This is a genomic window from Enterobacter cloacae complex sp. HYC003_NIDB (assembly GCF_056673375.1).
This window is the reverse complement of record NZ_CP114220.1, coordinates 2,813,926-2,926,970: the sequence shown is the minus strand read 5'-3', so window position 1 is coordinate 2,926,970 and position 113,045 is coordinate 2,813,926. Positions and strand designations below refer to the sequence as shown.

At 55.2% G+C, this 113,045-nt stretch carries 116 protein-coding genes, 2 tRNA genes, 1 other RNA gene, 1 pseudogene and 1 other annotated feature (2 of these 121 only partly in view); of the genes and pseudogenes, 69 read left to right on the top strand and 51 right to left on the bottom strand.

Annotation, left to right across the window (positions count from 1 at the left end):
* From astC to ves, 7 genes are all read left to right on the top strand, one after another.
* Positions 1-1,176 carry the 3' portion of a succinylornithine/acetylornithine transaminase gene (gene astC, locus O1722_RS13970; protein WP_032670971.1) on the top strand. The gene continues 45 nt to the left of window position 1, outside the view, so the window shows 1,176 of its 1,221 coding nt (coding positions 46-1,221); its start codon lies beyond the left edge, outside the window; its stop codon occupies positions 1,174-1,176.
* Positions 1,173-2,207, top strand: coding sequence for an arginine N-succinyltransferase (astA, locus tag O1722_RS13965; RefSeq protein ID WP_015570755.1), 1,035 nt, complete (start codon positions 1,173-1,175; stop codon positions 2,205-2,207). Before astC ends, astA begins: the two co-directional genes overlap by 4 nt.
* Entirely contained in the window at positions 2,204-3,691 is a 1,488-nt protein-coding gene (gene astD, locus O1722_RS13960) for a succinylglutamate-semialdehyde dehydrogenase (RefSeq protein ID WP_032670085.1), read from the top strand. The genes astA and astD overlap by 4 nt, the downstream gene beginning before the upstream one ends.
* Positions 3,678-5,003, top strand: coding sequence for an N-succinylarginine dihydrolase (astB, locus tag O1722_RS13955; protein WP_032104259.1), 1,326 nt, complete (start codon positions 3,678-3,680; stop codon positions 5,001-5,003). Before astD ends, astB begins: the two co-directional genes overlap by 14 nt.
* A gap of 9 nt (positions 5,004-5,012) precedes the next feature.
* Positions 5,013-5,978, top strand: a complete 966-nt coding sequence (gene astE, locus O1722_RS13950) for a succinylglutamate desuccinylase (RefSeq protein ID WP_033487173.1) — start codon at positions 5,013-5,015, stop codon at positions 5,976-5,978.
* A 337-nt stretch (positions 5,979-6,315) separates the two neighbouring features.
* Positions 6,316-6,810: an ATP-independent periplasmic protein-refolding chaperone Spy gene (gene spy, locus O1722_RS13945; RefSeq protein WP_015570753.1), complete on the top strand. Its 495-nt coding sequence runs from the start codon at positions 6,316-6,318 to the stop codon at positions 6,808-6,810.
* Positions 6,811-6,977: 167 nt separating this feature from the next.
* Positions 6,978-7,535 carry an environmental stress-induced protein Ves gene (gene ves, locus O1722_RS13940; RefSeq protein WP_017384666.1) on the top strand — a complete coding sequence of 186 codons (558 nt, stop codon included), beginning with the start codon at positions 6,978-6,980 and terminating at the stop codon, positions 7,533-7,535.
* Here the strand turns inward: ves and cho are convergent.
* Together cho and nadE are read right to left on the bottom strand one after the other, a co-directional pair.
* A complete protein-coding gene (cho, locus tag O1722_RS13935; protein ID WP_063136382.1) occupies positions 7,513-8,391 on the bottom strand; it encodes an excinuclease Cho in 879 nt (292 codons plus the stop codon). The two genes, ves and cho, sit on opposite strands and share 23 nt — an antisense overlap.
* A 115-nt stretch (positions 8,392-8,506) precedes the next feature.
* Complete coding sequence (nadE, locus tag O1722_RS13930) at positions 8,507-9,334, bottom strand: ammonia-dependent NAD(+) synthetase (protein ID WP_003857837.1); 828 nt, start codon at positions 9,332-9,334, stop codon at positions 8,507-8,509.
* A gap of 231 nt (positions 9,335-9,565) precedes the next feature.
* Here nadE and osmE point away from each other — a divergent pair, with 231 nt between their 5' ends.
* The 7 genes from osmE (at position 9,566) to chbG (ending at position 15,417) form a co-directional block, all read left to right on the top strand.
* Positions 9,566-9,910: an osmotically-inducible lipoprotein OsmE gene (osmE, locus tag O1722_RS13925; RefSeq protein WP_003857836.1), complete on the top strand. Its 345-nt coding sequence runs from the start codon at positions 9,566-9,568 to the stop codon at positions 9,908-9,910.
* 281 nt (positions 9,911-10,191) lie between these two features.
* A complete protein-coding gene (gene chbB / locus O1722_RS13920) occupies positions 10,192-10,509 on the top strand; it encodes a PTS N,N'-diacetylchitobiose transporter subunit IIB (protein ID WP_015570750.1) in 318 nt (105 codons plus the stop codon).
* Between the two features lie 80 nt (positions 10,510-10,589).
* Positions 10,590-11,948, top strand: a complete 1,359-nt coding sequence (gene chbC / locus O1722_RS13915; RefSeq protein ID WP_017384664.1) for a PTS N,N'-diacetylchitobiose transporter subunit IIC — start codon at positions 10,590-10,592, stop codon at positions 11,946-11,948.
* Positions 11,949-11,995: 47 nt separating this feature from the next.
* A complete protein-coding gene (gene chbA, locus O1722_RS13910) occupies positions 11,996-12,343 on the top strand; it encodes a PTS N,N'-diacetylchitobiose transporter subunit IIA (protein ID WP_003857835.1) in 348 nt (115 codons plus the stop codon).
* Positions 12,344-12,372: 29 nt separating this feature from the next.
* Complete coding sequence (gene chbR, locus O1722_RS13905; protein ID WP_017384663.1) at positions 12,373-13,191, top strand: transcriptional regulator ChbR; 819 nt, start codon at positions 12,373-12,375, stop codon at positions 13,189-13,191.
* Positions 13,192-13,300: 109 nt separating this feature from the next.
* Positions 13,301-14,656: a 6-phospho-beta-glucosidase gene (locus tag O1722_RS13900; RefSeq protein ID WP_032653271.1), complete on the top strand. Its 1,356-nt coding sequence runs from the start codon at positions 13,301-13,303 to the stop codon at positions 14,654-14,656.
* Positions 14,657-14,667: 11 nt separating this feature from the next.
* The gene (gene chbG / locus O1722_RS13895) at positions 14,668-15,417 is read left to right on the top strand and encodes a chitin disaccharide deacetylase (RefSeq protein ID WP_032653272.1); all 750 of its coding nucleotides are present in this window, start codon (positions 14,668-14,670) and stop codon (positions 15,415-15,417) included.
* A gap of 89 nt (positions 15,418-15,506) precedes the next feature.
* Here chbG and katE read toward each other — a convergent pair whose 3' ends face one another.
* A complete protein-coding gene (katE, locus tag O1722_RS13890; RefSeq protein ID WP_032653274.1) occupies positions 15,507-17,756 on the bottom strand; it encodes a catalase HPII in 2,250 nt (749 codons plus the stop codon).
* Positions 17,757-17,943: 187 nt separating this feature from the next.
* On the opposite strand from katE, the gene cedA reads away from it, so the two are divergent.
* On the top strand, positions 17,944-18,198 hold the full coding sequence (gene cedA, locus O1722_RS13885) for a cell division activator CedA (protein ID WP_071524159.1): 255 nt from the start codon (positions 17,944-17,946) through the stop codon (positions 18,196-18,198).
* Between the two features lie 48 nt (positions 18,199-18,246).
* Here the strand turns inward: cedA and tcyP are convergent, their stop codons facing one another.
* The 4 genes from tcyP to hxpB all read right to left on the bottom strand — a co-directional run bounded on the left by tcyP (position 18,247) and on the right by hxpB (position 22,013).
* Positions 18,247-19,638, bottom strand: coding sequence for a cystine/sulfocysteine:cation symporter (tcyP, locus tag O1722_RS13880; protein WP_015570743.1), 1,392 nt, complete (start codon positions 19,636-19,638; stop codon positions 18,247-18,249).
* Positions 19,639-19,765: 127 nt separating this feature from the next.
* Complete coding sequence (locus O1722_RS13875; protein WP_015570742.1) at positions 19,766-20,356, bottom strand: metal-dependent hydrolase; 591 nt, start codon at positions 20,354-20,356, stop codon at positions 19,766-19,768.
* A 95-nt stretch (positions 20,357-20,451) separates the two neighbouring features.
* Entirely contained in the window at positions 20,452-21,213 is a 762-nt protein-coding gene (gene kduD, locus O1722_RS13870; protein WP_017384658.1) for a 2-dehydro-3-deoxy-D-gluconate 5-dehydrogenase KduD, read from the bottom strand.
* A 128-nt stretch (positions 21,214-21,341) separates the two neighbouring features.
* The gene (gene hxpB / locus O1722_RS13865; RefSeq protein ID WP_003857825.1) at positions 21,342-22,013 is read right to left on the bottom strand and encodes a hexitol phosphatase HxpB; all 672 of its coding nucleotides are present in this window, start codon (positions 22,011-22,013) and stop codon (positions 21,342-21,344) included.
* A gap of 141 nt (positions 22,014-22,154) precedes the next feature.
* Here hxpB and O1722_RS13860 point away from each other — a divergent pair, with 141 nt between their 5' ends.
* The gene (locus tag O1722_RS13860) at positions 22,155-22,691 is read left to right on the top strand and encodes a YniB family protein (protein ID WP_015570741.1); all 537 of its coding nucleotides are present in this window, start codon (positions 22,155-22,157) and stop codon (positions 22,689-22,691) included.
* Between the two features lie 36 nt (positions 22,692-22,727).
* Here the strand turns inward: O1722_RS13860 and O1722_RS13855 are convergent, their stop codons facing one another.
* The 3 genes from O1722_RS13855 to pfkB form a co-directional block, all read right to left on the bottom strand.
* Entirely contained in the window at positions 22,728-23,588 is an 861-nt protein-coding gene (locus O1722_RS13855; protein WP_015570740.1) for a fructosamine kinase family protein, read from the bottom strand.
* Positions 23,589-23,693: 105 nt separating this feature from the next.
* Positions 23,694-23,984, bottom strand: coding sequence for a type V toxin-antitoxin system endoribonuclease antitoxin GhoS (gene ghoS, locus O1722_RS13850; protein WP_003857822.1), 291 nt, complete (start codon positions 23,982-23,984; stop codon positions 23,694-23,696).
* A 91-nt stretch (positions 23,985-24,075) separates the two neighbouring features.
* The gene (gene pfkB, locus O1722_RS13845) at positions 24,076-25,008 is read right to left on the bottom strand and encodes a 6-phosphofructokinase II (protein WP_033487169.1); all 933 of its coding nucleotides are present in this window, start codon (positions 25,006-25,008) and stop codon (positions 24,076-24,078) included.
* A 296-nt stretch (positions 25,009-25,304) separates the two neighbouring features.
* On the opposite strand from pfkB, the gene O1722_RS13840 reads away from it, so the two are divergent.
* Together O1722_RS13840 and O1722_RS13835 are read left to right on the top strand one after the other, a co-directional pair.
* Positions 25,305-26,063, top strand: coding sequence for a DUF481 domain-containing protein (locus tag O1722_RS13840; RefSeq protein ID WP_039272138.1), 759 nt, complete (start codon positions 25,305-25,307; stop codon positions 26,061-26,063).
* A gap of 263 nt (positions 26,064-26,326) precedes the next feature.
* Positions 26,327-26,560, top strand: a complete 234-nt coding sequence (locus O1722_RS13835) for a YdgH/BhsA/McbA family protein (RefSeq protein WP_015570736.1) — start codon at positions 26,327-26,329, stop codon at positions 26,558-26,560.
* Positions 26,561-26,709: 149 nt separating this feature from the next.
* Here the strand turns inward: O1722_RS13835 and yniD are convergent, their stop codons facing one another.
* Both yniD and yncL read right to left on the bottom strand, forming a co-directional pair.
* Positions 26,710-26,817, bottom strand: a complete 108-nt coding sequence (gene yniD, locus O1722_RS13830; protein ID WP_003857815.1) for a small membrane protein YniD — start codon at positions 26,815-26,817, stop codon at positions 26,710-26,712.
* Between the two features lie 98 nt (positions 26,818-26,915).
* Positions 26,916-27,008 (bottom strand): stress response membrane protein YncL, encoded by a 93-nt coding sequence (gene yncL, locus O1722_RS13825; RefSeq protein ID WP_071842885.1) that lies wholly within the window; start codon positions 27,006-27,008, stop codon positions 26,916-26,918.
* Positions 27,009-27,329: 321 nt separating this feature from the next.
* On the opposite strand from yncL, the gene thrS reads away from it, so the two are divergent.
* From thrS to selO, 14 genes are all read left to right on the top strand, one after another.
* Positions 27,330-29,258 carry a threonine--tRNA ligase gene (gene thrS / locus O1722_RS13820; protein WP_003857814.1) on the top strand — a complete coding sequence of 643 codons (1,929 nt, stop codon included), beginning with the start codon at positions 27,330-27,332 and terminating at the stop codon, positions 29,256-29,258.
* Positions 29,259-29,261: 3 nt separating this feature from the next.
* Positions 29,262-29,804, top strand: a complete 543-nt coding sequence (gene infC / locus O1722_RS13815) for a translation initiation factor IF-3 (protein WP_023616141.1) — start codon at positions 29,262-29,264, stop codon at positions 29,802-29,804.
* A gap of 97 nt (positions 29,805-29,901) precedes the next feature.
* Entirely contained in the window at positions 29,902-30,099 is a 198-nt protein-coding gene (gene rpmI / locus O1722_RS13810; RefSeq protein WP_001124225.1) for a 50S ribosomal protein L35, read from the top strand.
* A 50-nt stretch (positions 30,100-30,149) separates the two neighbouring features.
* Positions 30,150-30,506, top strand: coding sequence for a 50S ribosomal protein L20 (gene rplT / locus O1722_RS13805; RefSeq protein ID WP_000124850.1), 357 nt, complete (start codon positions 30,150-30,152; stop codon positions 30,504-30,506).
* A 117-nt stretch (positions 30,507-30,623) separates the two neighbouring features.
* Positions 30,624-30,748 (top strand) — a sequence feature (Phe leader region).
* A complete protein-coding gene (gene pheM, locus O1722_RS13800) occupies positions 30,629-30,673 on the top strand; it encodes a pheST operon leader peptide PheM (protein ID WP_001386830.1) in 45 nt (14 codons plus the stop codon). (Overlaps the previous feature by 45 nt.)
* Positions 30,749-30,810: 62 nt before the next feature.
* Positions 30,811-31,794: a phenylalanine--tRNA ligase subunit alpha gene (gene pheS / locus O1722_RS13795; protein WP_003857809.1), complete on the top strand. Its 984-nt coding sequence runs from the start codon at positions 30,811-30,813 to the stop codon at positions 31,792-31,794.
* A 15-nt stretch (positions 31,795-31,809) separates the two neighbouring features.
* Positions 31,810-34,197, top strand: a complete 2,388-nt coding sequence (gene pheT, locus O1722_RS13790; protein ID WP_015570734.1) for a phenylalanine--tRNA ligase subunit beta — start codon at positions 31,810-31,812, stop codon at positions 34,195-34,197.
* Between the two features lie 4 nt (positions 34,198-34,201).
* Complete coding sequence (ihfA, locus tag O1722_RS13785) at positions 34,202-34,501, top strand: integration host factor subunit alpha (RefSeq protein WP_003857805.1); 300 nt, start codon at positions 34,202-34,204, stop codon at positions 34,499-34,501.
* Positions 34,502-34,604: 103 nt separating this feature from the next.
* Positions 34,605-35,585: a vitamin B12 ABC transporter permease BtuC gene (gene btuC / locus O1722_RS13780; RefSeq protein WP_023303523.1), complete on the top strand. Its 981-nt coding sequence runs from the start codon at positions 34,605-34,607 to the stop codon at positions 35,583-35,585.
* 33 nt (positions 35,586-35,618) lie between these two features.
* The gene (locus tag O1722_RS13775) at positions 35,619-36,170 is read left to right on the top strand and encodes a glutathione peroxidase (protein WP_033487140.1); all 552 of its coding nucleotides are present in this window, start codon (positions 35,619-35,621) and stop codon (positions 36,168-36,170) included.
* Positions 36,170-36,925, top strand: coding sequence for a vitamin B12 ABC transporter ATP-binding protein BtuD (btuD, locus tag O1722_RS13770; RefSeq protein ID WP_032653288.1), 756 nt, complete (start codon positions 36,170-36,172; stop codon positions 36,923-36,925). Before O1722_RS13775 ends, btuD begins: the two co-directional genes overlap by 1 nt.
* Positions 36,926-36,997: 72 nt before the next feature.
* Positions 36,998-37,462 carry an NlpC/P60 family protein gene (locus O1722_RS13765; RefSeq protein WP_017693586.1) on the top strand — a complete coding sequence of 155 codons (465 nt, stop codon included), beginning with the start codon at positions 36,998-37,000 and terminating at the stop codon, positions 37,460-37,462.
* Between the two features lie 293 nt (positions 37,463-37,755).
* Positions 37,756-38,469: an EAL domain-containing protein gene (locus tag O1722_RS13760; protein ID WP_023303526.1), complete on the top strand. Its 714-nt coding sequence runs from the start codon at positions 37,756-37,758 to the stop codon at positions 38,467-38,469.
* Positions 38,470-38,530: 61 nt separating this feature from the next.
* Positions 38,531-39,973 (top strand): protein adenylyltransferase SelO, encoded by a 1,443-nt coding sequence (gene selO / locus O1722_RS13755; RefSeq protein WP_045907489.1) that lies wholly within the window; start codon positions 38,531-38,533, stop codon positions 39,971-39,973.
* Here selO and O1722_RS13750 read toward each other — a convergent pair.
* The 8 genes from O1722_RS13750 to ppsR form a co-directional block, all read right to left on the bottom strand.
* Positions 39,970-40,749, bottom strand: coding sequence for a heme ABC transporter ATP-binding protein (locus tag O1722_RS13750; protein WP_015570728.1), 780 nt, complete (start codon positions 40,747-40,749; stop codon positions 39,970-39,972). The two genes, selO and O1722_RS13750, sit on opposite strands and share 4 nt — an antisense overlap.
* A complete protein-coding gene (locus O1722_RS13745; protein ID WP_033487138.1) occupies positions 40,742-41,734 on the bottom strand; it encodes a FecCD family ABC transporter permease in 993 nt (330 codons plus the stop codon). Before O1722_RS13745 ends, O1722_RS13750 begins: the two co-directional genes overlap by 8 nt.
* Positions 41,734-42,552 carry a heme/hemin ABC transporter substrate-binding protein gene (locus O1722_RS13740; protein WP_033487137.1) on the bottom strand — a complete coding sequence of 273 codons (819 nt, stop codon included), beginning with the start codon at positions 42,550-42,552 and terminating at the stop codon, positions 41,734-41,736. The genes O1722_RS13745 and O1722_RS13740 overlap by 1 nt, the downstream gene beginning before the upstream one ends.
* A complete protein-coding gene (gene chuS / locus O1722_RS13735; RefSeq protein WP_023296351.1) occupies positions 42,549-43,577 on the bottom strand; it encodes a hematinate-forming heme oxygenase ChuS in 1,029 nt (342 codons plus the stop codon). The genes O1722_RS13740 and chuS overlap by 4 nt, the downstream gene beginning before the upstream one ends.
* Before the next feature lie 35 nt (positions 43,578-43,612).
* Positions 43,613-45,595, bottom strand: coding sequence for a TonB-dependent hemoglobin/transferrin/lactoferrin family receptor (locus O1722_RS13730; RefSeq protein WP_017693583.1), 1,983 nt, complete (start codon positions 45,593-45,595; stop codon positions 43,613-43,615).
* Positions 45,596-45,671: 76 nt separating this feature from the next.
* Positions 45,672-45,860 (bottom strand): hemin uptake protein HemP, encoded by a 189-nt coding sequence (gene hemP, locus O1722_RS13725; RefSeq protein ID WP_015570723.1) that lies wholly within the window; start codon positions 45,858-45,860, stop codon positions 45,672-45,674.
* A 209-nt stretch (positions 45,861-46,069) separates the two neighbouring features.
* Complete coding sequence (gene aroH, locus O1722_RS13720; RefSeq protein ID WP_015570722.1) at positions 46,070-47,116, bottom strand: 3-deoxy-7-phosphoheptulonate synthase AroH; 1,047 nt, start codon at positions 47,114-47,116, stop codon at positions 46,070-46,072.
* A gap of 150 nt (positions 47,117-47,266) precedes the next feature.
* The gene (gene ppsR, locus O1722_RS13715; RefSeq protein WP_017384644.1) at positions 47,267-48,100 is read right to left on the bottom strand and encodes a posphoenolpyruvate synthetase regulatory kinase/phosphorylase PpsR; all 834 of its coding nucleotides are present in this window, start codon (positions 48,098-48,100) and stop codon (positions 47,267-47,269) included.
* A gap of 335 nt (positions 48,101-48,435) precedes the next feature.
* Between ppsR and ppsA the strand changes: the two genes are divergently transcribed.
* The 3 genes from ppsA to O1722_RS13700 all read left to right on the top strand — a co-directional run bounded on the left by ppsA (position 48,436) and on the right by O1722_RS13700 (position 54,829).
* The gene (gene ppsA / locus O1722_RS13710) at positions 48,436-50,814 is read left to right on the top strand and encodes a phosphoenolpyruvate synthase (RefSeq protein WP_017384643.1); all 2,379 of its coding nucleotides are present in this window, start codon (positions 48,436-48,438) and stop codon (positions 50,812-50,814) included.
* A gap of 235 nt (positions 50,815-51,049) precedes the next feature.
* Complete coding sequence (locus O1722_RS13705) at positions 51,050-52,450, top strand: MFS transporter (protein ID WP_479954328.1); 1,401 nt, start codon at positions 51,050-51,052, stop codon at positions 52,448-52,450.
* 3 nt (positions 52,451-52,453) lie between these two features.
* Positions 52,454-54,829, top strand: coding sequence for a glycoside hydrolase family 3 N-terminal domain-containing protein (locus O1722_RS13700; RefSeq protein WP_033487135.1), 2,376 nt, complete (start codon positions 52,454-52,456; stop codon positions 54,827-54,829).
* Positions 54,830-54,834: 5 nt separating this feature from the next.
* On the opposite strand, the gene rprA is transcribed toward O1722_RS13700, so the two are convergent.
* An RNA gene (gene rprA / locus O1722_RS13695) (antisense sRNA RprA) lies at positions 54,835-54,942 on the bottom strand.
* A 208-nt stretch (positions 54,943-55,150) separates the two neighbouring features.
* The gene (gene ydiK, locus O1722_RS13690) at positions 55,151-56,266 is read right to left on the bottom strand and encodes an AI-2E family transporter YdiK (protein WP_015570721.1); all 1,116 of its coding nucleotides are present in this window, start codon (positions 56,264-56,266) and stop codon (positions 55,151-55,153) included.
* 199 nt (positions 56,267-56,465) lie between these two features.
* On the opposite strand from ydiK, the gene ydiJ reads away from it, so the two are divergent.
* From ydiJ to O1722_RS13675, 3 genes are all read left to right on the top strand, one after another.
* A complete protein-coding gene (ydiJ, locus tag O1722_RS13685; protein ID WP_033487134.1) occupies positions 56,466-59,522 on the top strand; it encodes a D-2-hydroxyglutarate dehydrogenase YdiJ in 3,057 nt (1,018 codons plus the stop codon).
* The gene (gene menI / locus O1722_RS13680) at positions 59,519-59,929 is read left to right on the top strand and encodes a 1,4-dihydroxy-2-naphthoyl-CoA hydrolase (RefSeq protein ID WP_015570720.1); all 411 of its coding nucleotides are present in this window, start codon (positions 59,519-59,521) and stop codon (positions 59,927-59,929) included. The genes ydiJ and menI overlap by 4 nt, the downstream gene beginning before the upstream one ends.
* An 85-nt stretch (positions 59,930-60,014) precedes the next feature.
* Complete coding sequence (locus O1722_RS13675; RefSeq protein WP_003857766.1) at positions 60,015-60,209, top strand: YdiH family protein; 195 nt, start codon at positions 60,015-60,017, stop codon at positions 60,207-60,209.
* A 46-nt stretch (positions 60,210-60,255) separates the two neighbouring features.
* Here O1722_RS13675 and O1722_RS13670 read toward each other — a convergent pair whose 3' ends face one another.
* Both O1722_RS13670 and O1722_RS13665 read right to left on the bottom strand, forming a co-directional pair.
* Positions 60,256-60,885, bottom strand: a complete 630-nt coding sequence (locus tag O1722_RS13670; RefSeq protein ID WP_015570719.1) for a helix-turn-helix domain-containing protein — start codon at positions 60,883-60,885, stop codon at positions 60,256-60,258.
* A gap of 77 nt (positions 60,886-60,962) precedes the next feature.
* Positions 60,963-61,622, bottom strand: a complete 660-nt coding sequence (locus tag O1722_RS13665) for a winged helix-turn-helix transcriptional regulator (protein WP_015570718.1) — start codon at positions 61,620-61,622, stop codon at positions 60,963-60,965.
* 354 nt (positions 61,623-61,976) lie between these two features.
* Between O1722_RS13665 and O1722_RS13660 the strand changes: the two genes are divergently transcribed.
* The 6 genes from O1722_RS13660 to O1722_RS13635 are packed head-to-tail and all read left to right on the top strand — an operon-like array spanning position 61,977 to position 67,980.
* Positions 61,977-62,507: a fimbrial protein gene (locus tag O1722_RS13660; protein ID WP_033487132.1), complete on the top strand. Its 531-nt coding sequence runs from the start codon at positions 61,977-61,979 to the stop codon at positions 62,505-62,507.
* A 56-nt stretch (positions 62,508-62,563) separates the two neighbouring features.
* Positions 62,564-63,241, top strand: a complete 678-nt coding sequence (locus O1722_RS13655; RefSeq protein WP_033487131.1) for a fimbrial biogenesis chaperone — start codon at positions 62,564-62,566, stop codon at positions 63,239-63,241.
* 27 nt (positions 63,242-63,268) lie between these two features.
* A complete protein-coding gene (locus tag O1722_RS13650; RefSeq protein ID WP_033487130.1) occupies positions 63,269-65,812 on the top strand; it encodes a fimbria/pilus outer membrane usher protein in 2,544 nt (847 codons plus the stop codon).
* 1 nt (position 65,813) lies between these two features.
* A complete protein-coding gene (locus O1722_RS13645) occupies positions 65,814-66,761 on the top strand; it encodes a fimbrial protein (protein ID WP_033487129.1) in 948 nt (315 codons plus the stop codon).
* Positions 66,762-66,772: 11 nt separating this feature from the next.
* Complete coding sequence (locus O1722_RS13640) at positions 66,773-67,285, top strand: fimbrial protein (protein WP_033487127.1); 513 nt, start codon at positions 66,773-66,775, stop codon at positions 67,283-67,285.
* A gap of 41 nt (positions 67,286-67,326) precedes the next feature.
* The gene (locus tag O1722_RS13635; protein WP_032670990.1) at positions 67,327-67,980 is read left to right on the top strand and encodes a helix-turn-helix transcriptional regulator; all 654 of its coding nucleotides are present in this window, start codon (positions 67,327-67,329) and stop codon (positions 67,978-67,980) included.
* A 52-nt stretch (positions 67,981-68,032) separates the two neighbouring features.
* Here O1722_RS13635 and fdhF read toward each other — a convergent pair whose 3' ends face one another.
* The 4 genes from fdhF to ycgZ all read right to left on the bottom strand — a co-directional run bounded on the left by fdhF (position 68,033) and on the right by ycgZ (position 71,244).
* Positions 68,033-70,183 carry a formate dehydrogenase subunit alpha gene (gene fdhF / locus O1722_RS13630; protein WP_032670991.1) on the bottom strand — a complete coding sequence of 717 codons (2,151 nt, stop codon included), beginning with the start codon at positions 70,181-70,183 and terminating at the stop codon, positions 68,033-68,035.
* A gap of 188 nt (positions 70,184-70,371) precedes the next feature.
* Positions 70,372-70,650, bottom strand: coding sequence for a biofilm/acid-resistance regulator YmgB/AriR (locus O1722_RS13625; protein ID WP_032653318.1), 279 nt, complete (start codon positions 70,648-70,650; stop codon positions 70,372-70,374).
* A 29-nt stretch (positions 70,651-70,679) separates the two neighbouring features.
* Complete coding sequence (locus O1722_RS13620) at positions 70,680-71,000, bottom strand: hypothetical protein (protein WP_045892962.1); 321 nt, start codon at positions 70,998-71,000, stop codon at positions 70,680-70,682.
* A gap of 4 nt (positions 71,001-71,004) precedes the next feature.
* A complete protein-coding gene (ycgZ, locus tag O1722_RS13615; RefSeq protein WP_017384632.1) occupies positions 71,005-71,244 on the bottom strand; it encodes a regulatory protein YcgZ in 240 nt (79 codons plus the stop codon).
* Positions 71,245-71,583: 339 nt separating this feature from the next.
* On the opposite strand from ycgZ, the gene O1722_RS13610 reads away from it, so the two are divergent.
* From O1722_RS13610 to ldtE, 9 genes are all read left to right on the top strand, one after another.
* The gene (locus tag O1722_RS13610; RefSeq protein ID WP_479954325.1) at positions 71,584-72,804 is read left to right on the top strand and encodes a diguanylate phosphodiesterase; all 1,221 of its coding nucleotides are present in this window, start codon (positions 71,584-71,586) and stop codon (positions 72,802-72,804) included.
* Between the two features lie 188 nt (positions 72,805-72,992).
* A complete protein-coding gene (locus O1722_RS13605) occupies positions 72,993-73,721 on the top strand; it encodes a MerR family transcriptional regulator (RefSeq protein ID WP_033487124.1) in 729 nt (242 codons plus the stop codon).
* A 321-nt stretch (positions 73,722-74,042) separates the two neighbouring features.
* Entirely contained in the window at positions 74,043-74,411 is a 369-nt protein-coding gene (sufA, locus tag O1722_RS13600; RefSeq protein WP_003857741.1) for a Fe-S cluster assembly scaffold SufA, read from the top strand.
* 8 nt (positions 74,412-74,419) lie between these two features.
* A complete protein-coding gene (gene sufB, locus O1722_RS13595) occupies positions 74,420-75,910 on the top strand; it encodes a Fe-S cluster assembly protein SufB (RefSeq protein WP_003857739.1) in 1,491 nt (496 codons plus the stop codon).
* Positions 75,911-75,919: 9 nt separating this feature from the next.
* Positions 75,920-76,666 carry a Fe-S cluster assembly ATPase SufC gene (sufC, locus tag O1722_RS13590; protein WP_003857736.1) on the top strand — a complete coding sequence of 249 codons (747 nt, stop codon included), beginning with the start codon at positions 75,920-75,922 and terminating at the stop codon, positions 76,664-76,666.
* On the top strand, positions 76,641-77,912 hold the full coding sequence (gene sufD, locus O1722_RS13585) for a Fe-S cluster assembly protein SufD (protein ID WP_033487122.1): 1,272 nt from the start codon (positions 76,641-76,643) through the stop codon (positions 77,910-77,912). The genes sufC and sufD overlap by 26 nt, the downstream gene beginning before the upstream one ends.
* Positions 77,909-79,129 (top strand): cysteine desulfurase SufS, encoded by a 1,221-nt coding sequence (gene sufS, locus O1722_RS13580; RefSeq protein WP_033487121.1) that lies wholly within the window; start codon positions 77,909-77,911, stop codon positions 79,127-79,129. Before sufD ends, sufS begins: the two co-directional genes overlap by 4 nt.
* 14 nt (positions 79,130-79,143) lie before the next feature.
* Positions 79,144-79,560, top strand: coding sequence for a cysteine desulfuration protein SufE (gene sufE / locus O1722_RS13575; protein WP_017693566.1), 417 nt, complete (start codon positions 79,144-79,146; stop codon positions 79,558-79,560).
* Positions 79,561-79,657: 97 nt separating this feature from the next.
* Positions 79,658-80,671: a L,D-transpeptidase LdtE gene (gene ldtE / locus O1722_RS13570; protein WP_032648093.1), complete on the top strand. Its 1,014-nt coding sequence runs from the start codon at positions 79,658-79,660 to the stop codon at positions 80,669-80,671.
* A gap of 60 nt (positions 80,672-80,731) precedes the next feature.
* Here the strand turns inward: ldtE and lpp are convergent, their stop codons facing one another.
* From lpp to O1722_RS13545, 5 genes are all read right to left on the bottom strand, one after another.
* A complete protein-coding gene (gene lpp, locus O1722_RS13565) occupies positions 80,732-80,968 on the bottom strand; it encodes a murein lipoprotein Lpp (RefSeq protein ID WP_001082307.1) in 237 nt (78 codons plus the stop codon).
* A gap of 312 nt (positions 80,969-81,280) precedes the next feature.
* Positions 81,281-82,702, bottom strand: coding sequence for a pyruvate kinase PykF (gene pykF / locus O1722_RS13560; RefSeq protein ID WP_015570703.1), 1,422 nt, complete (start codon positions 82,700-82,702; stop codon positions 81,281-81,283).
* A gap of 7 nt (positions 82,703-82,709) precedes the next feature.
* Complete coding sequence (ynhH, locus tag O1722_RS13555) at positions 82,710-83,042, bottom strand: protein YnhH (RefSeq protein ID WP_418235933.1); 333 nt, start codon at positions 83,040-83,042, stop codon at positions 82,710-82,712.
* A 36-nt stretch (positions 83,043-83,078) separates the two neighbouring features.
* On the bottom strand, positions 83,079-84,224 hold the full coding sequence (locus tag O1722_RS13550; protein ID WP_017693564.1) for a trans-sulfuration enzyme family protein: 1,146 nt from the start codon (positions 84,222-84,224) through the stop codon (positions 83,079-83,081).
* 12 nt (positions 84,225-84,236) lie between these two features.
* Positions 84,237-85,607 carry a pyridoxal-phosphate dependent enzyme gene (locus O1722_RS13545; RefSeq protein WP_032670056.1) on the bottom strand — a complete coding sequence of 457 codons (1,371 nt, stop codon included), beginning with the start codon at positions 85,605-85,607 and terminating at the stop codon, positions 84,237-84,239.
* A 399-nt stretch (positions 85,608-86,006) separates the two neighbouring features.
* Here O1722_RS13545 and O1722_RS13540 point away from each other — a divergent pair, with 399 nt between their 5' ends.
* The 4 genes from O1722_RS13540 to fumD all read left to right on the top strand — a co-directional run bounded on the left by O1722_RS13540 (position 86,007) and on the right by fumD (position 88,844).
* Entirely contained in the window at positions 86,007-87,029 is a 1,023-nt protein-coding gene (locus tag O1722_RS13540) for a methionine ABC transporter ATP-binding protein (RefSeq protein WP_033487118.1), read from the top strand.
* The gene (locus O1722_RS13535; protein WP_033487117.1) at positions 87,022-87,690 is read left to right on the top strand and encodes a methionine ABC transporter permease; all 669 of its coding nucleotides are present in this window, start codon (positions 87,022-87,024) and stop codon (positions 87,688-87,690) included. Before O1722_RS13540 ends, O1722_RS13535 begins: the two co-directional genes overlap by 8 nt.
* A gap of 23 nt (positions 87,691-87,713) precedes the next feature.
* The gene (locus O1722_RS13530; protein ID WP_003857677.1) at positions 87,714-88,526 is read left to right on the top strand and encodes a MetQ/NlpA family ABC transporter substrate-binding protein; all 813 of its coding nucleotides are present in this window, start codon (positions 87,714-87,716) and stop codon (positions 88,524-88,526) included.
* A gap of 108 nt (positions 88,527-88,634) precedes the next feature.
* Entirely contained in the window at positions 88,635-88,844 is a 210-nt protein-coding gene (gene fumD / locus O1722_RS13525; protein WP_003857676.1) for a fumarate hydratase FumD, read from the top strand.
* On the opposite strand, the gene O1722_RS13520 is transcribed toward fumD, so the two are convergent.
* Genes O1722_RS13520 through O1722_RS13505 form a run of 4 tightly spaced genes read right to left on the bottom strand, consistent with a single transcriptional unit; the run spans position 88,825 to position 91,888 of the window.
* A complete protein-coding gene (locus O1722_RS13520) occupies positions 88,825-89,511 on the bottom strand; it encodes an amino acid ABC transporter permease (protein WP_033487116.1) in 687 nt (228 codons plus the stop codon). The two genes, fumD and O1722_RS13520, sit on opposite strands and share 20 nt — an antisense overlap.
* Complete coding sequence (locus O1722_RS13515) at positions 89,495-90,241, bottom strand: amino acid ABC transporter permease (RefSeq protein WP_033487115.1); 747 nt, start codon at positions 90,239-90,241, stop codon at positions 89,495-89,497. Before O1722_RS13515 ends, O1722_RS13520 begins: the two co-directional genes overlap by 17 nt.
* Positions 90,241-91,056, bottom strand: coding sequence for an amino acid ABC transporter ATP-binding protein (locus O1722_RS13510; protein WP_015570698.1), 816 nt, complete (start codon positions 91,054-91,056; stop codon positions 90,241-90,243). The genes O1722_RS13515 and O1722_RS13510 overlap by 1 nt, the downstream gene beginning before the upstream one ends.
* A 1-nt stretch (position 91,057) precedes the next feature.
* A complete protein-coding gene (locus O1722_RS13505; RefSeq protein ID WP_044488997.1) occupies positions 91,058-91,888 on the bottom strand; it encodes an ABC transporter substrate-binding protein in 831 nt (276 codons plus the stop codon).
* Between the two features lie 245 nt (positions 91,889-92,133).
* Here O1722_RS13505 and O1722_RS13500 point away from each other — a divergent pair, with 245 nt between their 5' ends.
* Both O1722_RS13500 and O1722_RS13495 read left to right on the top strand, forming a co-directional pair.
* Complete coding sequence (locus O1722_RS13500; RefSeq protein ID WP_032653328.1) at positions 92,134-92,301, top strand: hypothetical protein; 168 nt, start codon at positions 92,134-92,136, stop codon at positions 92,299-92,301.
* A 144-nt stretch (positions 92,302-92,445) separates the two neighbouring features.
* Complete coding sequence (locus tag O1722_RS13495) at positions 92,446-93,852, top strand: DUF1996 domain-containing protein (protein ID WP_033487113.1); 1,407 nt, start codon at positions 92,446-92,448, stop codon at positions 93,850-93,852.
* A 60-nt stretch (positions 93,853-93,912) separates the two neighbouring features.
* Here the strand turns inward: O1722_RS13495 and O1722_RS13490 are convergent, their stop codons facing one another.
* Complete coding sequence (locus tag O1722_RS13490; protein ID WP_003857665.1) at positions 93,913-94,053, bottom strand: hypothetical protein; 141 nt, start codon at positions 94,051-94,053, stop codon at positions 93,913-93,915.
* 125 nt (positions 94,054-94,178) lie between these two features.
* Between O1722_RS13490 and O1722_RS13485 the strand changes: the two genes are divergently transcribed.
* Both O1722_RS13485 and O1722_RS13480 read left to right on the top strand, forming a co-directional pair.
* Positions 94,179-94,961, top strand: coding sequence for an MBL fold metallo-hydrolase (locus O1722_RS13485; RefSeq protein WP_033487112.1), 783 nt, complete (start codon positions 94,179-94,181; stop codon positions 94,959-94,961).
* Between the two features lie 72 nt (positions 94,962-95,033).
* On the top strand, positions 95,034-95,669 hold the full coding sequence (locus tag O1722_RS13480; protein ID WP_015570694.1) for a carbonic anhydrase: 636 nt from the start codon (positions 95,034-95,036) through the stop codon (positions 95,667-95,669).
* A 28-nt stretch (positions 95,670-95,697) separates the two neighbouring features.
* On the opposite strand, the gene O1722_RS13475 is transcribed toward O1722_RS13480, so the two are convergent.
* On the bottom strand, positions 95,698-97,293 hold the full coding sequence (locus O1722_RS13475; protein WP_058686652.1) for an FAD-NAD(P)-binding protein: 1,596 nt from the start codon (positions 97,291-97,293) through the stop codon (positions 95,698-95,700).
* A gap of 344 nt (positions 97,294-97,637) precedes the next feature.
* Between O1722_RS13475 and O1722_RS13470 the strand changes: the two are divergent.
* The 3 genes and pseudogenes from O1722_RS13470 to O1722_RS13460 form a co-directional block, all read left to right on the top strand.
* A pseudogene (locus O1722_RS13470) lies at positions 97,638-97,766 on the top strand (YdcA family protein); the annotation flags it as partial.
* 401 nt (positions 97,767-98,167) lie between these two features.
* On the top strand, positions 98,168-98,368 hold the full coding sequence (gene glgS / locus O1722_RS13465) for a cell surface composition regulator GlgS (protein WP_026080713.1): 201 nt from the start codon (positions 98,168-98,170) through the stop codon (positions 98,366-98,368).
* Positions 98,369-98,540: 172 nt separating this feature from the next.
* A complete protein-coding gene (locus tag O1722_RS13460) occupies positions 98,541-99,011 on the top strand; it encodes an Hsp20 family protein (RefSeq protein WP_080296611.1) in 471 nt (156 codons plus the stop codon).
* Between the two features lie 178 nt (positions 99,012-99,189).
* On the opposite strand, the gene O1722_RS13455 is transcribed toward O1722_RS13460, so the two are convergent.
* The 3 genes from O1722_RS13455 to mdtK form a co-directional block, all read right to left on the bottom strand.
* Positions 99,190-99,266: transfer RNA gene (locus O1722_RS13455), tRNA-Val, on the bottom strand.
* Positions 99,267-99,270: 4 nt separating this feature from the next.
* Positions 99,271-99,347: transfer RNA gene (locus tag O1722_RS13450), tRNA-Val, on the bottom strand.
* Positions 99,348-99,500: 153 nt separating this feature from the next.
* Complete coding sequence (mdtK, locus tag O1722_RS13445; RefSeq protein ID WP_017384611.1) at positions 99,501-100,874, bottom strand: MdtK family multidrug efflux MATE transporter; 1,374 nt, start codon at positions 100,872-100,874, stop codon at positions 99,501-99,503.
* Positions 100,875-101,099: 225 nt separating this feature from the next.
* On the opposite strand from mdtK, the gene O1722_RS13440 reads away from it, so the two are divergent.
* Positions 101,100-101,741, top strand: a complete 642-nt coding sequence (locus O1722_RS13440; RefSeq protein ID WP_017384610.1) for a riboflavin synthase — start codon at positions 101,100-101,102, stop codon at positions 101,739-101,741.
* Between the two features lie 31 nt (positions 101,742-101,772).
* Here O1722_RS13440 and cfa read toward each other — a convergent pair whose 3' ends face one another.
* Positions 101,773-102,921 carry a cyclopropane fatty acyl phospholipid synthase gene (cfa, locus tag O1722_RS13435; RefSeq protein ID WP_033487109.1) on the bottom strand — a complete coding sequence of 383 codons (1,149 nt, stop codon included), beginning with the start codon at positions 102,919-102,921 and terminating at the stop codon, positions 101,773-101,775.
* Between the two features lie 298 nt (positions 102,922-103,219).
* On the bottom strand, positions 103,220-104,419 hold the full coding sequence (gene punC / locus O1722_RS13430; protein WP_033487108.1) for a purine nucleoside transporter PunC: 1,200 nt from the start codon (positions 104,417-104,419) through the stop codon (positions 103,220-103,222).
* 112 nt (positions 104,420-104,531) lie between these two features.
* Here punC and punR point away from each other — a divergent pair, with 112 nt between their 5' ends.
* Positions 104,532-105,443, top strand: coding sequence for a DNA-binding transcriptional activator PunR (gene punR, locus O1722_RS13425; RefSeq protein ID WP_033487106.1), 912 nt, complete (start codon positions 104,532-104,534; stop codon positions 105,441-105,443).
* 17 nt (positions 105,444-105,460) lie between these two features.
* Here the strand turns inward: punR and purR are convergent, their stop codons facing one another.
* Positions 105,461-106,486, bottom strand: coding sequence for an HTH-type transcriptional repressor PurR (purR, locus tag O1722_RS13420; RefSeq protein ID WP_003857634.1), 1,026 nt, complete (start codon positions 106,484-106,486; stop codon positions 105,461-105,463).
* 297 nt (positions 106,487-106,783) lie between these two features.
* On the opposite strand from purR, the gene cydH reads away from it, so the two are divergent.
* Positions 106,784-106,873, top strand: a complete 90-nt coding sequence (gene cydH, locus O1722_RS13415) for a cytochrome bd-I oxidase subunit CydH (RefSeq protein WP_003857632.1) — start codon at positions 106,784-106,786, stop codon at positions 106,871-106,873.
* 161 nt (positions 106,874-107,034) lie between these two features.
* The gene (locus O1722_RS13410) at positions 107,035-108,201 is read left to right on the top strand and encodes an MFS transporter (RefSeq protein ID WP_017384607.1); all 1,167 of its coding nucleotides are present in this window, start codon (positions 107,035-107,037) and stop codon (positions 108,199-108,201) included.
* 37 nt (positions 108,202-108,238) lie between these two features.
* Here the strand turns inward: O1722_RS13410 and sodB are convergent, their stop codons facing one another.
* Together sodB and O1722_RS13400 are read right to left on the bottom strand one after the other, a co-directional pair.
* Positions 108,239-108,820, bottom strand: coding sequence for a superoxide dismutase [Fe] (gene sodB / locus O1722_RS13405; RefSeq protein WP_033487105.1), 582 nt, complete (start codon positions 108,818-108,820; stop codon positions 108,239-108,241).
* A gap of 122 nt (positions 108,821-108,942) precedes the next feature.
* Positions 108,943-109,701, bottom strand: a complete 759-nt coding sequence (locus tag O1722_RS13400; protein WP_017384605.1) for a C40 family peptidase — start codon at positions 109,699-109,701, stop codon at positions 108,943-108,945.
* A gap of 338 nt (positions 109,702-110,039) precedes the next feature.
* On the opposite strand from O1722_RS13400, the gene grxD reads away from it, so the two are divergent.
* Entirely contained in the window at positions 110,040-110,387 is a 348-nt protein-coding gene (gene grxD / locus O1722_RS13395; RefSeq protein WP_003832760.1) for a monothiol glutaredoxin 4, read from the top strand.
* 78 nt (positions 110,388-110,465) lie between these two features.
* Here grxD and rnt read toward each other — a convergent pair whose 3' ends face one another.
* From rnt to O1722_RS13375, 4 genes are all read right to left on the bottom strand, one after another.
* Positions 110,466-111,125 (bottom strand): ribonuclease T, encoded by a 660-nt coding sequence (gene rnt / locus O1722_RS13390; protein ID WP_003857625.1) that lies wholly within the window; start codon positions 111,123-111,125, stop codon positions 110,466-110,468.
* Between the two features lie 96 nt (positions 111,126-111,221).
* Positions 111,222-111,629: a lactoylglutathione lyase gene (gene gloA, locus O1722_RS13385; RefSeq protein WP_003857623.1), complete on the bottom strand. Its 408-nt coding sequence runs from the start codon at positions 111,627-111,629 to the stop codon at positions 111,222-111,224.
* Between the two features lie 99 nt (positions 111,630-111,728).
* The gene (gene nemA / locus O1722_RS13380; RefSeq protein ID WP_033487103.1) at positions 111,729-112,826 is read right to left on the bottom strand and encodes an alkene reductase; all 1,098 of its coding nucleotides are present in this window, start codon (positions 112,824-112,826) and stop codon (positions 111,729-111,731) included.
* A gap of 53 nt (positions 112,827-112,879) precedes the next feature.
* A protein-coding gene (locus O1722_RS13375; protein ID WP_033487102.1) for a TetR/AcrR family transcriptional regulator crosses the window boundary here: on the bottom strand, positions 112,880-113,045 show its 3' portion. It continues 434 nt past the right edge of the window; 166 of the gene's 600 nt are visible here — the last part of the coding sequence; its start codon lies off the right edge, out of view; the stop codon is at positions 112,880-112,882.

Here is a 113,045-nt window from a genome sequence, read left to right as displayed (position 1 = left end):
CCGGTATACGCTCCGGCGGCTTTTATTCCGGTACGTGGGGAAGGCTCTCGCCTGTGGGATCAGCAGGGCAAAGAGTATATCGACTTTGCGGGTGGGATTGCGGTGAATGCGCTGGGGCATGCAAACCCAGCGCTGCAGCAGGCGCTGAATGACCAGGCGGCGAAATTCTGGCATACCGGCAACGGTTATACCAACGAACCGGCATTGCGTCTGGCGAAGAAGCTGATCGACGCCACTTTCGCAGAAAAAGTCTTTTTCTGTAACTCCGGCGCGGAAGCGAACGAAGCGGCGCTGAAGCTGGCGCGCAAATATGCGCACGATAAATTCGGCGCGCACAAGAGCGGCATCGTAGCCTTTAAAAATGCCTTCCATGGCCGCACGCTGTTTACCGTCAGCGCGGGTGGTCAGCCCTCATATTCTCAGGATTTTGCGCCGCTGCCGCCGGATATCCGGCATGCGGCGTATAACGATTTACACTCTGCCAGCGAGCTGATTGACGACACCACCTGTGCGGTGATTGTCGAGCCCATGCAGGGGGAAGGCGGCGTCATGCCCGCCCAGAAAGCGTTCCTGCAAGGGCTGCGCGAGCTGTGCGATCGGCATAACGCGGTCCTGATTTTTGACGAAGTCCAGACCGGCGTGGGCCGCACGGGTGAGCTGTACGCCTACATGCACTATGGCGTGACCCCGGATGTGCTCTCAACAGCCAAAGCGCTCGGCGGCGGTTTCCCGGTGGGGGCGATGCTGACCACCGATAAATTCGCCAGCGTGATGACCGTGGGCACTCATGGCACCACATACGGCGGCAACCCGCTGGCAACCGCTGTCGCCGGACAGGTGCTGGATATCATCAACACCCCTGAGGTGCTTAACGGCGTGAAGCAGCGTCACCAGTGGTTTGTTGAGCGCCTTACTGCCATCAATAACCAGACCGGCTTGTTCAAAGAGATCCGCGGTCTGGGGCTGTTAATAGGCTGTGAGCTTGCCCCTGAGTTTGCCGGTAAAGCGAAGCTGATTTCACAGGAAGCGGCAAAGCAGGGCGTAATGGTGCTGATTGCCGGTGCTAACGTGGTGCGGTTTGCCCCTGCGCTGATCGTCAGCGAGGAAGAGGTCAGAACCGGGTTAGATCGTTTTGCGCTGGCCTGCGAACAGGTGAAGTCCGGGGTGTCATCATGATGGTCATCCGTCCCGTTGCGCACGGTGATCTCGCCGGGCTTATGCAGCTTGCCGGTAAGACAGGGGGCGGGCTAACCTCGCTGCCTGCCGATGAAAAAACGCTGTCGGCGCGCATTGAGCGCGCCCTGCAAACCTGGCAGGGGACGTTGCCAAAAAGCGAACAGGGCTATGTGTTCGTGCTGGAAGATACCGACACGGGAACCGTGGCGGGGATTTGCGCCATCGAGGTGGCCGTCGGGCTTAACGATCCGTGGTACAACTACCGGGTCGGCACGATGGTCCACGCCTCGAAAGAGCTGAATGTTTACAACGCGCTGCCGACGCTCTTCCTCTGTAATGACCATACCGGCGCCAGCGAACTCTGCACCCTGTTTCTCGATCCGGACTGGCGCAAAGAGGGCAACGGTTATCTGCTCTCCAAATCGCGCTTTATGTTTATGGCCGCCTTTCGCGACCGCTTCAACGAAAAAGTGGTCGCGGAGATGCGCGGCGTGATTGATGAGACGGGCTACTCGCCGTTCTGGGAGAGTCTGGGCGAACGCTTCTTCTCCATGGAATTTAGCCGGGCGGATTACCTGTGCGGTACCGGTCAGAAGGCGTTTATCGCCGAGCTGATGCCGAAGCATCCTATTTATACCCATTTCTTAACGCCTGAAGCGCAGGCGGTGATCGGCGAAGTTCACCCGCAAACCGCCCCGGCCCGCGCAGTGCTGGAGAAAGAGGGATTTCGCTACCGTAACTACGTCGACATCTTCGACGGCGGCCCGACGCTGGAATGCGACATTGACCGCGTTCGCGCCATCCGTAAAAGCCGCCTGGTTGAGGTTTCAGAAGGCCAGCCCGCGCCGGGCGAGTGGCCAGCCTGCCTGGTCTCGAACGAGAATTACACCAACTTCCGCGCCATGCTGGTGCGAACCAACCCAACATGCGAGCGTCTGGTACTGACGGCTGCGCAACTGGATGCCCTGAAATGTAACGCTGGCGACACGGTTCGCCTGGTGCGGCTCTGCCCTGAGGAGAAAACAGCATGACTCTATGGATTAACGGTGACTGGGTAACGGGCGAAGGTGACGCGCGGACAAAAACTAACCCGGTCGGCCAGGAGGTGCTCTGGTCGGGGAACGACGCCAGCGCCGGGCAGGTTGAGCAGGCCTGCCAGGCTGCACGCCGAGCGTTTCCGGCATGGGCGAAACGGCCATTCTCCGAGCGCCAGGCGCTGGTTGAGAAATTTGCTGCGCTGCTGGAGGCCAATAAAGCCGAGCTGACCCGCATCATTGCCTGTGAAACCAGTAAGCCGCGCTGGGAGGCAACAACCGAAGTCACGGCGATGATCAACAAAATCGCGATATCGGTGAAGGCGTACCATACCCGCACCGGCGAGCAGCATACCGAGATGCCAGACGGCGCCGCCACGCTGCGCCACCGTCCGCACGGGGTGCTGGCGGTGTTTGGCCCGTATAACTTCCCCGGACATCTGCCGAACGGGCACATTGTGCCTGCGCTGCTGGCGGGGAATACCGTCATCTTCAAGCCGAGTGAGTTAACCCCCTTAACCGGAGAAGCAGTCATAAAACTCTGGGAGCAGGCGGGGCTGCCGCCGGGGGTGCTGAATCTGGTGCAGGGCGGGCGTGAAACAGGTCAGGCGCTGAGTGCGCTGAGCGACATTGACGGTCTGCTGTTCACCGGCAGTGCCGGAACGGGCTATCAGCTGCATCGTCAGCTGGCGGGGCAGCCGGAAAAAATTCTGGCGCTGGAGATGGGCGGCAACAACCCGCTGATTGTGGAAGATCCGGATGATATCGATGCCGCGGTCCATCTGACCATTCAGTCGGCGTTCATTACCGCCGGACAGCGCTGTACCTGCGCCCGCCGCCTGCTGGTTAAACGCGGCGCGCAGGGGGATGCGTTCGTGAAGCGTCTGGTGGAGGTGAGCGCGCGTCTGGTTCCCGCGAAATGGGATGCCGAGCCGCAGCCGTTTATCGGCGGGCTGATCTCCGCGCAGGCGGCGCTGAACGTGCTGAAAGCGTGGCAGGAGCACGTGGCGCGCGGGGCGAAAACCCTGCTGGAGCCGAAGCTGGTTCAGCCGGGCACGTCGCTGCTGACGCCGGGGATTATTGAGATGAGTGCGACGAGCAACGTGCCGGATGAAGAGGTCTTTGGCCCGCTGCTGTGCGTCTGGCGCTATGACGATTTTGAGTCGGCGATCGAAATGGCCAACAACACCCGCTACGGCCTGTCGAGCGGCCTGATATCGCCGCATCGCGAGAAATTCGAACAGCTGCTGCTGGAAGCGCGCGCCGGGATCGTGAACTGGAACAAACCGCTGACCGGTGCGGCGAGCACCGCGCCGTTTGGTGGCGTAGGGGCGTCGGGCAACCATCGCGCCAGCGCCTGGTATGCCGCCGATTACTGCGCGTGGCCGATGGCAAGCCTGGAAACCCCGGCGCTGACGCTGCCGGAGACGCTGAATCCGGGGCTGGATTTTACAGAGGGTGACGCCCATGAAAGCGCGTGAGGTTAACTTTGACGGCCTCGTGGGGCTGACGCACCACTATGCCGGGCTGTCGTTCGGTAATGAAGCCTCGACGAAGCACCGTTTCCAGGTCTCGAACCCGAAGCTGGCGGCGAAGCAGGGTCTGTTGAAAATGAAGGCGCTGTCCGATGCCGGTTTCCCGCAGGCGGTGATCCCGCCTCAGGAGCGACCAAACGTGGACGTGCTGCGCCAGCTGGGGTTCAGCGGTACGGATGAACAGGTGGTGGAAAAAGCAGGCACGCAGACGCCACACCTGCTTTCGGCGGCCAGTTCAGCCTCCTCGATGTGGGTGGCGAATGCCGCCACCGTTGCGCCGTCGGCGGATACGCTGGACGGCAAAGTGCATCTGACCGTTGCTAACCTGAACAACAAATTCCACCGCGCCAGCGAAGCGGAGACCACCGGGCGCGTGCTGCGCGCCATTTTTAATCATGAAGCGCATTTCGAGGTGCATTCGGCGCTGCCGCAGGTCGCGATGTTTGGCGATGAAGGGGCGGCAAACCACAACCGTCTGGGCGGCGACTATGGCGAGCCGGGTTTGCAGCTGTTTATCTATGGACGGGAAGAGGGCGGCCACGCCGCGCCGGTTCGTTATCCGGCGAGACAAACTTTAGCCGCAAGCCAGGCGGTTGCGCGGCTGAACCAGGTTAATCCTTCTCAGGTGATTTTTGCCCAGCAAAATCCGCAGGTGATCGACCAGGGCGTGTTTCATAACGACGTCATTGCCGTTTCCAACCGTCAGGTGCTGTTCTGCCACGAGCAGGCGTTTGCCCATCAGGAAAAGTTGCTGGCCACGCTGCGCGAACGCGTGCCGGGATTTATGCCGATTCAGGTGCCCACGCAGGCGGTAAGCGTGCAGGATGCGGTCGAAACGTATCTGTTCAACAGCCAGCTGCTGAGCCGGGATGATGGCAGCATGATGCTGGTGCTGCCGCAGGAGTCCCGCAACCATCAGGGCGTCTGGCGCTATCTCAGCGAACTGGTGCAGGCGGATAACCCGATTGATGAACTGCGCGTGTTTGATCTGCGGGAAAGTATGGCCAACGGCGGGGGACCGGCGTGCCTGCGACTGCGCGTGGTGTTAACGCCGGAGGAGATGCAGGCCGTGAATCCGGCGGTGATGATGAACGACACGCTGTTCAATACCCTCAATGACTGGGTGGACCGCTATTATCGCGACCGTCTGGTTCAGGCCGATCTGGTTGATCCGCAGCTGCTGCGCGAAGGCCGCGAGGCGCTGGATGCATTATCGACCATCCTGCAACTGGGATCGGTTTATCCGTTCCAGCGCTAAGGAGATGATATGGAAAACTTACTGGCGCTGACGCTGGCCGAAGAGACACCGGAGCGGCAAGAGGGGGAAGGCCCCTCGTTCCACTGGCGATGGCTGGGGCCGGGCGTGCTTGAACTGACGCCGACGGGGGAATATGACCTGTCGCTGCTGCTTTCGACCGGCATTCACGGAAACGAAACCGCGCCCGTGGAGATTGTCGATCTTTTGCTGCGCGCGCTGTTTCGCGCAGAGATCACGCTGCACTGCCGTCTGCTGGTGGTGCTGGGAAATCCGCCTGCGCTGGCGCAAAATAAACGGTATCTCGTGAGCGACATCAACCGCATGTTTGGTGGTCGCTGGGCGCAGTTTCCACAGAGTGATGAGACGACACGCGCGCAATGGCTGGAGAAGGTGGTCACGGCGTTTTTTGCCGGGGCGGGGGAAACACGCTGGCACCTCGATCTGCATACGGCCATTCGCGCCTCGTACCACGTGCGTTTTGGCGTGTTACCGCAGCGTGATCAGCCGTGGGATGAGGCGTTTCCGACCTGGCTTGGCGACGCGGGGCTGGAGGCGCTGGTTTTCCACCAGACGCCAGGCGGCACGTTTACCCACTTCACCTGCGAGAATGTTGGCGCGTTATCCTGCACCCTGGAGCTGGGAAAAGCGCTGCCGTTCGGGCAAAACGACCTGACGCGTTTTGCCCCTACGCATCAGGCGCTTCGGGCGTTGCTCGCCGGGGTTGCGCCGGAACCCTCCCGGGAACCCGTTGTGCGCTATCGGGTCGTGCAGCAGCTCACGCGTCAAAGCGAGGCTTTCCAGCTACATATGGCGCCCCATACGCTGAACTTTACGCCGTTTCGCCAGGGCGTCCTGCTGGCGGAAGATGGTGAGACGCGCTATGCGGTACAGAAATCCACGGAATATGTTTTATTTCCTAATCCGTCGGTCGCGTTTGGTTTGCGAGCAGGCCTGATGCTGGAAAAAATGCCCTGATCGTCTCCCCTCGCGCAGACCGGAGGGGAAATGAAGAATAAATTTCTTAGCGTTAAAAGCGCTCTGGTATTGTTTGCGGAATATTCCTGGAGAATTGCTTTATTATTAAACGGCACTTCGCTATACTTCTCCATAATCTCTTTAAAATCATCCTGTTGAATATTTTTGTTTCATCTCTCCACGCTTTTTCCTTAATTTCTCCACAATTGGCGAAAAGTTGTTTTTTACACTTTCATTGTTTTACCGTTGCTCTGACTAATTGACGATAAACCCCGTAAAGTTAATCTCGTCAACACGGCATAGCGCCGAAGAATAACTGAAAGTAAGGAAAGACATTATGCGTAAATTAACTGCACTGTTTGTTGCCTCTACCCTGGCTCTGGGCGCTACCAGCATGGCGTTCGCCGCCGATACCGCGACCACTACCGCCGCGCCGACGGAAGGCAAAATGATGATGCATCATAAAGGCAAGCCGGGTATGCACCATGAGATGATGATGTTTAAAGATCTGAACCTCACCGATGCGCAGAAGCAGCAGATCCGCGACATCATGAAAAGCCAGCGTGACCAGATGAAACGTCCTCCGCTGGAAGAGCGCCGCGCAATGCATGACATCATTGCCAGCGACAGCTTCGATAAAGCAAAAGCGGAAGCGCAGATCGACAAAATGGCCGAGCAGCATAAAGCGCGCATGCTGGCCCACATGGAAACCCAGAACAAGATTTACAACATTCTGACGCCGGAACAGAAAAAGCAATTTAATGCCAATTTTGAGAAGCGTCTGACAGAACGTGCAGCGCCGGAAGGTAAAATGCCTGCACCAACCGAATAATCGGTTCACTCTCTTAAGACCGCCGGGCTCCTGTCTACAAAAGCGAAAACGCTGTGGACAGGACCGGCGGTTTTTCTTTTATCCCATCCCTAAGGTCTGGCCTGACTGCTGCCGATAATACGTCTGTGAAAATGCCCTGGCGCACGGTGCGTCCTTCAGGAGTGGTCATGGAATTCTTTGATATCCGTAAAATGCCGGTCAGTCTCTGGCGTAATGGTGCGGGTGAGACGCGTGAGATTTGCTGTTTTCCTCCCGCGACGCGGGATTTTTTCTGGCGGGCCAGTATTGCCTCCATCGCCAGTAACGGCGAATTTTCCGCGTTCCCGGGCGTCGACCGGGTGATTACGCTGCTGGAGGGCGGCGAGGTGACCCTGGATGCAGGCAGGGCGTTTTGTCATACCCTGAAGCATCATCAGCCATACCGATTTGCGGGCGATCTGGCGGTGAAAGCCGTGCTCACAGAGGGGCAGATGTCGATGGACTTCAACATCATGACCCGACGGGATTGCTGCCAGGCAAAGGTGCGCGTTGCTACCCGGACGTTCACTACCTTCGCATCACGCGGTGGGGTGGCATTCGTATTAAGCGGCGCCTGGCAACTGGGCGACAAATTACTGACCGCCGATCAGGGCGCCAGCTGGGAAGCGGGCAGTCATACCCTCCGTTTACTGGAAACGAAGGGGTCGCTGCTGTTCAGTGAAATTACCTGGCTGCCGGGTCATTGAGGACGATGATCTCATATTTTCCGGTTAACAGTGGCTTGCAGAGAATTTTGTAACCATCCTGATCGAAACCGGCAGGGGTGCGCAGCAGAGCGGTAGCGTCATCCAGATTTTCAACGGCGCCAAGCCAGAGCCAGTTGCGGATGATGTGATAGTGCGTCATCCCATCGCGGGTTTCTTTCAGCGCCACCGCGCCTTCCCACGGCCAGCAGTTAACGCTGATAGAGGCCAGGCCAGCCATAAACCGGGCATGATGTTCTTCAACGCTCTCTTTTCCACAGCACGCCCCGGCGCAGCGTTTCAGCGCGGAGCGGAAACAGGCGCGACCGCGGGTGGTAGCTTCCAGCCCTAACAGGCCGTAACAAAGCTGTAATTCATCAGCCAGGGATTGCAGGGTTTGCAGTGCGGCACGTTTATTGGCAAACAGACCGTAAAGATTGGGTTCATGCGAAAAATCCACTTCCCGGGCATAAACGACCTGCGGTTTTCCTGCGTTAATCTGCAACGAACAGAGCTGGCGGTTGCGGCGCAGGCGTTTGTTAAACAGCGGCTGCTGTTCCTTGATGAGCCGGGCTTCGAGCAGAAGCGCGCCCAGTTCGCCTGCCGTCTCGATCCAGGTGATCCGCCGGGACTGCCTGAGCATCGATGCTTCATCCGGCGTACGCAGGTGCGACATCACCCGGCTGCGGATATTCACGCTTTTGCCGATATAGAGCGGCATGGTGTCGCTGTCGCCATGGAAGAAATAGACGCCAGGCTGTTTAGGCAGTGCCTCAAGCCAGGGGCGAAGATGCTCGGGATATTCGTAGATAGCCGCCGCTTCAAACTCAAGACGCGGGGCGGATTGACGCCTGCTCACATACTGCTCCATATACTGTTCAGGCATACAGTGTAGCAGGTGTTCGGTGGTTAAAAAAGAGCCGGGTGGCGGCTACGCCTTACCCGGCCTGCAAAACTGAGTTACCGTTTTGCTGTTACTTTTTCCAGAAATCATCAAACACCGTAATGGGCGGACGACGCTTGTGCTCGGTTTTCAGATACCAGCCTTCGATAATTTTAGCGGTACCTTCGTCGAGCGTTTTGCCTTCCAGATAATCATCGATGTTGTCATACGTGACGCCCAGCGCCGCTTCATCCGGCAGGGAAGGGCGATCGTCCTCCAGGTCCGCCGTTGGCGCCTTCTTATACAGGTGCTCCGGGCAGCCCAACGCCGCCAGCAATTGCTTGCCCTGACGCTTGTTCAGACGGAAGAGGGGGTTGATATCCGTGCCGCCATCGCCGTATTTGGTGAAGAAGCCGGTGATGGCTTCCGCGGCGTGGTCGGTGCCGACGACGACCCCTTTGGTCATCCCTGCGATACTGTACTGCGCTTTCATGCGCTCACGGGCTTTCTCGTTGCCGCGGACAAAATCGCTCAGTTCAATACCGGCTTCACGCAGGGCCTGCTCGCTGGCCAGTACCGAACCTTTGATGTTTACGGTAAGAACACGGTCCGGCTGAATAAACGCAATCGCATCCTGACAGTCCTGCTCGTCGGCCTGCACGCCATACGGCAGACGTACGGCAATAAATTGCAGCGCGGTGTCACCGGTCTCGTCACGCAGCTCGGAGATGGCCATCTGGCTCAGCTTACCGGCCAGAGTGGAATCCTGACCGCCGCTGATGCCCAGCACCAGCGTCTTCAGGAAAGGGTGTGCAGACAGGTAAGCTTTCAAAAAATCAACGCTACGACGGATCTCTTCATTGGCATCAATCGCAGGTTTCGCGCCCAGCGCCTGAATAATTTCTTGTTGCAGAGCCATTACGCCCTCCCTATGCAGAACCAAACAGAAAGTGTGATCTGTTAAAACTAACCCTTTGTCGGGGAAACGACAAGGATCACAGTTTTGAGTGTACTGTTTTACAGCGATTTAGCAGCTTACCGTTGTTTTATTAGAATTTTCCGAAATTCGTCTGGCGTAACTCGCAAAGTTGAACAATAGTAATTTTTATCCCATGCTTAGTTAACACGCTGATAAACAAGAGGACGGAATATGAACAAGAACGTAGCAGGAATTTTAAGCGCAGCGGCGGTACTGACTATGCTGGCAGGGTGTACAGCTTACGATCGCACTAAAGATCAGTTCACACAGCCAGTGGTAAAAGACGTCAAAAAAGGCATGACGCGTTCCCAGGTTGCAGCCATTGCCGGTAAACCTTCTTCAGAAGTCACTATGATCCACGCGCGTGGTACCTGCCAGACCTATATTCTGGGTCAACGTGATGGTAAGGCAGAGACCTATTTTGTCGCCCTGGATGATACGGGTCACGTGATCAATTCTGGTTACCAGACCTGTGCCGAATACGACACCGACCCACAGGCACCTAAGGCACAGTAAGCCTGCTTGCCTGAGAGCGTTAACAAACCGGCCGGAAGGCCGGTTTTTTTATGCATACGTGAATCTTATTTCTTGGCGCGAATTATTTGCCTGAAATGTGAAGGTAGTCAACAAGCCAGGTCAATGAGAGACAATTCCAGTCTATCCAGAATTATCCCCTCCCTGTACCATTGCGTATACTCACTTCAACGACAAACAATGTTCAGCACACTGCCCGTCAGCCAGGATAGCGAGTCGAGTGATAGCGCGACGGCGGGTAGCCAAACAAGAGGGAAGTTATCATGGAAAAGAAACATATCTATCTGTTTTGCTCTGCGGGCATGTCCACTTCGCTGCTGGTTTCCAAAATGCGCGCGCAGGCCGAAAAATATGAAGTCCCTGTGGTGATTGAGGCGTTTCCGGAAACGCTGGCGGGCGAGAAGGGTCAGACAGCCGACGTTATTTTACTCGGGCCACAAATCGCTTATATGCTGCCAGAAATTCAGCGTCTGCTACCCAATAAGCCGGTCGAAGTGATCGATTCCGTTTTATACGGCAAGATTGATGGTTTAGGTGTATTAAAAGCTGCCGTTGCGGCGATTAAAAAAGCTGCTAATTAATTTTTTATTTTTCCCGTCAAAGAGTTATTTCACACACAATACGCCGTAACGGTCGTTGCGGCATTTAAGGGTATTTTCCTATGAGTAAAGTCATCGCTTCACTTGAAAAGGTACTCCTTCCTTTTGCTGTTAAAATAGGAAAGCAGCCTCACGTTAATGCCATTAAGAACGGCTTTATTAAATTAATGCCGTTGACATTAGCCGGGGCAATGTTCGTTTTAATTAACAACGTTTTTCTGAGCTTTGGAGAAGGTTCCTTTTTTTATTCATTAGGAATTAGGTTAGATGCTTCAACTATTGAAACCCTTAATGGTTTAAAAGCCATTGGCGGCAACGTATACAATGGTACGTTGGGTATTATGTCGCTAATGGCGCCTTTCTTTATCGGAATGGCGCTGGCGGAAGAGCGTAAAGTGGATCCGCTTGCGGCAGGCTTACTGTCCATTGCCGCGTTCATGACCGTCACACCGTACAGCGTGGGTGACGCTTACGCCGTTGGCGCCAACTGGCTGGGTGGGGCAAACATCATTTCCGGTATTATTATCGGGCTGGTGGTGGCCGAAATGTTCACCTTCATTATTCGCCGTAACTGGGTTATCCGCTTGCCGGATAGCGTTCCGGCCTCCGTTTCTCGTTCATTTTCCGCGTTGATTCCGGGCTTCATTATTCTCTCCATCATGGGGATTATTGCCTGGGCGCTCTCTCACTGGGGCACAAACTTCCACCAGATCATTATGGACTCTATCTCAACGCCGCTGGCGTCGATGGGTAGCGTGGTCGGTTGGGCGTATGTCATCTTTACCTCCCTGCTGTGGTTCTTCGGCGTGCATGGTTCACTGGCACTGGCGGCGCTGGACAGCGGTATTATGACCCCATGGGCACTGGAAAACGTCGCGCTTTACCAGCAGTACGGCTCCGTCGATGCGGCGCTGGCGGCCGGTAAAACCTTCCATGTGTGGGCGAAGCCGATGCTTGACTCCTATATCTTCCTGGGCGGTACCGGGGCGACGTTGGGTCTGATCATCGCGGTCTTTATTGTCTCTCGCCGCGCCGACCATCGTCAGGTTGCGAAGCTGGCCCTGCCGTCAGGCATCTTCCAGATTAACGAGCCGATCCTGTTTGGTCTGCCAATTATCATGAACCCGGTGATGTTCATTCCCTTCATCCTGGTTCAGCCGCTGCTGGCCGCGATTACGCTGACGGCGTACTACCTGGGCATTATCCCGCCGGTGACCAACATTGCGCCGTGGACGATGCCGGCTGGTCTGGGCGCGTTCTTCAACACCAACGGTAGCGTGGCGGCCTTCCTGCTGGCGATATTCAACCTCGGGATTGCAACCCTGCTCTACATGCCGTTCGTGGCGATTGCGAACAAGGCCGCAACGGTTATCGATGAAGAAGAGAGCGAAGAGGATATCGCCCTCGCACTGAAATTCTAAAATTGCACGGCGCGGGGCAACCCGCGCCAGCGGAAAGGAGCTTAAAGATGTTAGATTTAGAGAGTATCGTTGCCGAAGAAACCGCAGAGAATGATCTGGAAGAGGTGGTGATGGGCCTCATCATCAACTCCGGGCAGGCACGCAGCCTGGCGTATGCGGCGCTTAAGCAGGCTAAGCAGGGCGACTTCGTTGCCGCGAAAACCATGATGGAGCAGTCCCGTACAGCGTTAAACGAAGCGCATCTGGTGCAGACGAAGCTCATCGAAAGCGACCAGGGCGAAGGGAAGATGAAAGTGAGTCTGGTGCTGGTACATGCGCAGGATCATCTGATGACCTCCATGCTGGCACGCGAGCTGGTCGCGGAGCTCATCGAGCTTCACGAGAAGATGCAATAAGTCAGTTGAAGTAGCAGGAGGTCAGCACGATGGAAATCAAAACCGCACATGAGCAACAGCTGTTTAATGGCAAAAATTTTCACGTGGTGATTTACAACAAAACGGAGAGCGCCAGCGGTCTGCACCAGCATGACTACTACGAGTTCACGATTGTTCTGACCGGCCGCTACTATCAGGAGATCAACGGTAAGCGCGTCCTGCTTGAGCGTGGCGATTTCGTCTTCCTGCCAATGGGATCTTATCACCAGAGCTTTTATGAGTTTGGTGCGACGCGCATTCTGAACGTAGGGGTGAGCAGGCGTTTCTTCGAGAAGCACTATCTGCCGCTGGTGCCGTTCTGCTTTGTGGCGTCACAGGTGTATCGCGTTAAAAATGAGTTTATGACCTGGATTGAAACGGTTATCGCATCGCTGAATTTCCGCGACAATGAATTTGATGAATTTATTGAAACCGTGACGTTCTACGTCATGAATCGCCTCCGCCATCACCGTGAAGAACAGCAGGTGGTGGATGATATTCCTCAGTGGCTGCGCAGTACCGTGGAGCTGATGCACGATAAAGGACAGTTCAGCGATAACGCCCTGGAGAATATGGTGGCGCTGTCGGGTAAATCGCAGGAATATTTGACGCGCGCCACGCAGCGTTATTACCGTAAAACGCCTGTGCAAATCATTAATGAAATCCGCATTAACTTTGCCAAAAAACAGCTGGAAATTACTAACTACTCTGTCACCGATATCGCTTACGAATCGGGTTACAGCAGCCCCAGCCTGTTTATTAAAACCTTTAAAAAATTGACTTCATTCACACCGAACAGTTACCGCAAAAATTTAACGGTAATTAATTAACTTTCGGCGGTTTATCCGCCAGGAACCGTGACGTAATGGCTTGCCCAAATAGCGGGAAGAGTACGCTATACCTTGCAGGCGATTAACCTGATACGCTAAGGGAGATATTATGCAACAGAAATTAAAAGTCGTAACCATTGGTGGCGGCAGCAGCTATACCCCGGAATTACTTGAAGGTTTCCTGAAACGGTATCATGAATTACCGGTCAGCGAATTATGGCTGGTGGATGTTGAAGAAGGTCAGGAGAAGCTGAATATTATTTTTGAACTGTGCAAACGCATGGTTGAAAAAGCGGGCGTGCCCTTAACCGTGCATAAAACGCTGGATCGCCGCCTGGCACTGAAAGATGCTGACTTCGTGACCACGCAGCTGCGCGTCGGCCAGCTGAAGGCGCGTGAGCTGGACGAGCGCATTCCGCTGAGCCACGGTTATCTGGGCCAGGAAACCAACGGGGCAGGTGGCCTGTTTAAAGGCCTGCGTACTATTCCGGTCATTTTTGACATCATTAAAGACGTGGAGGAGATCTGCCCGAACGCCTGGGTGATCAACTTTACCAACCCGGCCGGGATGGTCACCGAGGCAGTCTATCGCCACACCGGTTTCAAACGCTTTATCGGCGTCTGCAATATTCCGATTGGCATGAAGATGTTCATCCGCGATGTACTGGAACTGACCGATAACGATGATCTGTCCATTGATCTGTTCGGCCTGAATCACATGGTCTTTATCAAAGATGTGATAGTGAACGGGCAATCGCGCTTTGCGGAACTGCTCGACGGCGTCGCCTCTGGTCGCCTGACCGCGGCCTCGGTGAAAAACATTTTCGATCTGCCGTTCAGCGAAGGGCTGATCCGCTCCCTGAATCTGCTGCCGTGCTCGTATCTGCTCTACTACTTCAAGCAGAAAGAGATGCTGGCCATTGAAATGGGCGAATACTACAAAGGTGGCGCACGCGCTCAGGTTGTACAGAAAGTAGAGAAGCAGCTTTTTGATTTGTATAAAGATCCGAACCTGAACGTCAAACCGAAAGAGCTGGAGCAGCGCGGCGGGGCATACTATTCGGATGCCGCGTGTGAAGTGATTAACGCCATTTACAATGACAAGCAGGCCGAGCACTATGTAAATGTTCCCCATCACGGGCACATCGATAATATCCCGGCAGACTGGGCCGTTGAGATGACCTGCATCCTTGGGCGCGAGGGTGCAAAACCGCATCCCCGCATTAACCACTTCGACGATAAGGTGATGGGCCTGATTCACACCATCAAAGGCTTTGAAGTGGCGGCGAGCAATGCGGCCCTGAGCGGCGAGCTGAATGACGTGCTGCTGGCGCTGAACCTCAGCCCGCTGGTGCATTCTGACCGTGACGCTGAAAAACTCGCGGGTGAGATGATCCTGGCGCATGAAAAATGGCTGCCAAACTTTGCTGCAACGGTTGAGAAACTGAAACTCACACACCGTTAAGAGGAGGCGCGATGGAAAACCTGCTGATCGTCAATGCCGATGATTTTGGTCTGTCAAAAGGGCAGAACTACGGCATTATTGAAGCCTGTCGCCGGGGCGTCGTGACCTCTACAACAGCGCTCATCAACGGTGAGGCGGTGGAACATGCGGCGCAGTTAAGCCGTGAGCTGCCCGAGCTGGGCGTGGGCATGCACTTTGTGCTGACGCTTGGGTTGCCCCTTTCGCCAATGCCGGGCCTGACGCGCGACGGCCAGCTGGGGAAATGGATTTGGGAAATGGCGGAGCAGGACGCTCTGCCGCTCGATGAGATTGCCCGCGAGCTGGATTGCCAGTTTAACCGCTTTGTGGATGTGTTTGGCCGCGAGCCTACCCATATTGACAGCCATCATCATGTGCATATGATCCCGGCGATTTTCCCGCTTGTGGCAGAGTTTGCGCAACGTAGAGGCGTGGCGATGCGCATGGATCGTGAGGTGCGCGGGCTGCCGGACGTCGCGGTGACGTCAACGGAGGCGTTCAGCAGCGCATTTTATGGCGACGAGATCGACGAAGCGCTGTTCCTGAAGGTGCTGGATGAGTCCGCCGCGAAAGGGGAGCGCTCGCTTGAGGTAATGGCGCACCCGGCGTTTGTCGATAACATCGTACGTAAGAGCGCCTACTGCTGGCCGCGTCTGGCGGAACTGGATGTGCTGACGTCGGCGTCGTTGAAGTACGCGATTGCCGAGCGTGGGTATCGTCTGGGGACGTTCAGGGATCTTTGAGATAAAGCCCGGTGGCGGCTTCGCCTTACCGGGCCTACAAAAGCAATCGAAATGTAGGCCGGGTAAGCGCAGCGCCACCCGGCTTTTTTTTACGCCGGTATCTGGTCGGTCTTGCTGCTGCGCGACCACACACGGTGCGCGGCAAGCAGGTCAAACAACCGGGTCATAAACGCATCGTCAATGTTATCACCTTCGACAATGCCTTCTTCCCCTTGATCCGGTACCTTCAGCAGAGATTTAAACTTCCGCGCATCGCCTGCCAGGGCGATTGGCTTCAGGTGCTTATAGGCTTCCAGCAGATAATAGGCGGCATCACCGTTACCGAGCAGGCTCTCAACGTCGCCGCACGGCATAATCACCGCGTCAACCGTCAGCGACGGTGCCCCGGCGAAGGTCGCGGCAATTGGCAGGACAGAGCCATCGTCGGCTGTCACTTCACCCATGCGGGAGTAAAGCAGTTTGGCATGTACGCCCTGGGTTTTGAGCGCCTTCATGATCCCCAGCACGTCGCTGGCGCGCGGTTTATCATTCAGCAGGATAGCCACTACGCGGCCTTTAATTGACCCGCCAGGTACCGCGTACAGGCTCAGGGACGGATCCTTCTTCAGCCCGTTCACGTCTTTTGGCGGTGCGGCATGGCATTGCTCGTCAGTCAGCGTGATGCCGAGATTATTCGCCACGCCCTGAGCAAGCTGGATATCAATATGCGCCAGATGGTCGACCACGCGCTCGCGAATGTAGGTACGCACCACTTTGCTCAGCTCAAAGCTGAAACCGCCGATAATGTGCTGCTGTTCAATCGGGGTCTGGCTGTTCCAGAACAGGCGAGGCTGAGCGTAATATTCGCCGAATGACGGGCTGCGCTCGCGAATTTTTGTTCCGTCCACGCGCTCCTGATACGACTCAAATCCGCCACGTTTTGGCCCCGGCGGGGTTTCACGCGGCCAGTTATCGTTAATGGAGTTTGGCTCGTAGTTCGCCGGGTTGGTATCGATATCCTGGCGATGCATCCCGTCACGCTGGAAGTTATGGTACGGGCAGGTCGGACGGTTGATAGGAATTTCGTGGAAGTTCGGTCCACCGAGACGGCTGATCTGCGTATCGGTGTAAGAGAACAGCCGGCCCTGTAGCAGCGGATCGTTGGTGAAATCCAGCCCCGGCACAATATGGCCCGGGTGGAACGCAGCCTGCTCATTCTCCGCGAAGAAGTTATCCGGGTTGCGGTTAAGCACCATTTTGCCCACTAGCTGAACCGGCACCAGCTCCTCAGGAATAAGCTTGGTCGGGTCGAGCAGGTCGAAGTCGAATTTGAACTCGTCCTCTTCCGGGATCAGCTGTAACCCCAGCTCGTATTCCGGGAAATCACCGGCTTCAATGGATTCCCACAGTTCGCGACGGTGGAAGTCCGGATCGCGCCCGGTCAGCTTCTGTGCTTCATCCCACACCAGGGATGCTTTCCCCGCGACCGGTTTCCAGTGGAAACGCACAAACGTCGCTTTACCTTCAGCGTTAATCAGACGGAAGGTATGAATACCAAACCCTTCCATGGTGCGATAGCTGCGTGGGATCCCCCGGTCAGACATCGCCCACATCACGTTGTGAAGGGTTTCCGGTTGCAGGGAGACGTAGTCCCAGAAGGTGTCATGCGCACTTTGTCCCTGCGGTATGGCCCAGTGTGGCTCTGGTTTTACCGCATGGACAAAGTCAGGGAACTTATGCGCATCCTGAATGAAGAAAACCGGGGTGTTATTCCCGACGAGGTCGAAAATGCCCTCTTCGGTATAGAATTTGGTGGCGAAGCCGCGGATATCACGCACCGTATCGGCCGAACCCGCGCCGCCCTGTACGGTAGAGAAGCGCACAAATACCGGTGTGATTTTGTTCGGATCGGAAAGGAAATCCGCCTTCGTGATCGCCTTCAGGCTCTTGTACGGCTGGAAATAGCCGTGCGCCGCGGAGCCGCGAGCGTGAACGATACGCTCAGGAATACGCTCATGGTCGAAATGGGTGATTTTTTCCCGCAGGATGAAATCTTCCAGCAGCGTCGGGCCGCGCGTTCCGGCGCGCAGGGAGTTCTGGTCATCGGCGATACGCACGCCCTGATTGGTGGTCAGCGCATAGCCTTCACCCCCTTTGCGGTGCGGGTCGAGAGATTTTAACTTCTCGTTATCCGCATCGGGCGACTTCACGCTTCCCGGTGCAGTAGGTTGCTCGCCCGGCGCGGACAGGCCCGGCGACGGTTTATGAGAGCCATCCGCAGGGGCGAGTGAGTCCATTCCCGGTTGAGATTCTTCGGTGCCATGAATAGGGGCTTGATGTGGTTTATCATTGTTCGACATTGCACGATTCTCCTTTGTTCGTTCCTGAAAACCCTATTAAGGATAGAACAATGTGATGAATTAGCAGGCGAACTAAGTGTTTTCAGATAAGTGATTAGCGAAAGGAGCCATCTGCCTCACGTCAGGCGCGACGGGTGGGGGGGGAATCGGCTATGATAGAAATTTCCTGCTTTAAGAATTTGCTTTAGTGAACCCGTCGCTTATGAAACCTCTTCGTCAACAAAACCGCCAGGTTATTAGCTATGTGCCCCGCGTTGAACCCGCGCCGCCTGACCATGCCCTGAAAGTGGATGGTTTTCGCGATGTCTGGATGTTACGGGGTAAATACGTTGCCTTCGTGCTGATTGGCGAGCACTTCCGTCGCTCCCCTGCGTTTACGGTGCCGGAATCGGCGCAGCGATGGGCTGTGCAGACCCGCCAGGATGAAGAGGTTGAAGAATAACAGCCATAAAAAAACCGCCCGCAGGCGGTTTTTTTATTTCAGCCGTGATTAACGATGGGCCAGTTCCGCATCTTCTTCACTGTCGAGAATCGTTTTGTCGGTCTGCTTCAGCCACTGGCTGGTCAGGGTACCGGCGGTCATTGAGCCACTCACGTTCAGGGCGGTTCGCCCCATATCGATCAGCGGTTCAACAGAGATCAGCAGGGCAACCAGCGTCACCGGCAGTCCCAGCGCAGGCAGAACGATCAGCGCAGCGAAGGTCGCGCCGCCGCCCACGCCCGCAACACCGGCGGAGCTAATGGTCACGATACCCACCAGCGTCGCAATCCAGACCGGATCCAGCGGGTTAATCCCCACGGTTGGGGCAACCATCACGGCCAGCATCGCCGGGTAGAGACCCGCACAGCCGTTCTGCCCGATGGTGGCGCCAAAGGAGGCCGAGAAGCTGGCGATAGACTCCGGTACGCCCAGACGACGGGTCTGTGCTTCCACGTTCAGCGGGATAGATGCCGCGCTGGAACGGCTGGTGAAGGCGAAGGTCAGCACCGGCCAGACTTTGCGGAAATATTTCAGCGGGCTAACGCCGTTCACGCCCAGCAGGATACCGTGCACCACAAACATAATGCCCAGCCCCAGATAAGAGGCGATCACAAAGCTGCCAAGCTTGATGATGTCTTGCAGGTTAGAGCCTGCCACGACTTTGGTCATCAGCGCCAGGACACCGTACGGCGTCAGCTGCATGACCAGACGCACCAGCTTCATCACCCAGCTTTGCAGGGTATCGATGGCTGTCAGAACGCGCTCGCCTTTCGGCGCATCGTCCTTCAGCAGCTTGAGCGCAGCCACGCCCAGGAATGCCGCGAAGATCACCACGCTGATAATGGAGGTTGGGCTTGCACCGGTCAGGTCAGCGAACGGGTTCTTCGGAATGAAGGAAAGCACCATCTGCGGAACGGTCAGATCGGCCACTTTACCCACGTAGTTGGTCTCAATCGCCGTCAGACGCGCGGTTTCAGCGCTACCCTGCACCAGACCTTCAGCAGTCAGGCCAAACAGATTGGTTACCAGCACACCCACCAGCGCCGCAATCAGCGTGGTGAAGAGCAGGGTACCAATGGTCAGGAAACTGATTTTACCCAGTTGAGAGGCATTATGCAGGCGGGCTACGGCGCTCAGAATAGAGGCGAATACCAGCGGCATAACGATCATTTGCAGCAGCTGTACATAGCCGTTACCGACAATGTTGAACCACTGAATAGAATCTTTCAGTACCGGGCTATCGGAGCCGTAAATGGCGTGTAAGGCCAGGCCAAACACCACGCCCATGACCAGACCGACCAGTACCTTTTTCGCCAGGCTCCACTGTTTGTGGCGAGCCTGGGCGAGAAGCAATAGCAATACGACGAACACAACAATGTTCGCGATGAGTGGAAAATTCATCCCCGTTCTCCTGATTTATTATACGGTCGGTTTTTACCGAACCTGTTGGCGCAAGGTTATCAGAAGTGTGATGTCGCGCTTATATCCATATGGAATGGTTTATGACAAAAGTGATTATATTGTCGGTTTAATGTTCAATCTGGTGATTAATAAAACGATTGAACTGAAATTGTAGCGAGTTGATCATTTGCGATGACCAGCGCACTGCACCATTTTCGGGCAATGTCTGCGGCATCCACACGGCATACGCAAACAGCGCCATACACAGAACGCGCTCCAGCTGGTTGCCTTTTTGCGGCACGAGGATTGGCAGACGGAAACGCCAGCGGCAGGGCCAGAGCAGCGGTACACCTGCTGGCGTCAGCATATCGGCGAGGATATGGCTTAAGTAGCCGAGCACCATGCCCTGAATGGCATCCGCCGGGACGATCCAGCTCTCCGGAACCTTCAAATAGAAGAGTGTAAGCAGGCCGAATACGGCCAGCAGGCTGTGGGTAAACCCGCGATGACCAAAGGCTCTGGCGATGGGTTTTGAAATCCACTTCAGCCGCTGGCCAAGGAATGACTTTGGATGATCTATGTCCGGCAGGAGGCAGGTCAGCACGGCGGAAGGGACAATATGCCACCAGTCCCCCTGTGCCAGCACAGGGGTCAGTTCAGCGTTTTTGGCAAACACTGCACAGGCAAGTGAAAAAAGCAGGTGGCCTTCCGCCGTCATGATAAAACCCGGTAAACTGTCGATTCATACAGTATAGGGTTTTTATACAGTGTGTGAAAGAGGTGACGGTGTAACTCTTTGTCACAAACGCACGGTTAGCGCGCCAGCCAGCCACCGTCTACGGCGAGGGTATGACCGTTAACGTAATCAGAGGCCGACGAGGCCAGGAACACCACCGGACCCTGTAAATCCTCCGGCAGACCCCAGCGACCCGCCGGAATACGGTCGAGGATCGCCTGGCTGCGCTGCTCATCATCGCGAAGCTGCCGGGTGTTATTGGTCGCCATGTAACCCGGCGCAATAGCATTCACATTAATGCCCAGCGTTGCCCATTCGTTCGCCAGCAGGCGGGTGAGGCCCAGCACGCCGCTTTTGGACGCCGTATAGGAGGGCACCCGGATGCCGCCCTGGAAGGAGAGCATGGAGGCAATGTTAATAATCTTGCCGCCCTGACCCTGCGCGATAAACTGTTTCGCCACTGCCTGAGAGAGGAAAAAGACCGATTTCAGATTGAGATCGATGACCTCGTCCCAGTCCTTCTCGCTAAATTCCAGCGCATCGGCACGGCGGATGGTGCCGGCATTGTTAACCAGAATATCGATGCGGCCCATCTCAGCGACTGCGGTATCCACCACGCTCTGAATACTCTCCTGCTTGCCAAGATCGGCGCGAATCGCGATAAAGCGTCGTCCCAGCGCCGTAACGCGCGCTGCCGTTTCGTCAGGAACCTTGCGGTTAACCCCCACGATATCGCATCCTGCCTGGGCGAGGGCAATGGCCATACCTTGCCCCAGACCGGTATCGCACCCGGTCACCATCGCCACTTTTCCTGCCAGAGTAAAAGCATCCAGTATCATACGCGCCTCAGAAGTCAGGTTATTGTCATTCTGCACGTAAGAATAGGAGTCTGGAATGAGAAAAGCAAATAAAGTAAAACGTTGTTTTGATTTGGCGAAGCAGGCAGCCGAAGCTGCCTGAAAGAGCTTTACTCCCCGCGCAGATGGCGGGCAGTCAATTCTTCAAGAGACGTCAGCCTGACGTCTGCGAGGGCAAAACGGGGATCGTGTCGGCCTTCTTCAGCCGGCACAACGATGGAGCGCATACGTGCGGCTTTGGACGCCACCATGCCGTTAACCGAATCTTCCAGCGCCACACAGGTAAGTGGATCCAGCCCCAGTTTCGCGGCGCAGTCCATATATACCTGCGGATGTGGCTTGCTGTAAGGAAGCTTTTCGGCCGAGGCCAGCGCGTCGAAGCTGTCGCGCAGCCCGAACATCGTCAGCACTTTTTCCAGCATATGCAGCGGTGAGGCCGAGGCCAGCCCCACTTTCAGCCCTTGCGCCTTGCACAGGGCGATAGCGTCGCGTACGCCCGGCAACAGCGGCTTATACTCTTCTACGAGGGAGATAGCGCGGTTGATAATGCGCGCCGTTACTTCGTCGCGATCCGGGCCAACCCATGGCTGGTGGGCATACCAGAGGTCAACCACCATATCGATGCGCAGCCCCAGGGTATCGGGAAGCTCGTTACGACGACTGATATCGACGCCGAGGCTGGCCATCACGTCCAGTTCAGCCCGATCCCACAGGGGTTCGGAATCAATCAGCAATCCATCCATGTCAAAAATAGCGGCAAGTATCTGGCGCGGGGTCGACATTACAACATCTCCTTATCTTGGGGGTAAGACAAACGGTGCTAAGCACAAGCAATTTAGCATATTGCATTCAAAGAGCGGGCGAAAATGACCGACAGCAGGTAGACTTAGGCACAAATAACGCGTCTTTATGAAGAGGAACTAATGACGTATCAACAAGCTGGACGCATCGCGGTCTTAAAACGTATTGCTGGTTGGGTTATTTTCATTCCCGCCCTGATTTCAACGCTGATCTCCGTACTCAAATTTATGTACGATCACAGCGAAAAACAGCCGGGCATCAATGCCGTCATGCTTGATTTTGCGCACGTCATGATTGAGATGATGCGGTTTAATACCCCGTTCCTGAACGTCTTCTGGTTCAACTCGCCCACGCCGGATTTTCACCACCAGCTGAATGTCGGTTTCTGGATAATCTATGCGTTGATATTTATCGCGATGGCGTTGCAGGCCTCCGGCGCGCGCATGAGTCGCCAGACCCGCTTTTTGCGCGAAGGGGTGGAAGACCAGCTGATCCTTGAGAAGGCGAAAGGCCCTGACGGGATGAGCCGCGAGCAGATCGAATCGCGCATTGTCGTTCCGCGTCATACCATTTTTGTGCAGTTTTTCCCGCTCTACATCCTGCCGGTCATTATCATTGTGGCCGGGTATTTCTTCTTTACGCTGCTTGGCTTCCTGTAAATCCTAAGGGAAGGGGCGTGAAGCCGCCCCCTCCCGCTATGCCGCCAGAATGCGGTCCAGCGCCCGCTGGGCATTCACCAGATGACTCCCGCCAAACAAAATAGCCCGGTTTATCAAGGTGTACAGCTGATAAACCGGCTGACGATCAAGGAAACCCGCAGGTAACGGCGAAACAGACTGATAGCCATCATAAATTTGCGGCGGCTGTTCAGGGTGCAACGGCAGCATTGCGAGGTCACATTCTCTGTCGCCCCAATAGCAGGCCGGGTCAAATATATAGGGACCATCAGGCCCAAGTGCACAGTTGTTTGACCATAAATCTCCGTGCAGAAGGGAAGCCTGAGGCTGATGCGAAGCCAGACGCTGCTGAATGTGTTCAACAATCGCGTCGATGTTGCCGAACGCTAATCCCTTTTCAGCGGCCAGCTCCAGCTGCCAGCCGATGCGCTGCTCGGCGAAAAAGGTCGACCAGCGGCGCTGCCATGCGTTTGGCTGTGGGGTAGTGGAGAGGTCGTTATCAAAATCGAGCCCGAACTGAGGTTGATCGCTCCACTGGTGCAAACGGGCGATCTGTTGCCCGAGAATAAAGGCGTTGTGCGCATCCAGAGGGCGCGCGGGAAGATAGTTCATCACCAGAAAGCTATAGTCACGATCGCTGCCGACGGCTAATACCTGCGGAACGGTGACTGTTTTACTGCGCGATAACAGCTCAAGCTGATCGGCTTCGGCAGTAAAAATGGGGAGCAATTCACGCTCATCACATTTAACGAAAAGATCGCGCCCGGCGTAACGTAAATGCCATGCGGCATGGATCTCTCCGCCTGGCAGTTCGTTACGCAGTTCAATTTCACCTTCACCCAGCTGCTCACTTAAAAGATGACTGATAGCCTGCCACATGATGTCTCTCCCATGTTGTCTGCCAGATCATAAAGTTAGCGCAAAACGGCTATAAAAAAACAGGAACTAACGCACAACTGAGCGGTTTAATTTTGTACAGGGCACTTATTGTTCTTTTTTATGCCAGTTTTCCCAGCTATCCACATCAATTTCCGTGGCTTTGTCAGTCACGCTTTCCACCAGGCTACTGGCCAGCGCCTTCACCTCTTCCTGACTCAGCGGGCTTATCAGGCCAAATGCCAGTGAGCCGAGATCGTGAATATTGCCCTCATCGTCCGTCAGCGTGAGCAGAAAATTGGCGCGCGTGAACGCGTTGTTGAGTTCATTCAGTTCGGTCAGCGACGCCTCATGAATATTCACGGTTACGACGTAGCGGGTGATATCACCACTGCTCATAATTTACCTCGTTGTTATCCTGAAAGTTTTCTTAGCATAGTCGATATGCCCTGTTTAGCGACTTCCCCCTCCATGGGAAGGGGAAGCAGGTTCAGCTTCTCGCCAGGTAATCGACAATTTTCTGGGTATCCGCAAGCGAACACAGACGCGTTCCCTGGTTTATGGTGGCTGCACTCCCTGCCGCGACGCCATAGCGTGCCATCTCCAGAAGCGAAGCGCCCTGCGCCAGCTTCAGCACCATCGCGCCAACCATACTGTCACCGGCGCCCACGGTGCTCTGGCTTTTCATCGGCGGTGGCACAACCTGCACAAAGCCCGTCTTGTCGACGGCCAGCGCACCCTGAGGACCGAGAGAAACCACAACGCGATGCGCTTTGCCCGTACGTACCAGCTCTTCTGCGGCAGTACGCACGTCGTCAGGCTGGCTGAGTTCTCGATTAACCAGGGCGCTGAGCTCTTTCTGGTTAGGTTTAACGAGTTCAAGTTGTCCGGGTTCTAACGCCGCCTTCAGGGCTTCGCCTGAGCTATCGACAATGCAACGGATGCCGCGCTGGAGCGCCGCCTGAACCAGCGCCGTCAGTTTCTCTGTTTCGACGCCCGGCGGCAGGCTACCGCTGATCACCAGTAATGCGCCGCTTTCAATGGTTAGCACTTTCTCTTCCAGTTGACGAAACTCATCATCGGTCAATTTCGCCCCCGGCATCACAAAACGATATTGCTCGCCGCTGGATTCAACATGGACATGCAGGTTCTGCCGGGTCCAGTCTTTAGCGTCGACGGTGTCTACGGCAACCTGTTCATCTGCGAGCAACGCCACCAGATGTTCTCCCGTGGCGCCGCCAGCGGGGAAGATGGCGGTGGCTTTTCCGCCGAGATGGGTAATAGCGCGCGCCACGTTGATGCCGCCGCCGCCCGGCTCAAACACCGGCGCGCTACAGCGCAGCTTACCTTCCGGGTAGATTTGCGGCGTCATGGTCGCGGAGTCGAGGGAAGGGGAGAGTGTCAGCGTATAAATCGAAGCCATCATGACCTCCTTTTATCATGGGTTCTTTTAAGCCTGGCACCGTTTGGCAGGAAGGCAACGTAAATAACAGTATGATTTTAAATATGAATGCTGACAAATAACCTGCGCCGGGCATATAAAATAAAACACGTTTTGGGATCGTTCTTATTCAAAAAATGAAAGAAGAAAATATTGCTATGTTATTTGCGGCTTTTTATAATTTGTTACCTTTCTATGGTCGCCTTGTCATTGATCCGCAAGAAAGTTTCCGAGACCGTGACGGTCTCTTTTTATGTTGTACGGACTCCTTAAATAAAATGAAGCTTTTGAAGACAGTACCCGCAGCACTGATGCTGGCGGGTGGCGTATTTGCGTCACTGAATGCAATCGCCGATGATACCGTTTTTACTGTCATGGACGATCCCTCCACTGCCAAAAAACCCTTTGAAGGTAACGTGAATGCCGGGTATCTGGCGCAATCCGGTAATACGAAAAGCTCCTCCCTGACCGCAGACAGCACCCTGACCTGGTACGGCAACACCACGGCCTGGTCGCTGTGGGGAAATGCCAGCAACACCTCTGCTAACGATCAACGCTCATCGGAGAAATACGCGGTAGGCGGACGTAGCCGATACAACATGACCGATTATGACTACCTGTTCGGGCAGGCGAGTTGGCTGACTGACCGCTACAACGGCTATCGCCAGCGTGATGTCGTGACTGCGGGTTATGGTCGTCAGTTCCTCAATGGGCCGGTGCACAGCCTGCGTTTCGAATTCGGTCCGGGTGTCCGGTACGACGAGTACACCAACGGCGAAGATGAAACCCAGCCGCTGGGTTATGCATCGGGCACCTATGCATGGCAGATGACGGACAACGCAAAATTCACCCAGGGTGTGTCGGTGTTTGGTGCTGAAGATACAACGCTGAACTCAGAAAGTGCGTTGAATGTGGCCATCAACGAACACTTTGGACTCAAGGTGGCGTACAACGTAACCTGGAACTCATCCCCACCTGATTCTGCGCCGGAACATACCGATCGCCGAACCACGATTTCTTTAGGTTATAAAATGTAATATCGTCGGGCCGGGATTATTCTCGGCCCGTTTTTTATTTTCTGAAACTGTGCTTATTTATATTAAACGGCGTTTTAAAATAATGGGTCTGGTTTCATCTTCATAATTTCTCCATAATTAGCCGACCAGGGCTTATTCAGTTTATTTGACACGAATTGATAAATAATTTGACTAGGCAAGAATGTGATCCAGATCTACACTTACGGCACAGGCGAAAAACTCGCCTCAGGCATATCGCATTAAATAAGTATGAGAATAAAATTATGAAAAAAATCAAAACCGCTACAGCAGCGATGGTGCTTTCCGCACTTTCATTTGGCGTATTTGCTGCTGATAATATGACGCAACCTGCCAGTGACGTTAACAGCCCAATCGGGATCGCTAAAGCCTCGGATGTAGAAGCAGGCTCCAACATTGCCCCTGGCTCTCAGTCTACCGGCCAGTCAATGAATGATGCATTTGATGTACACAAGCTGGTGGCGGGTGAGTGGTCCTGATATTTCAACTGCCACGTGTGACGGAATATATACGCTGTCACAGCCTGTCGAAAACCGGATTATGACGTACCGGTTTTGGACCATAAATTATCGTAAAGATAGTTAAGATTTATTCAGTAAATTCACGGCACGTTTTCGCTGACAAAATATTAGCCCCAGATCATTGCGGCCCAGCGCAGCAGCAACATCGCGCCGCAAATAGCAATTAACACCACGACCATTTTCCAGTGCTTCACGGCAAATCTTTTTGTTGGCATAACCTAATCCTTGTCAGTTGATACCCTTAGTCTACCAAAATCTGCGCCAGAAAGCGCTCAACCCTGGACAACAGGTTATGCCGGAACACCGGTTCGGCTTAAAACCAATGGAATCTGTCAGCCAGAATCAATACCAGGCAAGCAGCGGAAAGTAGATTCAATATCACAACGGTTCTGCTGGATACATTCATGTGATACCCCTTCGATGTTTAAGGACCAAGTCAAGAATAGCTCAGCACTTTCGGATTGCGAGCCTCCGTCAGCAAAAGTTCATGAACGCAGACAAAAGGATGAACGGTTCAAACGGTCGCAGAAGGTGCATTCGCCCTTTCAATAGTGTTACCATTACCCTGCTTGCCGTAAATTCGCATTTATCTGAATCGGCAGGTGCATGATGACGAACCAATTTGACGATTGTTGGTCAGATGGTTTCGTAATCTACTGTTTAATCACGATTATTTTCTTTGTATATGCTCTTATGTGTGGGGCATCACTGCAAATAAGGATATAAAATGCCTGTAATTACTCTTCCTGATGGCAGCCAACGCCATTTCGACCATGCTGTTAGCCCAATGGATGTTGCCCTGGATATCGGTCCTGGACTTGCAAAAGCAACCATCGCAGGTCGCGTAAACGGTGAGTTGGTAGACGCGTCCGATCTGATTGAAAGCGATGCAACGCTTGCGATCATCACCGCGAAAGACGAAGAAGGTCTGGAGATCATTCGTCACTCCTGTGCGCACCTGTTAGGCCATGCTATTAAGCAGCTGTGGCCAAACACCAAAATGGCGATCGGCCCGGTTATCGACAACGGTTTCTACTACGACGTTGACCTTGACCACACCCTGACTCAGGAAGATATCGACGCGCTCGAGAAACGAATGCACGAGCTCGCCGAAACCAACTATGACGTCATTAAGAAGAAAGTCAGCTGGCACGAAGCGCGTGAAACCTTCGTGAAGCGCGGCGAGAGCTACAAAGTCTCGATTCTTGATGAAAACATCGCTCATGATGACAAGCCTGGCTTGTACCATCACCAGGAATACGTCGACATGTGCCGTGGACCGCACGTGCCGAACATGCGCTTCTGTCATCACTTCAAACTGATGAAAATCGCAGGCGCTTACTGGCGTGGCGACAGCAACAACAAAATGTTGCAGCGTATTTATGGTACCGCGTGGGCCGATAAGAAGGCCCTGAACGCGTACCTGCAACGCCTGGAAGAGGCGGCTAAGCGTGACCACCGTAAAATCGGTAAGCAGCTTGACCTGTATCATATGCAGGAAGAAGCGCCGGGGATGGTGTTCTGGCATAACGACGGCTGGACTATCTTCCGTGAACTGGAAACGTTCGTGCGCTCCAAGCTGAAAGAGTACCAGTACCAGGAAGTGAAAGGCCCGTTCATGATGGACCGTGTGCTGTGGGAAAAAACCGGCCACTGGGACAACTACAAAGATGCGATGTTCACCACTTCGTCTGAGAACCGTGAATACTGCATCAAGCCAATGAACTGCCCGGGCCACGTTCAGATCTTCAACCAGGGTCTGAAATCCTACCGCGATCTGCCGCTGCGTATGGCGGAATTCGGTAGCTGCCACCGTAACGAGCCATCAGGTGCGCTGCACGGTCTGATGCGTGTTCGTGGCTTTACTCAGGATGATGCGCATATCTTCTGTACTGAAGATCAGGTCCGTGAAGAAGTTAACGCCTGTATTCGTATGGTCTACGATATGTACAGCACCTTTGGCTTCGAGAAGATCGTGGTCAAACTCTCAACGCGTCCGGAAAAACGTATCGGCAGCGATGAGACATGGGATCGCGCAGAGGCAGATCTTGCCGTAGCGCTGGAAGAGAACGGTATTCCGTTCGAATACCAGCTGGGCGAGGGCGCATTCTACGGTCCGAAAATTGAATTTACCCTGTATGACTGCCTCGATCGCGCATGGCAGTGCGGAACGGTACAGCTGGACTTCTCCCTGCCGCAGCGTTTAAGCGCCTCTTATGTTGGCGAAGACAACGAGCGTCAGGTGCCGGTTATGATTCACCGTGCGATTCTCGGTTCACTGGAGCGCTTCATCGGCATCCTGACCGAAGAGTTCGCGGGCTTCTTCCCAACCTGGCTTGCGCCAGTGCAGGTAGTGGTGATGAACATTACCGATTCTCAGGCGGATTACGTTAAAGAATTGACGCAGAAACTACAAAATGCGGGCATTCGCGTAAAAGCAGACTTGAGAAATGAGAAGATTGGCTTTAAAATCCGCGAGCACACTTTACGTCGTGTCCCGTATATGTTGGTCTGTGGTGATAAAGAGGTGGAAGCAGGCAAAGTTGCCGTTCGCACCCGCCGTGGTAAAGACCTGGGGAGCCTGGACGTAAGTGAAGTGATTGAGAAGCTGCAACAAGAGATTCGCAGCCGCAGTCTTCAACAACTGGAGGAATAAGGTATTAAAGGCGGAAAACGAGTTCAAACGGCACGTCCGAATCGTATCAATGGCGAGATTCGCGCCCAGGAAGTTCGCTTAACAGGTCTGGAAGGCGAGCAGCTGGGGATTGTGAGTCTGAGAGAAGCGATCGAAAAGGCTGAAGAAGCTGGAGTAGATTTAGTTGAAATCAGCCCTAACGCCGAACCGCCAGTTTGTCGTATCATGGACTACGGCAAGTTCCTTTATGAAAAGAGTAAGTCTTCTAAGGAACAGAAGAAGAAGCAAAAAGTTATCCAGGTTAAGGAAATTAAATTCCGTCCTGGTACCGACGATGGCGATTATCAGGTAAAACTCCGCAGCCTGATTCGCTTTCTGGAAGATGGCGATAAGGCCAAGATCACGCTGCGTTTCCGCGGTCGTGAGATGGCCCACCAACAGATTGGTATGGAAGTGCTTAACCGCGTCCGTGACGATCTGAGTGAACTGGCAGTAGTCGAATCCTTCCCTACGAAGATCGAAGGCCGCCAGATGATCATGGTGCTCGCTCCTAAGAAGAAACAGTAAGGCCTTCAAGCAGCAAAATCTGTGGAGCCTTCGGGCCCCATAGGTTTTGTTCGCCTATGTTTCGTTTATTTAACAATGCGAAGTGGAAGTTATTAAAATGCCAAAAATTAAGACCGTACGCGGTGCTGCTAAGCGCTTCAAAAAAACCGGTAAAGGTGGTTTTAAGCACAAGCACGCTAACCTGCGTCACATTCTGACTAAGAAAGCTACCAAGCGTAAACGTCACCTGCGTCCAAAAGCCATGGTTTCTAAAGGCGATCTGGGCCTGGTCATCGCGTGCCTGCCGTACGCATAAGTCGTTAACGTTTAACTTTTTTAACTTAGAATAGATACAGGAGAGCACACATGGCTCGCGTAAAACGTGGTGTAATTGCACGTGCACGTCACAAGAAAATTTTGAAACAAGCTAAAGGCTACTACGGTGCGCGTTCACGCGTATACCGCGTTGCCTTCCAGGCTGTTATCAAAGCAGGTCAGTACGCTTACCGTGACCGTCGTCAGCGTAAGCGTCAGTTCCGTCAACTGTGGATTGCGCGTATCAACGCAGCAGCACGTCAGAACGGTATTTCTTACAGCAAATTCATCAACGGCCTGAAAAAAGCCTCTGTTGAAATCGACCGTAAGATCCTGGCTGACATCGCAGTATTCGACAAAGTAGCGTTCACCGCTCTGGTCGAAAAAGCGAAAGCAGCACTGGCATAAGCCAGTTGAGAGAGGGGGCTTTGCCTCCTCTTTTCATTTAACACCATCAGAAGATTGACATTTATCCGTGCAGGCTTTTCAATAAGGTCTTAACGGTTTTTACCCTACAAGGTAACGCAAGCATGAATGCTGCTATTTTCCGCTTCTTCTTTTACTTTAGCACCTGACTTCAGGAGGCTAGCGCGTGAAAGATGAAACGAAAAACAGCGCCAGATAAGCCTCCCGATGGAGGCTTTTTTTGTGCCTGAAGTTAAGAGAATACGTCCAACAATTCGGTGTCTGCACCGACATAATGAGGAAAACCATGTCACATCTCGCAGAGCTGGTTGCCAGTGCAACGGCCGCCATTAACCAGGCCTCAGATGTTGCCGCGTTAGACAATGTCCGCGTCGAATATCTGGGCAAGAAAGGGCATTTGACCCTTCAGATGACTACCCTGCGTGAACTGCCAGCAGAGGAGCGCCCGGCAGCCGGTGCAGTGATTAACGAAGCCAAAGAGCAGGTACAGCAGGCGCTGAACGCGCGTAAAGCCGAGCTGGAAAGCGCAGTACTGAATGCGCGTCTGGCGGCAGAAACGATTGACGTTTCTCTGCCGGGTCGTCGTATTGAAAATGGCGGTCTGCATCCGGTGACTCGTACTATCGATCGTATTGAAAGTTTCTTCGGTGAGCTCGGCTTTACCGTGGCGACTGGCCCGGAAATTGAAGATGACTACCACAACTTCGATGCCCTGAACATTCCTGGCCATCATCCGGCACGTGCTGACCACGACACTTTCTGGTTTGACGCTACCCGTCTGCTGCGTACTCAGACTTCCGGCGTTCAGATCCGTACCATGAAGGAGCAGGAGCCGCCAATCCGCATCATCGCGCCGGGTCGCGTATACCGTAACGACTACGATCAGACCCACACCCCAATGTTCCACCAGATGGAAGGTCTGATTGTTGATAAAAACATCAGCTTTACCAACCTGAAAGGCACGCTGCACGATTTCCTGAACAACTTCTTTGAGGAAGATTTGCAGGTTCGCTTCCGCCCGTCCTACTTCCCGTTCACCGAACCGTCTGCGGAAGTTGACGTGATGGGTAAAAACGGCAAATGGCTGGAAGTGCTGGGCTGCGGCATGGTGCATCCAAACGTGCTGCGCAACGTGGGTATCGATCCGGAAGTGTATTCCGGCTTTGCGTTCGGTATGGGTATGGAGCGTCTGACCATGCTGCGCTACGGCGTAACCGATTTACGTGCGTTCTTCGAAAACGATCTGCGTTTCCTCAAACAGTTTAAATAAGGGCAGGACAGAACAATGAAATTCAGTGAACTGTGGTTACGCGAATGGGTGAACACCACGCTGGACAGCGACGCGCTTTCCAACCAGATCACCATGGCGGGTCTGGAAGTTGACGGTGTAGAGCCGGTTTCTGGCGCCTTCACCGGCGTGGTCGTGGGCGAAGTGGTTGAATGCGGTCAGCACCCTAACGCTGACAAACTGCGCGTAACAAAAGTCAATGTGGGCGGTGACCGTCTGCTGGATATCGTCTGCGGTGCGCCAAACTGCCGTCAGGGCCTGAAAGTGGCCGTGGCGACCGTCGGTGCGGTGCTGCCGGGCGATTTCAAAATCAAAGCGGCTAAGCTGCGCGGTGAGCCGTCTGAAGGCATGCTGTGCTCCTTCTCCGAACTGGGTATTTCCGACGATCACTCCGGCATTATTGAACTGCCGCAGGATGCGCCAGTTGGTACCGATATCCGCGAATACCTGAAGCTTGATGACAACACCATCGAAATCAGCGTAACGCCAAACCGTGCTGACTGTTTAGGCATCATCGGTGTGGCCCGCGACGTGGCCGTGCTGAACCAGACTGAACTGAACGTGCCGGAGATCGCTCCGGTTGAGGCAACCATCAGTGACGTGCTGCCGATACAGGTAGACGCGCCTGAGGCCTGCCCACGCTACCTCGGTCGTGTGGTGAAAGGTATTAACGTTAAAGCGCCAACCCCGCTGTGGATGAAAGAGAAACTGCGTCGCTGCGGTATCCGTTCTATCGATGCGGTCGTCGACGTCACCAACTATGTTCTGCTGGAGCTGGGCCAGCCAATGCACGCCTTTGATAAAGATCGTATCGAAGGTGGGATCGTCGTGCGCATGGCGAAAGAGGGCGAAACCCTGGTTCTGCTGGACGGCAGCGAAGCGAAACTGAACGCTGACACCCTGGTGATTGCCGATCACAACAAAGCGCTGGCGATGGGCGGGATCTTCGGCGGCGAGCACTCTGGCGTTAACGACGAGACGCAAAACGTCCTGCTGGAATGCGCGTTCTTCAGCCCGCTCTCCATCACCGGCCGCGCACGCCGTCACGGTCTGCACACTGATGCTTCTCACCGCTACGAGCGTGGCGTGGATCCTGCGCTGCAATACAAAGCGATGGAGCGTGCGACTCGCCTGCTGATCGACATCTGCGGCGGCGAAGCGGGTCCGGTTATCGATGTGACCAACGAAGCGACGCTGCCGAAGCGTGCGACCATTACCCTGCGCCGCAGCAAACTGGATCGTCTGATTGGTCACCACGTTGCCGATGCGCAGGTGACCGACATTCTGACGCGTCTGGGCTGCGAAGTTACTGAGGGTCAGGACGAGTGGAAAGCCGTTGCGCCGTCCTGGCGTTTTGACATGGAGATCGAGGAAGATCTGGTGGAAGAAGTGGCCCGCGTTTACGGCTACAACAACATCCCTGACGAGCCGGTGCAGGCGGGTCTGGTGATGGGCAGCCATCGCGAGGCCGATCTGTCTCTGAAGCGTGTGAAAACCATGCTGAACGACAAAGGCTACCAGGAAGTGATCACCTACAGCTTCGTTGATCCTAAGCTGCAACAGCTGATCCACCCGGGTCAGGAAGCGCTGATCCTGCCAAGCCCGATTTCCAGCGAGATGTCAGCGATGCGTCTGTCCCTGTGGACGGGACTGCTGGGTACTATCGTTTATAACCAGAACCGTCAGCAAAACCGCGTGCGTATTTTCGAAAGCGGTTTGCGCTTTGTACCGGATACTCAGGCGAATTTAGGCATCCGTCAGGATCTCATGCTGGCCGGCGCCATCAGCGGTAACCGCTTTGAAGAGCACTGGGACCTGGCAAAAGGGACGGTTGATTTCTACGATATGAAGGGCGATCTGGAAGCGATTCTCGATCTGACCGGTAAATTATCCGAAATTGAATTCCGCGCAGAAGCGATTCCAGCCCTGCATCCGGGTCAGAGTGCGGCGATCTATTTAGACGGCAAACGTGTTGGTTTCATTGGGGTTGTTCACCCGGAACTGGAACGTAAGCTGGATCTGAATGGCCGTACCATCGTATTCGAACTGGAGTGGAACCCGGTTGCAGACCGCGTCATTCCTCAGGCGCAGGACGTCTCCCGCTTCCCGGCAAACCGCCGTGATATCGCGGTTGTGGTCGCTGAAAATGTGCCCGCAGCAGATATTTTGGCCGAATGTAAGAAAGTTGGCGTAAATCAGGTAGTTGGCGTAAACTTATTTGACGTGTACCGCGGCAAGGGCGTAGCAGAAGGTTTCAAGAGCCTCGCTATTAGCCTTATCCTTCAGGATACCAGCCGTACACTCGAAGAAGAGGAGATTGCCGCTACCGTCGCCAAATGTGTAGAGGCATTAAAAGAGCGATTCCAGGCATCATTGAGGGATTGAACCTATGGCGCTTACAAAAGCTGAAATGTCAGAATATCTGTTTGATAAGCTTGGGCTTAGCAAACGGGATGCCAAAGAGCTGGTAGAGCTGTTTTTCGAAGAGATCCGTCGTGCTCTGGAAAATGGTGAGCAGGTTAAACTCTCCGGTTTTGGCAATTTTGATTTGCGAGACAAAAACCAACGTCCGGGCCGTAACCCGAAGACGGGGGAAGATATTCCCATTACAGCCCGCCGCGTGGTGACCTTCAGACCCGGACAGAAGTTAAAAAGCCGTGTCGAAAACGCAACGCCCAAAGCAGAGTAATATGAACTAACTAAAAAGGCCGCTCACGCGGCCTTTTTTCTTTGCGCTATTTGCTAAACCCGCCGTAAAATCAATGATATCTCAACCGGATAACCTATCGTCTATGCTTGATCTTGCCCGCCGCCAGCACCGCTCCGATCTTCGCCGCCTGTGTCTGCTCGGGGTGCTGTTGATTGTCGCCACCACCGTCAGCCTGTGTGCGGGCGATCGGTGGCTGGGGCCGGAAAGCTGGTTTACGCCTGAAGGACAGCTCTTTGTCTGGCAGATCCGCCTGCCGCGGACGTTGGCTGTCCTTTTAGTCGGCGCTGCGCTGGCGCTATGCGGCACGATCATGCAGGCATTATTTGAAAACCCTCTGGCGGAACCCGGGCTTCTCGGGGTCTCGAATGGCGCAGGCGTCGGGCTTATCGCCGCCGTGATGCTGGGGGGAGGCGAGCTCTCCGGCTGGGGGATTAGCCTCAGCGCCATCCTTGGCGCGCTGTTGATAACCCTTATCCTTCTGCGCTTTGCCCGCCGCCACTTATCCACCAGTCGGCTGCTGCTTGCCGGGGTAGCGTTGGGGATCATCTGTAGTGCGCTGATGACCTGGGCCGTCTACTTTTCTACCTCCTTCGATCTGCGCCAGCTAATGTACTGGATGATGGGGGGATTTGGGGGTGTTGACTGGCGTCAGGGGTGGCTGATGGTGCTCCTGATCCCGGTCATCCTGTGGACGGCGTTCCAGGCGCAGCCTCTTAATATTCTCGCGCTGGGCGAAACGTCTGCTCGCCAGCTCGGGATGCCGATTGGATTCTGGCGCAACGTGCTGGTTATCGCCATTGGCTGGATGGTAGGCGTAAGCGTGGCGCTGGCGGGGGCGATTGGCTTTATTGGGCTGGTGATCCCGCATATGCTGCGCCTGTGCGGCATTACGGACCACCGAACCCTGCTCCCGGCCTCGGCGGTTGCCGGGGCGGCAACGCTGCTGATTGCCGATATCATCGCCCGGCTCGCCCTGACGGCCGCTGAGTTGCCCATAGGCGTGGTGACCGCAACGCTGGGCGCGCCGGTCTTTATCTGGCTACTATTAAAAGCTGGACGTTAAAACACAACCTGTAAGTCAACCTGAGGGAATGCTATGCAGTCTGATATTCTGAATACCGAAGTGACGACCATTGACGGCGAGAAAACCACGCTGGAAGGCTACAAGGGCAAGGTGCTGCTCATCGTGAACGTGGCGTCGAAATGTGGCCTTACGCCGCAGTATGAACAGCTGGAAAACATTCATAAAGCCTGGGAAAAAGACGGCTTTACCGTACTCGGCTTCCCGTGCAACCAGTTCCTGGGCCAGGAGCCGGGTAGCGAAGAGGAGATTAAGACCTTTTGCAGCACAACCTATGGCGTGACGTTCCCGATGTTCAGCAAAATTGACGTGAACGGGGAAAATCGTCATCCGCTGTATGCCAAACTGGTGGCCACAGCGCCGACCGCCGTTGCGCCTGAAGAGAGTGGTTTCTATGAGCGTATGGCGAGTAAAGGCCGCGCGCCGCTCTATCCGGACGATATTCTGTGGAACTTCGAAAAATTCCTGATTGGCCGTGACGGTGAGGTCGTGCAGCGTTTTTCGCCTGACATGACGCCTGAAGATCCTATCGTGATGGAATCAATCAAGCTGGCGCTGGCGAAATAATGACGCTGCTGATGCAGCTCACGGACGTTGCCGGGAAGGGACGTCTTGAGCCTGTGACTGCCGCAGTCAACGCAGGTGAAATCCTTCACCTGGTTGGGCCAAACGGCGCCGGAAAAAGCACGCTGCTGGCGCGCATGGCGGGGCTGACCAGCGGGGAAGGGGAGATTACCTTCCTCGGGCAATCGCTCGTCGACTGGCTACCCGCTACACTTGCATCCCGTCGAAGCTATCTGGTTCAGCAGCAGGTTCCGCCCTTTGCGATGCCCGTCTGGCACTACCTGACGCTGCATCTGCCTGATAAAAATCAGGTGGGATTGCTCAACGAGGTTGCTGCGGCACTCGGGTTAGACGACAAGCTTACCCGGCAGGCAAATCAGCTTTCCGGCGGCGAGTGGCAGCGCGTGCGTCTGGCCGCCGTCATCCTTCAGATCCATCCGGCGGGAAATCCTCACGGGCGGTTGCTGCTGCTGGACGAGCCGATGAGCGGGCTGGACGTTGCCCAACAGGCAGCGCTGGATACCCTACTCAGCGCGCTGTGTCGCAAGGGGATTGCCATTGTGATGAGCAGCCATGATTTGAACCATACGTTGCGCCACGCGCATCGGGTGTGGTTGCTGGCGCGTGGCAAGCTGATTGCCAGCGGAACGCGCGACAGCGTGCTGACGGCCGCCAATCTTGCGAGCGCTTACCACATGTCGTTCCGGAGGCTGGATATTGAAGGCCACAAGATGCTCATTTCCACGGCGCAGGAATAACCTTTCTTGCACAGCTGCATAGATGCACGCTAAATTACCGAAAGAACAAAAAAAGCAGAGGATTCGTCTGAAATGCGATTCTGGTTTCTCCTTGTTGCGGCGCTCTTTCTTGCAGGATGCAGCAGCCATCGTGCACCTCCGCCCAACCCACGGCTTTCCGATTCCATTACGGTCATTGCCAGCCTGAACGATCAGCTCAGCAACTGGCGCGGCACACCTTATCGCTACGGCGGCATGAGCCGGGGCGGGGTGGATTGCTCGGGATTCGTGCTGATGACCTTCCGCGATAAATTTGACCTCCAGCTTCCGCGTGAAACGCGTATGCAGGCGAAAATCGGCACTGAAATTGATAAAGACGAGCTCCTGCCCGGCGATCTGGTCTTTTTTAAAACGGGCTCCGGAGAAAACGGCCTTCATGTCGGCATCTATGATACCGATAATCAGTTCATTCATGCCTCGACCAGCCGTGGCGTGATGCGCTCCTCTCTGGATAATGTTTACTGGCGTAAAAATTTCTGGCAGGCCAGACGTATTTAACCGCTGCATAAAAATGCAGTGCGGAGGGCCTGGCGGTGAAAATAGACGTCAGGCTTTTCTTGCGGGTTGATTAAAGTTAAATTTTTTGCCCAATTATTTATGTCCGCATGTGCCTGTTTTATCTAAAACTGGCTATTATTCAATAACCAGGATAAAATTAATTTAGATTCAGGGAAAAATCTGAAAATTAATACGGAAAGAATGAAATTAATCTTATTAAAATCAAGACAGTGGAATTGTGCCTGCAATTGCTCCAGGATGTTCTCTCTCATCTTTAATGCAGGACAAGCGCGATGATTATTACGCTAGATAATGCTTACCAGTCTGAACTTTTACTCCTTCCGGCGCGTGATAGTGCAGGTTTGCTTAAAGGTTTAGAGATTTTGGTTAACTTTACTGGCGTGGGTGCGGACGTACGGATCCCGACTGAACTGGTTATCCCACATCTTTCTCAGGAAGATGAATTAGCGCTGTTTCAGGAGAAACTGCAATTACTCGATACCTGTAAGCTATTTTTTATTCAGCATCAGTTAATTGCATGGATCAATATTACACCTGCAATTGTTGAGTTTTTATTAACTAATGAGAACGCTGTTTCAATCCTCGAGCGTTATCCGTTTCTTGAGTTTACTGTTAATGAGAACTATCCAGGTTTAAATAACGGGAAAGACGATCCCTGTCTGGCAAGAATGGCGATCCATTTCCCCTTAGTACTGGCTAACTTTGGTGCAGGGGCATCTTCCCTTAAACCGGTTTATGATGGTCTGTTCAAACGGGTGATTCTGGATAAAAACTTTATCCAGCAGCGCGCGTCGGCACTCTCGTTTGAGCCTTTTATGCGCGCTATTCTCTGGCAGATCGCGCCGCATTGTCAGTCGGTCATGGTCTCGGGAATTGACGATCACGGCATCTTACAACGCGTGCTGCCCTTCAATTTTGGTGCAATGCAGGGAAGCCTGTGGCCTGCCGTCCCGGCAGAGCGGGTCACGACTCTCGTTCAGCAATAACCCCTTTCTTCGCCCGTGTTTACGTCCAGGGAAACCCTCTACACTTAAAGCAGGAGGACTTATGACCCTGTCTTTTACTGCTCACTGGCACGATGAATTACCCGGCTTTTACACCGCGCTTAAGCCAACGCCATTACAGAACGCGCGTCTTATCTGGCATAACGATGCATTAGCGGATTCGCTTGGCATCCCTTCGACGCTTTTTCAGCCAGAAAAAGGCGCCGGCGTCTGGGGCGGCGAAACGCTGCTCCCGGGCATGAAGCCGCTGGCTCAGGTCTACAGCGGACATCAGTTTGGCGTCTGGGCCGGACAGCTCGGCGATGGCCGCGGCATCCTGCTGGGTGAACAACTTCTGCCGAATGGCGAAACGCTCGACTGGCACCTGAAAGGGGCAGGGCTAACCCCGTACTCACGCATGGGGGATGGCCGCGCGGTGCTGCGTTCAACCATCCGTGAAGGTCTGGCTTCCGAGGCGATGCATGCCCTGGGGATCCCCACCTCACGCGCGCTGTCCATTGTCACCAGCGACACGCCGGTGGCCCGGGAAACGATGGAGCAGGGGGCGATGCTGATCCGCGTGGCGGAAAGCCATCTGCGTTTCGGTCATTTTGAACACTTCTACTATCGCCGCGAGCCGGATAAGGTCCGCCAGCTTGCCGATTACGCCCTTCGCCGTCACTGGCCGCACCTGCAAAACGAGCCGGACCGCTATGTTCTCTGGTTCCGTGATATTGTCGCGCGCACTGCCGCAATGATTGCCCGCTGGCAGGCCGTCGGCTTTGCCCACGGGGTGATGAATACCGACAACATGTCCCTGTTAGGGCTGACGTTTGACTACGGTCCGTACGGCTTCCTTGATGACTATCAGCCGGGTTACATCTGTAACCATTCGGACTATCAGGGGCGTTACCGTTTCGACAACCAGCCTGCGGTGGGGCTGTGGAACCTTCAGCGGCTTGCGCAAAGCCTGTCGCCGTTTATCGACGTCGATGCCCTGAACGATGCGCTGGACAGCTATCAGGAGATCCTGCTGCGGGAATATGGTGTGTTAATGCGCAACAAGCTGGGGCTGATGACGCAGGAAAAAGGCGATAACGCGCTGTTGAATGGGCTGTTTGCCATCATGGCGCGTGAAGGCAGCGACTATACCCGAACCTTCCGTATGCTGAGCCAGACCGCGCAGCAGAGCGCCGCGTCACCGCTGCGCGACGAGTTCATCGATCGTCAGGCGTTTGATGACTGGTTTGCCGTTTACCGGACGCGTTTACAGCAGGAACAGATTGATGACGATACCCGCCAGGCGCGGATGAAGGCGGTTAACCCGGCGATGGTGTTGCGCAACTGGCTGGCGCAGCGGGCCATTGAGCAGGCAGAGCAGGGGGATTATACCGAGCTGCATCGGCTGCATATCGCCCTGCGCACGCCGTTTGCCGACCGGGAGGATGACTATGTCAGCCGCCCGCCGGACTGGGGCAAGCGGCTGGAAGTGAGCTGCTCAAGCTAAGGGGCGAGAAAAACCTGCGGTGCGGCGTGCGCCGGATGTCTGCCGACGTGCACCTGCGCACCGTACCAGTGTGCCAGCGCGTCGGCCTGCAAAACCGTCTCCGGTATGCCCTGAGAAACAATCCTGCCGTTGTGTAACAGCAGGATCCGGTCCGACCATAATGCGGCAAGATTGAGATCGTGCAGCACCACGCAGGCGTGAAGATGGCCCTGACGGGTCAGCGATTTCAACAGGCGCAGCAGATGCTGCTGGTGGTAGAGATCCAGCGCTGAAGTGGGTTCGTCGAGAAACAGCCAGCCGCGCGGCGTTCCGTCACGCCACAGCTGCGCCAGCGCGCGGGCGAGCTGGACGCGCTGCTGCTCGCCGCCGGAGAGGGCATGATAACGCCTGCCGGCCAGCGGCAGGCAACCGGTCAGCTGCAACACCTCACGCACAATCGACGGTTCCGGGTGACGCGTCCAGGGCGCACGCCCCATTCCAACGATCTCCTCCACCTGCCAGTCAAATCCAGGCTGAGACTGCTGGCGCATCACCGCCCGATAGCGGGACAGCGTCTGCGGATGCCATTCATCCAGCGCTTTTCCCGCCAGCGAACAGCCGCCGCTGTCGGGTTTCAGGTAGCCGGTCAGCAGCCGCAGCAGCGTGGATTTCCCCGCGCCGTTGGGGCCGATCAATGTAACCAGCTCTCCCTGCGATAGTGACAGCGAAACGTTATCTGTCAGCGTGCGGCCAGACCGGGTAAAAGTAAGATTTTCAGCCGTATAACGTTCAGCCATGCTGTTCTCCACGACGAAAAATGAGCCATAAGAACCAGGGAGCGCCAAGGATACTGGTGAGCAGGCCGACCGGCATTTCTGCCGGAGCGACCAGGGTGCGCGCGACCGTATCCGCCACCAGCAGCAGTAAAGCGCCCGCGAGTACCGTGCCGGGGAGGGTTGCCCGGTGATCGGCGCCCAGCCACATGCGCATCAGGTGCGGCACCACGAGTCCGACAAAGCCAATCACGCCGCTGACGGCGACAGCCGCAGCGACCAGCAGGGCGCTGCATAACAGTAATATTCGCTGTACAAGGGCAACGTCCACGCCAAGGTAATGCGCTTCCTCTTCACCCAGTTGCAGTAAATTTAATGCGCTGGCACAACGCCAGATCGTCAGAACGGCAGGCACCATCAGCGAGGTCACGGCGAGCAGCGTTGACCACTGTGCCTGACCAAGACTTCCCATTCCCCAGAGTGAAAGCTGACGCAGCTGGGCGTCATTGCTGACCCACGAAAGCACACCCACTGCCGCACCGCACAGGGCATTGATGGCGATACCCACCAGCAACAGACGTGACAGAGAGGGGTCACGCCGCTTGCTGAGCAGGAAGATCACGCCAGTGGCTGCCAGCGCCCCAAGAAATGCCGCCAGCATAGGGGCGTAAAGCATCACCAGCGCGGGCAGCGAGAGCGGGAGCACCACCCACAGGGCGACGGCCAGCGCCGCACCGCTGCTGATCCCGAGCAGGCCCGGGTCGGCCAGTGGATTGCGGAACAGCCCCTGCATGACGCAGCCGGCGAGCGCCAGCGATCCGCCAATCACCAGCGCCAGCAGCACGCGGGGCAGACGGATGGTAAGCCAGATCTGGCGTAGCGTCTCATCGCTGCCGCTCCACAGCACGTTCACCGGCAGGCGTAACGCCCCAAAACCGGTGGCCATGAACGTCATGACGGTAAGCAACCCCGCCAGAATCCATAACGATAACGTGATGCGCCGGGACATCAGGGCAGTTGCTCCGCTCTGGCACGCAGCTGTTGTATGGCTTTCGGCGTGCGGACGCTGAAGCCCAGCAGGGCCATATCATCAATAGCCAGCATCTGCTTGCTTCGTCCCGCTGGCGTTTGCGCCAGACCGGGCAGTTTCCACAGATTTTCTTCGCCGCCCAGCGCGTTAAGACCGTCCTGCGAAATCACCACCAGATCTGGCTGGCTGGCCATCACCCCCTCCTGGGAAAGCGGCTGATAGCGGGTAAAGCCCTGCATGGCGTTCTGCAACCCGGCGGCGCGTATTGCCGCATCCGCGCCGGTCTGTTGCCCGGCCGCCATTGCGGTCATTCCGCCGTGGCTGAGGATAAACAGCACCCGCTTGTTGAGCGGTGTTGAGGGCAGTGCCGCCAGCGCCTGACGCAGCGAGTTGCGCAGGGTTTCCCCTTGCGCCTCATGATGCGTCGCCTGAGCTATCACTCGTACTTTTTCGTCAATCGCGCGCAGGACAGGCGTGCCGGGAACGGTAACCACCCGGACGTGGCTCTGTTCAACCTGTTTCAGCGCCAGAGAGGGCTGCGCCTGGTCGCTTGCCAGCACCAGCGTCGGGCGTACGGACAAAATCCCCTCCGCATTCAGCTGGCGAAGATACCCCACGTCAGGCAGCGCGTTTGTCGCCTGCGGCCACTGGCTGGTACTGTCGCGCGCAACCAGAGAAGACTCCGCGCCGAGGGCGTAGACGATCTCCGTCACGTCGCCGCCGAGGGCGACAATTCTCTCCGGCGCGGCGACGGCGACCAGCGGCAGGGCGCAGAGCAGGGCGAACCAGTGTTTCATGCGGCCAGCCCTTCTGGCGTCAGGGCGTCAATCTGGCGGCGCCACTGGCTCTGCTCAGGCTCGCCTTCGGTACGCTGCCCGTAGAGCTGGGCGATCTGAGTGCCGTCCGCAGCAAACAGCTCCAGGCTGGTAACGTGTCCGTCCGCCGTAGGCTTACGCGTTACCCACGTCTCGGCGATAGTCTCCTCCAGCAGATGCAGGGTAAAGGTTGGGTTGAAGATGTTCAGCCAGCCCTTCATGGGCGTCAGTTTTTCCACCACACCGGTGAAGATCTGCACGCAGCCGCGGTTGCCGACGAAGATCATGATTTCGTTTCCGTCCTGTCGCGCCGTCTCCAGCAGCTGTGCCAGCGCGCTGTTATCCACCTTACAGGCCAGATCGTCACTCACCAGACGAAACGCCTGCTGGCGGCTCAGGTTATGGCGCTTTAGTAAGCTAAAGAACTGATGCACATCGGTCATGGCGCGCCACTCTTTCTCCACCGAGCCTGCATCAGCACCGTCGGAATGCGCAGGGGCATCGACAGCCTTCAGTGCCAGAGTGGGGTTATCGGCAATGATAAAACGGGTCAGCACGTCGCCCCAGGCGGCAACGTCGGTGTGATCCGTGGTGTAGACCTTCAGTAAAGCGTCGCCCTGATGATCGAAGAACTGAATGCTCTGACGTTCGCCGCGGGAGGTCGTTTCACTTATGTGGAACGCGCTCGCCCACTGGTTGAGGAACAAACGCAGATCCAGCGCGCGCGGATTCAGCACCAGCCCGGCGTGGCCGCCGAGGTGCTGGTTAGTAAACGCCCCGACCTGTTCGTGAACGGCGTATTCGTTACGGCAGATGCATTTGGTTTCCCCCACCGACTCCAGCGCTGCCAGAATCTCACGGATTTCACCGCGCAGCCGCCAGGCGTCGTGTCCAACGCGCGCAAATGCCAGCTCTGCTTCGCTGATGTGCATTAATCCGGCGATATCACGGGCATACTTACCCGGATGTTCTTCTTTAAGCTCAAGCCAGCGTGTGTAGTGGCCCATAATCTTATCCTTCTGAATCGTTGCCCCGAAGGGAATTACCATTGATAACTGACGAAGATCTTGCCGTTGCGGCCATCCTGCGGGATGCCTTGTGGTGACCAGTAGGCTTTGTCGAAGGCGTTCCCCAGCACGAGGGTGGTGGTGATGCCTTTGAACTGCTGCTGACCTTTATAGCTGACGTAGAAATCATTCACTGCGTAGCCAGGCTGCTCGCTGTAGCTGCTGCTGATGTGCGTTGAACGTTCGACGAAGGTGCCGATCCAGCCCACGGAGAAGCCGCTTTGCGCCACGGGGATATCCAGCTTGCTGGTGACGGTGTCCGGGTTGATGCTGGAGATGTATTCGCCCGTGTCGGTATCTTTCCCGCGTGTGCGGTTGTAGGCCACGTCCAGGTTGAACAGACTGGTCGCGTAGGTCGCCATCATGTCCCAGCCCCAGATTTTGGCATTTGGTACGTTATAGGACATGGTGGTGGCCGCCGCAAAATCGACGGTAGTGGAGATGTAATCTTTCGCTTTGGTGTCGAAGTAGCTGGCTTTGAACTCCAGCGCGTCGTTGGCGAGCAGCAGATCGTCAAAACGTAGCCCAAAACCGAACTCCTGGGTTTCGTTAGTTTCCGGACGCAGGTTCGGGTTCGGCACCCAGTAGTTGGTGTAGAAGCTGCCGATAGAGAAGTGCTTCGAGTCGTTATACATCTCGCCCATCGTTGGCGCGCGGAAGGCCTGGGCGTAAGAGCCGAACAGCATCAGCCAGTCGGCTGGACTCACGGTTAACCCGGCGCGTGATGACCACTTATCCGCATCCACGTCGTCGTAACCGTCGCTGCTGCCGCGGTAGTTGTCGTAACGCGTCCCGCCGAGAAGCGTTACCGGCAGGTCGCGCAGGGTGATCTCATCCTGCAACCAGCCGGAGCTGAAGTCGATTTTCGCGTCCGGGAAGCCGGTGGTCGCGCCGCCAGGGTGTTGCTCCTGACGATAGTATTCCCCGCCGTAGGTCAGCAGGTGCGAGGCGAAGGAGTCGCTGAACAGGCGGGTGCGGTTTTCCACTTTGCCGCCTTTGGTAGTCTGCTTACGGAACTCGCCGCTGGCGTCGATGTTCTGGGCGTTGATCCGCGCTTCGGACCAGTAAATTTTCGCATCGGCGTTCAGCCAGTCGTTTCCGGCTGGCGCAATGCGGTAGCCAAGCTGGGCATCGCGCTGAATGGTGGAACGATCGGTCATCGGGTTACTGCTGCTGGCATCCGTGGTCTGCGGATTTTTCGGCTCCTGCGCGTCGTTGTTGTAGTAGCGCAGGGAGCCACTCAGCGTCTGCGCCGGATCGATTTTCCAGCTGCCTTTCGCCAGCATATTGTTGATGGATTCGTCGTTTGGCGCCCTCGCGCCGTCACTCTGGCGAATGTCGCCGCGATCGCGGCTGGACCAGGAGACCAGACCGTCCAGGGTATCGGTGCGGCCATAGGCGCTGGCACCCATCCCGATGCTGTGATCGCCCGTTGCACCGGTAGCAAATACGCGATAGCCGCTGTTTTTACCTGCATCCAGCAGATCGCTGGCGTCGACGGTGTCATACGAAATTACGCCGCCCAGCGCGCCGCTGCCGTACAGCAAGGCGGAAGGACCACGTACTACTTCAATACGTTTGATCAGCGCCGGATCGAGGAACGTGCTGTTCAGGTGTCCGGTATCAGTGCCCTGGCGCACGCCATCCACCAGTATCAGCACGCCACGGCGGTCATAGCCCCGGAGGTTAACGTCCTGACCGTTGGTGCGCCCGGTGCCGTCCAGCGTCAGACCGGGCACCTTGCGCAGCAGGTCGGCGGCGGAGCTGGCGGTCTGGTTTTCCGGCGCGGTGGCGTCAATCACGCTCACCATCATGGGGGCTTCAAAGGCGCTGCGGGCATTGCCGGTGGCGGTGACGGTGATCTCGTCTGCGGCGGCAAACGTAACGCCCGGCAGGGTGCTGACAATCGCCAGCGCCAGAAGAGACGGGCGTAAAGACGCGGATTGCAGGTGTGGCATAGCAACTCTCCATAAGAATTGAAAAGCGCTGGCTGCCTGGGGATCACCTGGGTGGCTGGCGAATGTGTTGTCTGGTTTATTTAGTCAGGATCAGTTTTCCGGCATTGGTCTGGCGCAGCAGGTAGTGCTGGCCGTCATGCTCGATAATGACCCGTCCCTCCTCACCCAACAGGCTTTTGCTGTCGATTCGGCGATCGGTGGGAGCAGGGGACGGCGCTGTGTGTGTTTTTGTTGGCGTTGCCGCGCTGTTATCGGTAGGTGACATAATGTTTATAAATAACAATCAATGTAACAATGATAATCATTATCAATAAACTGCAAATTCACGGCAAGCGTTTTTGTGAAAATTGTGTGACGGGATCAAATTTGGGGGAGAGGTGCGGTCTGATGCCCTCACCCCGACCCTCTCCCACGGGGAGAGGGAGAAGGGCACGTACCGTAGGCCGGGTAAGCGCAGCGTCACCCGGCAGGATTTTAAAAGCGCGTGTCCACGGCTGAAGCCAGCTTCTCCAGCAGCAGCTCGCTGTCTTCCCAGCTCAGGCACGGGTCGGTGATTGACTGGCCGTAGACCATTTGCTGTCCGGCGACGATCTTCTGCGTGCCTTCTTTGATAAAACTCTCCGCCATAATTCCTGCAATGGCGGTCGAGCCGCTGCGGATCTGCTGGCAAACTTCCTCGCAGACGTCCAGCTGGCGGCGGTGCTGTTTCTGACAGTTGCCGTGGCTGAAATCCACCACCAGATGCTCCGGCAGGTCAAATTCCGCCAGCGTTTCGCAGGCGGCGGCAATATCTTCTGCATGGTAATTCGGTTTTTTACCGCCACGCATAATGATATGTCCGAACGGGTTGCCGCTGGTCTGGTAGATGGTCATCTGGCCGTTTTTATCCGGGGAGAGGAACATATGGCTGGCGCGTGACGCGCGGATGGCATCTACGGCAATTCGGGTATTGCCGTCCGTTCCGTTTTTGAAGCCCACCGGACAGGAGAGCGCCGACGCCATTTCACGGTGGATCTGGCTTTCGGTGGTACGTGCGCCAATCGCGCCCCAGCTAATGAGGTCGGCAATAAACTGTCCGGTCACCATATCCAGAAATTCGGTGGCAGTTGGCACGCCCAGTTCGTTAACCTGTAACAGCAGCTTGCGCGCCAGCGTAATACCGTGATTCACCCGGTAGCTACCGTTCAGATCGGGATCGGAAATCAATCCTTTCCAGCCCACGACGGTACGGGGCTTTTCAAAGTAGGTACGCATCACGATCTCCAGGCGATCCTGATACGTGCCGCGCAGCGTCTGAAGGCGTTGTGCATAATCCATTGCCGCGTCGAGGTCGTGGATGGAGCAGGGGCCAATCACCACCAGAAGACGTTTGTCTTCACCATTGAGAATTTTTTCGATGCGGCGACGGGAGGCCGTCACATGGTCCGCCACCTCGGCGGAAACGGGATGCAGCCGGGCCAGTTCAGCCGGTGTGACCAGGCTATCAATGCGCGCGGTGCGCAGTTCGTCGGTTTTATTCATGGAATGTCTCAGAAATTTTTTGCTTCATCGGCAGACTACCGGGAAGTGATGGGCATCACCTTAAACCAATCCCTGCTGATTTCAAGTTCGGGGCACGTCGCCCCGAGGATGGCGTAATAATAACTGAAACCGGAATAATGTACTAGCATATTAGTACATGCGGCGATTCAGCCCCATGATATCGAGGATTTTGGTGGCAATTTCTTCTACTGAATAGTTGGTACTGTTCAGCCAGGGAATTTGATTTTTCCGGTACAGCGCTTCGACTTCGGAGACTTCCATTCGGCACTGGCGCATCGAGGCGTAGCGGCTGTTCTCGCGACGTTCTTCGCGGATCGCTGCCAGTCGTTCCGGGTTGATGGTCAGCCCAAACAGCTTATGCTGGAGCGGCTTGAGCGCGGCGGGCAGCACCAGGTTATCCATATCATCGGCAATAAAGGGGTAGTTGGCGGCGCGAATGCCAAACTGCATGGCCAGGTAAAGGCTGGTGGGGGTTTTACCGCAGCGCGACACGCCGAGCAAAATCACCTGCGCCTGGTCGAGATTGCGCAGGGAGATCCCGTCGTCGTGCGCCAGGGTGTAGTCAATGGCGGCAATACGCGCATCGTATTTGGTCAGGTTGCCGGGGTTCAACCCGTGGGTACGGTGGGCGATCGGCGTTGGGTCGAGCTTCAGCTCGCTTTGCAAGGGAGCAACCAGCGCCTGCACGATGTCCTGACAGAAGCCCTCGCTTTGCAAAATGATGTTGCGGATCTCAGGGATCACAATGGAATAGAACACCAGCGGACGAACGCCGGTCTGCTGGTAAATGGCGTCGATCTGGTCCTTGACCGCTTTGGCCCGGCTCTCATTTTCCACGAACGGCAACGTGATGCTGTTTATCGATACCGGAAACTGCGACATCACCGCGTGTCCCAGCACCTCGGCGGTTATCGCCGTCCCATCAGAAATATAAAAAACGTGGCGATCGACAGCATTATCCATTTTATCCACCCTGAATAGCGTACGTAATTGCCTGAAAGCATAAATTAAAAAAGTTAATTTCACAGCAAAGAACTTATCTGAATTTAAAATGAAATGGTGTTTTTGATTTTCCTGAAAAGTGGATTTCATTTTTCGAATAGCGGCTTTATTTCTATGATTTTTGCCGGAATCTATAGGAATCATCGGGTTAGCGAGTGCCGGGAAACTGTCCGAAAAGTTGAAAATTTAAATTGCTTACACGATTCACCGTTTTTTTAGCGGAAATAAATATGCCAGTATAAATACGTAGTCAGGTGTTTCTTACTCCGATCAAATATCACAAAAGGATTGTTTCGATGTCCAACAATGGCTCGTCACCGCTGGTGCTTTGGTATAACCAACTCGGCATGAATGATGTAGACAGAGTTGGGGGCAAAAATGCCTCCCTGGGTGAAATGATTACAAATCTGTCCGGTATGGGTGTCTCCGTACCTAACGGGTTTGCCACAACCGCCGATGCGTTTAACCTGTTTTTAGACCAGAGCGGTGTAAACCAGCGCATTTACGACCTGCTGGATAAAACGGATATTGATGATGTCACCGAGCTTGCCAAAGCCGGCGCGCAAATCCGCCAGTGGATTATCGACACACCTTTCCAGCCGGAACTGGAAAAAGCCATTCACGACGCGTACAACCAGCTCTCCGCTGACGACGCGCAGGCCTCCTTTGCCGTGCGCTCTTCCGCCACCGCGGAAGATATGCCGGACGCCTCTTTCGCCGGTCAGCAGGAAACGTTCCTGAACGTTCAGGGTTACGATGCGGTGCTGGTGGCGGTGAAGCACGTGTTTGCTTCCCTGTTTAATGACCGCGCCATCTCCTATCGCGTGCACCAGGGCTACGACCATCGCGGCGTCGCGCTTTCCGCCGGCGTGCAGCGCATGGTGCGCTCGGACGTAGGCTCTTCCGGCGTGATGTTCTCTATCGACACTGAATCCGGCTTCGACCAGGTGGTGTTTATCACCTCCGCATGGGGTCTGGGCGAGATGGTGGTGCAGGGGGCAGTGAACCCTGACGAATTCTACGTGCACAAGCCTACGCTGGCGGCTAACCGTCCGGCAGTGGTACGTCGCACCATGGGTTCGAAAAAAATTCGCATGATCTATGCTCCGACGCAAGAGCATGGCAAACAGGTCACCATTGAAGATGTGCCGCAGGAGCAGCGGGATCGCTTCTCACTGACCGACGCCGAAGTGGAAGAGCTGGCGAAGCAGGCGGTGCAGATTGAAAAACACTATGGCCGTCCAATGGACATCGAGTGGGCGAAAGACGGACACACCGGCAAGCTGTTTATCGTGCAGGCGCGTCCGGAAACCGTACGTTCACGCGGTCAGGTCATGGAGCGCTACACCCTGCACGCGCAGGGCAAAATTGTCGCGGAAGGCCGCGCAATTGGTCACCGCATCGGTGCCGGTCCGGTGAAAGTGATCCACGACATCAGCGAGATGAACCGCATTCAGCCTGGCGACGTGCTGGTGACCGATATGACCGACCCGGACTGGGAACCGATTATGAAAAAAGCGGCTGCCATCGTCACCAACCGCGGCGGCCGTACCTGTCACGCGGCTATTATCGCCCGTGAGCTGGGGATCCCGGCGGTAGTCGGCTGCGGTGATGCCACCGAGCGCATGAAGGACGACCAGAAGGTGACGGTCTCCTGTGCCGAAGGCGATACCGGCTACGTGTATGCCGATATCCTCGACTTCAGCGTGAAAAGCTCCAGCGTGGATACCATGCCGGACCTGCCGCTGAAGATCATGATGAACGTCGGCAACCCGGACCGCGCGTTTGACTTCGCCTGCCTGCCGAACGAAGGCGTGGGCCTGGCGCGTCTGGAATTTATTATTAACCGTATGATCGGGGTGCACCCGCGTGCGCTGCTGGAGTTCGACGACCAGGACGCAAAACTGCAAAACGAAATCCGCGAGATGATGAAGGGTTACGACTCGCCGAGAGAGTTCTATGTGGGTCGTCTGACGGAAGGGATCGCCACGCTCGGCGCGGCCTTCTACCCGAAACGCGTGATCGTGCGTCTGTCGGACTTTAAGTCCAACGAATACGCCAACCTGGTGGGCGGCGAACGCTACGAGCCGGAAGAAGAGAACCCGATGCTGGGCTTCCGCGGCGCCGGGCGCTACGTGTCGGAAAGCTTCCGCGACTGCTTCGCGCTGGAGTGCGAGGCGGTAAAACGCGTGCGCAACGACATGGGGCTGACCAACGTGGAAATCATGATCCCGTTCGTCCGTACCGTGGATCAGGCGAAGGCGGTGGTTGATGAGCTGGCGCGTCAGGGGCTGAAGCGCGGCGAGAACGGGCTGAAGATCATCATGATGTGTGAAATTCCGTCCAACGCCCTGCTGGCCGAGCAGTTCCTGGAGCACTTCGACGGCTTCTCCATTGGCTCGAATGACATGACGCAGCTGGCGCTCGGCCTGGACCGCGACTCCGGCGTCGTCTCTGAGCTGTTCGATGAGCGTAACGAGGCGGTGAAAGCGCTGCTCTCCATGGCCATCCGCGCGGCGAAGAAACAGGGGAAATATGTCGGGATTTGCGGCCAGGGTCCTTCTGACCATGAAGACTTTGCGGCCTGGCTGATGGATGAGGGGATTGATAGCCTCTCCCTGAACCCGGACACCGTGGTGCAGACCTGGCTGAGCCTGGCAGAGCTGAACAAGTAAAACCTGCACAACCTGAAAAAGGCGAGGATATCTGTCCTCGCCTTTTTTATTTTCCTGCGAATATGCTCACCATCACAAATAAAGCAAAAAAACCAAATATCATAATTTATCTGTTAATTTAGACAATTGTTAGCGGGCAGGGCGTTGCTAATACTTGAGCCTTACCGCGTACATCCGTCGGGATGATGCGCGACTGGTTGAAATACGTTTTAACCTGATAAAAAGGCAAATAACAATGACAATCTCCTCTGTATTACGTACCAAAGATAAAATAGGTTATGGCCTCGGCGATATGGCCAGCGCGCTGGTCTGGCAAACGGCAACGTTATTTCTCGCTTATTTCTATACGGACGTATTCGGTTTGCCTGCGGCCATTATGGGCACCATGTTTTTAGTGGTGCGCGTGGTCGATGCGTTTGTCGACCCGTGCATTGGCGCGCTGGTGGACCGCACTCAGACCCGCCACGGTCGTTTTCGTCCCTGGCTGCTCTGGTTTGCCATTCCGTTTGGCGTGAGCTGCCTGATTACCTTCTACGTACCTGATGCCGGGGCGACGGCGAAAATTGTCTATGCCTGCGTAACCTATGCCATCCTGAGTCTGATCTATTCCGCGATTAACGTCCCTTACTGTGCCATGCCTGGCGCGCTGACGCTCGACACGCGCGAACGCCACTCGCTGCAATCCTGGCGCTTTGGCCTGTCGTTTATCGGCGGGTTGATTGTAACCGTCATCGCGCTGCCGCTGGTCTCATTATTAGGCCAGGGGAATGTGCAAAAAGGCTATTTCTATGCCATGAGCCTGATGGGGCTGCTGGGTATTGTTTTATTCTTCTGCTGCTTCTTTATGACCCGGGAGCGTTACTCGCCGCGCAATGACACCTCCGGCTCGATGCTGACGGATTTAAAACTGCTGGCCGCCAATAGCCAGTGGCGAATTGTTTTTCTGTTTAATATTTTACTGTTAACCGCCGTCGTGACGCGTGGCTCTGCGACCATGTATTACGTTAACTATGTTCTGTTACGTCCGGAACTGGTTTTTGCCTTTATTGTTTCCGGCATGGTGGCCTCCTTAAGCGGCGCATTATTATCTGAACGCCTGCTGGGCAAATTTGACCGGGTGCGTGCCTATCAGTGGACCATTATTTCTTTCGTTATTTTTGGCGCGCTGATTTTCTTCATTCCGCCTTCACAGGTGTGGCTGATATTCGGTCTGAATATTGTGTTTAGTTTTATTCAGAACCTGACCACGCCGCTGCAATGGACCATGTTCTCCGATGTGGTGGACTACGAAGAACACCGTAGCGGCCGCCGCCTTGACGGGCTGGTCTTTTCTACCGCCCTGTTTGCCATCAAGTTTGGGCTGGCGCTGGGCGGGGCGGTGGTCGGTTGGGTGCTTGGCATGGTGGATTACGCGCCGGGTCAGGCAAACCAGGCGCCTCACGTTCTCGCAACCATCAATGCCCTGTTCACCCTGATCCCCTGCGCGCTGTTCCTCTGCATGGTGGCTCTCCTTGCCATCTACAAACTTAACAGCCGACTGGTGGACAGCATCGCCCGCGAGCTGGCCAGCAAACGCGATAGTCGAAACGATACGGGGCAGCTCAGCCCGGCAACCCAATCCGCACTACAGGAGTAAACCATGACTGCGATCTACAAGGACGCGGGACGTTCCGTACACGAGCGTGTCGCTGATTTACTGGCGCGTATGACGCCGGAAGAGAAATTTGCCCAGATGCACGCGTACTGGCTGATCCTTGATGAACACGGCAACCACCGCGAGCGCAGCGATCTGAGCGATGAATTCGCCGGCGTGAGTGAACAGGCGTCCCTCAGCGAAAGGCTGAAGCTGGGCGTCGGGCAGATCACCCGCCCGCTCGGCACGCACATTGTTGATGCAAAAACCGGCGTGCGTGCCGCCAACCGCCTGCAACGCATGATGATGGAGGAGACCCGGCTCGGCATTCCGGCGCTGTTTCATGAAGAGTGTCTGGTAGGGCTGCTGTGCAAAGATGCAACGCTGTTCCCGTCGTCGCTGAACTACGGTTCTACCTGGGACCCGGCGCTGGTGCAGCGGGCGGCGGAGCAGATTGGCAAAGAGGCCCGATCCGTCGGGTGCCAGCAGGGACTGGCCCCGGTGCTGGATGTCTCGCGCGATGTGCGCTGGGGACGGACGGAAGAGACCTTTGGGGAAGATCCGTGGCTGGTAGGGGTGATGGCGACGGCGTACGTGAAGGGGTTGCAGGGCGATAAGCGCGATCTGCTGGCGACCCTGAAACATTACGTCGGCCACTCCTTCAGCGAAGGGGCGCGCAATCATGCGCCGGTCCATCTCGGTTTCAGCGAGCTTAACGATACCTTCCTGCTGCCGTTTGAGATGGCGGTAAAGCTGGCCAACGCCGGTTCGGTGATGCCAGCCTATCACGACATTGATAATCAGCCAGGGCACAGCGACCATTTTCTGCTCACCACCGTGCTGCGTGAACAGTGGGGCTTCGACGGCATTATCGTGGCGGATTACGGCGGCGTCAGCCTGCTGCACCAGCACCACGGGATTTCTCACGATCCAGCGGAATCGGCGGCTCTGGCGTTTAACGCCGGGCTGGACGTGGAACTGCCGAAGGATGACTGCGCGCGTCATCTGGCTGAAGCGGTAGAGCGTGGGCTCATCTCAATGGCGAAAGTGGATGAGATTGTGGCGCGCGTGCTAAGTGAAAAATTCCGTCTCGGGCTGTTTGAAAAACCGTACGCCGACGAAGACGGTATCGATTTGCAGAATGAGGCGACCCGGCAGGTGGCGCGCGAGGTGGCAACAAAATCGATCACGCTGCTGGAAAATAACGGCATTTTGCCCCTCGGCGGAAAACCCCGTGTAGCGGTAGTGGGGCCGACGGCGGACGATCCACTGGCGTTACTGAGCGGCTACAGCTTCCCGGTTCACCTGATTATCAGCGATATGGTTGAAGAGACCTCGCAGGTGACTACCCCGCGCGCGGCGCTGGAACAGTACCTTGGCGCATCACAGATACGTTACGCCAAAGGGTGCCACATTATCGAAAAACGGATGGCGGGCGCACCGGTGTTCCCGGGCGACAGCGGCGGTAAGCCGATGCAGCAATCGCCGGTTTCACAACGCACGGATTTGATCCCCGACGCCGTGAGCGCGGCAAAAGAGAGTGACGTGGTGGTGGCCTGCGTGGGCGACCTCGCCGGGCTATTCCAGAGCGGCACCGTGGGGGAAGGTTCGGATACCGATTCGCTGGATCTGCCGGGCGTGCAGCAACAGCTGCTGGAGGCGCTGGTGGCAACTGGTAAGCCAGTGATTGTCGTCATGACGGGTGGGCGTCCTTATAACCTTCAGGGGCTGGAAGAGAAGGTGGCCGCGCTGATGATGGCCTGGGCGCCGGGGCAGGAAGGGGGCTGGGCGATTGCCGATGTCTTAACCGGCCGCGCGGAGCCGCAGGGCAGGCTGGTAGTGAGCGTGCCGAAAAACGCCGGGGCGATGCCGTACTACTATAACCACAAGCTGAAAAGCGGCGGCACGCCGTTTGCGTTCCATTTCGGCGCACTTTACCCGTTCGGTTACGGTCTCGGCTGGACGCAGTTTCGCTGGGGCGCGGCCCGCCTGACGGAAAGCCGCGTCCCGATCGACGGAGAGGTGGCGTTAAGCGTCGATATCACCAACACCGGCGAGCGCAGCGGCAGCGAAGTGGTACAGGTGTACGTACGCGATAAGGTCGCCACGCAGGTGCGTCCGCTTCAGGAGCTGAAAGCGTTCCAGCGCGTTACGCTTTCACCGGGAGAAACCGCCACGCTGACCTTTACCCTGCCGGTGGAGATGTTTAATTTCACCCGCCGGGACGGGAAGCGGATTGTCGAGCCAGGGGAATTTGAGCTACAGGTTGGCGCGTCCTCGGCGGGTATACGCGAGGTGGTGAACGTGCTGGTAACCGGGGAGACGCGGGAGCTGGCGGGGGAATGGCGTATGCTCAGCCGCTGTGACATTACACGGGCGTAAAAAGGATAAAAAAAAGCCCATCGTGGGAGATGGGCAAAGACTACACACAGCAATTCGTTGTTTCACTCAGGGGATTTCCATGCTTATAAATCAAGGTGTTGATTTATAACCGTGTCTTAATAGTAGGCATGCCAGGATTTTGAGTCGATCGGATTCGTCTCAATAGTTAAAGGCAGGTAAAGATTTCTTGAAGAGAATGACGGTTTTAGGCAGAAAAAGGCGGGTCTGACCAGTGTGCAGAGAATAAATAGTTTAGCAACGTTTAAGTATTGCTGTGGAGAGTGTAGCCGGGTAAGCGTTAGCGCCACCCGGCCTACGTTCTTACTGCGCGTTCTTATCTTCCAGTTCTTCAAGTTCGCTTAAGATGACGTCAGGGTCGGTTCCCGGCGGCGGCACTTCATGCACCCAGGCGGAGAAGAGACGCCAGGTTACCGCAAGCAGCACCGGACCGATGAACAGGCCAATCATGCCGAAGGCAATTAACCCCCCGATCACCCCGGACAGGATCAGAATCAGCGGCAGGTCAGCGCCCATGCGGATGAGGAGGGGACGGATCACGTTATCCATGGTGCCCACCACGCAACTCCAGACCAGTAGCACCGTGCCCCAGGTCGTGTCCCCCGTCCAGTAAAGCCAGATAATGCAGGGAACCAGCACCAGCAGCGGACCGAGCTGAGCCAGACAGGTCATCAGCATGACGACGGTGAAAATGGTGGCATAAGGTACGCCGGAAATTGCCAGCCCGATTCCGCCAAGTACAGCCTGCACCAGCGCTGTGACCACCACGCCGAGCGCTACCGCGCGGACGGCCTGGGCTGCCAGCAGCACGGCCGCATCGCCGCGTTTACCTGCCAGTCGGGTGGCGAAATGACGTACCCCCAGCGCAACCTGCTCGCCGCGCCAGTACAGCAGGGCGCTGAAGACCAGCATCAACGTACAGTGCATCATGAAGCGACCAATGTGCGCAGCCTGCCCCACAAACCAGGTGGTGGTTGTGCCGATGTACGGACGTACTTTGGCCATCAGCGCGCTACCGCCCATCTCCAGCAGGCTGTGCCAGCCGCTGTACAGTTTTGCGCCCACAACAGGAATGCTGTTCAGCCACGCGAGATCCGGCAGTGTCATATCACCGCTGGTGACCGCGCGAATAACCGGGCCGCTACTGTCAACCAGGCTGTTAACCAGCAGTGCAATGGGAATAATAAACAGCAGGAACAACAGCAGCGTCATCACCAGCACGGCCAGGCCGCGGCGACCAAACAGCAGTTTCTGCAAACGTAAGAGTAAAGGCCAGGTTGCGACGACCACGGTCGCGGCCCAGGCAAATCCGAGCACGAAAGGACGAACAATCCACAGACACGCAATAATCATAATGGCTAAGAACAGCACCGACAGCAGTATCTGCGCGACATCCCTGGGCTGACGAAGATTGACCATAAACGAAACTTTCCTTAAATGAACACCAGCAAGGCTGATGGGAATATAAACCGCATCTCTCTAATCATTAGTGATTTCAGCGATTTTTGACAGGCGGATTTTGCCCGTAATTCTACGAAGCACATAAGAAAAAAATGTGATAAAACTTTCCAGACACAACGCAAACGATTTCACACTATTCTCATTAGGGTCGACAGCAATGATCCCACAGATTTCTCAGGCACCGGGCGTCGTTCAGCTGGTGCTTAATTTTTTGCAGGCACTGGAGCAACAGGGTTTTACAGGTGACACCGCCACCGATTATGCCGACAGGCTGACGATGGCGACCGATAATAGTATTTACCAGCTTCTTCCCGATGCCGTCGTTTTCCCGCGCTCTACCGCCGATGTGGCGCTCATCGCCCGTCTGGCGTCGCAGGAGCGTTTCAGCACCCTGGTCTTTACCCCACGCGGCGGCGGGACGGGTACCAACGGGCAGGCGCTGAACCAGGGCATCATCATTGATATGTCCCGCTATATGAACCGCATCATTGAGATCAACCCGGAAGAGGGGTGGGTGCGAGTGGAAGCGGGAGTGATCAAAGATCAGCTGAATCAGTTTTTGAAACCTTACGGCTATTTTTTTGCGCCAGAGCTTTCCACCAGTAACCGCGCGACCATTGGCGGGATGATCAACACCGATGCCTCGGGGCAGGGCTCGCTGGTCTACGGCAAAACCTCCGATCACGTTATGGGTGTGCGGGCGGTGCTGCTGGGGGGCGATATCCTCGATACCCAACCGATGCCGATCGAGCTGGCCGAAACGCTGGCAAAAGAGAGCACCACCAGCGGACGGATTTATCGTACCGTGCTGGAGCGCTGCCGCGAAAATCGCGAACTGATCCTCAACAAATTCCCGAAGCTTAACCGCTTCCTGACGGGCTACGATCTGCGCCATGTCTTTAATGACGATCTGAGCCAGTTCGATCTTACCCGCGTACTGACCGGGTCAGAAGGGACGCTGGCCTTCATCACCGAAGCGCGTCTGGAGATCACCCGGTTGCCAAAGGTGCGCCGTCTGGTGAATGTCAAATACAACTCCTTTGACTCCGCGCTGCGTAATGCACCGTTTATGGTGGAGGCGCGGGCGCTGTCGGTGGAAACCGTCGATTCAAAAGTTCTGAACCTGGCCCGGGAAGATATCGTCTGGCATTCGGTGAGCGAACTGATTACTGACGTGCCGGATAAAGAGATGCTCGGCCTGAACATCGTCGAGTTCGCCGGGGATGACGCAGAGCTGATTGAGAGCCAGGTAAGCACGCTCTGCCAGCGTCTGGACGAGCTGATTGCCCTGGGGGAAGGCGGCGTCATTGGCTGGCAGCTGTGTAACGATCTCTCCGGCATCGAGCGAATCTACGCGATGCGTAAAAAAGCGGTGGGGCTGCTCGGCAACGCGAAAGGGGTGGCGAAGCCGATTCCGTTTGCGGAAGATACCTGCGTGCCGCCGGAGCACCTTGCTGATTATATTGTGGAGTTTCGCGCGCTGCTCGACAGCCATGGTCTGAGCTATGGCATGTTCGGGCACGTGGACGCGGGTGTGCTGCACGTGCGCCCGGCGCTGGACATGTGCGACCCGCAGCAGGAGATCCTGATGAAGGAGATCTCCGACGAGGTCGTGGCCCTCACGGCCAAATACGGCGGCTTGTTATGGGGCGAGCACGGCAAAGGATTCCGCGCCGAGTACAGCCCGGCGTTTTTTGGCGAACAACTTTACGCCGAGCTGCGTAAGGTGAAAGCCGCTTTTGATCCCGATAACCGCCTTAACCCGGGAAAAATCTGCCCGCCGGAGGGCGTTGATGCGCCGATGTTGCAGGTGGACGCCGTCAAGCGCGGCACCTATGACCGACAAATTCCGATTGCGGTACGCGCTTCCTGGCGCGGCGCGATGGAGTGCAACGGCAACGGGCTGTGCTTCAACTTCGATGTGAAAAGCCCGATGTGTCCGTCGATGAAAATCACCAGCAACCGCATTCATTCCCCGAAAGGGCGTGCCACGCTGGTGCGCGAATGGCTGCGCCTGCTGGCCGACCGCGGCGTTGACCCGCTCAAGCTGGAACAGGAGCTGCCGGAAAAACGCGCCAGCCTGCGCGGGCTTATCGAACGCACCCGCAACAGCTGGCATGCGAACAAAGGTGAATACGATTTCTCGCATGAGGTGAAAGAGGCGATGTCCGGCTGCCTGGCGTGCAAGGCGTGTTCAACCCAGTGCCCGATTAAAATTGACGTACCGGAATTCCGTTCCCGCTTCCTCCAGCTGTACCACACGCGTTATCTGCGCCCGATGCGCGATCATCTGGTGGCGACGGTGGAGAGTTACGCGCCGCTGATGGCCCGTGCGCCAAAAACCTTTAACTTCTTTATCAACCAGCCGCTGGTGCGCAAACTGTCAGAAAAACATATCGGCATGGTGGACCTGCCGCTGCTGTCGGTGCCATCACTCCAGCGTCGGCTGGTGGGGCACCGCTCGGCGAACATGACCCTGGAACAACTGGAAGCATTAAGCCCTGAGCAGAAAGCGAAGGTGGTGCTGGTAGTGCAGGATCCGTTTACCAGCTATTACGATGCCCAGGTGGTGGCCGATTTTGTCCGACTGGCCGAGAAAATCGGCTACCAGCCGGTGGTGCTGCCGTTCTCCCCGAACGGCAAGGCGCAGCACATAAAAGGTTTCCTCACCCGCTTTGCGAAAACCGCGCAGAAAACTTCAGATTTTCTGAATCGCGTGGCGCAGCTCGGTATGCCGATGGTGGGCGTCGATCCGGCGCTGGTGCTCTGTTACCGGGATGAATATAAGCAGACGCTCGGCGATAAGCGCGGTGATTTTCAGGTCTTACTGGTGCACGAGTGGCTGCCTGCGGTGCTGACGCAAACGCCCACTCAGGAGGTGAGTGGAGAAGCCTGGTATCTGTTTGGGCACTGCACCGAAGTGACGGCGCTGCCGACGGCGCCTGCCCAGTGGGCTTCTATCTTTGCCCGGTTTGGCGCGAAGCTGGAAAGCGTTAACGTGGGCTGCTGCGGTATGGCCGGAACCTACGGCCATGAAGTCAAAAACCACGCTAATTCGCTCGGCATTTACGAGCTGTCATGGCATCAGGCGATGCAGCGCCTGCCACGCAACCGCTGTCTGGCGACGGGCTACTCCTGCCGCAGCCAGGTGAAACGGGTGGAAGGTAACGGCGTCCGCCATCCATTGCAGGCTTTACTGGAGATTATCGGATGATCTGGAAACGTGCGGTCACGCTTGAGGCCTTAAATGCCATGGGCGCGGAGAACATGGTCGGTTTGCTGGATATCCAGTTCACGCGCATTGGCGACAACGAACTGGAAGCGACGATGCCGGTAGACAGCCGTACTCATCAACCGTTTGGCCTGTTGCACGGCGGCGCGTCCGTCGTGCTGGCCGAAACACTGGGGTCGGTGGCGGGCTACCTGTGTACGGAAGGAGAGCAGAAGGTGGTGGGTCTGGAGGTCAATGCCAACCACATCCGCTCCGTTCGCAGCGGGCGCGTGCGCGGCGTCTGCCGGGCGCTGCATGCCGGAAGCCGTCATCAGGTGTGGCAGATTGATATTCTGGACGAGCAGGATCGCCTGTGTTGTTCATCCAGGCTGACGACGGCCGTTGTGTAAAGTTTTCGGATGTCTTGTTTTTGGTCAAAAATTAGCCGCCTGATTGTGATATACTGGTCACGTTTTGAACATAAGCGAGGACATCATGGATACTGAAATAACCCCAACACAGCTGGCAATTGAATATTTACGTCGCGATAAAAGCAATCTGTCTCCCGCCCAGTACCTGAAAAAGCTGAAACAGCTTGAGCTGGAATTTACGGATTTGCTGGCGCTCTCTTCAAACGAACTGAAAGAAGAGATCTACTTTGCCTGGCGGTTGGGCGTTCACGTCCATTAAGCAGTGAAGAAAAGGCCGCAAGCGCGGCCTTTTTTGTGTCTGACATTCAGTATCTGGCAGGCAGTTTGTTAATTTTAATCAGCCGGCCTTCTTCCATTTCGATGAACCCACCCGTTTTCAGATCAGCCAGGATCCGCATTACGCCACTGCGGGAAAGATGGGTTTTATCCCTGATATACCTTTCCGCCGTCACGCTACGTCGGTAGCTGTCATCTTCCTGCATCAGCAGCACGAGCTGCTGGCGAATCATCTCGTACGCGGTTGGCGCGCCTTTCGGCATGACGTTGTGATAGAGGCGGTTATAGACAAACATCAGATGATTAGAAAGCAGCCCCCACAGCGCCTTCTCTTTGATAATTTCAGCCACCCGATCGGTCGTGAGCACACCAATCAGGCAAGGCGTTACCGTTCGGAGGTAGTCATTAAAATAAATGTCCGTCAGGTTAGCGAGGCCAAACAGGGCGGGACTGCGCGCCGTTGAAAGCATCATGTCGTCGCTTCTTCTGTATATGGCGACCGTGCCGTCAAGAATTAAATAACACATGCTCTGCCCTTCAACCTGGAGATCAAGTTGCTCGCCGGGATCGGTTTTATGCGTGGCGCAGTGCGGCTGTAAATGAGAAATCAGTTCCTGAGCATAGGGAGAGCCGCGATGCGATGGTTTGTCAGAAGACATAGCGTTAACCTGGAAAGAGACTGTACTCTCTATAGTGTCGCTCTTCTTTTCCACCTTCTCCAGAGATAAATACAGCCTCAGTACTTACGGGGTAAGTGATGGATCTCTACTAGTACGCCACGCTCCATGGTGATGTATTTCCCCGTCCGCAACTCCGCGAGGATCCGCATAATGCCGCTGCGTGAAAGATAGGTGCGGCTTTTGATATAGGCCGCGGCGGTAATGTTTTGTCTTATGGCTTCCGGCTCCTGCATCAACTCAACCAGTTGAAAGCGGATAATGTCATAAGCCGACATTTGCGATATCTGGGCACAATGTTCGTAGACGCGCGATGCGGTGTAGATCAGCAGATTTGAGAAGTGCTCCCATAAATTCTGTTGTGCGACAACATGATTGAAACACGCCAGCGAAACGCTGGCCACCTCTGAAGTTTCCAGCGCTCTGACGTACAGGTGTTCAGACGATAACTGGCTGCTCACGCCGAGTATAAATGGCGCGGATTCAGAATTTAAGACGATACCGTCCCCGCGACGGTGTAACGCCACGCTGCCATGCAACAGTAAAAAGCATTGACGGGTATCGCCGGAGCAATAATGGATAATTTCTCCTCTGGCAATAATGCTTCTCTCCGCATGCGGCAAAACATTATCGATTATTTTTTCAATGTGCTTAAAAGGCTTAGCGCCGAGCACTGTTGACTTATCAATATCTGACTCAGGCGCGAAACGGGTATTCATGTGAAACCTCACTGACTGATGCGATCATTTTTTGATCGGCATAAAGAATTATCTTAAAAACCAGCAGATCAGGGAATGTTTGCGGCGAGTCTAATTATAGACTCGCTTTTTTTTGAGTCTTAATTAATTGAAATTGAAACCTTTTTTATTCAGGTCTAAAAGTAGACTTTGGCCATTATTCTTAAGGTGTTTCCGAGTGAATATGTTTTGTAATTGTTAAAAGAGGGTCTACAGCTAGACCTCAAAATTGATTGTATGCGCAAAAAGAGTTGTATAAATTTTGACTCGTCGGAAGGTCTTTTGTTTCTGCAACTGAATGTCGGTAATAAATAAAGTAATACGGGATATAAAATTATGAATACAAAATTGATGATGGCAATGTTAGCGGCAGGTTCTGTACTCACCATGACCAATGCATTCGCAGCGGCCGGTACCGTTAATTTTAACGGGAATATTCTGGATTCTGCCTGCGACGTTGATGTGGCATCCCAGAATCAGGTGGTGGTATTAGGCGATTATTATAAAACGGAATTCCCGACAACCGGGGCGAGAACGGCTGCGACGCAATTCAATATTATTTTGAAAAACTGTCCGGTAACGGTCACCAATGCAAAAGTCCGTTTTGACGGCACGCCGGATTTAACCAACGCTAGCCTGCTGGCGATTGATACGTCCGTGGCGGGGGCGGCCACCGGGGTGGCGATTAACCTGATGACGGCAGATAAAGCCGATCTGCCGCTGCACGGCAGCAACAGCTATATTTACCCGCTCAGCAGTACGGCTGATAATACGCTGAACTTCTACGCGCAGTATATCGCCACCGCGGCATCCGTGACCGCGGGCCCGGCTAACTCGGTCGCAAACTTCTCTGTGGTATACAACTAAGTCATTGCAGTAATCAGCAGGGGCCCGCCCGGCCCCTTGTTTTATGAGGTATTAAAATGCGTTTTATCACGACAATGGGCCTGGCTATGGCGCTGTTACCGCTGACGTTAACATCCGTCAGTGCAGGAGTAATTATTGGCGGCACCCGTATTATTTTCGATGGGGCTAAAAAAGAGGCGTCAATAGGTATTACTAATCCTGATAACGTTCCTTATTTAATCCAGTCGTGGATAGATGTTCAGGATGAACAATCGGGTAAAGCGCCTTTTATTATTACGCCACCACTGTATCGGCTGGACGGCGGGCAAAAAAACCTTGAGCGTATTGTCATGACCGGCTCGCTGCCACAGAGGCAGGAGAGTTTATTCTGGCTGAACATTAAAGCTATTCCGTCAGCCTCAAAGCAGATGAACTCGCTACAAATTGCCGTCAAAACGCGCATCAAATTAATTTATCGACCAGAGACTCTTCGTGCGTCTACCCCCGAGGAGCAAGCCAATAAATTAACCTGGAATCGTGCGGGGAATTCCCTTCAGGTTAATAACCCTACGCCGTACGTTATCAATTTCAATGAAATTACGTTGGGTAATAAGAAACTTGACAATGTCACGTACGTGATGCCTTCAGGCACAGCCCGTTTTCCGTTACCGAACGGAACCAGTGGCAATACGCTGACGTTTAAAGTCATTAACGATTATGGCAGCCCTGGCGAATTACACCGGGCCAGTTTGTGATCCTTACGCGTTAATCAGGTGTTCGTCATGACAACGGCATTGAATACAATGCAGCCTGCGCGCCTGGCAATATTTATTGCCCTCGCGCTTGCTGGTGTCTCTCCCACACTGTATGCCAGTGAGACGTTTAATACGGAACTGGTAGAGCTGGATAATCCCGGAATGGGGAAAGCGGATTTATCTGCCTTTGAATCCGGCTCGCAGGCGCCCGGGACATACCACGTTGATATTATTCTTGACGATCGGCTGCTGGAAACGCGGGATATTCGTTTTATGGCAGTGAAGGATGCTAACGGCAGTGAAACGTTGCAGCCGTGCCTGAGTATCGGGCAGTTAAAAGCGTGGGGCGTGAAAACGGCGCTTTTCCCGCAGCTCGCCGCCGGGGAAGGTGAATGCGCCGATCTCAGGGCGATCCCACAGGCCAGCGCGGATTTCCAGTTTGGCGCCCAGCGTCTGGCGATTAGCATTCCACAGGCGGCTATAGACCTGCCAGCAAGAGGTTACGTTCCGCCGGATATGTGGGATGAAGGCATTACCGCGGTCATGCTCAACTACAGCCTGAGCGGGGCAAACAGCCGGGCAAGAAGCGGGGCAGGCACCCGCAGCGACAGCCAGTATGCAAACCTGCGGCCGGGGATCAACGTCGGTCCCTGGCGGTTACGCAACTACACCACCTGGTCCCGCGATGCGTCCGGCCAGGATAAGTGGGACAACGTCTATACCTGGATGCAGCGCGCGATTATTCCCCTGCAAGCCCAGCTTACGCTCGGAGACAGTTCCGCGTCTGCCGATGTCTTTGACAGCATGCCGTTTCGCGGCGTCCAGCTGGCGTCCGACGACGATATGCTGCCGGATTCCCTGAAAGGCTATGCGCCGGTGGTGCGCGGTATTGCGCGGACTAACGCGCAGGTCGTGGTGCGTCAGAATGGCTATCAAATCTACCAAAGCTATGTGGCACCGGGCGCGTTTGAGATCGCGGACATGTATCCCACCGGCGGCTCGGGCGAACTTGATGTGACGATCGTCGAAGCTGATGGCAGTGAGCAACATTTCACCCTGCCATACGCTTCGCTGCCGGTCCTGCAACGGGAGGGGCGCCTGAAATATGCCCTTACCGCCGGGCAGTATCGCTCGTATAACCGTAGCGTGGAGAAAACCCCCTTCGGGCAATTGACCGGAATTTACGGCCTCCCTCACGGTATTACGCTCTATGGCGGCGTCCAGGGGGCAGATAAGTACCAGTCGGCGGCTCTGGGGGTGGGCAAGAATATGGGCGATCTCGGGGCGATATCCGCAGACGTCACTCAGGGCTGGTCAACGCCGGAGCATGCCGCGAAAACAAACGGTCAGTCGTGGCGGGCCCGATACAGCAAGAATTTTATCAATACCGGGACCAACTTTTCGATTGCCGGGTATCGCTACTCGACCCGCGGCTATTACGGCATGCAGGACGTCCTCGATTCGTACGGCGACAGCAGCGCGCTTCAGGACAGGCGACGTAACCGTGCCGAGCTGACGATGAGCCAGACGCTGGGGGACAACCTGGGCGCGCTTACCCTCACTGCGGCGCGGGAAGATTACTGGAATGACGGTAAGTCGATGGCTTCGTGGAGCGTCGGCTATAGCAACTACTGGCACAACATCAGCTATGGCCTGACATGGACCTACAGCAAAAATGTCCGCTCAGCGTCAGAAACCCGCGACAGCCAAAAAAACGCTAACCACGACCAGCTTCTGGCGTTCAACGTCAGCATTCCGCTGGATAAATTTTTGCCGCAGACATGGGCTAACTATGGCATGAACGCCAGCGGGAATAACGGGACGACGCATAACGTCGGCCTGAACGGGGTAGCGCTCGAGAACCGTGCCCTGAGCTGGAACGTACAGCAGGGATACGGCACAGAGGGCGTGGGCTATACCGGCAATGTTAACGCGGACTACAAAGGCGCCTATGGCGAAGTCACGGCAGGTTATGGTTATGACAAAAAAAGTGAACGCCTGAATTACGGGCTGCAAGGCGGCATTCTCGCCCATGCTGATGGCATCACGCTTTCCCAGCCGCTGGGGGAGACCAGCGTCTTAATCAAAGCCCCTGGCGCCCACGACGTGGATATCCGCAATCAGCCCGGTGTACGGACAGATTTTCGCGGATATACGGTCGTGAGCAACCTTTCTGTCTACCGGAAAAACGATCTCACCCTCGACCCGGAAACGATGCCGGACGATGTCGAGCTGGAGATCAACACCCGCACGGTGACGCCGACGCGGGGAGCGGTGGTGAGAGCCGATTATCTGCCGAAGTCAGGTCGCCGGGTGCTGATGACCTTGACCGACAGCGACCGCGCCGTTCCGTTTGGGGCGGTGGTCACCCTTGTGGGTGATGACAGCGGCAGTTTTATTGTCGGCGATCGCGGTCAGGTCTATTTAACCGGGATGCGCGAGCAGGGAACGTTAGTCGCTACATGGGGAAGTCAATCCAGTCAGCAATGCCGCGCTGATTTCACGCTGCCGAATCACTCAACGTACGGTGGGATCGCTGATATGCACGCCACCTGCCGTCAGGAACGCTAACATGAAATGTCTTAACGCGATGCTGCTGCTCTGTTTGCTCGCGGCGGCAAATATGGCTCGTGCCGGTACCTGCACCACCATCACCCCGCAGCTTTCCACCCTGTCCGTGGGGACGATCAACGTGCAGCGCGATGCGCCTGTCGGCACGGTGGTATTTTCCGGCGCGGCGTCAGCCACAGGCTCCTATCTTACCGGGTGTACGAATCCGCTGATGCTGGGATTCAGCCTGCGCTACAACGGCGCCACGTTGAGCAGCTACGGCAACCATGTTTACAACACGAACGTCAGCGGGATAGGGATACGCTTTTCTTCCAACGGCTTTTTTGAAAACCCGAGCAATACATTTTCCTACAATGCGCAGACCTCCTATGTGGACTGGTACGGCGGGAGGATTGAGCTGGTGGTGACGGGGCCGGTCTCATCGGGGGCATTAACCCCCGGGACGATCGGTGTCGTGACGCTTCAGGGAAGCGATGGCCTCTACCGTGACGGTCTGACCACGCAGCTCACCTCCGGCACCATCAATGCGCTGGCGTGCACGGTGAATACGGCCCAGCTGACGTTTCCGATAGGGGATATTCCCGCCTCGGCGTTCGGCTCCACGGTGGGCACCACGCCAGCGGGAGCACAGAACACGCAAAACCTGGGCCTGACCTGCGCCGCCGGAACCAATATTACGGTCTCGCTCAGTGGAATACAGAACCCGGACAGCGCCAATACCAGCGTGATGGCCTTAACCGGGCAGGGAAATGCCGGCACTGCGAAAGGGGTGGGGGTGCAGCTTATCTATAACGGTGCACCGCTGGTGATGAACAGCCGACTATTCTTGCGGCAGTCTGCCGGGGGGCAAGAGACGTTGCCATTAACGGCCCGATATTACCAGACGTTACCCCGCGTGGAGTCAGGTTCAGCGAATGCCTCCGCCACCCTTAATGTGACCTACCAGTAGCAGGTAAGAAGATGAAAATAAGATGCAGGACACTGATTTTACTTGCTTTACTCAGCGGGAAGGTATGCTCCGCTGATAGCGTCAACATCGGTGTGACGGGAAATATCGTTGCGTCGCCGTGCATATTTAATGGCGGCAGTAACAGCCTCGATGTCAACCTGGGCAATATTCAGGCAACCAATATGGCGACGCCGGGCTCAACATCGGATCCGGTGCCTTTCAGTCTGCTGTTTACCCAGTGCCCAACCGGAACGCAGAGTGTGACCGTCGCTTTCACCGGCAGCCCCGATCCCGAGGCGGGTGCGGACTATTTTATGAACAGCGGTTCGGCCACGCATGTGGCGATAGCCATGCGCGATGCCCAAACCGGCGCGCTTAAAGGAACAGGCACCAGTATGACCCAGACCATTGCCGCGGACAGAACCGCGACAATGGCTATGCTGGCCTCGGTAAAATCTATGCCGGGAGGCGCCACGCCGGGGAGCATCATTGCGGTTGTGGTGATGACGATGCAGTACAACTAAATGCCGGTGATAAGCCTTTTATAAAGACGTTGGTGTGAACTATGTTAAATATTCTGATTCAGGAAACGGATCTGTTTTTTCAGGCTGGGCTACAGAGCTTTTTCGAAGATTTTTTTAAGCATAACTTTCATCGCTCCATCACATTTCACCTGGCGCTGACCAATGAAAACGTCAGCCAGGCCGATATTATTGTTCTTTCATTATGTCAGGGGGAAACGCTGACCTGTTTTCCGGAGTTACTGGCCCGGCAAAAAGGAATTGTGATAGGTCTCGTCGACGATGAGCTGCGCTTTTCGGCGCTGCCTTCCTGCTTTCAGGACATCATTTTTCTCCCGCGCCGGGCGTCGCTTGATCGTATTAGCGGCGTTCTGTTTATCGCGTGGTTCAGGACGCAATTACCAGGTTACACGTTGAATAAAAAGACCTGTTTCGACTGCCAGCATAAAGGGTTATCCCGGCAACAGATTCGTATTATGGTCAATTTTTACCGGGGGCTGTCGGTGGTGCAGACCGCGAACGCGTTGAAGATGAGCGAAAAAACGGTCTTTACCCATAAATATATGATGATGCAGAAATTTAATCTGCGAAGCGATTACGAGCTGATCGTACTGTTGAGAAGGCTGATGGAGAAAAAGAGCCGTCCGAACCTGCTTCGCGATTACCTGGAAAATAATTATGCACAACAGATAACGTAAAACAGCAGCGGATAGCGGGCCGGGCAGCGATAGCCGCCACCCGGCAATGCATTTAAACGTTAACCGCAGCGATCAAACGCGTCTTCATGGTCTGGTACGCGCAAGCCGCAAAATCCTCCGCCCAGCGCTGGTCCTCGATCGCCTCCAGCTGCACGGCGCAATATTTCGTTTCCGGCGTTCTGGAGATCGGGTCGAGATTATCCTGCGTCAGCTCATTACAGGCGCCAATCCACCACTGGTAGGTCATATAGATTGCTCCCGCATTGATGCGCTCGCTGATGCTGGCGCGGGTGATCACTTTACCCCGGCGTGAACGCACCCAGACCAGCTGGCCTTCGGCAATCCCCCGTTCATCCGCATCCGCCGGGTTCATTTGCACCCGGCCCGGCTCGTCGGCCAGGCTTTGCAGCGCCGCGCAGTTCCCGGTCATTGAGCGACAGGAGTAGTGACCCACTTCGCGCACCGTGCACAGTACCAGCGGGTAATCCGCATCCGGTGTCTCCGCCGGGGCGCGCCAGGGGGCGGCAAATAGCTGTCCTTTGCCAGTAGGGGTGTCGAACTGATTATCCTTGTACAGGTAGGGGGTGCCGGGATGATCGAGGGATGGGCAAGGCCACTGCACATGGCCCATCTCGCCCATTTTTTCGTAGGTCACGCCGTAGAAGAGGGGGCACAGCTCGCGCATTTCGTCCCAGATCTGCTGGTTATCCTCGTAATGCATGGGATAGCCCATCTCCGTGGCCAGCAGGCTGATAATCTCCCAGTCGCGCTTCACGTTGCCGCTGGCCTCAATGGCTTTGCCGAAACGCTGGAAGCCGCGATCGGCACAGGTGAACACGCCGGCGTGTTCTCCCCATGAGGTGGCAGGGAGCAGCACGTCAGCCACCTCTGCCGTTTTGGTCATAAAGATGTCCTGAACCACCACAAAATCGAGCGCCTCAAAGCCGCGGCGGACCAGTCCCAGATCGGCTTCTGTCTGAAGCGGATCTTCCCCCATGATGTAATACGCTTTAATCTTTCCTTCCAGCGCGAGATGTGGCACTTCGGTGATACGCGTCCCGACGCGATCGTCCATCCGGTTGACATTGATTTTCCACGCATCGGCAAATTTCAGTCTGACCGCCGGGTCAGTGACGTCCTGGTAGCCGGGGAACATATTGGGCAGAACGCCCATATCGCAGGCACCCTGAACGTTATTTTGCCCGCGAACCGGACCCACGCCGACGGCAGGGCGGCCCAGGTTGCCGGTCAGCAGCGCCAGGCTGGAGAGACCTTTCACCACATCGACCGCCTGACCAAACTGCGTGACGCCCATCCCCCACATCACCGTTGCTGAAGGCGCCGCTGCGAACATGCGCATTGCCTGACGAACATCCCGCGCGCGGATCCCCGTCAGATGTTCAACCTGCTCGGGTGCGTAATCTTTTACCGTCAGCCGGTACGCCTCAAGCCCTTCGGTAAAGCGGGCAACGTAGTTTTTGTCGTACAGTTCCTCTTCCAGCAGGACATAGCCAAAGGCATTGACCAGCGCCATGTTACTGCCATTTTTTAGCTGAAGATGAAGATCGGCAATGCGTGCCGTTTCAATATGACGCGGATCGCAGACGATGATTTTAGCGCCATTTTCACGTGCTTTAAGCACACGTCGGGCGACGATGGGGTGAGAGTCGGCGCAGTTATAGCCGAATACCAGCAGGCATTTTGAGTTTTCAATATCATTAATGGAATTGCTCATGGCGCCGTTGCCGAGGGTCTCCTGTAAACCGGCAACGGACGGACCGTGACAGACACGGGCGCAGCAGTCGACGTTGTTAGTATTCAGCACCGCACGGGCAAATTTTTGCATCACATAGTTGGTCTCATTGCCCGTTCCCCGTGAGGAACCCGTGGTCATAATGGACCGAGGGCCATACTGTTCTTTGATGCTTTTAAGCCTGTGAGCGGTATAGCGAATGGCCTCTTCCCAGGTAACAGGGGTAAAGGCCTCGCCTTTGCTGTAGCGGATCATGGGCTGCGTCAGACGGGGGGTAAGCAGCCGTGTGTCGTTAAGAAAGTCCCAGCCGTAGAACCCTTTCAGGCAAAGCGTGCCCTGATTGGTTACGCCATCAGCGGCTTCGGCACGGATAATCCGGTTATTTTTAACGACGAGGTTTAGTTTGCAGCCTGCACCGCAGTAGGGGCAGACGCTGGCGATTTTTTTCATCAATAACAGACCTGTTAAGAAATGAAGCAATGTTTACTGGAAAGCCCAGTCCCTTAGCGGACTAAGCAGGATCCATGCCACATTCAGCGTTCTTGATTAACAGGGCGTTAAAGGAGAGAGGGTGTGTCATCGTCAGTCTGTTCGTCAGAATTGACGATGACACGCTATCCGTAGGGATGGGGGAGGCGTTAAAGATCGTCCATGGTGTAACCGACGACAATTTCCAGCGTCTTGCGGATCACATCCGCCTTAACGACATCGTCGGTGGATTCCAGCGCCTGGATTAGCCAGAGAATGATCGCTTTGTTGGTCAAATGACCTTCGGAAGCGAGAACACAACGAACCGCAGTCGAAAAAATGGCAGACTCTTCAGCAAAGCGATCGCCTGCGTGACGGAAATACTCCGACAACGCGCTATCTAAAAAGGCCGAGTGGTATTCGGGTTGAAGCTGAATATTTTGTCTCATTTGTTCTCACCGTAGCTGTAAAGTTGTAGTCAATGTATCTTTTTAGGATCGGACGGTTTTCCATTTCCAAATAACGGCACTACATTGTCTCGGTTATTTTTGAGAGATCCCTCTCTCTGTATTCGTCCTTGTGCGGTTCTGCGACCTTTAAAAGCGAGCGTACCAGAGCTGATTTCAGCTATCACTCGCGCTAATGTCTCCCGCCGCTGGGGATCCGTTTCATATGCTTGCATGTTACGCAGACGCTGAACCAATCCCTCGGTCGTCACGGGACCGCGCTCCTTCAAAAGTGAAAGAGCGGCTTCTCCAATAAGCTGGTCGATCAGTCTGTCTGCATCACTGCTGTTCATGACATTAACGTTCGAAGAGCAGGCCAAGAAGCATGTGATAATGATGTTCCTCTTCCGGGCCATTGGCCTTTTCAAGGCGACTCAACAGTTTTGTGCAGAGCGATTTGCGATTCAGATTTCGCCCGTCGCTAAGAATTTCAACAACAACCTGACCCAATGTTTCCTGTTGGGTTGGAAGCGCGGCTTTTTCGAAATACTGCGCAATCGCTGTTGCCGAGTCTGCGAGGTGTCCGTTCTGCTGCATGTTTCGCTCCTGTAAATTTTCGTAATCAGTAACGTTACATTTAAGGTATACATAATTTTCAAATCTGTACATTTAAAATGTACAATTTTTTAAAGATTTTATAATATATTTTATAAAATCATTATTTATCAAGTGCTTATTCTTATACGATTTACTGCGGGATTCACAAGATATATTGTACAATCCGAAGCGGCGTTGCAGAGTTGTACAAGCCCGTAAATGACGCAAAAAAGCCGTGTAAATCGTTGAGATGTAAATTATTTGTTGGGCAATTAATGTGCTATAACAGAGTTCTCCCCACGTGTTTTCGTGGTCACCCCCTCAATCTTCAGGATTAGCATGCTCACAACCATCATTTACCGCAGTCATATCTGCGAGGACGTTCCAGTTAAAGCGCTGGAAGACATGGTCGCTGCTGCAAATTGTAGAAATCGCCAGTTCGATGTTACGGGGATTTTGCTGTTTAACGGCACACACTTTTTTCAGTTACTTGAAGGGCCCGCTGATAACGTTAAGGAGATCTATGAGCTCATCTGCCGTGACCCACGGCATCACAACGTGGTCGAATTGTTAAGCGATCACGGGCCTTCAAGACGTTTAGGCAACGTGGGTATGGAGCTCTTTGACCTTCGTCAGTACGATACCGACGAAGTGCTGCAACAGGTTCTTGATAAAGGCACAACCCGCTATCAGCTGACCTATAACGATCGCGCCCTGCAATTTTTCCGCACCTTCGTTGAGGCCACTGAAAAAGCCAACTACTTTGAGCTGCCTCCGGCTGACGCCTGGGAGTTTGTCACCGAAAACACGCCGTTATCCACCCAGCCGACGGTAGTGGCAAAGGGCGCGGACTGTAGTTTCGCATTTCAACCTATCGTCGATCCGTTTATGCAGCAGGTGGTTTCCTGGGAAGCCCTGATCCGCACGCCGTCCGGTGAGTCTCCGGAAAGCTATTTTGCCAACCTGTCGCGTGAGGCGCTGTACGAATCGGATCTGAAGAGTAAGCAGGTGGCTTTGTCGATGGCCAGCGCGCTGGGCCTACAGACTCAAACGTTATCCATCAATCTGCTGCCGATGACGCTGGTCAATGTTCCTGGCGCCGTCGATTTTTTACTGACGGCAATTGAGGCGAACGGTTTTGTGCCGGAGCAAATTGTGGTCGAGTTCACCGAGAGCGAGGCGATCTCGCGCTTCGAAGAGTTCACCAGCGCAGTCAGACAGCTTAAAAGCGCCGGGATCAGCGTGGCCATCGATCACTTTGGCGCGGGATTCGCCGGTCTGCAACTGCTGGCCCAGTTCCAGCCGGACAGAATCAAGATCAGCCGTGATTTGATTGCCAACGTACACAAGAGCGGCCCGCGTCAGGCTATTATTCAGGCGATCATTAAATGCTGTGCGTCTCTGGAAATTCTGTTCTGTGCGGTAGGCGTAGAGCTGGCTGAAGAGTGGATGTGGCTGGAATCTGCCGGGGTTTCTCAGTTCCAGGGACACCTTTTCGCCAGCCCGCGTCTGGGGGGCGTTCCGGCGATTGCCTGGCCTGATAAAAAGTACGATTTATAAAAACCTGTACGTAACTGTTAAGAGTAACCTGTACGTACGGCGAAATTTATACAACAATACATTAACGAGTGAGTGGTTCATTGAGCCATTCACTTGTCTCAGAACGAGGAGTTAGTTATACAAATGATTTGTACAATCTGATAAGGTTGGTTTGGTTAGGTATGGAAGTAATGTGCGTGAGGGAGTTAATGGCCTATTACAGTATCGGCGAAGTGGCCGAACGATGCGGTATCAACCCCGTTACGCTGCGTGCCTGGCAGCGCCGTTATGGATTGTTGAAGCCGCAGCGAAGCGAAGGGGGTCATCGTCAGTTTGACGATGAAGATATCCTGCGTATCGAAGAGATCAAGCGCCTGATGAAAACGGGTGTTTCGGTCGGCAAAGTAAAAGCGCTTCTTGAAAATACAGAAGTGATGACTCAGGGGAACTGGGCATCTTTTCAGGAAGAGATGTTAACCGTTCTGCGCTATGCCAGTCCGGCAAAACTGCGCGCCAAAATCGGCGAGTTCCGCCGTGACCATGCGATGGATGTTCTGATAGATAACATCATCACCCCTGTGCGGCAGCGAATGAACCAGGACCAGAATACGGTGCGTCACATGGCAAGCCTGCTGGACGGTGTCCTGATTGAGTTTGCCGTTGCAAGCCTGGGTGAGTCGCGAAAAAAAGCAGGTAAGGATGCGCTGCTGGTCGGGTGGGAGTGCGACGACCGTACGCATTTGTGGCTGGAAGCGGCCCGTCTTGCCTACAAAGGCTGGCATATCGACGTGCTGGCTGAGCCGATTGATTCTCCACGTCCTGAACTCTTCCCCGGGCAAAAAATCTTCGTCTGGACCGGTAAAGCGCCTACGCCTCGTCAACAGGAGCAGCTCGACCACTGGCGTGAACAGGGTTTCGCCGTTTCGTTCCATCACTGATGTTAAGGGGTCCGTCAGGGCCTTTTTGTCTTTTCGAGTCAGCTTTCTTATTGGAAGATAGCTATCTCAAAAATAGGTATTTCCAATACAATTTTTCTCATTGCCCGCCAACTTACCGCCTTTCTTATGAAATGCATTATTTATCAATGCATTGAACAAATCTAACCATCCCATCCGCATCCCGTCACAGGGTCTATGCTTAATGAAAGTAGCCAAAAAGGGCGGTTTAGCCCAAAGCCCCTGCTCGCAGGGGGTTGAAGTGATAATCGTTATCACTAACATGGTGTTATGCCCTGGTGGCTTATCAGATGAGGTGGACCTATGGAACTGCATTCAGAAACCTTCAATCCGGCCGATTTTGCCTGGCGTGGTTTAACGCTGACGCCCGCGGCGGCGGCGCATATTCATGAGCTGGTGGCAAAAAATCCCGACATCCTCGGCGTACGCTTAGGCGTTAAGCAGACTGGCTGCGCGGGATTTGGCTACGTGCTGGATACCGTAACCGAACCTGAAAAGGACGATCTGGTCTTTGAAACCGACGGTGCAAAGTTATACGTCGCGCTACAGGCGATGCCGTTTATCGATGGAACCGAAGTCGACTACGTTCGGGAAGGTTTAAACCAGTTATTCAAATTTCATAACCCGAAAGCCCAGAACGAATGCGGCTGCGGCGAAAGCTTTGGGGTATAGGCGGTACTATGTCTCGTAATACTGAAGCAACGAGTGATGTAAACACCTGGAGCGGCGGACACCTCAACTATAAAGAGGGTTTCTTCACGCAGCTGCAAACCGATGAGCTGGCGAAAGGCATCAACGAAGAGGTCGTGCGCGCCATTTCGGCGAAACGTAACGAGCCGGAGTGGATGCTGGAGTTTCGCCTGAGCGCATTCCGCGCGTGGCTGGAGATGGAAGAACCCCACTGGCTGAAAGCGCATTACGATAAGCTGAACTATCAGGATTATAGCTACTACTCCGCGCCCTCCTGCGGCAGCTGTGATGATACCTGTGCCTCGCAACCTGGTGCCGTTCAGCAAACCGGCGCGGAGAACAGCTTCCTGAGTAAAGAGGTGGAAGAGGCGTTTAATCAGCTCGGCGTGCCCGTGCGCGAAGGCAAAGAGGTGGCGGTAGACGCCATTTTTGACTCCGTCTCGGTGGCAACCACCTACCGTGAAAAACTGGCGGAGCAGGGGATCATTTTCTGTTCCTTTGGTGAAGCCATTCACGATCACCCCGAGCTGGTGAAAAAGTATATTGGTACCGTGGTGCCGAGTAACGATAACTTCTTCGCGGCACTGAATGCGGCGGTGGCGTCAGACGGTACTTTTATCTACGTGCCGAAAGGCGTGCGCTGCCCGATGGAGCTCTCGACCTATTTCCGCATCAACGCGGAAAAAACCGGCCAGTTTGAACGCACCATCCTGGTGGCCGATGAAGGCAGCTACGTAAGCTACATCGAAGGGTGCTCCGCTCCTGTGCGCGACAGCTACCAGCTGCACGCGGCGGTGGTAGAAGTGATCATCCATAAAGATGCGGAAGTGAAGTACTCTACGGTACAGAACTGGTTCCCGGGCGACGGCAACACCGGTGGTATTCTGAACTTCGTCACCAAACGCGCGCTGTGCGAAGGCGAAAACAGTAAAATGTCCTGGACGCAGTCAGAAACCGGCTCCGCCATTACCTGGAAATACCCGAGCTGTATTCTGCGCGGCGACAACTCCATCGGTGAGTTTTACTCCGTGGCGCTGACCAGCGGTCATCAGCAGGCCGATACCGGCACCAAGATGATCCACATCGGTAAAAACACCAAATCGACCATCATCTCCAAAGGGATCTCTGCCGGTCACAGCCAGAACAGCTATCGCGGGCTGGTGAAAATCATGCCGACGGCTACCAACGCGCGTAACTTCACCCAGTGTGACTCCATGCTGATTGGCGCGGACTGCGGGGCGCATACCTTCCCGTATGTCGAATGCCGCAATAACAGCGCCCAGCTTGAGCATGAGGCAACTACGTCACGTATTGGTGAAGATCAGCTTTTCTACTGCCTGCAACGCGGGATCAGTGAAGAAGATGCGATTTCAATGATCGTTAACGGCTTCTGTAAGGACGTGTTCTCTGAACTGCCGCTGGAATTTGCCGTTGAAGCCCAGAAACTCCTCGCCATTAGTCTTGAACACAGCGTCGGTTAAGGAAAGCACATGTTAAGCATTAAAGATTTACAGGTTAGCGTGGAAGAGAAAGAGATCCTGCGTGGCCTCAATTTTGACGTCAAACCGGGTGAAGTTCACGCCATCATGGGGCCAAACGGCTCCGGGAAAAGTACGCTTTCAGCGACGCTGGCAGGACGCGAAGATTATGAAGTTACCAGCGGCTCCGTTGAGTTTAACGGCAAAGATCTGCTGGAGATGTCGCCGGAAGAGCGTGCCGGCGAGGGCATCTTTATGGCCTTCCAGTATCCGGTGGAAATTCCGGGCGTCAGCAACCAGTTCTTCCTGCAAACCGCGCTGAACGCGGTGCGCAAGTATCGCGGCCTTGAGGCGCTGGATCGCTTTGACTTCCAGGATCTGATGGAAGAGAAGATCAAGCTGCTGAAAATGCCGGAAGATCTGCTGACCCGCTCGGTAAACGTGGGTTTCTCCGGCGGTGAGAAGAAACGTAACGATATTCTGCAAATGGCGGTTCTGGAGCCGGCGCTGTGCATTCTCGATGAGACCGATTCAGGGCTGGATATCGATGCCCTGAAGATCGTTGCCGACGGGGTGAACTCCCTGCGTGACGGCAACCGCTCATTTATCATCGTGACTCACTACCAGCGAATACTTGACTACATCAAACCGGACTATGTCCACGTGCTTTACCAGGGACGCATTGTGAAATCCGGTGACTTTACACTGGTTAAACAACTGGAGGAGCAGGGTTATGGCTGGCTTACCGAACAGCAGTAATGCACTTCAGCAGTGGCACCGGCTGTTTGAAGCGCAGGGTGGAGCGCGCTCTGAACAGGCTCAGCACCATCTCCAGCAGATGCTGCGTCTCGGTTTACCGACGCGTAAACATGAGAACTGGAAATATACCCCGCTGGATGGCCTGCTGAACGGCGAGTTTGTCACCCGTCTGGCGCAGGTCAGCCCCGATCAGCGCGACATGCTGGCGCTGAGCGTGGATGCCGTGCGCCTGGTGTTTGTCGACGGTCTGTTCCGTGCGGAGCTGAGCGACAGCGTGCAGGAGAGCGGGTTCGATATCGTCATTAACGATGAACGTCAGTCGCTGAACGCGCCCGTTCAGCCTGAAGTCTTCCTGCACCTGACAGAGAGCCTGTCGCAGTCTGTCACCCATATTCGCGTTAAGCGTAACCAACGCCCGGCGAAACCGCTGCTGCTGATGCATATCACCCAGGGCGTTGCGGGTGATGAGATTAACACCGCCCACTATCGCCACCATCTTGAGCTGGCAGAAGGGGCGGAGGCGACGGTGATCGAGCATTACGTCAGCCTTAACGACACCCGTCATTTTACCGGTTCGCGTCTGACGATGAACGTGGCGGCCAATGCCCAGCTGCACCACATCAAGCTGGCGTTTGAAAATCCGCTCAGTCACCACTTCGCCCACAACGATATTCTGCTGGGCCAGGATGCCGCGGCGTACAGCCATAGCTTCCTGCTTGGCGGCGCGGTGCTGCGCCACAATACCAGCACCCAGCTGAACGGTGAAAACACTACGCTGCGTATTAACAGCCTGGCGATGCCGGTGAAGTCAGAAGTGTGCGACACGCGCACCTGGCTTGAGCATAACAAAGGCTACTGCAACAGCCGTCAGCTGCACAAAACCATCGTCAGCGACAAAGGACGTGCGGTGTTTAACGGCCTGATAAACGTGGCGCAGCACGCCATCAAAACTGACGGGCAGATGACCAACAACAACCTCTTGCTGGGGCGTCTGGCAGAGGTGGACACCAAACCACAGCTGGAAATCTATGCGGACGACGTGAAATGCAGCCACGGCGCGACGGTCGGGCGTATTGACGATGAGCAGATGTTCTACCTGCGCTCGCGTGGGATAGACCAGCAGGCCGCGCAAAAGATGATTATTTACGCCTTTGCGGCTGAGCTGACGGAAGCGCTGCCCGATGGCGGGCTTAAACAGCAGGTGCTGGCCCGTATCGGTCAGCGGCTGCCTGGAGGCGAAGCATGACATTTCCCGTAGAGAAAGTCCGGGCAGATTTTCCGGTACTGACCCGTGAAGTGAACGGTCTGCCGCTGGCCTATCTCGACAGTGCGGCCAGCGCGCAAAAACCAAATCAGGTGGTGGATGCGGAAGCCCAGTTTTACCGCCACGGTTATGCGGCGGTACATCGCGGGATCCACACCCTGAGCGCCGAGGCGACCCAGCGCATGGAAAACGTGCGCACGCAGGTTGCGGCCTTCCTCAACGCGCGTTCGCCGGAAGAGCTGGTGTTCGTGCGCGGCACCACCGAAGGGATCAACCTGGTGGCTAACAGCTGGGGCAATGCGCAGGTGCACGCGGGGGATAACATCATCATCACCCAGATGGAGCACCACGCCAACATCGTGCCCTGGCAGATGCTCTGTGAGCGTGTGGGGGCGCAACTGCGGGTGATCCCCCTGAATGAAGACGGCACGCTCCAGCTGGAAAAGCTGGACGCCCTGCTGGACGACAGAACGCGGCTGGTGGCGGTGACCCACGTTTCAAACGTGCTGGGGACGGAAAATCCGGTGGCGCTGATCGTCGACAAAGCCCATCAGGTTGGTGCGAAAGTGTTGATTGATGGCGCCCAGGCGGTGATGCACCATGCGGTTGACGTTCAGGCTCTGGACTGCGATTTCTACGTCTTCTCCGGGCACAAGCTGTATGGCCCGACGGGCATCGGCGTGTTGTATGTGAAAGAGGACATTCTCCAGGCCATGCCGCCGTGGGAAGGGGGCGGGTCAATGATCGCCACCGTCAGCCTGACGGACGGCACAACCTACGCCCGTGCGCCCTGGCGCTTCGAGGCGGGTACGCCCAACACGGGCGGGATCATCGGGCTGGGCGCGGCCATTAGCTACGTCTCTGAAACGGGGCTGGCGGCGATTCAGGAGTACGAACAGCAGCTGATGCATTATGCCTTGCAGGAGCTGGCCAGCGTCCCGGAACTGACCTTATATGGCCCTGCTGACCGTCTGGGTGTGATAGCCTTCAACCTCGGCAAGCATCACGCCTATGATGTGGGCAGTTTCCTTGATAATTACGGCGTCGCCGTACGTACCGGGCATCACTGCGCGATGCCGCTGATGGCGTATTATCAGGTACCGGCTATGTGCCGCGCATCGCTGGTGATGTACAACACAACGGAAGAGGTCGACAGACTGGTGGCGGGACTAAAACGTATTCACCAGCTGCTTGGCTAACGGAGAGGCGAGAGATGGCAGATTTGCCGGACAGAGATAAATTGCTGCGCAACTTTGGGCGTTGCGCGAACTGGGAAGAGAAATACCTTTATATTATCGAGCTGGGTCAGCGCCTGCCGCCGCTCAGCGAAGAGGCGCATAACCCGGACAACATCATTCAGGGCTGCCAGAGCCAGGTCTGGATCCTGATGCAACAGACGGATGAAGGCGTAATTGAATTACAGGGTGACAGCGATGCCGCCATTGTGAAGGGGCTTATTGCCGTCGTATTTATTCTTTATCACCAGATGTCGGCGCAGGATATTGTCGCCTTTGACGTTCGCCCGTGGTTTGAAAAAATGGCCTTAACCCAGCACCTCACCCCGTCCCGATCCCAGGGGCTGGAAGCGATGATCCGCGCCATACGCGCCAAAGCCGCAATCCTTAGCTAAACTTACAGAATAGCATTCATTCTGTTTCGCGGGGTGGTTTCCACCTCGCTGGTTTTTCAGCTTTCTGACGTTTGGTCAGTGAATAAGGAATCTCAGCATGAAGCGCGCGTCTCTAATAACTCTATTACTCCTTGGTTCGCTCAGTGCTGTTAATTCAGCCTGGGCGGTTGATTATCCTTTACCGCCCGCAGGCAGCCGTCTGATTGGGCAAAACCAGACATACACCATTCAGGAAGGTGACAATAAACTTCAGTCTATCGCTCGTCGCTTTAATACCGCCGCACAGCTGATCCTTGAAACCAATAATACCATTGCTCCGGTGAACCCTGCGCCAGGAACGGTCATTACCATCCCTTCCCAGATGCTACTGCCGGACACCGAGCGTGAGGGCATTGTGGTGAATCTGGCGGAGCTGCGTCTTTACTTCTATCCGCCTGGCGAAAATATCGTGCAGGTCTATCCGCTGGGTATTGGTCAGCTTGGGCTGGAAACACCGGTCAGCACCACCCGTGTGAGTCAGAAAATCCCTAACCCTACCTGGACCCCCACAGCGGGCATCAGAGCGCGCTCACTGGCCCAGGGCATTAAACTGCCGCCTGTGGTACCCGCAGGGCCAAATAACCCGCTGGGGCGCTTTGCGCTTCGTCTGGGTATCGGGAATGGGGAATATCTTATTCACGGCACCAGCGCGCCGGACAGCGTAGGGCTGCGGGTCAGCTCGGGTTGTATGCGGATGAACGCGCCCGATATCAAAGCGTTGTTTGAGCAAGTGCGCGTCGGCACGCGGGTGCAGATCATCAATGAGCCGGTGAAGTTCTCCGTCGAGCCGGACGGCAAACGTTATATCGAGGTGCACAGGCCGCTGGCGCAGGCTGAGGGCGAAAACCCACAGACGGTGCCGTTCACGCACTCGGCGGCGTTTACCGCCTTTGCAGCGGAGTCAGGTAGCGATAAAACGCAAATCGACAAGGCCCTGGCGCGCAGAGCGGGGATCCCGGTTGCCGTGTCAGCAGGCAGTGGTTCTTCAGCCAGCAATTCTGTCCTGTCGGTACAGAACAGTCGTGTCTCAGCGGCGGTGGCGGAAGGCGAGGGAGAGAAAGCGCTTCAGTAGAGGTTTGACGAAGGCAAAAAAAATGGCGCACAATGTGCGCCATTTTATTAACAGGTACTATTACTTACGGTATTTAGTAGCCTGGTTGTCCAGACGCTGGTTAGCGCGAGCTGCGTCGTCTTTAGCAGCCTGAACGTCGGAACGCATTGCGTTCACGTCGTTACTCAGCTGGTCAACTTTAGCGTTCAGAGTCTGAACGTCAGAAGACAGCTGATCGATTTTAGCGTTGCTGGAGCAACCTGCCAGCAGAGTAGAACCCAGGATTACCGCGCCCAGTACCAGTTTAGTACGATTCATTATTAATACCCTCTAGATTGAGTTAATCTCCATGTAGCGTTACAAGTATTACACAAAGTTTTTTGGGTTGAGAATATTTTTTTGATGGGATTACGCCTATTTTTGATCGTTCGCTCAAAGAAGCAACGAAATCGGCAATTTTGACGAAAAAGCTATGTTAAAAAAGGCATTTTTCATCGGATTCATCTTAGATAAATCGCGATTAAATAGAAAAACCCGATTTGCTTTTTGAATAGTTCTGGTTAAAGGCGGGAATAAAAAAAGCGCCCCGAAGGACGCTTTTTAACAAAACAATAATTTGTTCGTGAAATATTACAGCACGTGGACAGATGCAGTGTTGGTGGTGCCGCTTGGAACCAGCGCGCCAGAAACCATAACCACCACGTCGCCTTTCTGGGCCAGGCCACAATCAACCAGTTCCAGAGCCACTTCTTTACCCAGACGATAGAAATCATCGGTAGAGGCAATCTCTTTCACCAGGTGTGGGATCACACCTTTGCTCAGCACCAGCTGACGCGCGGTAGTTTCGTTGGTGGTCAGCGCCAGAATGGTCGCATCCGGGAAATATTTACGCACGGCACGCGCAGATTTACCACCCTGGGTCGCCACGACAATCAGTGGGGCTTCCAGTTTCTCAGCGGTTTCTACCGCACCACGGCACACGGCTTCGGTGATGCGCAGTTTACGGCTGTCGTTGTTGTAATCCAGACGGCTTTTCATCACGCGGTCGGTACGCTCACAGATGGTCGCCATGATGCCGACCGCTTCCAGAGGGTATTTCCCTTTTGCAGATTCGCCAGACAGCATAACGGCATCGGTACCGTCGAGGATGGCGTTTGCTACGTCGCCTGCTTCAGCGCGGGTAGGGCGTGGGTTTTTGATCATGGAGTCCAGCATCTGCGTTGCGGTGATAACCACTTTACGCGCGCGAACACATTTCTCGATCATCATCTTCTGCGCGAAGATCACTTCTTCAACCGGGATTTCAACGCCCAGGTCGCCACGCGCTACCATGATACCGTCAGACGCTTCGAGGATTTCGTCGAAGTTGTTCAGGCCTTCCTGGTTTTCGATCTTGGAGATGATCTGAATGTTCTCGCCGCCGTGCGCTTTCAGGTGCTCACGGATCTCAACCACGTCAGAACGTTTACGGATAAAGGAGGCAGCAACGAAGTCCACGCCTTGTTCGCAGCCGAAGATCAGGTCTTGTTTGTCTTTTTCAGCCAGCGCTGGCAGAGCAATGGACACACCCGGCAGGTTAACGCCTTTGTTTTCGCCCAGATCGCCGTTGTTCAGCACTTTACAGATAACCTTGTTACCTTCGATCGCGGTCACTTCCATGCCGATCAGGCCGTCATCCACCAGCACGGTGTTGCCAACGGACAGATCGCTGGTGAAGCCTTCGTAGGTCACGGCAACGATTTCGTTATTACCTACAACGGATTTGTCGGTGGTGAAGGTGAAGGTCTGGCCCGCTTTCAGGGAAACGTCGTTACCGCCTTCCAGTTTGATGGTGCGGATTTCAGGACCTTTAGTGTCGAGCAGGATTGCCGCTTTTTTCCCGGTCTTGCTCATCACGTTGCGCAAGTTCTGGATACGCTGACCGTGTTCAGCATAGTCGCCGTGGGAGAAGTTCAGACGCATCACGTTCATGCCGGCATCCAGCATTTTGCTCAGCATCTCTTCGGATTCGGTTTTCGGGCCGATAGTACAAACAATTTTCGTCTTTTTCATGACAGTCTTAGTCTTTAAGTTGGGAAGGATATGGAAATCTCGCTCCGGGGGCGCACCGCCGCGGAGTCAAACCTGTGTTGCGAAAGAGTATATGACACGCACTAAGAATAGGTGACATCAAATGAGCGTGCAGAAGAAAGTGTGCCTGAGTGCCAGCCCAACGAAGGAGAGGAGAAGTTGTACGTTGTTTTTTGTATTCCAAGCGCTGAAACCATTCACCAGGGATTTGGCGCGCATTATACGCTGATTTACAGTAAAAAGGAAAATGGAAACAGCGTTTCAAAACAATCTGTGCAGATTCACATAAGTTTGTTATCAAGGCGTTAAGGTCTAATGTCATCTTATGACGGCAGGCGCAACGCCCGCCGTTTTTTGCTCACTTTTCCAGCGCCTGCTGAAGGTCGGCGATCAGATCCTTCGCATCCTCAATCCCCACCGACAGGCGGATAAGCTGCGGCACAATACCGTTTGCAAGACGCTGCGCCAGTGGTATGGAGGCGTGGGTCATGCTGTAGGGCTGGCTCACCAGACTCTCCACACCGCCCAGACTTTCCGCCAGGGTAAAGAGCGTAAGATGACGGATCACCTCTGCCGCGCGTTGCACATCGCCTTTAATCACAACGGAGATCATGCCGCCCGGCAGCGCCATTTGTCTGCGTGCCAGCGCATACTGGGGATGTGACGCCAGCCCGGGATAGAACACGCGGTCTACCTGCGGATGCTGCTCCAGCCATTGCGCAATTGCCAGTGCGTTGGCGCTGTGCTTCTCAACGCGCAGAGAGAGGGTGCGAATCCCCCGCAGCGTCAGGAAACTGCTGAACGGATCCAGAACGCCGCCAACCGCGTTTTGCAGATAGCCCAGACGCTCCGCGAGATCCTTATTTGCCCCGACAACAGCCAGCCCGGCAACCACGTCTGAATGACCGTTGAGATATTTAGTGGCGGAGTGGACCACTATATCGAACCCCGCCTCCAGCGGCCGGTGAATGACCGGGGAGGCGAAGGTATTATCCGCCACGCTGATCGCATTATGGCGCCGGGCAATGTCCGCGATGGCCTCCAGGTCGGCCAGTTTCAGCAGCGGGTTCGTTGGCGTTTCCACCCAGATCATGCGGGTGTCCGGGCGAATGGCGGCCTCAAGCCCGGCTACATCGTCCGGCTTAACCCAGCTCACCTGTAACCCGGTGCTGCGCTTGCGCACGTTTTCGATCAGGCGATACGTACCGCCATACACGTCGTCAATGGCGACGATATGGCTGTCTTTATCCAGCAGTTCGAGCACGGTGGAAATGGCTGCCAGCCCTGACGCGAAAGCGTACCCGCGCGTGCCGCCTTCCAGTTCGGCGATGGCGGTCTCCAGCGCGTGGCGGGTTGGATTGCCGCTCCGGGAGTATTCGTAGCCGGTATGTTCACCCGGTGCCGGTTGCGCAAACGTCGACGTGGCGTAAATTGGCGGCATCACGGCGCCGTGCGGGTCGTGATACTCACCGCTGTGAACGCTGAGGGTGGCCAGGTTTTTCATCTTTCGCTCCTTTTATTTTGTCAGGCGGTTACGCCAGGCGGTGAGTACGTCACTGCGTGTGATCAGACCCAGAAAGCGATCTTCGTCATAAATAATCGCCACCAGGCCACGGTCAAAGATGGCGTACAGGGCGCTCTCCGGGGCCTGCTTATCCAGATATTCGACCTGACGCGTCATGGCCGCCGTCACGGGGAGAGAGAAGCGATCGGCATCTCCCCCGATGTGTCGCAGCAGGTCCCACTCGTCGATGATGCCGACGACCTTGTCGTTATCGAGCACCGGCAGCTGGGAGATGTCGTACAGGCGCATGCGGGCCAGCACGGTGGAAAGCGTGTCGTCCGGGGCGGCAGTCACCGTCGCGCCTTCATCGTGGCGCAGGGCAATATAGTCCGAGAGATCGCCTGCCTGCGGACGCGAAATCAGCCCCTGCTGGCGCATCCAGTCGTCGTTGAACATCTTCGAGAGGTATTTATTGCCGCTGTCGCAGGCGAAGGTGACCACACGTTTTGGCGTAGTCTGCGCCTGGCAATATTTCAGCGCCGCCGCCAGCAGCGTGCCGGTGGAGGAGCCTGCCAGGATCCCTTCCGTTTTTAGCAGATCGCGGGCGGTGGTGAACGCCTCGCGATCGGTAATGCGCCAGGCGCGGTTAACCCCTTCGATGTGCGCCAGCGGAGGGATAAAGTCTTCGCCAATCCCTTCAACCAGCCACGATCCGGCATCGTGATGGTGTCCGGTCTCAACCTGGTCCGCCAGCACCGACCCGGCCGGATCGGCAAGCACAAATTCCGTCTGCGGCGAATGTTCTGCAAACCACGCCTGTAAGCCACCCAGCGTACCGCCGGACCCCACGCCGACGACGATGGCATCGATCTGGCCGTCAAGCTGTTCAAACAGTTCCGGTGCGGTAGTGGTGCGGTGCGCTAGCGGATTGGCCGCGTTATTGAACTGATCAATATAAAACGCGCCTGGCAGTTCGTTCGCCAGCCGCCGGGCATAATCCTGGTAGTAGGCCGGATGCCCTTTATTCACATCTGAACGGGTCAGCACGACCTGCGCCCCTAACGCGCGCAGGTGGAAAATCTTCTCGCGGCTCATTTTGTCCGGCACCACCAGGATCAGCGAGTAGCCCTTCTGCGCCGCAATCAACGCCAGCCCCAGGCCGGTGTTCCCCGCCGTGGCTTCAATAATGGTGCCGCCGGGCCGTAGCTGGCCCGTACGCTCGGCTTCATTAATCATCGACAACGCGACGCGGTCTTTAATCGAGCCGCCGGGATTCTGGTTTTCCAGCTTCAGAAATAGCGAGCAGGGGCCGGTGTCCAGCTTGTGCAGCTGGATGAGCGGCGTACGGCCAATCAGTTCGGTGACGGAGTGGTAAAGCGTCATGGTCATGTCCTGTGAAGAGGTGATGACCGGATGATAGAACCATGAAATTTTCTCAATAAAGAACCTTTCACTGAGTTTTAGAACGGAAAGGAATAATCCTTGTGTTTTCAGATGGAAAGACAGCAAGACGTAAAGTTGTCCGGATGTGAGGATGGCTATATCCGCATAAAGTGCTGCAAAATTAGCCGATTTCGTCGGGTGAGTAAGACCTGATATGCAAATGGCAGATAATTATTGCTGATATTCATCTAAATGCTTTTCACCCGCCAGTTCGCTGCTTATTCCTGAGCATTATAAGAAATTCTTTTTTGGTCATTTAAAAGCTGATAACGGCTGTTTACTATCTTTTGGACATCCATACTGCTAAACCGCTATATGCGAAACGGATAACGAATAAGAATGATTGTACTCAGCAATATTTCGAAGGTTTTTGACAACGGGAAACAGGCGCTGACAGCCGTTGATAACGTCAACCTGACGATAGAGCAGGGACAGATTTACGGGATCATCGGTTACAGCGGGGCCGGGAAAAGTACGCTGATCCGTCTGCTGAACGGTCTGGAAAAGCCCAGCGCCGGCAGCGTCACCATTAACGGTCAGGATATCTCCGCCGCGAAGGGAGAAGCGCTGCGTCAGGCACGCCTGAAAATCAGCATGGTGTTCCAGCACTTTAATCTGCTTTGGTCGCGCACGGTGAAGGAAAACATCGCCTTTTCAATGCAAATTGCCGGTGTGCCAAAAGCGCAAATTCAGGCTCGCGTTGCCGAGCTGGTGGAGCTGGTCGGCCTGAAGGGGCGCGAGAATGCCTACCCATCCCAGCTGAGCGGCGGGCAAAAACAACGTGTGGGCATTGCCCGCGCGCTGGCCAATCATCCGGACGTACTGCTGTGTGACGAAGCCACCTCGGCGCTGGATCCGCAGACCACCGATCAGATCCTCGATCTGCTCCTGGACATTAACCGTCGCTTTAACCTGACCATCGTACTCATTACGCATGAGATGCACGTGGTGCGCAAAATCTGCGACCGCGTGGCGGTGATGGAAAACGGCAAGGTGGTGGAAGAGGGGGACGTGCTGAGCGTGTTTACGCGTCCGCAGCAGCCGATCACCCGGCAGTTTGTCCGCCAGGTGAGCCAGTACGCGGAGGAAGAGACCTTCAATACCGAACTGGCAAACGATCTGGAAGGCACGGTGATCAGGCTGACCTTCACCGGGCACAGCACGCACAGGCCGATCGTCGGTGAACTGACCCTGCGCTACGGCCTGCCGTTTAACATCCTGCACGGCAAAATGACGCAAACCGCCCACGGTGTTTTCGGGCAGCTCTGGGTGCACGTGGTGGCATCGGACGAACAACTGAACAATATCCTCGCCGACCTGAAGCAAAGCGATATTGAAGGCGAGGTAATCAAGCATGACTGAAGAACTCTTTCCGCACCTGAAGTGGGATCAGCTTTGGGCTGCAACCCAGGAGACGCTTTACATGACCGCGCTTTCCGGCGTGGCGACGTTTGCCCTGGGGATCGCGCTCGGTCTGGCGCTGTTTTTAACCGCCCGCGGCGGGTTATTCCACAACCGCACGGTCTACAGCGTGATGTCGATTGTGGTGAACGTGTTCCGCTCGATTCCGTTCATCATTCTCATCGTTCTGCTGATCCCGTTCACCAAGACCGTTGTGGGGACCATTCTCGGCGCTAACGCTGCGCTGCCCGCCCTGATTGTGGGCGCGGCGCCGTTCTACGCCCGTCTGGTCGAGATTGCCTTGCGAGAAGTAGACAAAGGAGTCATTGAGGCCACGCGTTCGATGGGCGCGCGGCTGAGCACGTTAGTGTTTCGGGTTTTATTGCCGGAATCTTCACCCGCACTGGTTTCAGGTATGACGGTGACGCTGATTGCGCTGGTGAGCTACAGCGCAATGGCAGGGGTGATAGGTGCCGGCGGTTTGGGAAATCTGGCTTATCTGGAAGGATTCCAGCGCAACCATGGTGACGTCACGCTGGTGGCAACGGTGACCATTCTGATCATCGTGTTCATTATCCAGTTCTGCGGCGATGCCATTACTTCACTGTTAGATAAACGCTAATAAATACACACAGGAACCACATCATGAAAAAGACACTGACACTGATCGCCGCCGCAACCCTGAGTGCCCTGAGCTTTGCCTCCTGGGCGGACACGCTCACCGTGGGGGCGTCCAACACCCCGCACGCGGAAATTCTGGAGCAGGCTAAGCCGATTCTGGCGAAGCAGGGGATCGATCTGGAGATTAAACCGTTCCAGGACTACATTCTGCCAAACACGGCGCTGGCGGGGCATGACATTGACGCCAACTATTTCCAGCACATCCCTTACCTGAACAGCGTCCTGAAAGATCACGCGGGCGATAAGGATTATGATTTTGTCAGTGCGGGCGCAATCCACATTGAGCCGATCGGTATCTATTCGAAAAAATACAAATCGCTGAAGGATCTGCCGGAAGGCGGCAAAATCATCATGCGTGATGCGGTTTCCGAGGAAGGGCGTATTCTCTCCATCTTCGAAAAAGAGGGCGTGATCAAGCTGAAGCCAGGCATCGATAAAGTGACCGCGCGCATCAGCGATATCGTGGAGAACCCGAAAAAGCTGCAATTCACCCCTAACGTTGAGGCATCTCTGCTGCCGCAGATGTACAACAACGACGAAGGTGCTGCGGTGGTGATCAACGCCAACTACGCAATTGATGCCGGTCTGGATCCGGTGCACGATCCAATTGCGGTTGAAAGCGGTGAGAATAACCCGTACGCCAACATCATTACCGTTCATCGCGGTGACGAGAAGAAGAAGGATATCGTCGCGCTGGTGAACGTGCTGCACTCCAAAGAAATTCAGGACTGGATCCGCACCAAATACAAAGGCGCAGTCATCCCGGTAAACAACTAATCTCCTGATTTTCCAGACGAAGCCCGGCGAACTACACGCCGGGCTTCTTTTTTGTATCCAGCCGACGAATGATTTAAGCTGACGGTTTAGGGCAACGGAGTGATGGCAATGGGCAATGTGACCAAAGACGAAGCGCTTTACCAGGAGATGTGTCGGGTGGTAGGCAAGGTCGTTCTCGAAATGCGTGATTTAGGGCAGGAGCCGAAACATATTGTCATTGCGGGCGTTCTGCGTACCGCGCTGGCGAACCAGCGCGTTAAGCGCAGTGAGTTGACCACCAAAGCGATGGAAACGGTGGTTAAAGCGCTGGCCGGCTGACGCGCCAGCGCTTCGCGAGCAGCTCAAGCGAGCAGCAGAGCAGGTAATAGATTACACCCGTGAAGATAAAAATGGCCGCCGGGTAAATTTGCACCCGGTTGTTGATCTGTCCCGCCACCGTGGTCAGTTCAGGAACGTTCACGATAAACGCCAGCGACGTATCCTTCAGCAGGCTGATAAAAATCCCCACCAGCGACGGCAGAATATTTCTCAGCGCCTGCGGCAGCAGCACGCGCCACAGCGTTTGCTGCGTACTGAACCCTTGAGAAAGCGCGGCCTCATTCTGGCCCGACGGCAGAGCTCTCAGTCCGGCTAACACCGAATGCATCACCGCAGCCGCGGTAAACCAGGCCAGCGCCAGCGTGACGGTCGTCGCGCCCGGGAGATCCCTGCCGGTTATCAGTGGCAGCAGATACCACATCCAGAATATCACGAAGATCAGGGGGATCCCGCGAATCAACTCTGCCCACGCAAACAGCGCACTGCGCACCACGCAGGGATAGCGCCAGGCGACGCAAGCCAGCACAATCCCGCCGGGCAGGGCAAGCGCGGCGGCGCCTGCGGCCATCAGCAGTGAGAGCAGTACGCCGCCGGGTTCTCCCGCAGCAGCACGTCCCCAAAGCAGATAATCCAGGTTTTCGACAATAACGTTAAATCCGGGGATCATGATATTTCCTCCCTGAATGGGGGCCGAGGCGCACCAGCACGCTTCCCGTCACCATCCCGGTAAGCAAGTAGAGCACCGTACCGACGGTGAAGGCTTCCAGTGCATGGGCGTTGTAACTTTCTATCTGGCGGACCTGGTAGGTCAGTTCGGCGAAGCCAATCCCGCTCGCGAGCGAGGAGAGCTTCATCAGGTTAAGGTACTGGCCGACGACGGGCTGCCACGCGTTAGCGAGCCCCTGTGGCAGAAGAATGTAGCGAAACAGACGCCATGAGGAAAATCCCTGAGCGAGCGCCGCCTCCCGTTGCCCGGCAGGTACGGAACGCAGCCCCGATTCCACTTCTTCAATTAAAAACGCCGAGGTAAAGACGCCTAACCCCCAGGCGGAGCATAAAAACTCGGGCGTAAACCACCAGACGTCACCGGGTAAAATGGACCAGCTGTGGTCTGCGTTCACCGCTTCACGCAGCCCCTGCGGCAACCCGTTCCAGGCGGCGAAATACCAGAACAGCAGCTGTACCAGCAGCGGCGTATTGCGAAACAGCGATACCCAGCAGCTGACGATCAATGTCCCGAAACGTCCTCCGGAAAGCCGCAAAAGCATAAAGAACAAGGCGAGCAGGCTGGCCAGCATAATCCCCGTCAGCGTCACCCACAGAGTGGTGAGAAATCCGGAGAGGATCCAGTGCAGGGGCTGTCCGGCCAGCACCCCCTGCCAGTCCAGAGCGGGCATTACAGTTGCTCCTGATGCAGCGGATCCAGCACTTTTTGCAGGAAACGCCTCGCACGGGGATGCGACGGTTGATTGAAAAATTGCGCCGGGGGCGCGGTTTCCAGAATTTTTCCGCCGTCGATAAAGACGATTCGATCGGCAATTTCCCGGGCGAACTGCATCTCATGGGTAACGACAATCATGGTGATCCCGCTGTGCGCGAGGGTTTTCATCACAAACAGCACTTCGCCAATCATTTCCGGGTCGAGTGCCGACGTCGGCTCGTCAAAGAGAATGATTTGCGGCGACGAGGCCAGAGCACGGGCAATCGCCACGCGCTGCTGCTGTCCGCCGGAAAGTTCAGCGGGGAAGCGGTGCGCCTTCTCCAGCATGCCGACCTTCTCCAGCAGCGCCAGCGCGCGCTCCTGGGCAGGCAGGGGTTTCCAGCCGTGAACGTGCTCCAGTGCCAGGGTAATGTTCTGACTGGCGGTAAGGTGGGCATAGAGATTGAACTGCTGGAACACAAACCCGACGCGGCTGCGTAACTGACGTAGCCTGCTGCCGGAAAGCTGTCCGGTCGGCTTGTGGTCGATCAGAATCTCCCCGCCGCTCAGGCTCTCAAGCTGGTTGATAAGCCGAATCAGGGTCGATTTTCCGGAACCCGAAGGGCCGAGAATGGCAACCACTTCACCCGGCATGATGGTGAGGTTAATGTCGGTTAAAACCGGATGGTCGCCGTAGCGTTTGTCCACATGGCGAAACTCAACGCTGGCCTGTTCCAGACGTGAAAAATCCGCGGCATTGGCCGCGGAGCGTGAAAATAAACCTGAGAGCATATTACCGGGCTTCTATTTTAAAGTTACGAGGCTGTGGAGCTGGGGTGCCTGGACCGAACCAGACGTCATAGATTTTTGCCGCCTGGCCGTTTTTCTCCAGGGTTACCAGCTCATCGTTAACGGCTTTCAGCAGCGCCGTTTCACCCTTTTTCACCCCCACGCCAATCTCTTCTTTACTGAGCAGGTCGGGCAGGATTTTGAAGTCGGCTTTATCCGGCGCCTGCGCCAGCAGACCGGCCAGAATGGTGCTGTCCTGGGTAATGGCCTGCACGTTGCCATTGCGCAGTGCCGTCAGCGCCAGCGGAATATCATCATAAGAGAGGACGCGGGACTGCGGAAAACGCTGGTGCAGCGCCTGTTCACCCGTCGTACCTTTTACGGCGCCAATGCGTGCCCGGCTATAGTCATCAAGCTTGTCCGGTGATTTTGCCGGAACCAGGAACTGCTGGCCGGTGACAAAGTAAGGCGTCGAGAAATCAATGACCTGTGCGCGTTCCGGAGTGATGGTGATATCCGCCACGATGAGATCCGCTTTTCCGGACTGTAGCAGCGGTATACGGTTAGCCGGATTGGTGGCGACCAGTTCAAGCTTTACGCCAAGCGATTTCGCCAGCGCTTTGGCGAAGTCCACGTCGTAACCCACTATCTCATGCGTTTTGGCATCAATCGAGCCAAAGGGTGGATTGGCATCAAACGTGGCCACTTTCACCACGCCTGCTGCCTTGATATCCGCCAGCCGATCGGCCTGCGCCTGCGCTGAAACCAGGCCCCAGGCTGCCACTAATCCCAGAACCTGCGCCCGTTTTTTAAACCCTTTCATTTTTGCAGCCATAGTCATACGCCATCCCGTTGTTTTTGTTTTACCCCGTTACGCTCCCATAAGGGAAAGCTATCGCCAAATAAGAAATCGTTCTTTGCTATGAGAAAAAAAGCATGAGTGAACAAGGTGTTAAAGAAGAGAGCAGACGGCGGGGCGCTATTTGCAGATCCTGCACATCGACAGTGGATTTTGATATTTCCCCCGGGCGCAATTTGGGTGTTTAACTGAGGACAGGTTAAGCGAGAAGGGTAATGACGATGAAAAAATGGATAAGCACGTTACGGCGGTTTTTTGCGCCCCGACCAGTGAATGCGGAGAACAGCGCGCAACGTGTTCTTGAGTCAATACTGCCTGTCGCCAGCCTGTATGGCGTGGACGTAGCCAACATCGACCCGGAGTGGTTCCATGATAAAACGTCACGCTGAACTGCGCCGGACGCGCGAAATGTACTGGAATGAGCTGTGCGTGGTGTCTGTAAAGCGAGGATGAAGGGAAAAATACCCAGGCAAATCCTCGGTAAATGATGGCCGTTTTGTTACCACTATCTCCTTTCACAGATGGAGATAATAATGAAACGGACAGTATTAACCCCCGCGCTTTCTGCCTCCGCACTTCTGCTTACCATGCAGGCGGCACACGCTGGTCCACAGGCGCATGTTGTATGCAGTTATTCCCACACCCTCGGCGATGATGCCATTATGATGTTCGGCATGCCCAATGAGGCTATGCTGCACGATTTTTTTGGTAACGTGCACGCGGATGCTTACTCCAGCCGTGAATCTCTGCGTACCCAGGAAAAGACCACCTGCGATAACAAAGCAGACAGCTCGGCCTACTGGGCTCCGTCGCTAAAATTGCCGGACGGAACGGTGGTCAAACCCGCCTATCAAAAAACCTATTATCAGGCATCGAATGTTGACGCCTGGCCGCTTCATCCGTTTCCGCCGGGGCTGTCGCTGCTGGCGGGCGATCATCATGGCACCGCGCCAAATCCGCATATCACCTTTTTATGCGCCAATGGTAAGGGCTATACCACCAGAACGGGTGAAGTCTGCGGCTTACGCAAGGCGAAGGATGCCGTGCAGTTTAATATCGGCATTCAGTTCCCGAACTGCTGGGACGGGGTCAACCTGAAGCCCGCCCACGGCCTGGCTAACGCCACCTACGATACGAAAGGACAGTGTCCGTCCGCCTTCCCGGTGAAGATCCCGACGGTGAACATGAATATTGCGTACGTGCTCCCGACAATTAGCTCTCTGGATACCAGTAAAGTCCAGCTTTCCCTCGACCCCATCATGCATGGCAGTGAGCGTGAAGAGCGGTGGGGGAGCCTGTATACGGCGCATGCTGACTTCATGAACGGCTGGACGGAAGATGCCGCGCGATTTATGACCGACCTGTGCATGAACCGAGGAATGGATTGCGGCACCACCGTGCCGTATGGTTATTCAAAAGCGAAGGCTAACGTCTGGCTCAGCAGCATGGAACCGGCACTTTCACAGCCCGATCCCCAGGTCTTACTGGTGCAGGATAACTGGAAGAACGGTGGACGCACGAAAAACAGCGAAACATTGTCGCTGGTGAAGTTCAACATCCCTCCGCTGCCTGTCGGACAGGATCCTGCCAAGTTTAAATACCGCGTGAGAATTTATGGCGGGAAAGTGGAAACTGACGGCGCGGATCAAATCTTCTTCTATCCGGCGAGTAACGACTGGGAACCGGCCACCGTGAGCTGGCAGTCACGACCGTCCTGCAACTATCGCTCGGATGCGGTGGTGTACCTGAACCAGTCCCGCGAATACCGGATGGTGGACGTGGATAAAGCGGTGCGCAAGGCGCTGGCAGAAGGGAAAACCGACATTTCGTGGTATATCGGCGGCGATCGTCAGGGAAATCACTATCAGTTTGAGACGGGGTCATCTCCCCAAAGCCTGATCCTGATGCTGACCGGGTTTAGCAAAACGCCGGAGATCTGATAGCGGGTAGCAAAAGGCATTCATAAAAAAAAAAGCACCGGGGAGCCCGGTGCTTTTTCTTCAGATCTTGCAGGCATCGCCGCAGTCGTCATCGGCGACAATCGCCTGAGCTTTTTTATCCGCATCGTCGAGACGTTCCGCGTTGCGCTCTTCTGCTTCATCCAGCCCGTTAAAGACTAAGTTATCGAGATCAATTTCCATGTGCCACCTGCGTTATTCAGTTTTTGATACTGGCATAGTATAAGTCAAAAAAAGCGGGCCAGGCACCCCTCAGCACATATGGATAATCCCTGCCATACTCAGTGATTTATTGCTGAGGAAAGCCGATGATTACACTCTGTAAAACCTGCGGTACCGCTTACGATGAACAGCCCAAAAACTGCCCGATTTGCGACGATGAGCGCCAGTATGTCCCGGTGACGGGCCAGACATGGACGGACTTCGACAGCCTTACGACCACGCACACCAACAAATGGCAACAGCTGGAGCCGCAGCTGTTCAGCATCAAAACTGTTCCCTCTTTTGCCATCAACCAGCGGGCGCTTCTGCTGCGTACGCCACAGGGCAATGTTCTGTGGGACTGCATCGCCAATCTTGACCTGGCGACCAGAGCGTTAGTTGACGCGCTCGGGGGGATCAGCGCGATCGCGATTTCGCACCCGCATTACTACACCACCATGCAAGAGTGGGCCGCGGCATTTAACGCACCGATCTACCTGCACGCCAGCGATCGGCAGTGGGTGATGCGTGACAGCCCGGCGATACGCTTCTGGGAGGAGGACGCCCTGGAGATTATGCCTTTGGTGACTCTTCTGCGGCTGGGCGGGCATTTTGCAGGCGGCACGGTGCTGCACTGGCAGTCTGGCGACGGCGTGCTGCTGGCCGGTGATATTTTGCAGGTTACGCCCGGTAAGGACGCCGTGTCGTTTATGTGGAGTTATCCGAATATGCTGCCGCTGCCTGCCCGCACCGTTGAGTCGATGATCGGTCGACTGACAGGGAAAACGTACCAGCGCCTGTACGGGGCCTTTGAAGGGCAGAACATCCCCGCGAACGCGGATGAGATCGTGCAGCGGTCGGGCCAGAAATATATTGCTTGTCTCGGCTAAGGCGCGGTGGTTAAATTTTACGAGTGTGATCGCGATCATACCTAAACTAAAACAGATAAAAGAGAAATGGCTATGCAACATATCATTGAAGGTTTTCTCAGCTTTCAAAAAGAGATTTTCCCGCAACGTAAAGAGCTTTTTCGTAGTTTAGCGTCCAGTCAGAATCCCAAAGCGCTGTTCATCTCCTGCTCCGACAGCCGTCTGGTTCCGGAACTGGTTACGCAACAGGAGCCAGGACAGCTCTTTGTCATTCGAAACGCGGGCAACATTGTGCCTCCGTTCGGGCCGGAGCCTGGCGGTGTCTCTGCGACCATCGAATATGCTGTTGTTGCCCTGGGCGTGACCGATATCGTTATTTGCGGCCACTCAAACTGCGGCGCAATGAAGGCGATTGCTGACAACGCCGATCTGGAGCCGATGCCGGCCGTTTCCCACTGGCTGCGCTATTCTGATGCGGCAAAAGCGGTGGTTGAGAAGAAAACATGGGATAAGCCAATCGATAAGGTGAATGCGATGGTGCAGGAGAACGTCTTTGCGCAGCTGAGCAATATCAAGACCCATCCGTCGGTGGCGGTAGGCCTGCGCAACAACGCCATTCGCCTGCACGGCTGGGTATATGACATCGAAAGCGGCAAAATCCTTGCCCTGGACAAGAACACTAAATCGTTCGTGTCGCTGTCGGAAAACCCGGACGTCTTCTTCGAGTAACCCGACCCCGCAGGGCAGGGAAGCTCTGTTAAAATTCCATGAATGGTAACTTCCTTCGCACGCCCGACGCAGGTTTTCCAGCCGCTTTCGCCATCGCTTTACCAATTTCAGCGCACTCAGACAAACCCTGAACAAAGGGATGATCGTGCATCAGCCAGGGGATCGCCCCAAAAGCGATGCGCCCCCGCAGTGATGCAGGCGCCAGCAACGTATAGTCTTCCCCCACGTCCGGGACGTCATCGCCGGTTTCCGCAAGCTGTTTACGCAGGGTGGGGAAGGGAATGTCCTTGTTTCTGAGTGGCTTTTGCCCGCGCGCATCAATAAACACGTCGAAGCGGTAACGCTTTTCTGCCGTGGTGATGACGGTCTGATCGCTGCCGATATCCAGGTCGTAATTATCACCGAGTGCGACCACGCTAATGATCCCTGCCTCGCGCAGCGCCAGTAACCGGCGGATAGACTGCGGTGGAATGGCGGCATAATTATCGATAAACACACGCTCCAGCCCGGATTTAAACCGATCTCTGTCACGCTCATTGAGTGAAGGGACGATGGCCTGAACCACTTCATGCAGACGAAGCACGGTATATCGCCAGGCAACGGTGCGTTTTTCGCGCTTGTTGCGCTCCACTTCTTTCAGATTCGCTTCGGCCCAGGTGAAAGGGCCATGCTTTTTACGATCCTCAAACCAGACATCACGAAGCGTGTCGGCATTCAGCGTACCGAGCGATATCGCCTGGCACCAGCGCGGATCGGCCAGCTCGAGCTCTTTCACCATCAGCGCAAAGATGCGGTCAAGCAGCCCGTCCGGGCCTTTGGCGATTTCACTTTCCGCCACAGACTCCGTTAACACGGACAGCGGTTCATAAGGGATAGGGCAGTAAAAGTCGGCCTCCGGCAGAACGCCCGTGCGGGACATCAGCGTGATATTTAACCCTTCGCTGCCTTTATTGACAACGAACTGCTCCCCGCTAAACCGGCCATGCTGCATCACAACCGCCATTGCAGCGTCCAGCCCGCTGAGGGAGGTACCCATGATCCCCACCTCACAGGCTCGGACCTCCGCGTCCATCAGCCCTGACCATGGGCTTGGGAAATATGCGCGGGTGGTTTCATCTTCATCAGGCCAGACGTGGCCGGTGGCAACAACCGCAAGATCAAACCGCCTTGAGAAAGGGGCATCGTTCACTGAAAGGGCCACGCCGTCTGCATCAGCCTTAATATCCGTGACTTCTGCGTTGGGGTGCACCTCGACATGAAAGCCCGACTTTTTCGCCTCAGCAACGACGGCGAGAAACCGATCGTGAAAATATTCACCCAACAGAATACGCGGCAGGAATTGCCGGTCGTGCAGTTTCTCACTATCGACGTTATAGCGGGCAAGATGGGCCGCACTCTGCTGTTTGAGCCAGTCGAGGTAGGTAATAAAAATGGGCGGGATTTCGATACTGGCGATGTTCGCCAGCATCAGCCGGGAATTATCCTCGTCGCTGTAGGGCATCCCGACACCGGGTTGGTCTGCCTTTTCGAACACGGTGATCGAAAGCGGCGCTGCGTTGTTAAGAAGTGAGTAAAAGGTGTAAATCCCTGTTGGGCCTGAGCCGATAATGGCGATTTTTTTCATCGAAAGCGTTCCTGCATTTCTGAACCATAAAATAAGCGTAGCAGGAGAAAGGTTAAATCATTCAATGAAGGAAAAAATTAAGACGTTTTGAAGAGGGGATGTTGCGCCCCTTCCTGAACTTATGGGAAGGTCAATTCAATTGACCCTGGCTGATTAGATATGATTCTACCTGATTTCTGAAAGGAAAGACTGTTTGGTCCCAGGTTTAACGATTATCTGTATGTGATGGGGGTTAAAAAGTACGGTAACTTCGCCGGCGGGCTTGACCTGCACAGCGTCAGTGAGGAGAACCAGCTGATTTTATCAGGAGAATTCTCCATCTTACGGTCAGTGTACTTTTTAACATGCAGGCTGATGCCGCCCGTGGAAGACAGCCCTGCTCGGGCTCAAAAGGTGGCATAGCACACTGTACATCGGATGGTCGTTTTGTCTGCAATGACGGAAGTCTGAGCCAGTCGAAGCGATTCTGTTCAGGTTATGGTGCCTCCGAACCGCCCCGGCAGGTAAAACCCTCCCCCTCCGCCAGTGTAAACGTTCTTTGTCTGTTATTCGCACTGATAAGACGCTTGCAGGTGGAAAACCACCTGCACGCGCTGGACGACCTGTAACAGCGTCTGGCATTAAAGCATGCCGTTCGCACCTTCCGGCTACATGGCGAACTTACTGCATGGCTGGCGTTTATGCTTTCTGCATGAGTGATAAAAGGGAGGGAAAATCATGACCAGGGCTGAAGAGTTTTGTCGTTCCTGAAATGTGAACACTGGCAGATGGATGCGCACGCATCGCTCAAAAAACGATCTTTTTCAGGCGGATACTGAGATCAGAAAAGCATATGACCTTGAACAGTAATCACAATGACTGGAGGGATATGCTAATGAAGCGACAAGATATAAACGCATTAAAGAATTTTGATTTTCTGGCACGCAGTTTTGCCCGTATGTACGCCCTGGGCCAGCCAGTTGATATCGATGCCGTGACCGGCAATATGAGTAATGAACAGCAGGCATGGTTCCGGGAGCGATATGACCACTACCGAAAGCAGGCTGAGCGGGCGAGAGTGATAGAACTGCGATGATGTAACGAATAACGGGCTTAACGGCCCGTTGCGTTTTTTAGGTTCCAGCTACATTTTGCAGGCTCCTGAGGTTGAAATATTGTGCGGTAACCTCATATAGAAAGCGGGTAAGGAATACCTGCCCGTAAGACATGAACTTTTTGAATATTCTTTTTTACTGTTCAGGAGGTACATGATGACTCTGAGAGCTTTTCCCATGTTGAACGATCTCTCCGACTCTCTGTTTGCGGACCGTTTTAACCGTATCGATCGCCTTTTTAGCCAGCTAACCGGCAGTACGCCGTTGCCCTCCACGCCTTCTTACAATATCCGGCGGGTGGGTGATAACCGCTATGAACTGACGCTGAGCGTGCCGGGCTGGAAAGAGAGCGAACTGGAAATTGAAACCGTTGGCGGTCAGCTGAATATCAGCGGTAAACGTGAAGAAGAGAAAACCGAAAACGGCGAAGAAGGGTGGATCCATCGGGGTATCAGCCGCAGCGACTTCCGGGCCAGCTATAGTCTGCCGGAGCATGTGAAAATAACCGGCGCTTCGCTGGAAGACGGCTTGCTGGCGATTGAATTACACCAGGATATCCCGGAAGAAGAGAAACCGCAGCGCATCGCCATCAACAACAACCCGGCGATTGAACATAAGCCGTAATCATTGATTGACGTTGTTTTCACGCCCGGCAAACGCCGGGCGTTTTGCTAACCTGATGGGGCTTATGCCATTCCGCTTTTCCCGGTACGCGCGGGCTGGAGGTCACTTTCGATGTGCTTAAAAGGTTTGCTGCCTCTGCATGAGGCTGAACGGGAATGAAATGTGCGGGAAAAAAGATTGGTGCGTCTGAATGGACTCGAACCATCGACCCCCACCATGTCAAGGTGGTGCTCTAACCAACTGAGCTACAGACGCAGAATGGTGCGTTCAATTGGACTCGAACCAACGACCCCCACCATGTCAAGGTGGTGCTCTAACCAACTGAGCTATGAACGCATTGTGTTGTCGGTGACAACGGGGACGAATATTAGCGGCACAGCCCCAAGGTGGCAAGAGGGAAAATGCATTTTTCTCTCTGATTTCACGCGATTGCTTCATTACCGCGCAAAGTGAAGAGAAAGTAGCCGCCAGGCGGCGGCTACTGTGTTATTAACGTGCAGCGCGCTGCAAAATTACCGCAGACGGCTGACGTTGCAGGAAGCGCATACGCAGCATCATCATAATGGCCGCAGACGTTAAGCCGATGATAAAGCCCATCCAGAATCCGGCTGGCCCCATGCGATCCACCACCAGATCCGTGAGCGCCAGAATGTACCCGCACGGCAGACCCAGCACCCAGTAAGCGATAAAGGTGATAAAGAAGATGGAACGCGTATCTTTATACCCACGCAGCACGCCGCTGCCAATCACCTGGATGGAGTCAGAGATCTGATAAATGGCCGCCAGCAGCATCAGATGCGAGGCCAGGGTCACTACCTCCGGGTTGTCGTTATAGAGCAGGGCAATTTGCTCACGCAACAGCACGGTAAAGAGCGCGGTACAGACTGCCATGCAGACGCCGACGCCGAGGCCGGTGCGGGCTGCCGTTTGCGCGTCCAGCGTCGAGCCTTGCCCCAGACGGAAGCCCACGCGAATCGTCACCGCGGCAGCCAGGGACATCGGCAGGACGAACATCAAAGAGCTGAAGTTCAGGGCGATCTGGTGTCCTGCGACATCAATAATCCCTAACGGCGAGACCAGCAGGGCGACGACGGCAAACAGCGTCACTTCGAAGAACAGCGCCAGCGCAATGGGTAACCCCAGCTGAATGAGACGGGTCATGAGCGTCCAGTCAGGTGCGCTGAACGAGGTGTCGTTACGAATGTCACGCATGGATCGCGCATGTTTAATGTAGGTGAGCATACAGCCGAACATCACCCAGTACACCGCAGCCGTTGCCACGCCGCAGCCCACGCCGCCGAGTTCCGGCATGCCAAAATGACCGTAAATGAAGATATAGTTCACGGGAATGTTCACCAGCAAGCCGATAAAGCCCATCACCATGCCCGGCTTGGTTTTTGCCAGCCCTTCACACTGGTTACGTGCCACCTGGAAGAACAGATAGCCGGGCGCGCCCCAGAGCAGGGCGCGCAGATAACCGACCGCCTTATCCGCCAGCGCCGGGTCGATATTATGCATGGCGCGAATAATATACCCGGCGTTCCACAGGACGATCATAATCAGGACGGAGACACCCCCGGCCAGCCAGAAGCCCTGGCGCACCTGATGGGCCACGCGGTCGCGTCGACCGGAGCCGTTAAGCTGAGCGATAACGGGCGTCAGCGCCAGCAGCAGGCCGTGACCAAAAAGAATGGCCGGAAGCCAGATTGAGGTTCCGATCGCCACGGCGGCCATATCGGTGGCGCTGTAACCACCGGCCATTACCGTATCCACAAATCCCATTGCGGTTTGGGCTACCTGCGCGACGATCACCGGTATGGCCAGTGCCAATAACTGACGCGCTTCGATCATATACTTCTGCACGTGAACACCTTTGTATTGTAGTTATTTGAGAGACTAAAAAGGCCGCCGTTACTGGCAGCAAGAAGAAAAAACAGAGGGATGCCAGCTATTGTAGCGGGGTTTAACTAATTATCTAGTGAAAAAATCGCCAGAAATTGCGCATCACTGGCAACCTGTTTTTTCAACTGTTATTGTGGTGGGATTATACGGTGTCATCGCCGTTCGGAATGAACAGGAGCTGTAAGCATGTTTACTGGTATTGTGCAGGGCACTGCCAAAGTGGTGTCCATTGATGAAAAACCGAATTTCCGCACTCACGTAGTTGAGCTGCCTGAATATATGCTCGACGGCATTGAAACCGGGGCGTCGATAGCGCATAACGGCTGCTGCCTGACGGTGACCGAAATTAACGGTAACCAGATTAGCTTTGATTTAATGAAAGAGACGCTGCGTATCACTAACCTGGGTGAGCTTGTGGTGGGAGATATCGTCAACGTTGAACGCGCGGCGAAATTCAGCGATGAGATTGGCGGGCATCTGATGTCGGGCCATATTATGACCACCGCAGAAGTGGCGAAAATCGTGACCTCGGAAAATAACCGTCAAATCTGGTTTAAGGTGCAGGATCCGTCATTAATGAAATACATCCTGTATAAAGGATTTATTGGCATCGATGGGATTAGTCTGACCGTCGGTGAAGTGACGCCAACGCGTTTTTGCGTGCATTTAATTCCTGAAACGCTGCAACGTACTACGCTTGGCGCAAAAAAACTGGGGCAGCGCGTAAATATCGAAATTGATCCCCAGACCCAGGCGGTCGTGGATACCGTTGAGCGCGTACTGGCGGCGAAAGAGGCGGCGATAATAAAAACCGTGGAAGAAGAATAAAAAATAACCCCGGTTAACCGGGGTTATTTTTTCAGCGAGCCACACGCAAACCGTGCTCAATCCCACGACTAAACACCACCTGCCAAAGCTGTATATCCCGCGCACGGAACGCGCCCGCACAGGCATTCAGATAATAGCTAAACATCCGTTTGAATCGTTCCGAATAGTTGTCGGCGATTTCAGGCCATGCAGCCTGGAAACGTTCATGCCAGGCCATCAGGGTGGTGTCGTAATCTGCGCCGAAGTTATGCCAGTCTTCCACAATAAAATGCGGTTCGCTGGCGTTCGCAATCTGGCGAACAGAGGGTAAACAGCCATTCGGGAAGATATATTTGTTGATCCAGGGATCCACATTGTTATCGGTGCGTTTAGAGCCGATGGTGTGTAGCAGGAAAATTCCCTCAGGCTTCAGGTTACGATCGGCGACCTCGAAGTAAGTCTTGTAGTTCTTCGGCCCCACGTGCTCGAACATACCTACGGAAACAATGCGATCGAACTGCTCGTTCAGGTCGCGGTAGTCCTGAAGCCGAATATCAACATCCAGACCCAGACAGCGTTCCTGCGCCATCTTCTGCTGTTCAGCGGAAATCGTGACGCCGGCTACGCTGACGCCGTAATTTTTCGCCATAAACCAGGCAAGACCACCCCAGCCACAGCCGATGTCCAGCACACGCATACCGGGCTGTAACTGCAATTTATCGCAGATCAGTTGCAGCTTGTCCTGCTGCGCCTCTTCCAGGGTCGTCGCTTTTTTCCAGTATCCGCAGGAGTACTGCATTAAAGGATCGAGCATACGGCTGAACAGATCGTTGCCCAGGTCGTAATGCTCTTTACCGACGATCCACGCCCGTTTTTTACTTTGCAGATTGAACAGGCGGGCGGAGGCAATGCGTAAGGTATCTTTGAAATGACGAGGGAGCTGTTTTTCAAGACCGGCGCGTAATACGCTGGAGAAGAACATATCCAGCCGCTCACACTCCCACCAGCCGTCCATATAGCTTTCACCCAGCCCTAACGACCCCTCCTGTAACACGCGTTTGAAAAAATCGGGATGCTTTATCTGGGGATCGGAGGGGGATGAGCCATTAATCGTAATGCCCGCACGTCCCAACAGTTCACTGACGATCCGGGACCAGTTATCGTCCGGAACGCTGACTTCTTCTATACACGATGAACTCATAGCTTCTCCATCACCTTGCTGTGATCAGAACCTTAAAACAGCGTAGACGCTTTTTTGGTTTGTGAGAAATCTCACGGTAAATGCCCGCGAGGCTAATATCCGACGTAGAACAGAGGAAGGGAGATAACCCTTGCCGAAATGCCTTCCATGGTAAAACGGGAGCGCTCCGGCTCCCGTTAACACTTAATATTTATCGTATTTAATCGAACCAAATTTAGTATAGGCCGCAAAATTTGGTGATTCAACAGAAAATTGTTAGCAACCTAATCACTGGTATTTAACATAGTTTCCCGCGCAATCAGGCGTGCGACGTTTCTGTCTGCGCGTTTTCACTCTGCTCGCGATGGGCTGAGGACTGCATGCGATAGCCCAATCCCGCCAGCGCAACGGTGACCAGCATCACGCTGGTGGTGGTGAGCAGCGGGGTTGCAATCAACGCAGAGACCACGAGACTTGCCAGGAAGCACAGGCCAAGTTGCAGGGTATTTTGCAGCGCGGCAGCGCGGCCTGTCGCCTGCGGGAATGGACGCAACGCCTGGGCTACAACGATAGGGTAGATAGCCCCGTTAGCGATCGCCATGACGCAGAACGGAATCAAAATTTCTGCAAGCCCGGCGCCGGGAATAAAGCCGACAGCCCAGGTCGCAATCACGCTTAGGGCATACAGCACCAGCAGCCAGGGCAGCATCTGTTGGCCTTCCCATTTTTGCAGCGCGGCGCGACAGCCATAGCCACCCACCAGGAAGGCGATGGTCTGTGGTACATAGCTCAGGCCGATAGCCGCCGGGCTGTAGCCCATGTCATGCAGAATGAACGGCGAACCGGTCAGCCAGGCAAAGAAGCTGGCAGAGCAGGCAGCATAAATCAGCACGTTACCGCGATAGGCTTTCGACCGCAGTAAAGAGGTAAAGGTGATGGGCTTTGCGTCCGGATGCGTCTCTTTTTTATGCGCAGGTTTAAGCCCGAAAGCAGGCAGCATCAGGACCAGCGTAATAGCAAAGAGCGTGGCGAAAATAGCCTGCCAGTCGAAATGCGCGAGGATCCAGCTGCCCAGTAACGGGGCAAGCGCCGGCGACAGGCCGACCAGCGGCATAATAGTGGCGAATATGCGGTTAGTGCGCGAGGCGGGGTAGTAATCGGTCACCAGCGCCTGCCAGGTGACCGCAGCGGCGCAGACACCGACCGCCTGAATAAAGCGCAGCGCCAGCAGCCAGGCGGCATCGCGGACCCACATCATGCCCAGACAGCCTACGGCAAAAATCGCCAGCCCCAACAACAGGACGGGCTTACGGCCAAAACGATCCGAGAGCGGCCCCCACAGCAATTGCGCAAAAGCAAAGCCAGCGAGGAACAAACTTAAACTGGCGCTGATGGCGGCGGCAGGGGTTTGCAAATCTTCCTGCATCGCGGCGAACGCGGGCAGATACATATCGGTCGCCAAAAAGCCCAGCACGCTTAAGCCGCCGAGCCAGACTAAAAATCCTTTCCTGGGTTGCACTTTTTTTCTCCTGAGGAGGCAGGTGTACGTTGGCGCAGAGTGTAGGGAGTGCAAAGCGGCTTGTGAAACGCTAATATTTGGCGGGTGCATTCAAAAAATTTGCAGGCTAAAGATGTGGTCAGATTATTCCCTTGAAGTGGTTGATGCCGTGGCGCGTAACGGCAGCTTTACCGGTGCCGCCCAGGAGCTGCATCGCGTTCCCTCGGCTATCAGCTATACGGTGCGCCAGCTGGAAGCGTGGCTGGCGGTCCCGCTGTTCGAGCGGCGCCATCGCGACGTGGAGCTCACGCCTGCCGGAGCGTGGTTTTTGAAGGAAGGGCGGTCTGTTATCAAAAAAATGCAGATCACCCGTGAGCAGTGCCAGCAGATCGCCAACGGCTGGCGCGGGCATCTCGCTATCGCGGTGGATAACATCGTTAAGCCGGAGCGGACCCGGCAGATGATCGTCGATTTCTATCGTCATTTTTCCGACGTCGAACTGCGTGTTTCGCAGGAAGTGTTCAACGGCGTCTGGGATGCGCTGGCGGACGGCAGGGCGGAGATGGCGATTGGTGCAACCCAGGCGATCCCGGTTGGGGGGCGCTACGCGTTTCGCGACATGGGCATGCTGAGCTGGACCTGCGTGGTCGCGCGCGATCACCCGCTGGCGGCGCAGGAAGGTCCGCTGAGCGATGACACCTTACGCAACTGGCCCTCGCTGGTGCTGGAAGATACCTCCCGCTCGCTGCCCAAGCGCATTACCTGGCTGCTGGATAATCAGCGCCGCGTGGTCGCGCCGGACTGGGAGTCGTCGGCCACCTGTCTGAGCGCGGGGCTGTGCGTTGGCATGGTGCCGGTGCATTTTGCGCGCCCGCGCATCGATGCGGGAGAGTGGGTGGCCTTGACGCTGGAAAACCCCTTCCCGGATGCCGCGTGCTGTCTGACGTGGCAGCAAAACGACGTCTCGCCCGCCATGGACTGGCTGCTGGATTATCTGGGCGACAGCGAAACGCTGAACCGGGAGTGGTTGCGGGAACCAGCATAGCTGGTCCCGTAAAGTGATTAACGACGGTAGTCGCGGAACGGACCGTCCGCAACGGAACGGCGTTCAATCAGGCGCGGGTGAACTTCAATGGACTGGGACTGTTCACGCTTGTTGACGATCCTGTCCAGCAGCATGTTGAAGGCCGTTTCACCCAGCGAATCTTTCGGCTGGTGAATGGTGGTCAGCGCCGGGGTAAAGAAGCGGGCGTTGCGCACGTTGTCATAGCCGATCACCGAGATATCCTGCGGGACGCGCAGGCCGAGTTCATCCGCCGCGCAGAGCGCGCCCATCGCCATGATGTCGCCGCCGCAGAACACCGCGGTAGGGCGATGCGGCTGGGAGACGATCTGCTGCATGGCGCGATAGCCCGACTCCGGCTCGAAGTCGCCCTGAACAATCCAGTTTTCCGGCACGGTGATCAGCGCCTCTTCCATCGCTTTCATGAAACCGGCCAGACGGCCAGCTCCGGTGTTACGCTCCAGCGGACCCGGGATCACGCCAATTTCACGATGACCGCGTTCTACCAGATAACGCCCCGCCATGTAGCCGCCTTCAAAGGCGTTATCAATTACGGAGTCGGTGAAGTCTGCGCGCGCTTCGCCCCAGTCCATGACCACCATCGGAATGTGGCGATACTCTTCCAGCATGGAAAGGACCGACTCAGGGTATTCAGAACACATTACCAGCAGGCCGTCGACGCGCTTTTGCGCCATCATTGACAGGTAAGCGCGCTGTTTTTCAATGTTGTTCCACGCGTTGCCCAGAATCAGGGTATAGCCTTTCTGGAAGCAGTTTTTTTCAACGGCTTCGATGATTTCAGCAAAGTAGGCCGCTTCACTGCTGGTGGCCAGCAGGCCAATCGATTTGGTGTGATTAACCTTCAGGCTGCGGGCGACGGCACTTGGCGAGTAGTGCAGTTCTTTGATTGCCGCCCAGACGGCATTACGCGTCTCTTCAGCGACGAAACGCGTTTTGTTAATAACATGTGATACGGTTGTGGTGGAAACGTTTGCGCGTTTTGCTACGTCTTTAATTGTTGCCATTAAATGTCACTCCAGACCATATCCTAAGCTCCTGAAAAAATTGAAGGTAAACGTTTGCCTTCTCTCACCCTTATCACGCAAACATGAGTTGCGACACGCCGGGAAAACGACACAGGACGTCAGGAGGGGGTCAGTGGCCGGTACGCTAATAAATTTAGCGTGGAATTTTGTCCTATCTTGATGAAAAGGGGAAGAGGTAAAGTGGATATCCGCTTAAATCCTGGAAGATTTTTGACCTGAACTGTGTAAAAATGAGCAAGCTCACTTTTCGTAGGGTGAATAAAAGGAGAAAAATTGATGAGTACCGATCTGAAGTTTTCGCTGTTTACCACCATTGTTGTTCTTGCCCTGATTGTTGCGGGTGGTTTAACCGCTGCGCTGCACTGATTCAGGAGGGGGGAGAACCTTCTCCCTCTCTTGCCGCTATTGTTACCTCTCCGGCAAAAATCTTTTGCCAAAATGTTAACTTCTCATTTTTTGTGATTGATGTCATGCTTTTGACTTCTTAGTTCTGTGCCGGGTTATGGCACGGTATCCGGAGTCTCTTCATGAAAATCAATTTTCCCCTGCTGGCCCTGGCGATTGGCGCCTTTGGGATTGGCACCACTGAATTCTCCCCTATGGGGTTATTGCCTGTTATCGCCCGGGGTGTGGACGTCTCAATTCCTGCGGCCGGTATGTTAATTAGCGCCTACGCGATTGGCGTGATGGTGGGCGCGCCGCTGATGACGCTGCTGCTTTCCCACCGCGCTCGCCGCAATGCGCTGATTTTCCTGATGGCGATTTTCACTCTCGGAAATGTGCTTTCCGCAATTTCGCCCGATTACACCACTCTGATGCTTTCGCGCATTCTGACCAGCCTCAACCATGGCGCCTTCTTCGGACTGGGCTCGGTTGTTGCCGCCAGCGTGGTGCCAAAACATAAGCAGGCCAGCGCGGTAGCCACTATGTTCATGGGCCTCACCATCGCTAATATCGGCGGCGTTCCCGCTGCCACCTGGCTGGGAGAAGCCATCGGCTGGCGTATGTCTTTCCTCGCAACCGCCGGACTGGGCGTGGTCGCGATGGTTGCGCTGTTCTTCTCACTGCCGAAAGGAAGTGCGGGAGAACGTCCGGAAGTACGTAAAGAGCTGGCGGTGCTGATGCGTCCTCAGGTGTTGTCCGCGCTGCTTACCACGGTACTGGGGGCCGGGGCGATGTTTACGCTCTACACCTATATCTCCCCGGTGCTGCACGACATTACCCACGCAACGCCACTCTTTGTTACCGCGATGCTGGTGCTAATTGGTGTCGGGTTCTCGATTGGCAACTATCTCGGCGGGAAATTTGCCGACCGCTCCGTCAGTGGAACACTGAAAGGTTTTTTAACGCTGCTGATTGTCATCATGGTGGCGATTCCGTGGCTGGCGCGTAACGAAGTGGGTGCCGCGATTGCCATGGTGGTTTGGGGCGCCGCAACCTTTGCCGTGGTGCCACCGTTGCAGATGCGCGTAATGCGCGTTGCGCACGAAGCGCCGGGGCTCTCTTCGTCGGTGAATATCGGTGCGTTTAACCTGGGCAATGCGCTGGGTGCCGCAGCGGGCGGGGCGGTGATCTCAGGTGGTTTGGGTTACAGCTTTGTGCCGGTGATGGGGGCGATCATTGCTGCACTCGGCCTGCTGCTGGTGATGATGTCTGGTCGTAAACAGCCTGAAGCGGTGTGTACGGCGGAATAAACAAAAACGCAGAAGGGCTGCCCCTTCTGCGTGTCTCTTACGCGGCGAAGTTCTTCGCAACAAATTCCCAGTTAACCAGTGCCCAGAAGTGTTCCAGGTAGTTCGGGCGCGCATTACGGTAATCAATGTAATAGGCGTGTTCCCATACGTCCACGGTCATCAGCGGCGTGGCGCTGGTGGTAAGAGGGGTACCCGCATTAGAAGTGGAAACGATAGCCAGTTTGCCATCAGCCTCTTTTACCAGCCAGGTCCAGCCGGAGCCAAAGTTTTTAACGGCTGCGTCAGTAAACTTCGCTTTAAAATCCGCGAAACTGCCGAACGCGGCGTTAATCGCTACCGCCAGCTCACCGGTAGGTTCTCCGCCTGCGTTTGGGGCCAGGCAGTGCCAGTAGAAGGTGTGGTTCCACACCTGTGCGGCGTTGTTGAATACGCCGCCGTCTGAACTGCGCACGATCTCTTCCAGCGTTTTGCCTTCAAAATCGGTGCCCTTGATCAGATTGTTCAGGTTGGTGACATAGGTCTGGTGATGCTTGCCGTAATGGTACTCCAGGGTTTCCGCGGAAATATGCGGGGCCAGGGCGTCTTTTGCATACGGTAGTGCAGGTAATTCGAACGACATTGCTTCTCTCCTTATAGTTTTATACGTTGCCAATAACCCTACAGACAACAAGGACAGAATAGCAAATTGAAAGGGTATGCAAAAGAGGAACTTACCCTGCCATGGAGGCGGCAGGGCAGGGTTTAGCGAATGGTTTTTGGCGTCATCACGCGGCGCGCACCCACATAGTGGCGCACCCAATAATCTTCGCTGAGAGAGGTGATCTGAATGTCCTGACCGCTGCGCGGTGACTGGATAAATTTACCGTTACCCACATACACCCCAACGTGATCGGCCGTACCGCGTCCCTGGGTGCGGAAGAACACCAGGTCGCCATTTTGCAGTTCGCCACGGTTTACAGGCGCGGCGTCGCGCAGATGGTACATCTCATTGGCGGTGCGTGGAATGCGAAACTTCACCAGATCTTTATAGGCATAATAAACCAGCCCACTACAGTCAAAACCGGTGCGCGGAGAGGTGCCACCCCAGCGATACGGTTTACCTATTTGCCCCATCAGTTTGTTCATCGCCGTTTTTTGCGCTTTCTGCATACGCGCTTTATGCACGTCAGCCAGCTTCGTCACTTTTGCGCATTTCGTTTTATGGCCTTTGCGCACGGTGCATTTTTCATTCACCAGGCTGGCGGTCGTGCGGGTGGTTTTGTGCGTGCCGGAACGGAGAGTTTTGGGTTTACTGGAGGCGGTCTTTTTGGTCTGAGCGGTGGTTTTCTTCTTTACTGTTTTACTGGTGGTTTTTTTCTTACGTTCTGTGGTTTTTGCCAGATGCGATTTTTGTACAGCAGAATGCCGCGCCTGTTCAGAGGCGTTCGCCGCTGGCGTAAATGAGAGTGTGGTAAACAGTAAAGCACAGAGCGTCATCGAGATTTTAGTTATCCGCGCCACTGGGCAGTCCCCTGATAAATGCAGGCCACAATGCATACCCGCTTGAGATTTACAAAACCTGTCGATTCTAATCCATAAATTCAGAAGAAGTTAATAGCATTTTTCATTCAAAAATTATGTTTCGTTAGCAAGTGCAAAAAAATTCACCATTCTGTCGCACTCCTGTTCGCTCCTTAAGCAAAACCGCACCTCGTCTGGGGATAAACGACATTAGCAATGCAACTTTATGCGATAAGCGATAAAATAATTAGACGTGACAAAAATGTTATTTTCCGATGTCGGCCTGACCCGCTACAATGTCAGACTGATGCCGTAACAGAAGTTAAAGGAAGCAAGACATGAGCACCACTATTGAAAAAATTCAGCGCCAGATCGCTGAAAACCCGATTCTCCTGTACATGAAAGGTTCTCCGAAGCTGCCAAGCTGCGGCTTCTCCGCGCAAGCGGTTCAGGCACTGTCCGCCTGTGGTGAGCGTTTTGCTTACGTTGATATCCTGCAAAACCCGGACATTCGCGCTGAACTGCCAAAATACGCCAACTGGCCGACCTTCCCACAGCTGTGGGTTGATGGTGAACTGGTCGGCGGATGCGACATCCTGATTGAAATGTATCAGCGCGGCGAACTGCAACAGCTGATCAAAGAGACTGCGGCGAAGTATAAAACCGAAGAGCCGGACGCAGAGTAAGTTTTCTGCGGATATAAAAAAGCGACCACATTATGTTGGTCGCTTTTTTTTGTCCTGTGGGGCTATCGATTACCCAACCTACGATTGAAGATCGGCCTCGTCGCCCATCGGCAGCGGCCAGCCGCCGAGACGTTTCCAGCGGTTGACGATCTCACAGAACAGCTCCGCCGTACGCTCGGTGTCGTATAACGCGGAATGCGCCTGGGTGCCGTCAAACGCAATACCCGCCGTGATGCAGGCTTTAGAGAGCACGGTTTGCCCCAGCGCCAGGCCGCTCAGCGCGGCGGTGTCGAAGGTCACAAACGGATGGAATGGATTACGCTTGAGCGAGGCACGCTCGGCGGCAGCCATAGTGAAGCTGTGATCAAAGGTGGCATTGTGGGCCACCATGATGGCGCGGCTACAGTCATTCTCTTTCATGCCTTTGCGCACCATTTTGAAAATGGCGTGCAGCGCCTCGTATTCGCTTACCGCCCCGCGCAGCGGGTTTGTCGGATCGATACCGTTAAAGGCCAGCGCCTCTGGCTGTAAGTTTGCCCCTTCAAAGGGTTCAACGTGGAAATGCAGCGTGGTGTCCGGTACAAGCCAGCCCTGTTCATCCATCTTCAGCGTGATGGCGGCAATCTCAAGCAGCGCATCGGTTTTAGCGTTAAATCCGGCTGTTTCAACATCAATGACAACGGGATAAAAACCACGAAAACGGTCGCACAGACCGGTAAATTGAGCGTTATCGGACATCAGGGTCTCTTACAAGGGGGAAAAAGCAGTGCGCATTATGGCAAATTTTGAGAGGCGATGCAGCAAAACAACGGGCGCAAAGTGCGCCCTGCGGGATCAATTGCCCAGGCCGCGACCAGCGTCTTTGGCTTCGATCAGTTCGATTTTATAACCGTCCGGATCTTCCACAAACGCAATTACGGTGGTACCGCCTTTAACCGGACCGGCTTCACGGGTGACGTTACCGCCATTGCTGCGGATACGTTCGCAGGCTTCGGCGGCGTTATCCACTTCCAGCGCGATGTGGCCGTAAGCCGTACCCAGCTCGTAGCTGTCCACGCCCCAGTTGTAGGTCAGCTCGATGACCGCTTCATCAGATTCCGGGCCGTAACCGACAAACGCCAGGGAGTATTTATATTCCGGATTTTCGCTGGTGCGCAGCAGCTTCATGCCCAGAACGTTAGTGTAGAAATCGATGGAACGTTGCAGGTCGCCAACGCGCAGCATGGTGTGAAGTAGGCGCATAATTTCCTCATTAACCAGTGGAATGGATTATCTTTTTGAACAGAAACGATGTTTTAGTATAGCGGCGAAAGGTCGCCGCTATCAATGTACAAAGCGGGATTACAGTGAAGGGTAGTCGGTATAACCTTCCGCGCCGCCGCCATAGAAGCTTTCAGGACGCTGCGGGTTCAGTTCGGCTTTTTTCTGCAAACGGGCAACCAGATCCGGGTTAGCAATGTAGTCACGGCCAAAGGCCACGGCGTCGATCAGGCCTTTACCGATCAAATCCTCGGCTTTCTCTGCCGTATACGCACCCGCCCCGATAATCACGCCGTGGAAGCGCTCGCGCACTTTCTGACGGAAGGCTTCACTGTAAGGCTTGCCGCCTGCCCAGTCCGGCTCGGACATGTGCAGATAGGCGATACCGCGTTTCGCCAGCTCTTCAATCAGATACAGCGCGTCTGCTTCTTCGTTCGGACCGTTGTCGACGTTCTGGAAAGTACCGATCGGGGAGACACGAATACCAATGCGGTCTGCCTTCCACTCATTACAGACAGCATCCACCACTTCAAGCACCAGACGCGCGCGGTTTTCAACGCTGCCGCCGTACTGGTCGGTACGCTGGTTGGAAGACGGGGACAGGAACTGATGCAGCAGGTAACCGTGCGCAGAGTGCAGCTCAACCAGGTCGAAGCCCGCTTCACGGGCGTTGGCGACGGCCTGACGGAAATCATTCACGATACCCGGGATCTCGTCCAGCTCCAGCGCGCGTGGCGTGGTGGTGTCGACGCGGATCGCATTACCGTTTTCATCGCGCAGGGAAGTGCGGGTATTGGCGTTCAGGGCAGAGGCAGAAACCGGCGCCAGACCGCCAGGCTGGATGCTGCTGTGTGAGATACGACCGGTGTGCCACAGCTGAACCGCAATACGGCCATCTTCAGCATGCACGCCTGCGGTGATTTTTTTCCACGCGGCGATCTGTTCCGGGCTGTGCAGACCCGGTGCACCGGCGTAGCCTTTTGCCTGAGCAGAAATCTGCGTGGCTTCGGAGATAATCAGGCCCGCGCTGGCGCGCTGGCGGTAATACTCACCCATCAATGGCGTTGGGATATCGCCCGGCTCGATGCTGCGCAGACGGGTAAGTGGGGCCATAAACACGCGGTTTGGGGCAGTAACGGCACCCACTTTCAGTGGGGTAAACAGCTTTTCAGCGGACATAACGGCTCCTGAGTAGACCAGTCGACTAGTAAAAGGGTAAATAAAAACGCCGGCTACACGCCAGGCGCGGTAATACAGTTTTTCACATGCGCCAGCGCGCTTTCGAGCGGCACGGCGCTGCGAGACATTTTTGCTTGCAGGTTGGCGCCTAACCAGAGGGAATAGAGCACCTGTGCCTGCGTGAGCGGATCGCCGGAGAAGGAGAGCGTTTTTTCATTG

Coding starts and splice junctions, on each gene's coding strand:
- astA (WP_015570755.1), top strand. CDS start 1,173: ATGATGGTCATCCGTCCCGTTGCGCACGGTGATCTCGCCGGGCTTATG.
- astD (WP_032670085.1), top strand. CDS start 2,204: ATGACTCTATGGATTAACGGTGACTGGGTAACGGGCGAAGGTGACGCG.
- astB (WP_032104259.1), top strand. CDS start 3,678: ATGAAAGCGCGTGAGGTTAACTTTGACGGCCTCGTGGGGCTGACGCAC.
- astE (WP_033487173.1), top strand. CDS start 5,013: ATGGAAAACTTACTGGCGCTGACGCTGGCCGAAGAGACACCGGAGCGG.
- spy (WP_015570753.1), top strand. CDS start 6,316: ATGCGTAAATTAACTGCACTGTTTGTTGCCTCTACCCTGGCTCTGGGC.
- ves (WP_017384666.1), top strand. CDS start 6,978: ATGGAATTCTTTGATATCCGTAAAATGCCGGTCAGTCTCTGGCGTAAT.
- nadE (WP_003857837.1), bottom strand. CDS start 9,334: ATGGCTCTGCAACAAGAAATTATTCAGGCGCTGGGCGCGAAACCTGCG.
- osmE (WP_003857836.1), top strand. CDS start 9,566: ATGAACAAGAACGTAGCAGGAATTTTAAGCGCAGCGGCGGTACTGACT.
- chbB (WP_015570750.1), top strand. CDS start 10,192: ATGGAAAAGAAACATATCTATCTGTTTTGCTCTGCGGGCATGTCCACT.
- chbC (WP_017384664.1), top strand. CDS start 10,590: ATGAGTAAAGTCATCGCTTCACTTGAAAAGGTACTCCTTCCTTTTGCT.
- chbA (WP_003857835.1), top strand. CDS start 11,996: ATGTTAGATTTAGAGAGTATCGTTGCCGAAGAAACCGCAGAGAATGAT.
- chbR (WP_017384663.1), top strand. CDS start 12,373: ATGGAAATCAAAACCGCACATGAGCAACAGCTGTTTAATGGCAAAAAT.
- O1722_RS13900 (WP_032653271.1), top strand. CDS start 13,301: ATGCAACAGAAATTAAAAGTCGTAACCATTGGTGGCGGCAGCAGCTAT.
- chbG (WP_032653272.1), top strand. CDS start 14,668: ATGGAAAACCTGCTGATCGTCAATGCCGATGATTTTGGTCTGTCAAAA.
- katE (WP_032653274.1), bottom strand. CDS start 17,756: ATGTCGAACAATGATAAACCACATCAAGCCCCTATTCATGGCACCGAA.
- tcyP (WP_015570743.1), bottom strand. CDS start 19,638: ATGAATTTTCCACTCATCGCGAACATTGTTGTGTTCGTCGTATTGCTA.
- O1722_RS13875 (WP_015570742.1), bottom strand. CDS start 20,356: ATGACGGCGGAAGGCCACCTGCTTTTTTCACTTGCCTGTGCAGTGTTT.
- kduD (WP_017384658.1), bottom strand. CDS start 21,213: ATGATACTGGATGCTTTTACTCTGGCAGGAAAAGTGGCGATGGTGACC.
- hxpB (WP_003857825.1), bottom strand. CDS start 22,013: ATGTCGACCCCGCGCCAGATACTTGCCGCTATTTTTGACATGGATGGA.
- O1722_RS13860 (WP_015570741.1), top strand. CDS start 22,155: ATGACGTATCAACAAGCTGGACGCATCGCGGTCTTAAAACGTATTGCT.
- O1722_RS13855 (WP_015570740.1), bottom strand. CDS start 23,588: ATGTGGCAGGCTATCAGTCATCTTTTAAGTGAGCAGCTGGGTGAAGGT.
- ghoS (WP_003857822.1), bottom strand. CDS start 23,984: ATGAGCAGTGGTGATATCACCCGCTACGTCGTAACCGTGAATATTCAT.
- pfkB (WP_033487169.1), bottom strand. CDS start 25,008: ATGGCTTCGATTTATACGCTGACACTCTCCCCTTCCCTCGACTCCGCG.
- O1722_RS13840 (WP_039272138.1), top strand. CDS start 25,305: ATGAAGCTTTTGAAGACAGTACCCGCAGCACTGATGCTGGCGGGTGGC.
- O1722_RS13835 (WP_015570736.1), top strand. CDS start 26,327: ATGAAAAAAATCAAAACCGCTACAGCAGCGATGGTGCTTTCCGCACTT.
- yniD (WP_003857815.1), bottom strand. CDS start 26,817: ATGCCAACAAAAAGATTTGCCGTGAAGCACTGGAAAATGGTCGTGGTG.
- yncL (WP_071842885.1), bottom strand. CDS start 27,008: ATGAATGTATCCAGCAGAACCGTTGTGATATTGAATCTACTTTCCGCT.
- thrS (WP_003857814.1), top strand. CDS start 27,330: ATGCCTGTAATTACTCTTCCTGATGGCAGCCAACGCCATTTCGACCAT.
- rpmI (WP_001124225.1), top strand. CDS start 29,902: ATGCCAAAAATTAAGACCGTACGCGGTGCTGCTAAGCGCTTCAAAAAA.
- rplT (WP_000124850.1), top strand. CDS start 30,150: ATGGCTCGCGTAAAACGTGGTGTAATTGCACGTGCACGTCACAAGAAA.
- pheS (WP_003857809.1), top strand. CDS start 30,811: ATGTCACATCTCGCAGAGCTGGTTGCCAGTGCAACGGCCGCCATTAAC.
- pheT (WP_015570734.1), top strand. CDS start 31,810: ATGAAATTCAGTGAACTGTGGTTACGCGAATGGGTGAACACCACGCTG.
- ihfA (WP_003857805.1), top strand. CDS start 34,202: ATGGCGCTTACAAAAGCTGAAATGTCAGAATATCTGTTTGATAAGCTT.
- btuC (WP_023303523.1), top strand. CDS start 34,605: ATGCTTGATCTTGCCCGCCGCCAGCACCGCTCCGATCTTCGCCGCCTG.
- O1722_RS13775 (WP_033487140.1), top strand. CDS start 35,619: ATGCAGTCTGATATTCTGAATACCGAAGTGACGACCATTGACGGCGAG.
- btuD (WP_032653288.1), top strand. CDS start 36,170: ATGACGCTGCTGATGCAGCTCACGGACGTTGCCGGGAAGGGACGTCTT.
- O1722_RS13765 (WP_017693586.1), top strand. CDS start 36,998: ATGCGATTCTGGTTTCTCCTTGTTGCGGCGCTCTTTCTTGCAGGATGC.
- O1722_RS13760 (WP_023303526.1), top strand. CDS start 37,756: ATGATTATTACGCTAGATAATGCTTACCAGTCTGAACTTTTACTCCTT.
- selO (WP_045907489.1), top strand. CDS start 38,531: ATGACCCTGTCTTTTACTGCTCACTGGCACGATGAATTACCCGGCTTT.
- O1722_RS13750 (WP_015570728.1), bottom strand. CDS start 40,749: ATGGCTGAACGTTATACGGCTGAAAATCTTACTTTTACCCGGTCTGGC.
- O1722_RS13745 (WP_033487138.1), bottom strand. CDS start 41,734: ATGTCCCGGCGCATCACGTTATCGTTATGGATTCTGGCGGGGTTGCTT.
- O1722_RS13740 (WP_033487137.1), bottom strand. CDS start 42,552: ATGAAACACTGGTTCGCCCTGCTCTGCGCCCTGCCGCTGGTCGCCGTC.
- chuS (WP_023296351.1), bottom strand. CDS start 43,577: ATGGGCCACTACACACGCTGGCTTGAGCTTAAAGAAGAACATCCGGGT.
- O1722_RS13730 (WP_017693583.1), bottom strand. CDS start 45,595: ATGCCACACCTGCAATCCGCGTCTTTACGCCCGTCTCTTCTGGCGCTG.
- hemP (WP_015570723.1), bottom strand. CDS start 45,860: ATGTCACCTACCGATAACAGCGCGGCAACGCCAACAAAAACACACACA.
- aroH (WP_015570722.1), bottom strand. CDS start 47,116: ATGAATAAAACCGACGAACTGCGCACCGCGCGCATTGATAGCCTGGTC.
- ppsR (WP_017384644.1), bottom strand. CDS start 48,100: ATGGATAATGCTGTCGATCGCCACGTTTTTTATATTTCTGATGGGACG.
- ppsA (WP_017384643.1), top strand. CDS start 48,436: ATGTCCAACAATGGCTCGTCACCGCTGGTGCTTTGGTATAACCAACTC.
- O1722_RS13705 (WP_479954328.1), top strand. CDS start 51,050: ATGACAATCTCCTCTGTATTACGTACCAAAGATAAAATAGGTTATGGC.
- O1722_RS13700 (WP_033487135.1), top strand. CDS start 52,454: ATGACTGCGATCTACAAGGACGCGGGACGTTCCGTACACGAGCGTGTC.
- ydiK (WP_015570721.1), bottom strand. CDS start 56,266: ATGGTCAATCTTCGTCAGCCCAGGGATGTCGCGCAGATACTGCTGTCG.
- ydiJ (WP_033487134.1), top strand. CDS start 56,466: ATGATCCCACAGATTTCTCAGGCACCGGGCGTCGTTCAGCTGGTGCTT.
- menI (WP_015570720.1), top strand. CDS start 59,519: ATGATCTGGAAACGTGCGGTCACGCTTGAGGCCTTAAATGCCATGGGC.
- O1722_RS13675 (WP_003857766.1), top strand. CDS start 60,015: ATGGATACTGAAATAACCCCAACACAGCTGGCAATTGAATATTTACGT.
- O1722_RS13670 (WP_015570719.1), bottom strand. CDS start 60,885: ATGTCTTCTGACAAACCATCGCATCGCGGCTCTCCCTATGCTCAGGAA.
- O1722_RS13665 (WP_015570718.1), bottom strand. CDS start 61,622: ATGAATACCCGTTTCGCGCCTGAGTCAGATATTGATAAGTCAACAGTG.
- O1722_RS13660 (WP_033487132.1), top strand. CDS start 61,977: ATGAATACAAAATTGATGATGGCAATGTTAGCGGCAGGTTCTGTACTC.
- O1722_RS13655 (WP_033487131.1), top strand. CDS start 62,564: ATGCGTTTTATCACGACAATGGGCCTGGCTATGGCGCTGTTACCGCTG.
- O1722_RS13650 (WP_033487130.1), top strand. CDS start 63,269: ATGACAACGGCATTGAATACAATGCAGCCTGCGCGCCTGGCAATATTT.
- O1722_RS13645 (WP_033487129.1), top strand. CDS start 65,814: ATGAAATGTCTTAACGCGATGCTGCTGCTCTGTTTGCTCGCGGCGGCA.
- O1722_RS13640 (WP_033487127.1), top strand. CDS start 66,773: ATGAAAATAAGATGCAGGACACTGATTTTACTTGCTTTACTCAGCGGG.
- O1722_RS13635 (WP_032670990.1), top strand. CDS start 67,327: ATGTTAAATATTCTGATTCAGGAAACGGATCTGTTTTTTCAGGCTGGG.
- fdhF (WP_032670991.1), bottom strand. CDS start 70,183: ATGAAAAAAATCGCCAGCGTCTGCCCCTACTGCGGTGCAGGCTGCAAA.
- O1722_RS13625 (WP_032653318.1), bottom strand. CDS start 70,650: ATGAGACAAAATATTCAGCTTCAACCCGAATACCACTCGGCCTTTTTA.
- O1722_RS13620 (WP_045892962.1), bottom strand. CDS start 71,000: ATGAACAGCAGTGATGCAGACAGACTGATCGACCAGCTTATTGGAGAA.
- ycgZ (WP_017384632.1), bottom strand. CDS start 71,244: ATGCAGCAGAACGGACACCTCGCAGACTCGGCAACAGCGATTGCGCAG.
- O1722_RS13610 (WP_479954325.1), top strand. CDS start 71,584: ATGCTCACAACCATCATTTACCGCAGTCATATCTGCGAGGACGTTCCA.
- O1722_RS13605 (WP_033487124.1), top strand. CDS start 72,993: ATGGCCTATTACAGTATCGGCGAAGTGGCCGAACGATGCGGTATCAAC.
- sufA (WP_003857741.1), top strand. CDS start 74,043: ATGGAACTGCATTCAGAAACCTTCAATCCGGCCGATTTTGCCTGGCGT.
- sufB (WP_003857739.1), top strand. CDS start 74,420: ATGTCTCGTAATACTGAAGCAACGAGTGATGTAAACACCTGGAGCGGC.
- sufC (WP_003857736.1), top strand. CDS start 75,920: ATGTTAAGCATTAAAGATTTACAGGTTAGCGTGGAAGAGAAAGAGATC.
- sufD (WP_033487122.1), top strand. CDS start 76,641: ATGGCTGGCTTACCGAACAGCAGTAATGCACTTCAGCAGTGGCACCGG.
- sufS (WP_033487121.1), top strand. CDS start 77,909: ATGACATTTCCCGTAGAGAAAGTCCGGGCAGATTTTCCGGTACTGACC.
- sufE (WP_017693566.1), top strand. CDS start 79,144: ATGGCAGATTTGCCGGACAGAGATAAATTGCTGCGCAACTTTGGGCGT.
- ldtE (WP_032648093.1), top strand. CDS start 79,658: ATGAAGCGCGCGTCTCTAATAACTCTATTACTCCTTGGTTCGCTCAGT.
- lpp (WP_001082307.1), bottom strand. CDS start 80,968: ATGAATCGTACTAAACTGGTACTGGGCGCGGTAATCCTGGGTTCTACT.
- pykF (WP_015570703.1), bottom strand. CDS start 82,702: ATGAAAAAGACGAAAATTGTTTGTACTATCGGCCCGAAAACCGAATCC.
- ynhH (WP_418235933.1), bottom strand. CDS start 83,042: ATGACATTAGACCTTAACGCCTTGATAACAAACTTATGTGAATCTGCA.
- O1722_RS13550 (WP_017693564.1), bottom strand. CDS start 84,224: ATGAAAAACCTGGCCACCCTCAGCGTTCACAGCGGTGAGTATCACGAC.
- O1722_RS13545 (WP_032670056.1), bottom strand. CDS start 85,607: ATGACGCTTTACCACTCCGTCACCGAACTGATTGGCCGTACGCCGCTC.
- O1722_RS13540 (WP_033487118.1), top strand. CDS start 86,007: ATGATTGTACTCAGCAATATTTCGAAGGTTTTTGACAACGGGAAACAG.
- O1722_RS13535 (WP_033487117.1), top strand. CDS start 87,022: ATGACTGAAGAACTCTTTCCGCACCTGAAGTGGGATCAGCTTTGGGCT.
- O1722_RS13530 (WP_003857677.1), top strand. CDS start 87,714: ATGAAAAAGACACTGACACTGATCGCCGCCGCAACCCTGAGTGCCCTG.
- fumD (WP_003857676.1), top strand. CDS start 88,635: ATGGGCAATGTGACCAAAGACGAAGCGCTTTACCAGGAGATGTGTCGG.
- O1722_RS13520 (WP_033487116.1), bottom strand. CDS start 89,511: ATGATCCCCGGATTTAACGTTATTGTCGAAAACCTGGATTATCTGCTT.
- O1722_RS13515 (WP_033487115.1), bottom strand. CDS start 90,241: ATGCCCGCTCTGGACTGGCAGGGGGTGCTGGCCGGACAGCCCCTGCAC.
- O1722_RS13510 (WP_015570698.1), bottom strand. CDS start 91,056: ATGCTCTCAGGTTTATTTTCACGCTCCGCGGCCAATGCCGCGGATTTT.
- O1722_RS13505 (WP_044488997.1), bottom strand. CDS start 91,888: ATGGCTGCAAAAATGAAAGGGTTTAAAAAACGGGCGCAGGTTCTGGGA.
- O1722_RS13500 (WP_032653328.1), top strand. CDS start 92,134: ATGAAAAAATGGATAAGCACGTTACGGCGGTTTTTTGCGCCCCGACCA.
- O1722_RS13495 (WP_033487113.1), top strand. CDS start 92,446: ATGAAACGGACAGTATTAACCCCCGCGCTTTCTGCCTCCGCACTTCTG.
- O1722_RS13490 (WP_003857665.1), bottom strand. CDS start 94,053: ATGGAAATTGATCTCGATAACTTAGTCTTTAACGGGCTGGATGAAGCA.
- O1722_RS13485 (WP_033487112.1), top strand. CDS start 94,179: ATGATTACACTCTGTAAAACCTGCGGTACCGCTTACGATGAACAGCCC.
- O1722_RS13480 (WP_015570694.1), top strand. CDS start 95,034: ATGCAACATATCATTGAAGGTTTTCTCAGCTTTCAAAAAGAGATTTTC.
- O1722_RS13475 (WP_058686652.1), bottom strand. CDS start 97,293: ATGAAAAAAATCGCCATTATCGGCTCAGGCCCAACAGGGATTTACACC.
- glgS (WP_026080713.1), top strand. CDS start 98,168: ATGAAGCGACAAGATATAAACGCATTAAAGAATTTTGATTTTCTGGCA.
- O1722_RS13460 (WP_080296611.1), top strand. CDS start 98,541: ATGATGACTCTGAGAGCTTTTCCCATGTTGAACGATCTCTCCGACTCT.
- O1722_RS13440 (WP_017384610.1), top strand. CDS start 101,100: ATGTTTACTGGTATTGTGCAGGGCACTGCCAAAGTGGTGTCCATTGAT.
- cfa (WP_033487109.1), bottom strand. CDS start 102,921: ATGAGTTCATCGTGTATAGAAGAAGTCAGCGTTCCGGACGATAACTGG.
- punR (WP_033487106.1), top strand. CDS start 104,532: ATGTGGTCAGATTATTCCCTTGAAGTGGTTGATGCCGTGGCGCGTAAC.
- purR (WP_003857634.1), bottom strand. CDS start 106,486: ATGGCAACAATTAAAGACGTAGCAAAACGCGCAAACGTTTCCACCACA.
- cydH (WP_003857632.1), top strand. CDS start 106,784: ATGAGTACCGATCTGAAGTTTTCGCTGTTTACCACCATTGTTGTTCTT.
- O1722_RS13410 (WP_017384607.1), top strand. CDS start 107,035: ATGAAAATCAATTTTCCCCTGCTGGCCCTGGCGATTGGCGCCTTTGGG.
- sodB (WP_033487105.1), bottom strand. CDS start 108,820: ATGTCGTTCGAATTACCTGCACTACCGTATGCAAAAGACGCCCTGGCC.
- grxD (WP_003832760.1), top strand. CDS start 110,040: ATGAGCACCACTATTGAAAAAATTCAGCGCCAGATCGCTGAAAACCCG.
- rnt (WP_003857625.1), bottom strand. CDS start 111,125: ATGTCCGATAACGCTCAATTTACCGGTCTGTGCGACCGTTTTCGTGGT.
- gloA (WP_003857623.1), bottom strand. CDS start 111,629: ATGCGCCTACTTCACACCATGCTGCGCGTTGGCGACCTGCAACGTTCC.
- nemA (WP_033487103.1), bottom strand. CDS start 112,826: ATGTCCGCTGAAAAGCTGTTTACCCCACTGAAAGTGGGTGCCGTTACT.